This is a genomic window from Vibrio sp. SNU_ST1 (assembly GCF_030563405.1).
Lineage (GTDB): Bacteria > Pseudomonadota > Gammaproteobacteria > Enterobacterales > Vibrionaceae > Vibrio.
On sequence record NZ_CP130749.1, the window covers coordinates 1,268,772 to 1,384,114 of the forward strand.

Here is a 115,343-nt window from a genome sequence, read left to right on the forward strand (position 1 = left end):
ACTGCGTTTACCGTAACTATCGAAGCGAAAGTTGGCGTAACGACAGGTGTTTCTGCCGCTGACCGTGTAACAACGATCAAGACTGCTGCAAACCCAACAGCTAAGCCTACTGACCTTGCTCGCCCTGGCCACGTATTCCCACTACGCGCTCGTAAAGGTGGTGTACTTGCTCGCCGCGGCCACACAGAAGGCACTGTGGATCTTATGCAAATGGCTGGTCTTCAATCGGCAGGTGTACTTTGTGAAGTAACCAACCCAGACGGCACGATGGCAAAAGCGCCAGAGATCGTGGCTTTCGGCAAACTTCACAACATGCCAGTGCTGACCATTGAAGATATGGTGATGTACCGCACTGAGTTCGACCTAAAACTGGCTTAGTGCTTAGTATCCCGATATTTACTCAAGCGCATTGACCTAAATAGATTTAGGCTCACCAATTGAGCAAAGCTTATTTTAAACAGCGCATAGTGACTGTCACTCAAACAGCTTTTACAGCTGATTGATACCGTCAAGTAAACCCTGTTAGCGTCTGAATAGCATCCCAAAATTAGAGCCTCACTGATTTCAGTGGGGCTTTTTTCATACTCACGTCCGATAAAAAACCGAGCCAATTAGCAACTATTATCATTAACAACGAACAATTGCTATGTTATAACATACCAATAATTACTCATAACTAGGACAAAAGCATGAAAAAGCTTGCCGCACTGGCGCTACTTTCCATCAGTGCACTACTCATATGGATATTTTTACCATCAAAAGAAACACAACCAACAACGCTCAACATTTCTGGTCCCTTCGAATTTACCGACCAAGATTTGTCTAAAAACGGCTATTTATTTACACGGTTACAAGTCGTTGAAGCGCTTACTGCTATCGATAAGTCAGGCAACATCACACCTTTATTAGCGAAAGAATGGACAACTAGTGCAAACAATTTACGCTGGGAATTTACATTGCGCCCAGACGTTGTTTTCCACGATGGTTCACCGCTTACCGCTCAAGCTGTTCAAACTTCTCTTTCTCACGCTTTAAAAAAACCTGGCGTATTAAAGCGAGTACCCATCAAAGAAATATCGGCTTCAGATAACCTTCTAGTGATAGAGCTATCTCAACCTTATCGACCATTACTGGCAGTGTTAGCGCATTACACAGCGGCGATTGCAGCACCAAGTTCGTTTGATAAACAAGGGAATATGGCACAACTTAGTGGTACCGGCCCTTATAAAATCCAAGAGTTACAAGCACCTCATAAAGCGCATGTTGTAAAAAATGCTGACTACTGGGGCACAAAAGCCTCGATTGAAAATGTTCACTACCTTGCAGGTCATCGCTCTGAAAGCCGTGCTTTATTGGCACAGACAGGTCAAGCCGATCTGGTTTACACACTCGATCCAGCCAGTATCGACCTACTTGAGTCAGCAAAGAATGTTGAATTAGTGATGGAGTCTATCCCCAGAACGATCCTAATTAAGTTGAATAATGAACACCCACTTTTGAATCATTCAGATGTGCGTCAAGCTATCAGTTTAGCTTTGGACCGAACGGGTATTTCAAAACAAATCGTCCGCGTCCCAGGCTCTGAAGCCTATCAACTGTTTGCCCCTTCTCTTGGCGCATGGCACATCAATAACCTTGAGCAAACTCAGCGCAATATCGACCAAGCGAAAACATTACTCGCAGGGCAAGGTTGGCAGGAAAATGAGGAAGGTCTCCTTTCGCGAGAAGGCAAAACATTCGATATTACTTTAACTACCTACTCAGATAGACCAGAGCTGCCTATCGTAGCTACCGCGATTCAAGCTCAGCTTAAAGAAGTCGGCATTCAAGTGAATGTTTCTATCGATAACTCAAGTGCAATTCCATCAAAGCACAAAGACGGCACCTTAGAAATGGCGCTCGTGGCACGTAATTTTGGCACTACGGCGGATCCCCTAGCCTTACTAATGCGCGACTTTGCTAGCCATAAAGGCAGTGACTGGGGACCAATGAACTGGTCTTCTGATGAGTTCAGCAGCTTACTTCAACGTCTATCGGTTGAACCAAACCAAGAACAATATAATCTAATGACTCAAGAGGCTTCATCCATATTAGCGGAAGAAATGCCACTGATTCCTGTGACTTTCTACACGCAATTAGTCGCGGTTAATGAACGTGTTAACAACTTCTCTTTTGACCCATTTGAAATCAACTATCGCATCTCAGAGATGACGATTAATGATTAATATCTTAATCCGAAGAGTACTCCAAGCCGGCTTTGTGGCTTGGAGTATCGGAACACTCACTTTCATTTTAATGCGTTTACTACCCGGCGACTTTGCTTTTCGAATTGCAGCGGGTCGATACGGGTACGATTATGTGGATGCAGATGCGGCACAAGCGGTTTACCAAGAGCTAGGGCTTAATCGCTCTGGCTTGCAGCTATATCTCGAATGGCTATGGGATCTTCTCCATTTTGATTTAGGAACATCATTGATTAGTGGTACCCCCGTCATTGATGAAATCAGCCACCAGCTCGGACACTCCATTTTATTGGCAGTAGTCGCGACCGTCATTTCTCTTCTCATTGCCATCCCAATCGGCATTTATTGTGGAAAGCGGACCGACTCTTTTGTAGACCACTTCTCACTATTAGGTTCCATCATCTTAAGAGCTCAACCTGTATTTCTAATAGGTTTAGCCTTGGTGATTATATTTGCGTTACAGCTGAATTGGCTTCCTGTGGCAGGCTTTGGTCGAGTCGAGTTTATCATTTTGCCCGCCCTCGCCTTAGCACTATCGCTGGCTGCAATGTCTAGTCGTCTTATAAGAAATGCCACTCATGATGCCATCACAGCACCGCACTTTTTATTCGCTCGTTTAAAAGGACTCAGTGAGGCGCAAGCTTTTCAGCATCACGCTCATAAACACATCGCTTTACCTGTTATTACTTTTGTTGGTGTTCAAGCAACCGGGCTAATTGAAGGGATCATTATGATCGAGTCATTGTTCTCCTGGCCAGGTATTGGGCATGCATTGGCGCATGCGATTTTCCGTCGAGATATTCCAATGATTCAAGGTTCTGCGTTGCTGATGGGGCTTTTGTTTGTGGTCATCAATACCTTAGTCGATCTTGTTAACTACCAATTGGATCCAAGGCAACGCGCGAATAAGCCCTCTGCTTTATTTTCAAAATTTGCACCTAATAAACAACAAGCAGAACCCGAAAAAAAGAAGGTTAAGATCGTATGAATTTAACAAAGCCGCAATGGTTAGGTCTGATTATCTTAGCCGCCTTATTATGCCTAGTCATGCTAGAACGGACTGTCTATCAAGGTGATATTGCCAAGCAAAATTTAGACCTTGCATTCACAACGGCTTCTGTCGAAGAACCTTTAGGCAGAGACCATTTTGGACGCAGTAATTTGGCAAGATTAAGTCACGCCATCAGCACCTCACTTTCCATGGCATTAATCAGTATTACCACCGCAGCGTTGTTAGGGACGTCAATGGGAGTAATAGCCGGCTGGAAACAAGGATGGTGGGATAAAATCTTTTCATTCAACGTGAACATGATACTCGCCATGCCCGGCTTAATTCTTGTTTTACTTTTTGCGGCTATGGTTCCGGGATCATTCCTCATTCTATATATCGCCATATCGCTGATGCTGTGGGTGGATTTTTTCCGCGTGTCACGCAACCGAACGTTGTCACTCATTCAGTCGCCTGCAGTCGAAGCCTCTCGGCTTTATGGGTTCAACCACTGGTATATATTCAAGCGTCACTTGTGGCCAGATTGCCGAAATGATTTATTCACCCTGTTCTGTTTTGGTACGGGTAATTCAATACTGGCACTCGCGTCTTTAGGCTTTCTGCATGTTGGGCTCAAGCCGCCAGAAGCTGAGCTCGGCTTAATGATGGTTGAACTATTCCGTTACTACCACCAAGCCCCTTGGGTTTTGATTCAACCGATACTGACCGTTTTTCTTCTGGTATTAAGCTTTCATTTATTAGCTCAAGGAAAACGTCACACGCAATCCTCAAAAAAACATGCGCATAATGAACCAAGGTCTAAACAAGAAAAATTGCAATCAGGTAAACAAGCGGATAAAGGAGTAGCAGCATGAACGCAATGTTAAAAATTGAAAACCTGTCGATTCAAACTGATACTCAAACCTTAGTCCAGAGCTTAAGTTTAGATTTATATCCTCAGCGTCCGCTCACCATTTTGGGCGAAACTGGCGCGGGGAAAAGCCTAATCGCTGCAGCCGTCACGGGCACATTGCCTGATGCCTTAAAACCAGAGGGCGACATTACTTTGTTTGATGAGCTTAACCCTTTAAACCGAGAACGATTTTGGGGAAAAGAAATCGCATTATTACCTCAAGAACCTTGGTTAGCACTCAATCCGCTTCGTACTATAGGCGTGCAAATAGGCGAAGTCCATAAGCTGGTTTTAAACAAAGATCGCTCCCAGAGTGACACACTCACCCAGCGTGCACTTCAACAAATGGAACTGGATAAAGATGGAGGTAAACACCCATTTGAACTCTCGGGCGGAATGGCGCAACGTGCTGCGTATTTATGTGCGACTCAAGCCGGAGGCAAACTGTTAATTGCCGATGAACCCACAAAAGGCTTAGACGAAAGCCGACGTGATCACGTTGGGCAACTTCTCCTTTCTCACTGCCAACAACTTGAAAATGACAAACCCGGTGGCCTGCTCACCATCACTCACGACATTAAGCTGGCTAAAATATTAGGTGGTGACATCATTGTCATGAAAGAAGGGGAAATTGTTGAAAGAGGTGACGCTAAAGCCATTTTAGAGCAGCCACAAGCGGCCTATACAAAAGCGCTCATCCGAGCGCAACCTGAGTATTGGTCACTTGAGCAGCCAACTTCCTCGCAACCTTCAAATGAATCAGATAATCACGCAGCTCCCTCAGAGGCGAGCATACAAAGCGGACAGAAGCCACTACTTGAAGTTGAAGGTTTAACTATCTACCGCGATCAAATAACACTCTTTTCAGATCTAACATTCTCATTATCACAAGGTGAAATAGTAGGCATTTATGGTGACAGCGGATGTGGAAAATCTTCTCTTGCAGACACCTTACTAGGGTTGCACAACGACTTTTCCGGCAATATCGACTGGCTTCAAAAAATCGAAAAAGGACAACGCCTTAAGCTTTACCAAGATCCACCCAGTGCGCATTCTCCTCACACAACACTAAAAACGTTACTTAATGACTTATGTGCGCTTCACAAGCTAAACCGGTCCAAGATACCCGCACTACTAGATAGATTGAGCCTTGACTCTGCTTTGCTTGAACGTCCATCAAGCCAAGTATCCGGAGGAGAATTACAGAGGTTCGCAATTTTACGAGCGCTACTGATGAGCCCAAAACTGCTAATTGCAGATGAACCCTCATCACGATTAGACCCCATCACTGCAGCACAAACGCTAAAGCTGATTGTTGATGTATCGAAAGAAGCTAACTGCGGCCTAATGTTGATCAGCCATGATCAACTGGCTTTGAGTAAGCTGTGTAATAAAGTGATCGGCTTATCGCGCTATTGATTTATCGAGCTATTGATTTCTGGATCGATTGACTTATTTGGCTATCGACCTAAACGAGCTTCGCGGTTATCTGTCTTCTCTGTGGTACAAATTATCAATGACCTGTCCTATCAGTAGTGACTCACCGATTTGTACTCGTGCGATGCATGCATTCACAGAGATCGCATCGAGCAACGAATTAACCCAACCGACAGATAGCTTATACGAATTAACCAGTGATATTTCTAGCATCGTATCGCAAGTTTACGACCAAGTATTATCTGACATGACCAAAAGCTTGTATCAGCCTTTACCAGACACTAACGAAAAGGTGATAAATACCCGATTATCCGTACATCATCACATGTAAAGACTTCGTGAGAGGAGAGCGAGCTGGAACTCTGAATTATTGAGTTCAAATCCGATATCACCATTGATATCGGATTTTTGTATTTATATGGGCTTCTAAATTTCTATCGCTATGTATCATTGCCTATGAAGTTTCAAACATCCCCAGACTTGATATCGCTAGCCCAAGCTTCCGCGGCAAAATCAATGAACTGACGAACAACCGGAAGCTGATAGCTGCGAGATAGATACACAGCCCAAAGCACGCTACTCGGTGAAACAAAATCATCCAAAACTCGTTTCAGTTTACCATCCGCTATCAATGGATTCGCTAAGTCACAAGGTAAGCGAACAACCCCTTTTCCATGCTGTGCGGCGCGAGTTAATACCCCAACATCGTTGGCCTTGATAGTGCCAGACACCTCAACAGAATAATGCTGGTTATCCTTAACAAAATCCCACTTAGAGACACTCAAATGACGAAAGCAATTGTGCTGCCTGAGATCTTCGACCGTTTCAGGCTCACCATGTTTGTCCAAGTAGGCTTGCGAGGCACACACCACCGAATCAATTTCCATTAGCTTTCGTGCAATCAAGCTATCGTCAGGCTGATCGGTATAGCGAAGCGCAATATCAATTCTTTCATGCACCAACTGAGCAAAACGGTCGGAAGCAAACAGCTCTACAGTGATATTGGGGTGAAGATCCGTGAATTGCTCGACCACATCCAGCAACATGTTTTGAGTTAAGCCAATGGGTGCTGCAATTCGAATGGTTCCGGAAAGATCGTCGGTTTGATTGAGTGAAGTAAATTCTAGCTCTGCGGTTTCATGGAGTATCTTCTCGCAGCGCTGCAGCGCGATTTCCCCTGCCGCAGTCAAACTCACCTTTCGAGTGGTCCTGTGCAGTAACCTTTGTTTTAACCACCCTTCGATCTCTTGAACATGCCGTGAAACCTGTAAACGGCTCATGTCCAAATGCTCTGCTGCTTGAGTAAAACTGGTACAATTTGCGACTTCAACAAAGCTACGCATCGCCGTCAACCTGTCCATCACACTCTCCCTTACCGACTTAACCAAGCCTATTAGATAACTTTATAGATACAATCTACATCATTTTACGATATTTATCGCAACCTAGTGAGCTATTAGACTGCAATGGCTGTCGAGAAAACAGACTCAATAAATTAGATAATTGGAGAGACATTATGAAAATTGCAGTATTAGGCGCATCAGGTTGGATTGGTAGTCACATCGCTCAAGAAGCTCAATCTCGCGGACACGAAGTTGTTGCTGTTGTAAGAGATGCAAACCGCGTAGAAATCAACGATGTTGAGGTTCGTTCATTTGATTTACAAGATGAAGCGGCAAGTCTAGCGACCGCTTTCTCAGGCGTTGATGCGGTAATTGCTTCGATTGGTGGACGTGCTTTGGGTAATCACGACATCGTAAAAAGCACAGCGACTAAATTGCTGGCAACATTACCAAGCATTGGTATAGAGCGCCTACTTTGGGTTGGCGGTGCAGGCTCATTAGAAGTAGCACCAAGCGTTCCGTTAGTTACGGTTCCTGACTTCCCTGCGGATTACAAAAACGAAGCGCTAGCACAAGGTGAAGCTCTTGAAGTGTTCAAACAGTCTAACAGCGAGGTTAACTGGACGTTCATTAGCCCAGCAGCAGAAATCTTCCCGGGCGAGAAACTATCAACCTACCGTACAGGTGGCGACCAACTGCTAACCGACAAAGATGGCAACAGCAAAATATCCGTCAGCGATTACGCTATTGCGATGATTGATGAACTAGAAGCTGCCAAGTTCCCAAGCCAACGTATTGGTGTCGCGTACTAGTCAGCTCATATATAAAAACTAAAAAAGCCGCTTGTTCAAAACAATGCGGCTTTCTCATCTTTATATTGAGCATTCCTTTAATCCAACGGCAAGTGACCCGTTTTCACTAGAATAACCGTCTCTTCTTCCACATAAGGGAAATGCTCGCTCATGTGAGGGCTGCGCATCCATGTGTGTTTTGGATACTCGCCGTGCTCGTCTTTGAAAATACCCGACAATACAAAGATCTCTTCACCACCAAAGTGACGATGTGGCTGAAAACGTTCGCCAACCGGCCACTTCACTAACGCGACATGCTCGTGTTCGAATTCATGCAGTGGCATCACTTGTAAGCCACCAGTGCCCGGGAGCCACTCGGTTTCTAGAGTATTAATGCGAACTTGAGTTAAGTCCCTCGCATCAAACTGGTTGAGCTTAACCAAGATCGTGCAGCCATTTTTGCTTGATGGAGAATGTGCACTGCCCGGGGGATTACGGATATAAGTGCCTGCTGGGAAATCTCCAGTTTCATCTGAGAACACACCATCTAATACGAAGATCTCTTCGCCTTGTGGGTGCGGGTGCTCAGAAAACGAAGATTCAGGATCGTACTTCACAACACTGGTCGTGTGACCTGATTCTTTCTCTTCTCTTTCAAGCGGCTTGCGCCATACCCCTATAGCAGGGCTCGCGATCCAATCTAATGTCTCGGTTTCTATAACCAGTCTCTTTGAAAAGTCCATATTGAACATAATGGCGACCTTACTCTTGTTATCGTTTTAATTATTATTGTTGTCTTTCTCGTTTCTATTCTACGCGAATACTGATCAAGGAGGGCATCTCGCTGCTATTTTGCCTACGCGACAGCCACCTAAAAAGAATCCTAATTAATTGCGGCCAGCAATCACACCGCCATCAACATCCCAGATTGCACCCGTTACCCAATCTGCACTGTCTGACAGTAAGAAAGAGATACTATTGGCGATGTCTTTCGGCAGACCTACTCGACCAATTGGATGAAACGCATTAAAACCTTCTAGCACTTGATCCACTTCTTCAGGTTTGATGAAAGATTCGTAAATCGGCGTTTTAACGACAGCCGGAGAAACTGCATTAACACGAATATTGTGGTCCGCAAGCTCCATCGCCATATGCTGTGTTAAAGCGTGTAATCCAGCTTTAGCCATTGAATAGGCTGAAGATGGCGTCGCTTTGATTGCTTGCTTACCCCACATAGAACCAACGTTAACCACACTGCCACCGCCGTTCTTGATCATCAACTTGCTTATCGCTTGAGTAATGAAGAAGGTTGCTTTATTAAGCTGCATGTATTGCTCGTAATCAGATTCTTGGTGCTCAATAAACGCTTTAGGGTTGAAGTAACCTGCAGCATTCACAAGGTAACCAATACCTTCATCTAACGACTCAAGATGTTCGATAAGGCGGGATACACTCGCATCATCATAAAGGTTAGCTTGCCAGCCTGAAGCGTGACCTAACGATTGCAATTCTGCCACTGCTTTACCTAACTTAGTTGGGTTATTGCCGACCACCAACACATGGATGCTCTGAGCGACTAACTGCTTCGCTGTTTCAAAGCCCATACCGCTTGTGCCACCGATTACTACTGCAATACCATTTTTAGTGAAGTTCATTTTGTTATCTCCTAAGTCATGTGAACGTGGTAATCTTAGGCTTTGAACTAACACTATGAATAGTAAGTACAAATCGGTTAGGTAGGTACTTATTGGTACATCTTTATGAAAAATCAGGAAAACTTTTTTTCAAGAAAATCAGCGCCAGAGCGTTCCGCTCGTATGGTCGAAACCATCTACGGCTGTAAATGGTCGCTAACGGTTTACCAATTACTGGCAAATGGCATAAATCGCCCCGGTGAAATGGTGCGCTCAGTCGAAGGGTTGTCGACCAAGGTGTTGAATGAGTGTTTGAAGCGAAATGTGGAGTTTGGGATTTTAGATAAGCAGATGTTCAACGAACTGCCACCAAGAGTTGAATACCAAGTGACACCGTTCGGTGAGAAATTCTTGTTGATTCTAGACCAGCTGGAAAACCTACAAAACGAAATCGACGAGATGTAAGTTCAAGCCAGTCCAACTATTGCCAAAAAACGGAAGACAAAAGAAGGAAGACGGAAGACAGCACGCAGCGCTTAACTAACTGGCATTTGCTCAAAGCGACCTTTCACAAAATCAATGAAGGTTCGAATTCGGCTTGGTTGATAGCGGTCTCGATGGTAGATCGCTGAAAAGTCCACTTTCGGCACCACCCACTCATCAAACACCTGCAACAGTTGCCCGTCATTGAGTTCTTGTAAACAATAGATGGTTGGAACGCGAATAATTCCGTTACCTGATTTCGCACCCTGTACTAACACTCGTCCATTCTTACATTGCAGTCTGCCCGTCACATGCACATCGAGTGTTTTCTTTGTGTCATCAAGCGCTTGAAAGCTCCACTTACGCACCGAGCCCGTTAAGCAATCATGATGGACAAGATCCTTAGGGTGATTTGGCTTTCCTTTGCGAGTGAAATACTCGGGGCTGGCGAGTGTTCCCATTTCAATATCCAATAGCTTTCTTGCGATAAAGCCCGCGTCTTCAAGGCTTCCCATACGAAACGCGATATCGAATGCATCTTCAATCAAGTCAACTCGGTTACTACTAAAATCAAGGCTAATACTGATGTCTGGGTAGAGCTGCATAAACTCATTCACTAGATCCGCGATGATCACCTCACCCAAATAACCGCCAACACAGTTTACTTTTATGTCGCCACGTACTTCTTCGACGTCATCCACAGCAGCAATCAGAGCTTGGTCTATATTATCTAAGGCTTGTTCACATCTCGCGTACAGATCTTGCCCTGCGTGCGTCAATCTCAAAGTTCGAGTGGTGCGAATAAAAAGCGTCACACCCATCTGCTTTTCTAAGCTACTCACTTGGCGTGATACGTGGGAGCGCGACACGTCAAGCTCCTCCGCCGCTTTGGTGAAGTTACCTAAACGAGCGATAAGCACGAAGGAGCGAATATCAGACAGGTTAATTTGATTGAGCATGGTCGCCAGCTTACTTGTGAAATAAAAAAGTGATGAAGTTAATGGACTTATTGTTGCACCACAGCAACAGTGTTTCAAGTAAAGCGCTATATATCAACAATGATATTTTCCTTAATATACCTCCATCGCAACGAAGCAAGGCAACAAGCACTTGATTCGAATGCACTTAAACAATACGTCGTAGCCAACCGACGCAATAAAAGTACAGAGGAAATAAAATGAAAAAACTAATCGTAATTACAGGTGCAAGCTCTGGTATTGGTGAAGCAATCGCTCGTCGTCTAAGCGATGAAGGTCACCCTCTTCTACTTTTAGCTCGTCGTGTTGACCGCCTTGAAGCGCTTAACCTACCAAACTCTCTATCTGTGAAAGTAGACGTAACAGACAAAGCGTCTTTTGATGCAGCAATCGCACAGGGTGAAGAGAAATTTGGTCCTGTAGACGCACTAATTAACAACGCTGGCGCGATGCTTCTTGGTCAAATCGATACTCAAGACGCTCAAGAGTGGAAGACTATGTTCGATGTGAACGTAATTGGCCTTCTAAACGGCATGCAATCTGTACTTGCGCCGATGATGGAACGCAACACAGGTACTATCATCAACATCAGCTCTATCGCGGGTAAGAAAACATTCCCAAGCCACGCTGCTTACTGTGGTACTAAATTCGCGGTACACGCTATCTCTGAGAACGTTCGTGAAGAAGTAGCAGCTTCAAATGTTCGCGTTACCACTATCGCACCGGGTGCTGTAGAGACTGAGCTTCTGTCTCACACTACATCTCAAGAGATCAAAGACGGTTACGATTCTTGGAAAGAAGACATGGGCGGCGTATTGGCTGCTGACGATATTGCACGCGCGGTATCGTACGCTTACCAACAACCACAGAATGTATGTATCCGTGAGATTGCTCTAGCACCAACTAAGCAACAACCATAGAAGCTAATCTATCACGCATATATTCATGAAAATTAAATAGAAAGCGCCACTACTGAGTAAGTAGTGGCGCTTTTGTTTTCGTGGTAACGATGATTGCAATCGCCACATCAATTTTTACTCATGCATGATTTGCTTGCGTTGTTTATGAGGTTGTTGATCAAAAGAAAAAGCGCCCAAGCTGGCTGGTGCTTGAGCGCTTTTAACAAACTAAAGATGTTGATTAGAAGTTGTAACCACCACCGATCATGAATACCCATGGATCAATATCAACGTCTGTTGAGTACTGTTTCCCACCAGCCTTGTACTTGGCTGTAGTATCAATATCTGCGTACCAGACGGATGCGTTTAAAAACCAGTCGTCGTTGATCATGTAATCCATACCAACATTCGCAGCCAGTCCCCACGAATCATCAAGGGACAAGTCACTTAAACCAGCATCTTTAGCCGCACCACTAAGCTCTTCGTCAAAGAATACGGTGTAGTTAATACCAGCACCTACGTAAGGGCGGAGCTTGCTGTTTGCTTCGCCGAAGTAGTACTGAACCATCAAGGTTGGTGGTAAATGTTTTGTCTCGGCGATATCACCTAAACCACCATGGTTTGTAGAAATTGTATGGGAGAACGGCGTCGCTGCAAGAATCTCGAGACTGATGTTGTCTGTAAACATGTAGCCAAATGTCAATCCAAGTTGGGTGTTTGAATCCACACCAAATTTTGAACCCGATGTCTCCAAAACATCTCCACTGCTATCGTTAGGAGACACCATTGCGGCACCAGCACGGATGATGAAATCACCCTCTTTATGAGCAAAAGCACTAGTTGACATAAGAGCCGCAATAACCGCAATACCACATACTGTTTTTTTCATTATAATTTCCTTTTGAGGGCTTAATCGTTATTGGTGAATGAGTAATCATTTCTTATTTTGCGTGCAAGGTAGCATATAATAACCCTACTTTATTGATGGAAATCAATTTGTGAAAACTTGTGAGCACTTGTGTAAATTTACATCGACTCGATCACTTTATCGCTTCATTTTATTGACAGTTTTGTAATGCAACTTTCCCGTGCGTCATTTTGTTAATTTACCCCATTCATCTTGCCCGGATCTATTTGGATCAAAATAGAGCAAGCCAATACCTCGTACGCATCAACTTGGTGCAATCTCGCAGAATTCATTCTCATCTCGCTTAATATTCAATGAGTTACATTTGGCTCAACGCTTGCAGGTCTATGTTCATAATCATAAATACATTGAGGTTCTGACCATGCAAGACACTCTAACAATCGTTCTGGCCGGCGGTGTAGGCTCTCGGCTTTCTCCCCTTACCGATAACCGTGCAAAACCTGCGGTACCTTTTGGCGGTAAATATCGAATCATCGATTTCACGCTCGCGAACTGCTTACACTCTGGGCTGCGCCAAATTTTGGTGCTGACTCAGTACAAATCTCACTCTTTACAAAAACATTTAAGAGATGGTTGGTCGGTGCTTAACCCCGAGCTCGGCGAATACATCACCAATGTCCCCCCACAAATGCGTACAGGTGATAGTTGGTATAGCGGTACTGCCGATGCGATTTATCAAAACTTGTATCTGCTTTCTCGTAGCGAAGCTAAGCATGTAGTGGTGTTATCAGGCGACCATATCTATCGCATGGATTACGCGCCAATGCTCAAGCAACATAAAAAGAACGAGGCCGATTTAACCGTAGCGTGCATGGAGGTTTCGATTGATGAAGCCAAAGAATTTGGTGTGATGGAGATAGATGAGTCTCTTCAAATCAATAACTTTACCGAAAAGCCACGTTACCCTGCATGTGTCCCCGGTAGGCCGACTCGAAGCATGGCTTCAATGGGTATTTACGTCTTTGATAAAGAGGTATTAACACAAGCGCTACTGGCGGATGCCGAAGATCCGAATTCAAGCCATGATTTCGGTAAAGACATTATTCCTAAATTGGTCGGCAACAACAGTGTTTACGCGTATAAGTTTGGCGACGAAGAAGGCCGAGTGACCCAAGATGCGTACTGGAGAGATGTGGGTACTATCGACTCTTACTACCAGTCTAATATGGATCTGTTAAAGCCAGCCTCACCTATCGATTTATACCAACCAGATTGGGCGATTCGCACCTACGAGCCGCAACTTCCGCCTGCGCGAACCATTGCTTCTGTAGAAGGAAACCAAGGAATATTCATCAACTCGATGATAGCGAATGGCGTGGTGATTGAAGGAGGTTCGGCGCAAAACTCTATCTTCTTCCCTAAAGTGAAAGTCAGCAATGCCGCGATTGTGATTGATAGTATTCTGTTTGAAGATGTTGAGATTGGGAAAAATTGCCACATACAAAACTGCATCATAGATAAGAACGTCAAAGTGCCAGATGGCACCCAAATCGGTATTGATAACCTTGCCGACGCTAAACGCTTTCACATATCGACACAAGGCGTCATTGTGGTGCCCTCTTCTTACCAATTTGAAGAATAGCTATCGCTAAAACCAGATGGCGCTATAAGGGCAGCCAAGAGTTGCCTTATTCAATAGTCGCATTCACGGAGCTTTGCTTTTTTATATAAACCACACTTTTTATATCAACTGCCGTGATTTAAAAAGAAAGCATTATCGGCATCAAACTAGCAATGATTTATAAAACTTAAACTAGAATAAGTATTTGAGCTGACGTTTGGTTAAGGCGATAAAACCTAGGCTGGCAAGGTAGATTAGAGGAATGCTTCGCGAGTGAGGTATTTTTGAACATGTATTGAAAACACGAAACATAATATGCGATCAGTTCTTCGGACTTTCAAGGGAGTAAAGGGAGATTATTTGATAACACTGAAGTGAATCACACATGTGCTATTTCGCAGTTGGTTAAACTAACCGATGTTTGCTACGTTTAAATGACACAGTCATTGGAAAGGTATGATTTATGAAAATAAATGTTCAAACACATCATGTATCAATTAACGACGAGTCACGCAAAGACATCGAAGGTAAATTCGAGAAGATATCTAACCATTTCCCATCACTGATCAGCTGCGACATCATCATCACAAAAGAACATGGTCAACACCAGGTTGAAGTGTTCACCAACTACGAAGGTGTACGTGTAAACGCAAAAGCTACAGATGACGTTATGTATCCAGCTATCGCTTCAGCACTCAAGAAACTTGAAGCAGGCCTAAGTAACCGTAAGGGACAATTGAAATCAGACTTACACGAGAAACCAACGAGCACGAAGCCAGAAATTGCTTCAGACATCATCCAAGAGATGAAACTGGTATAACTCGACGAATAGTTAAAGCGCACTGACGAATAGAAGCGCACAAGAATTCCAAAGCCAGCATGCGTTGCTGGCTTTTTCGATCTATAGCTCGATCTATCAATCACTTTGATTGTTGCTATCGCGACTGTCTTCCCCTTTGCCTCCTACCTTAGAACCAAGTCCAACGCTATAACGTTTTAACGTTTTAACGTTTTAACAAACTTTAACCACGAAAGGTCAACACGCCCTAGTAGTATTTGATACAGTTATAAACAAAAATTTAAACAAGAAAGGAATGTTTATTATGAAAAAAATCGCATTAACTCTATTTCTCGCGACTCAACTTATGGCCTGTACAGAAGTGGGCAGTGAAGCTTGGTGTACTGATATGAAAGAGAAACCGAAAGGCGACTGGACTGCCAATGAAGCGGGAGACTTTGCTAAGCATTGTGTTTTCTAAACACAGCTCAGCATTAATTAGCAACACTGAGTGTAGACGTTTAACGACGAACTGCTCACTCTAAGCGACACAATCAATGGAATAGTGAGTTTTTAGATGGAACACCAACTAGGCAATAACTGGAAGCACATCGAATGGGTATTAACCGACGTCGATGACACGCTCACTTGGCAAGGTTCACTCCCTCCTGAAACCTTGATTGCGTTACAAAAGCTAAGAGACAATGGAATCAAAGTGGTCGCGGTGACTGGCGCTTGTGCGGGTTGGTGTGATCATATTGCACAACTATGGCCTGTCGATGCCGTGCTTGGAGAGAACGGCGCCTTCTTATTAGAGAAACAAGATGGCGCATTACAGCTTTCATCGGAAACACCACTAGAGCAAGTGCGCCAGAGCCAAACCAAGCTAAAACAACAAGTTGAAGCGATCTTGGCGAGTTACCCAGATCTATCCCTAACTCTGGACCAATCTTACCGCTTGTGTGAGGTCGCGATTGATATCGGCCAAAACCGTGAACCTGTTGACCCTGAAATAGTGCAAGTGGTACTTGAAAGAATACATGCTTTAGGCGCACACGCGACGGCAAGTTCGATTCATATCAATGCTTGGTATGGCGAACACTCAAAGAAAAACGCAGTACATCGTTTTCTGGCTAATAAAGGCCTATCGCTTGAACAAATCCACAAGCAAGCGTGTTATGTCGGCGATTCAATGAATGATCAACAGATGTTCGAATCACTACCGCTCACCGTTGGCGTGGCTAACATTCAGCATTATTGGGATAAACTAGATCATCATCCAAGCAAGGTGATGTCACAACCGGGTGGCTATGGGTTTGCAGAATTTGTGGATGCACTTCTGACGCTTAAAAGTGAGACAGCGAAAAGCTAACCATCCTTGTCTAAACAAGCTTTCTGCCTATTCAAACAACATAAAAAAACGACCGCTAGGTAGACCGAAGTACCTAGGGTCGTTTGAGCTTCAAAATGCTAGATAAGCTCTTAACTTTGACACATCACACAAAACACGCTGCATTGCACCATATGTTTATATGAGTTTGTTACGAATATGGATCACCACAGCTTCTGCAACGATAACCACTGCGAAGATACTCACTAATACCATCGAAACTTTTTGCCACTCAAAAAGGTTCTGAGCATCGTTTAGCACCACGCCAATACCACCCGCGCCCACCAAACCCAGTACCGCAGATTCACGTACATTGATATCCCAACGGAACAGCACGATGGAATAGAACGCTGGCATCACTTGTGGCCAATAACCTTTAAGTAAAACGCTCATCCAAGAAGCGCCTGTCGCGCGTAAAGCTTCAATAGGCCCCATGTTCACTTCGGCAATTGCTTCCGCTAACAGCTTCCCTACAAAGCCGATACTACGAATAGCAATTGCCATAATGCCTGCGAGAACACCGGGGCCAAACAGTGCGATGAACAGCAATGCCCAAACCAATGAGTTCACAGAACGTGAAGACACGAGAAAGAATTGAGCAATCCAGTTCAAAGCTTTATTCGGAGTGATATTTGGCGCGTTCATCAGCGCCAAAGGGATAGCAAATACCAAGGTAAACAAGGTACCTAACGTCGCGATGTGCAGTGTCTCAATCATCGCTGCGTGAATCGACTCAGGATAGAAGGCGTAATCCATTGGCACCATACGCTCGAACATATCAGCAAACTGCGCTGGTGCGTCGTATAGGAACTCAGGAATCACTTCAACGGTTTGCCAAGACCACACGATGGCGCACACAAGGCTAAGGTAAACGGCAAATCGAGCCACACGTTCGTTGGGTGTAAAGCGCTGCCACTCTCTATCGATAGATGCAGTTGTCATTAGAAGATTCTCCTAACAATATTGGAAAGAAATTCACCCACAAGAATCAATGCGATAATGGTGATCAAAATAGCGGCAACGAAGTCGTAGTCAAAACGTTGGAATGCAGAGAAAAGAGTACCGCCAAGGCCGCCCGCCCCCACAATGCCAACCATGGTTGAATTACGTAGATTTGAATCCAACTGGTAGCTAGCAAAGCCAATGAAACGAGTAAATACCTGAGGCATCACCGCGTACAGAATGACGCTGACAAAGCTCGCCCCCGTTGCTTTAATCGCTTCAACTGGTTTAAAAGAGATCTCTTCAATGGCTTCAGCAAAAAGCTTGGCAATAAAACCAATCGATGCGAATACCAAAGTCAGGATCCCAGCAAGGGCACCGAAACCCACCGCTTTCACAAATAGAATGGCAATGATCACTGGGTGGAAAGAACGACACAGTGCGATGAAGCCACGAATAGGTGTCGATACAATCGAAGGCATCATGTTTCTTGCGGCAAGTAAGCCAAGAAACAATGAGATGATGATGCCGAAGAAACTCGAAATGATCGCTATCTGTAAGCTCTCCGCTAAGCCACTTAGCAGTAGATTAGTACGCGAGAAATCTGGCGGGAACATTCTTGATAGTAACCGCTCACTTTCACCAAAACCGATGACCAAACGATCAAAGGTCAGCCCTAGCGTCGAGAAACTGTAAAACAGGTAGCCAATGATTGCAGCGATAATTGCACGGTTAGTCCATGAGGTTTTGAACGGATTTTCATGCTTCGCTTGCGATGCGCTTGATGGAATACTTGGCGACGAGCTTGGGTTTAATCCAGCCATGACTCACCCCCATAAATAATTTTTAGGTCTTCTTCTGAAATACCTTCAGGGCTGCCGTCATAATGCACTTTACCGTTACACATGCCGATGATGCGCTTGGCATAACGCTTGGCTAAGTTCACATCGTGGATATTCACCAACACTGGAATGTTTTTCTGTTCTGCGAATGTCTCCATCAACTCCATGATCTCAACCGCTGTTTTTGGGTCGAGTGATGACGTTGGTTCATCCGCCAATAAGATATATGGGTCTTGCATAACGGCGCGAGCGATACCAACACGTTGTCTTTGACCGCCCGATAAACTGTCGGCACGTTGGTTGGCAAAGTCTTGTAGGCCCACAAATTCGAGCAATTCGAACGCTTTGGCTAAGTCTTGCGCAGAGTAGTTACGACGCCATGCATTCCAAGCGGTCATATAGCCTAAACGGCCACTTAACACGTTCTCGATAACCGTTAAACGTTCCACGAGGTTATATTCTTGGAACACCATGCCGATGTGTCGACGCTGTTTACGCAGCGCTTGACCTTTCAATTGAGTCAGGTCTGCCCCATCAAAAATGATTTCACCTTGGCTTGGATCGTTGAGGCGGTTGATACAGCGCAGAAGCGTACTTTTACCGGTACCAGATGGCCCAATGATCGCGATGATGCCTGGCTCATCGATATCAATATTAATGCCTTTAAGGATTGGCTTGCCTGCCACATATTCGTGAAAAAGGTTGTTTATCTTTATTCCTTCATAGCTTGCTACGGCCATACTGCATTTCCTTGTGCGAATTTTAGAATGATCTATGCCCTACCCGCGAGGGCATAGATTTTTAGTTAAGGTAAGTATTTAAAGAACTAAGTCTTTCTAAAACTTAGCCTTCCAACAGAGCTAAGAGTTAGCCGTTGTTTGCTTGTTTTGCTAGCTCAGCGGCTTTTTTCTTCGCGCGTTTAGCCGCATCTTTTTCAGCCAACTTCTTCAGGCCAGTTTTGGTGTAAGCCGTACCTGTCGCATGAGCAATATCACGAATCACATCCCACTCTTCTTTGTAGCTGATTGGCGAGAAACGGTCGGCACCTTTAAACGATGCGCTCATTTCTGGTGTAAAGCGGTAGCTAAAGAAAGCTTCGTTGATCTTCTCAACCAGTTCTGGTTTTAGGTTGTAAGCATAGCCAAATGCCGACGTTGGGAAGCGTGGGCTACGGTAGATGATCTTCAGTTCAGAATCGTCGACACGACCTGCTGCGACCATGCGATCGTACACGTCCGATGCCACAGGTGCCGCATCATAGTCTCCGTTGAAAACGCCTAGAATCGATTGGTCATGCTTACCTGAGTAAAGCACTTTGTAATCTTCATCTGGCACTAGGCCTTTCGCTGGGAATAACGCACGTGGAGCTAGGTTGCCAGAGTTGGAAGATGCAGAAGTGTGTGCAACCTTTTTGCCTTTCAGATCAGACATTTTGTTAATGCCGCTGTCTTTACGCACAATCGTGATTAGGTTGTAGCCTTGAAAGCCAGACTCATCTCCCTTCACCGCAATTGGAACGTAACCTGCTAAGTTAACTGCGTAGCCTGTTGGGCCCGTAGAGAAACCTGCAACGTGCAATCGACCAGAGCGCATCGCTTCTACTTGTGCAGAGTTTGAGTGCACCGTGTAGTAAATCACTCGCTTACCTGTAATTTTACTTAGGTGAGCTTGGAAATCCGCAAACGCATCTTTATACAACGCTGGGTCTTCTACTGGCGTGTAAGTAAACACAAGCGTACTTGGGTCATTCCACTCATCTGGATTCTTTGGTGAATCGGCGACCAAATCTTGGTTTTCATCACAGTATCGATCGTCTAACACACCACGACTAGAGCAGTCGCTTGCCATAGCCATTGAAGGAAGTAGTAATGAGCTAGCGATTAACAGTCCTTTAACACTGATTTTCATATTCAAACCTTACTTTTACTTATTGTTGAAAGTCACCTTCGCTACTGCAGTCTTTGTGCCACCTTTTAATTTGTTTAATTTCAACAGCTTAAACAAAACTCCAAATTGGAAAATTACTTTTGTGTCATTACTGTCCAACCAAGAAGGCCCTATTTGGGTCATTTATGTCCCGCCAATTTCGGTGGTAAAAAAAGAGCCCGAAGGCTCTTTGGTTCACTGCTTTTTCTCTTATTGTTCTTTGGCTAAGTGCTCTCTATACAAACGCTATAATTATCGATGTAAAGCGAAGCTCACAACAGCCTAAGCGTCACTGTCCATACAGTTAGCGTAGTAAGTCACCGTTGCAGGCCAATCGCTGAATACGCCCATAACACCAACATCTTGCGCCAGTACATCAAGCATTTTCATCATGTCGCCATCATTGTTGATGCCATCTTTCACGCTTTGGTAATACCAACCGCCGCCTTGCGCTAGCGGGCCTGAACGCTCAAGTGTCCATGCAATAATCTCAAGGTCAGCATCTTTTGCCAGTTTTGCGTAGTTAGACGCAACCAATTCGTTGTTCTCACCTAACTCAACCAAAGCAAACAGAGGTGGCGCGATGATATTCACACCCGCATCGTGCAGCTCTTTCATGTTTTCAACAGACGCGACAAAGTCCGCTTGCTCATAGACACGGTCGTCAAGGTAAACGGCTTGCTTACCGAACTTAGGCGTCTCATTAACCCAGTACTTCACATCATCCAAGTTGAATGACTGTAAGTAAGTGTCCGAAGGCTCAAAGCCCGCCTCTTTCAGTTCATCCACTAACTTCTGCGCGTACATCTCTTGGCTAAAGCCATTGAAAGGCATTTCAACCGCCGCTGATTTCAATTCAGGAGTCACCTTAACGCCGTGCTCTTTAAACAATGCCGCACTTTCGGCGTGTGTCATCAGTGTTCCACTTTGGCTGTAAAGGTCGGTTCTCCAGCCAGGAGTGCCATTCATGTACTCTTCGACAGTGGTTGCTTTTGGGTTCGCACCATCCATTTTCCCTTTCAGGGTCTTAAACTCCGCTAGCGTGAAATCAGAAGTACGACACTCAACCTGCGCATCTTCGCCTGTCGCTAGGTTGGCAGGCGTGAACGGTGTTGAACACTTCTTAGCGAGAGCTGGATGCGCCAAAACATCGGTTGTGGTGTGTAGATCACTTTGCGAGTGACGACATACCAACGCTTTATCTTTAGTAAAAGTGACATCGCACTCCACTACGCCCGCGCCCATTTGAATCGCTGCTAAGTAGGATTCCTTGGTGTGCTCAGGAAACTGCATCGCAGCTCCGCGATGTCCAATAGAAAAATCACTACGGTGAAAAGGTCCTTCACTGCAACTCAACAGCTTGGTTTTCAAAGGGCTCTCATCCATATTGTTCACTAAAAACAGGGGGCGAGGACCTAAGTCAGCTGACTCTGTTGCAGCCCATGCCGTCATCGAGCTCACACCTAGTATCAGAGCAATCGAACCTTTCAGTATTTGCTTCATGTTTGTATCTCCTTGCAACAAGCAATTATTTTTCTAACTTCCTTTATTCGATCATTCAGTGTTGGATCGCTGTCATATATAGATAGCTGTCATATATATTTTGACTTAGCACCGAATAACCTCATGTGAACGTATGCCACAATGTAGTAATTGCATGCATTGTGCCAAATGTTAAAGCCCTTTTATTACAATTACTTGAAACGGTTAACCATTCGACTAAAAGTTAAATGGGTCATTGTTGTCTTGTGCTTTTATTAAGCGAATGAATGAACCAGTTAGGCCTTGAAGCTCTCTTTATCCAATTGGTGTTTCTTCATTTTTCGATAAAGCGTTTTACGTGGCAGGTTCAGCTTGCTTGAGACCTCATTGATGTTGCCAGCGCTTTCTATTAGCGCTTCCGTCAGAACATTTCGTTCGTACTGCTCCATCTGCTTTTCAAAAGCAAAATCTTCTCCGGATGCTTCACAAATTGGCGATTGAAGATCGAAACCATCACCGACGATACCCAACACAAATCGATCAGCGACATTACGTAGTTCACGAACGTTACCCGGCCATTCATGCCGACATAGCTGCTGTACCTGCTCAGGGTAAATCGTCGATGGGCGCGTCTTATATTTGTGGCTCGCTTGAATCACAAAGTGACGGAACAGCACCTGAATGTCCTCTTTGCGTTGACGCAATGCAGGAAGGCTTAAGCTAGCAATATTAAGACGATAGAAGAGATCGGCTCTGAACTCCCCCTTTTCACTCAAGCTCGCAAGATCAGCTTTGCTGGCGGCTACCACCACAATATCGACCGGGATTAACTCGTTACCACCAACGCGCTCTATCATTCGTTCTTGAATGACGCGCAGCAGTTTAATTTGCACCGCAATTGGCATACTTTCGATTTCATCAAGAAACAGAGTTCCGCCATTGGCTTGTTCTATTTTGCCAATGCGTTTCTTGTTGGCACTAGTAAACGAGCCCGCTTCATGACCAAACAACTCACTTTCGATAATGCTTTCTGTCATGCCGCCACAGTTAATCGCGACAAACGGCTTCGCCTTACGACGGCTAAATTGATGCAATGCGCGAGCAATCACCTCTTTGCCCGTTCCAGTTTCGCCGTTGATGATGGTATCAACACCGGTATGAGACAGTGCTAGCACTTGCTTGCGTATCGTATCCATCGCTTTTGATTGGCCAATAACCACAGATTCAATCGGTAACTCAGCCTCCTCATCACCGTCTGTAGCTGCTGGGCAACTTTGCTGACATTGGGTAATCGCCAAATCAAGCTTCTCCACCAGCTCACTCGAATTAAGCGGTTTTTCTAGAAAATCGAAAGCGCCAAGCTTCATCGCTTCGATCGCCATTGGGATATCGCCATGGCCACTCATCAATAAAACGGGCACATTCGGGGCACGGTGTTGGATTGAGCTCAACAACGTCAAACCGTCCACTTTCGGCATGCGCACGTCACACAACACAACCGACTGACTGTTCGCTTTAAGCGACTTTAAGCCAAGGTTGGGATCAGTGAAGGTGGTGACACTAAACCCTTCTAGCTCCAACATTTCACTCACGGCTTCAACGACATCGATTTCATCATCGATAAGAACTATGTGTTTTTCTGCAGTCATGAGGCAATGCCTTTTGGTAGAGTGACGATAAAAGTGGTGCCTTGGTGTTCAACTGATTCCACGTGAATCGAGCCGCCAAAGTCTTTTATGATGTTGTATGCGATAGACAAACCGAGCCCAAGCCCCTTACCTGTTGTCTTGCGGGTATAAAATGGGTCAAACAGATGCGGAATATCCTCTTCAGGTATCCCTAACCCGTTGTCCATCACCAAAATCTGAATGGTATTCGAATGCTCTTGAGTAGAGATGCTGAGCTCTGGTTGCTCTCTGTGCTCAACGGCATCCAGAGCATTGCTGATCAAATTCACCAATACCTGTTCTAAGCGAATGCTGTTGGCTCGAACCATCTGGTCGCTTTGTGGTGAATACTGAATCGAGACCTTGCTCTGTCTGGTTTCAAACAGGTCAATCGCATCACCGACAACCTTATCCAATTCAACGTTATCAATCTTGCCATCACTCTTACGTGAGAAGGCCTTTAGGTGACGAGTAATCGCAGCCACTTTGTCTAACAAGATCTCGATCTTTTTTAGGTTCTCTTCTGCCCTGTCTGGCCTTTGCTTACCTAACCATAATTGAGCACTTCTAACGTGACTGTTTACTGCGGTCAGAGGTTGATTGATCTCATGCGTGATCCCGACACTTAATTGTCCCAACGCGGCTAATTTTCCGGCTTGGATTAACTCGTCTTGAGTCACTCGTAGTTTGGCTTCGGCTAAGGTGCGTTCTTCAACCTCTGCCTCTAATTTTCGATTGGTTTGCTTAACGACTTTGGCCGTGGTCTGGAATACCTTTAGGTACTTGGCCATTTGCGTCACTTCGTCTTTGCCACGAATGGACACTTCGGTATCTAGATGACCGGTAGAAATCGCGAACATGTTGTCTTTGAGCTGTAAAAGCCTTTCTAAAATACTCTTACGCACGTAGAACCACGAAATGGCAGCGGCAGCCAACACGCTAAACAGAGAAAGAAAAAGAGAGAGTTGCTGATTCGATTGTAAAGACAGCTGCGCTTGCTGAATCGATTGATCAATATTGCTATTCACCTTGCTGGTGTTGCTTTCGATCTGCACGGTTAATTGGTTCAAATGCTCGCGGCTGTTTTGCAGGAAGTATTGCTCTTGATAGAGATGATCGAGCGCTTTGTTTTTTACTCCATACAAGCTGCTATCACTTGAAGCGAGGTTATAAATCACCGTGAGTTGATGATCTAATTCAGGAAAATCACTTCTTAAATCACCACTGACCCAGAGCTTCCACCACTCTTCCCCAACTTGCTCTAAGCGGTAACTGGTGTAATCGAGCTCATTAAAGCTTGAGTCGTTATACAGCTTCTCTACCAAGCCTAATTGGTAATAAAGCAGAGATTTCAACTGAGTATATTGGATTTGATCTTTAGCTGACTCAGGTAAACTATCGAGTGAATCACTGGCTTGTTGCAATAGAGGATAAAAGCCTTCAAGCAAATTACGAAGTTCTTGATTGAGTTGTTCTGACTCAATCTCACTTTGATATAACAGGCTCAGACTATTATTAACTTGGGCGATAAGATCTTTAAAATAGGCGTGATAATCAGGAAACTGAACCATAACGCTATTCATCACTGAAATGGCCTCTTCAATTTTGAGCATCGCCTGCTTACGCTCTATATTCGATTCAGCGTCACTGAGCTGAGATGAGGTCGTGATAATCACACGCACCATATCATTGAGGCGTGCAGCATTATCTAAGGCGGGGATTTCACTCTCTTTTAATTCAACGAGGCGTTGGTTCAGATCGTCAAAAGTAAAGCTAGAAACAACCGAAAGGAAGATGGTGGTCATCGATAACATAGCCAATGCCAACACCAAGCGCAGTTCAATGCCTTTCCAACCAAACCACTTGCGACGCGGGATTTTGATCGAAAACGGGCGTTCAAAACTGTCTTTATTTTCTATCACCTCGGAGACATGACTACTCACTCGCTCCACCTTCTCTCATCATAAAATCAACAGGATCCGTCAATGATTCAATCAGTTAGGTGGTTTGCCTATTTAATCTTAGATCTAATAGCTTTAGTGAAGCTATTAAACGAAGAGTGATCATTAACATTTCACATAAGATATCATAACAATTATTTTATAAAGCTTACGTGGTCTGTTTTGCGATAATAGAAAGTGACCGCACCGACAGAAACGTGATTACTTTATCAATCCCTGTCGGAGGGCATTTTAGTTCGAGCACTTCCAATAACGTCTGATCATTTATCATAGAGATTGATCGTATTAGGCTTATCATTCGCAAAACGGTCTTGAATCTAAACTTTCAGGCAAATTAGCTGAAGGTATCGATCGCAAGACAATTTTGGGTGGCAAATATGCCAAGGCCTTGCACAAAGGTACTTACGAGAAACTCTCTGAAGCTTACAGCTATTTACTCTTAAAATGGCTACCAGACAGTGGGTTTGAACTGCGAGACCAACCATGCTTTGAGGTGTACCTGAATCGAGACCCAAGACGAACTAAACCTGAGAATTTGAAAACCGAAATCTATATTCCGATCAAGTAACTAAGAGAGCTTCCCTTGAGTCAGTCAATCACGGCTGGCTCATTTTTGGCCCCATTGTTGGTTAGACCTTTTACTCACTGACATCCTGTTTGTGGGCTTTTCCCCTATTAAAAGTTATCAATTCTTCCAATGCTGTTTGTTGTAAATCCCCGTGTTGTATTACAGGGGTAAATTCGACCTAACTATTAGCTATCGATTAACCTAATTAACGGACTACATGTAATAGGTCAATTTGAATTATGAGCTAAATCTATATGATTACATTGAGCTATTTATTGCTAACAATTGGGTTGAATGGCATTCTAAAGGTAGGATCATTGAGAAAGAAAAACGATGGAAATTACACCTATTTGTTACGCTGTTCGATGCTATTTAGAGCTCTACTATTTGACAAAGATACGCCCTGCTCCTGGCTGTTTATCTAACATCCTGACTCACTATTCAAATAAGGTCGGAGTAAATCAGTTTGTTGAATCGCAATTACAAAGAGGCTCACAATCAAAAGGGATAGTTTCGCGAAACAGTACGGTTATCATGAAAAACTGTAAAATAATAAACTGTGGTACAGCCGTAGAAATGGATTCAGCTTCCTCTGTCGATATGGATGGCCTTGCAGTCACAGATTGTAATATGGGGATTAAAGTAAATTGTTACGCTAATGAGGAAATAGCAATGCCACTTAATTTGAAAAATAGCACGTTTAAAGGTGTAGGTACCGTTGTTAGGGCACCAGAACAAATGATGGTTGATGTGGACAATTGTGATTTTGAAGATATTAAAATTGGCTTCGATTTCTACATTCCGGACGCGCACCTATCAAATTTAGGGTTGCCAGAAAATACTCCTCAAGAATTATTACTTGAAGTAGCGAAAATTGTACGCAGCCATACAACTGAAGATCGTCTAACTGTAGTAGATAAAATCTCTCAATCGGGTTTAATCAAATGGCTTAACATTACTTCTGGTATTGTTACTGTAGGAACTCCTATCATTGCAAATTTAATGACTTATTTTTCTTAATTTAATTCGTGATTTTGAAAAAAAATAGGCTCCATATGGAGCCTATTTCTATCCTTTCATTTTTGTGAGAACCCTTGCGACTCTAATCAAATACGTAGAAGTTTTGATTTCAATTTCTGACTGTATCTCTAGTAGTGCAATCCCTGCTAAAATTTGTTGCGGTCTCACCACTTGACCTGTTGGTAGTTCCATCTTGTCGTACAACATTTTGAACTGCTCCCACTCTTCACAGACACTGAATTCCAGACCTTTTGCCATTATCATAAGCCTTTGCATTCGGGGGGAATGGGGTTTCCCTTATCCCAACCTGTGACGGTTCTAACAGATTTAAAACACAGTTCGGCGACCTCTTCCTTGGTCATTTGGCACTCTAACTCTCGAAAAATGTAATTCTTACTCATTTCGCAACACTTTAATGATAAACCCTATAAATACAACGGGTTATATCAATTATATAATATGTGTACTATTAAACATAATGAGATAAAGTGCGCACTGTACAAAGGCGTATTAATTGGCAAACTTACATTATAAAAAGTTATGCATGAATCACTAATATTAGAATTCCTGAAGCTCATTTATGTCCAAAAGTTCGCGTGCCTACCTATAACCTTTATCACCATACTGAACGCTAAGCCACCTTAAAGAATGATCATCCCATCTTGATAAGTCAGTGCTGGCGAAACATCTTGGCCAAGTAATACAGGGCCATCAAGGTCGACTATTTTAGATTGAACCGCAATAGGCAGCGCTGCTCGCATCGCCAATGAGGTGCCAAGCATACAGCCAGACATCAGAGTAAAACCGAGCCTTTGAGCTTCCTCAGCAAGTACCAAGGCTTCGGTCAAACCGCCCGTTTTATCGAGCTTGATGTTGACCATTTCATACTTACCTAACAAAGATGAAAGTTGCGAAGTGGTATGACAGCTTTCATCAGCACACAGTGGTATCGGGTGCTTGATGTGTGCCAGTGACGCATCATGCTGCTGTGGAAGAGGTTGTTCGATCATCGCGATATCAAACTCAGTAAGTTGATTGAACAACTCTTCGAGATTCAACCCTGTCCACGCTTCATTAGCATCCAGTACAATCTGAACATCGGGTGCCGCTTCTCGCACAGCGCAAACACGCTCTACTACCTGCTCGCCATCAAGCTTCACTTTTAGGAGCTTCGCGCCATTCGCCAAATAATCTCGTGCTTGGGTCGCCATCGCTTCTGGTGTGCCGATGGAGACTGTCATTGCAGTCACAATTTGAGCAGGTAACCCAAACAAGCTATTTGGAAACATCTGGCCGTTCTGCTGCGCTTCGAAATCCCAAAGCGCACAATCGACCGCATTTCGCGCTGCCCCTCCAGTCAATAAAGACTGAAGATGATCTCTTAGCTCTGCCGGATCGGTAACGCCTCGCTCAAACATACCTTCAAGTGCGCTAGACGCTTGTTGGATTTGCGCTAATACAGACTCCGATGATTCGCCATACCTTGGGTAAGGTGTGCACTCTCCCTGAGCTTGTTTGCCATTATGTTCAATGTAAACACGAACAACGTGACACTCAGTTCGACTACCACGAGAGATGCGAAAAGGCGTCTGCATCGCGATAGTAATGGGTTCTGCTGTAATCTTCATAATTTCACTCGGTTGATGTTCGCTTTAACAAATGGAAACGTAGAAATGATGAAATCGTTAAAGTGAATGTCGCAAATGATCAGTAATGTGTTGTACACCAAAACGCACTGGATCCGTCACGAGCACTTGATAGAGTGTGGTCCATTCTTGGCATAATGTCTCAGCGTCTTCAATGCTAATTGCCGACGTGTTCAAGCAGATGCCAACCAATTTCACATCTGGGTTAGTCAATCGTGCCGCTTGTAAGTTGGCTTCAATCGTCTGTTCTATGCTTGGCAATTGAGCGTGAGGAAGGTTACGAATATGTGGTCGCCCGACTTCATGGCACAACACCAAAGCATCGGCTTGTGCGCCATGCAATAACCCTAAACTCACGCCTGCAAAAGACGGATTGAACAACGAACCTTGGCCTTCAATGATGTCCCAATCGTGGTCAGTAAAATCGGGGCTAATCGCTTCAACCGCGCCGGAAATGAAATCCGCGACCACAGCATCAATTGAAATCCCGCAACCGTCAATCAAGATACCTGTCTGCCCCGTCGCTTTAAACTGAGCTGACGTTCCCGCTTGTTTAAGCGATTTTTCAATCGCCAACGCCGAGAACATTTTTCCTACTGAACAATCTGTTCCGACAGTAAGCAGGCGCTTACCTTGACGAGGCTTTCCGTTACCAACCTTGAGAGCTCCATCAAAGTGTCGTACATCATGAAGCTTAGTCAATCCTTGTTGCTGCATGTCAGCAAGCGGTGAAAATTCACTCAAGCGCTGGTGCATGCCAGATGCAATCTCAAATCCCATTTCTGCAGCTGCCATTATGGTTGGCTGCCAAGAGGCAGGAATAACACCACCAGGGTTTGCCGTGCCAATCACTAGGGTTTTCGCGCCTAGCGCTTGCGCCTCTTGCAAGGTCATGTCCGTTAAGCCAAGAGAAACCGTATCGCCTGTTAAGCGCAGTTGGCCTAGGCAGATTTCTGGTCGCCATTGGTAAATACCACGAGCTGTTTTTGCGGCAAGCGGGTCGGTAACATCCCCAAGAAAAAGAAGGTAAGGTTGAGCGATAGACATGAGCGTTCCTAATTAATGAATCCTTGTATGGTTTACTTTAATTAAGAACTTAGAAGCTGCCGAATGCCTATTTATGGCGAGCCTATAACATTAAGTTATAGGGTGAGTATGGATCTTTAATGAAGCGATAAATTGCTTAACAGAAATCGACTGAGGGGTGTGCTCTGCGCACAAAGTCGATACCGAGAATGGAATTGCTGGCTTTAGCGGCAACACGCAAACTGAATCGTCATTTTGATACTGCTCTGCAGTCCACGGGTCAACAATCGCAAACCCCGCTTGGTGCTTGACCAGTTCCGCCGCCGCGCTATATCCACGCACAGATATCGGATGGTGATAATGCTCATCTCGCGCAATAAGGCTTTGATGTAACAGGAGGCCTAATGGATCGCGGCTATCAAGCCCGATGATTGGCAAAGGATAGTTAATCAGGCCATCAAGAGTTAATTCTGCGGGCAAGTGTTCAGCCGTATTGGAGGGAACCAGAACCTTGAGTGATTCGGTTAATAGCGTTTCACTTAATATGGCAGGCGGTGTTTCGTCCCCAAACGCGATAGCAATATCAAGCTCATGCTTTAATAGCCCAGCACAAAGTTCGTCGCGATTAGCAGTAAGCAACTCAAAAGAGAACTCTTGTTTACTGGAATATTGTTCACGAGACATTTGAGCTATGACCGGAGTCAGCAATTTGGTCGCTAGTATCGGCGGCGCACCAATACGTAAATGCTGATGTCCTTGCTTCACTTTGTTGGTCAGAGATCGAAATTGACCCAGTTGCTGATACACTTTTTCAGCTTCGGGCAACAAGGTTTTGGCCTCTACCGTTGGCACTAATCGCCCTTTGACACGCTCGAACAATCCAAACCCGAGTTGTTGCTCGGTATGCGCCAGAATACGAGTCACATTAGGTTGCGACACATGCAAGCTGCGCGCGGCTCCAGATACGGTTCCGTTCTGCATAATGGCGTAGAAGACTTCCAACTGTCTTAGGTTCACATTGATGTCCTTATGGTTCGCGAAACAAATCTAGGGGTTGGCTTTTCTTGTATTAGCTAAGCTCTTTATCGGTCTAGCTGTTTAACTCGCTGCTTATTTATCTATTTGTTTGCGTAACTCTACTTTAGTAGATCAGCTATCGTAGGTTGAAGCACCTGAGCCCAAGTTTGGTAAGCTTTAGCATTCAAATGCAGATCATCACACGAGTACTCATTCGACAAAAGCTTATTAGGTGACAATACTGAATTCACATCTAAGAACGCAATGCCTTGCTGAGAACAGTACTCGCTTATCTTGCTATTGAGCAGTTCAACCGACGGATTCAAACCTTGCAGTTTGGAGCCCACATAAAGAGTAGATTGCACCAAAATCTGAATATCATTTTCTTGCCACACCTTAAGCATATCAATGTAGTTCTGGTAGATATGGTCGACATCATAACCTTGCGCTAAATCGTTTATCCCTGCCATAAAACACACTAGTTTTGGATTCACATTCAACGTGGTATCAATACGACGCAACATGCCTGTTGTGGTATCACCCGCGAGACCGCGATTGACCATCGAAACATTCCGAAAAATATCCGCCCAAGGTGCCCATTCGGTGATCGAGTCACCAAACATCACTAAGTCTGCATTTGGGGAAAAATGGCGATGGTTATCTGATGTCATGATGTAACGGCTCATGCTGTGGCCTCGTTGTTGAATCTCAGACTGAAGAGCAACTGCCTTGAGGATATCACTATCCGGCGTAGTGCCATCAAATTGAGCCAGTAACCCTTCGATGTGTGGTTTAAAAGGGCTAAGACGAGTACTCAGTTGGTGGTGTTCTTTAAGGGAAGATAACCTCTCTAATAGAGTATACAGAGAGCGATTTTGACCAACTTCTTGGAATAACTGATACAGATCGAGGACAGGATGTTGCTGCAACGCGGCAAGTAATTGCTTATCTTCCATGGTGTTATCTAACCCTTCAATTATCTAATGATGAGCTTAAGATAATATCCGATTGCTTACGGGATAGATAACATTAGAAACAGAGAATGACTTATTCTCAACAAGGCTGTTTACATACCGCATAAAAATATCTTCCTGTACAAATCTCATTCCGACTCAAAAATCAGCACTTCATCATAATATGTATAAGAAATTAGCCACATATTGTGACCTCAGTCTCTCAGCCTACCGTCTACTCCTATTGCCACTAATTAATGGAGGATTTATAGAATATCAGGATGGTGAATAATAAGTTAAATCATAATAATAAGGACCTTAACGTGAAACTTTCTCTATCCAATACCGCGTTGGCCGTTACCGCCATCCTACTTGCAGGTTGCCAATCTGCACCTGAATCAGTTCAAGAACCAACAGCATACCAATGCCAAACCAATACCAATGCCGACGTGAATGACTTGAGGATCTATCAAGTGATGGTCGAAAGCTTTGTCAGTGGCGATGACTCAATTGGTCATGGGACAGGCTATGGAACCAGTCACCATAACGGAGATATCCAAGGTATTATCGACTCACTTGATTACATTGAATCTCTTGGCATGAACGGTATTTGGCTAACCCCAATCTTTAATTCAGAGCCTATCGAAAACCAAGACCATTGGGCCGATAGACTGGATGCAACCGGTTATTTTGCCACCGATTATTTCAATATCGATCCGAGATTCGGAACGATGGAAGAAGCTAAAACCTTAGTTGAAGAAGCGCATGCTCGTGGGCTTTATGTCTTCTTTGATGGCGTATTTGGCCACCACAAAAAAAACGTAGTGCCGTCACCAACAGGTAAGCTGCCCCAAGGAGAGGATAATCCAGTCTCATACCCTGAGAGCCTAGCCTTCTATCAAGAAGTTGCCGAGTATTGGATCAAAGAGCTCAAAATTGATGGTTGGCGCTTAGATCAAGCTTATCAAGTGCCAAAAGAAGCTTGGAGTCAAATCAGAGAAACGGTAGACACCGCTTCTTCTCAAGTCGAATACGTAAACAGCGAAGGTAAAACCGTGAACCCTCTGGGTTATATGGTCGCGGAAATTTGGGCAGGTGAGAACCGCATTATTGAAACAGGCTACGGTTCAAATGAAGCACCGGCCTTATGTTCTGCGTTTGATTTCCCGATGCGCTACCGCCTGACGGAAACATTTGCTGTAAACGAAGCTGGCGTGGGGAACAAAGGTGGAGAGTGGCTTGCAGAAGGCATGTCTTTACATTCGTTATACCCAGACCACGCGAAGCCAAATTTAATGATCGGTAACCATGACCTTGTGCGCTTTGGTGACTTATTACAGCGCGGTGATATCGCTTCTCCACAAGACAAAGAGTATTGGCAGCGCTATAAAGCGGCATTTTCATTCCAAGCGGCTTATACCGGCCCAATTACGACCTACTATGGGGACGAGATTGGCGATCAACTAGAAGGTTTTGCAGACAAAGTATGGACTGATGACTGCGCTATTAATGGCTTGTGCGATGACCACGTAGCCCGTACTAGCGGTAAAGTAGAAGGTGTCACAGCCCAACTCAATGCGCACGAAAAAGACTTAAAGCAATACGTGACAAACTTGATGAAACTGAGAGAAGCGCACCCCGCTCTATCACAAGGTAAACGTACAAACCTGATGGCCAATGATGTCGCGTATGTCGATCACAAAGCCTATGAAGGCGATGCTGTTGTCTACGCAGTGAACGTTACCAACAAAGAACAAACCATAAAACTAACCAAAGAAAAAGTCGGCTCCATAGCTGATCTGACGGATATTGAATCCAAGCAATCGATCTCAGCTATTGATGGCCACTACTCTATCATTCTAAGTCCATTTGAAGCTCGTTTCTTGTCGATAACACAGCCAAGTGAAAAAGGGCCAATTGCGGCGATACTAGCGACAGGAAATGAAGTTGGACAAGGCTTCATGGCTCAATGTGACAATCCAACAATAAAAGCTGAAGGCCCTATTTCGAGCCCGCTTTATGTGGTTGGCAATTTTGCTGATTCAGGTTGGAAACATGTCGATCTACGAGAGTTTGAATATAAAGGTGACAACACTTATCAAGTCGTCACCACTGAAAAACCGGGCAGTTATCGCATGCAATATGCATCCAAGGCTTGGTCACCACAGTTTACAGCGGATGGGCTTAACCTAAAGTTAGGACAGCTTAACTCATTAATTAAAGGTGGTTACGGACAAGATACCGCTATCACTATTCGGAATGCTGGGCAGTATGTATGGAGCTTACAATTCGATGATGCGGGGCAACCATTAAAAATTATGGCTTCAAAATGTGCTGAATAGCCAAACCTAAGATCCGAGATCAACCAAGTAAAAACCCCTTATTCCTACGAATAAGGGGTTTTCTTTAATCTGCATTGGATATTAAGAGACCATACACGATTAGAACGATATCTACCCCTGATTCACTTGCAGGTGATTACGGTTATCGCGGCTTTTCTTGATCAGCTCGTTGCTCTCGTCCATTTCATCTGACTTAGCAAGGCGATCATAAAGTAACACATTCACTGTTGCTGCTAGATTCATGCAACCTACCGTTGGTACATAAACAACATGGTCAGCTCGGTCAGCGACATCTTGAGAAATAGAACCATCTTCAGGGCCAAAGATATAGATAGCGTTCTCTGGGTGTTTAAAACGTGGCAGTGGTGTTGCACCTTCAGCCAACTCCACACATACGATCTTAGTTTCTGAATTAAGGTTATCTAAAAACGACTCGACACCAGTAAGCGGGATAGTGCGCGTTGCACTCTTGGTATCAGTGTGAAATTTTGCAGCCTTGTCGTAGCGTTGCCCTGTGTATTTAACTTCGTCGACTTGGTAGCAACCCGCCGCACGCATAACCGCGCCAACGTTTGTCGGGCTCTTTGGGTTAGTTAAACCAATAGTCACATGGCTCTTGTTCATGAATCTTTCTCACTTAACGAATAGACATAGCAGGGTGCTACAAAGCGTCGCATTCTACCAAAGCAGCGCCAAATTCAAAAGCATCGAAACGAACGGCTCTTTTTACAACTAAGCGCTTAGTTGCACCACTTATCACTTCAAAACCTAACCGTCATCATATTTATAAAACAAAAAGATTTTAGGATAACAATTCAACAACAAGTCCATTTACATTTTGAAACCACATTAATAATGTGTTGAAAATTGCCTGAGACAATCACATAGGAAGTGCTAATGACCCTCACCATCAAAAACCGCCTTTATATTCTCTCTTTTATCCCTTTGCTGCTAATGGCAATTGGGATGATGAGCGTGACGTATATGAAGAGCACTGAGCTAACCGCACAACAAGTAGAATCGACGCGTAGCAATATGATGGCGATGAAACAAAAGGAACTCAAAGCGTACCTGCAAATGGCTAAGTCTTCGATAACTCCTTTCTTAGAAAAAGGTGCCACGCTTGAAGAAGCATTACCCACATTAAAAACTCTAGAATATGGTGAGTCTGGTTATATTTTTGGCTACAGCTCTAAGGGTGTAAGAATCGTCATCGGACAAGGTACCGATGGCATTGGTAAAAATTACTACGACCTTCAAGACAAACAAGGCAATTACCTAATCCAAGACCTGATTAAGAACTCAAAAATTGGGGAATTCACCACTTACTACTTTCCTAAGCCAGGTCAATCCATTGCGTTACCAAAACTCAGCTACTCAATCTTTATTCCACAATGGGATTTAATGCTTGGAACTGGGTTTTATACTGACGATATTGACGCCGTGATCAGTGACATGAAAGAGAGCTCGAATGCTGCGCTACAAAGCTCACTGACTGCTATTGCAATTTTCTGTGGTTTGATTGCCTTAGTGGTAGCGGTTTTCGCTGTTGCAGTGAACCGTACCATCATGCAACCACTCGAGCAATTTGACCGTTCGATCAGTGCCTTTGCAAGTGGTGAGGCCGACCTAACGGCTCGAATGGAAACATTCAAAGCGCCTGAGTTCGCCAAACTTAGTGAGAACTTTAATGCCTTTGTTGCTAGCCTACAGACCATCATTCGTAGCGTGAGCGATGTTGGTCAGCAAGTTGTATCAGAAACGAGCAGCATGTCTTCTCGCGCAGCTCAGGTCGACGAGATAGCAACAGGTCAACGTGAAGAGACAGAACAAGTAGCAACGGCGATGACCGAGATGACGACAACAGCGCAAGAGATCTCAAGCAACGCAAGCCAAGCGGCTGACTCAGCTAAACTTGCTGAGAACAATGCAAAAGAAGCTCAGCAAATAGTCAACGCTGCTGCAGGTTCCGTAGCAGACCTTGCAAGTGAAGTATCAGAAGCAAACACTGTCGTCTCTCGCCTTGAAGGAGATGTACAGAACATTTCATCTTCACTGACTGTCATTCAAGATATAGCGGAACAGACCAACCTATTAGCACTAAATGCGGCGATTGAAGCCGCGCGAGCTGGTGATCAAGGCCGAGGTTTTGCCGTAGTTGCGGATGAAGTTCGTAAGCTTGCAAGCCGCACACAAGAGAGTACGGGCGACATTCACAAAATGATCCAACAGCTAAAATCCGCTTCAGATGCCGCGGTGAAAGCAATGGATTCGAGCCAAAGCAGAAGTGCTCAAACGGTAGAAGAAGCAAATGCAGCAGCTGCAGCACTTGCTAAAATTCAAGATTCGATTGATACCATCATGGACATGAACTCACTGATTGCGACGGCGACTGAACAGCAAAATATTGTTGGCCAAGAGATCTCTCAGCGCATTGTTGTAATTTCAGACCAAAGCTCTCAATCGGCATCGCTAGCGAACCAAAACCGTACAGGTAGCCAAAACCTAAACAGCCGAGCAAACGAATTGTACCACTTGGTTGATCGCTTCACGGTTTAATGCTTAATGCTTAGCAAGTAAAAGCTATAGAACATCAATAAAAATGGGCTTCAGAATCTTTGTTCTGAAACCCATTTTCTTGTCCATAGTGTCTTGCCAGATAGAACTAGTCTAATTGCTCAGACAAGAAATCGACTAACAAGCGAACCTTTGAAGACAAATTACGGTTCTGTGGGTAAAGCGCCCAAATCCCCTCTTTATCGTCTCGGTAATCAGATAACACCTCAACCAATTCGCCAGACTCAAGATCTTCACTCACGTAATATTCTGGTAGCTGCACTAAGCCAATACTCTGTTTCGCTGCGTCTTGTAAGGCTAAGCCACTGTTACATTTAATGCGTCCATTAACCCGAACTGAGCGAGGTCGCCCATTTTCTTTAAAACGCCAATGCTCAAAGCCCCCGACTAAACATTGATGATTACTCAACTCAGAGAGCGTATGCGGTTCACCGTAACGTTCAATATATTCAGGGCTGGCGCACACGTAGAGTTGGCGTTGAGACAGCTTCTTTGCCACAAGACTCGAATCTTCTAAGCGACCAAGACGAATAGCAACATCGACACCCGAATCAATAAGGTCGAGCTTTTGATTGGTCAACATCAGCTCAAGTTCGACTTGTGGGTGGAGCTTTAAGAACTGATGAAGTATCGGGGCGAGTTGACGCTCACCATAAGTCACAGGTGCAGTTACTTTCAGCAAACCTTTCGGCGTGGATTGCATCTGCGTGACGGCTAACTCAGCAATTTCTAAACCCTCGACCAACAACTTACACTGCTGATAATAGAGTTGCCCAGCCTCTGTTAAAGAAACCTTACGAGTCGTTCGATTGAGTAGTTTTACTGCGAGGCGTTCCTCGAGATTTGCCACTCTACGACTGATTTGAGCCACTGATGTAGCGAGTTTCTGTGCGGCACCAGTAAAGCTTTCGCGCTCTGCCACTGCAACAAACTCACTTACCCCTTCCCAATTGGCCATGCCTCTACCCTATTTTGAACTATGGTTACCCATACAGTGTATTGAAGATATAGATCGGTGTCACCTAGCTTAATATGCGCCGTGCACATACAAAGGCCTTCATTGCAGCTAATATCGCATTATTTACAAGGCTCCAACCGACCGAATCTACAAAGTTCGAACCGACCTCGTATTACAAATACTGTTATCAAAAAAACTCGTACCCAAAAAGAAAGCCCGCACTCATTGAGTACGGGCCTTATTGCTGTCTGTTATGGATGAGTGAGGGTTAAAACTAGAAACGATTAGCCACTCACTTTTGCCTATTCAGTCTCAAGTATCACACTTCAAACTGAGAGACTAGGCTATCAAGTGCTTCACACTGTTCTGCTAGTGAGGAGCACGCATTCTCAGCATTGTTTGCCATTTCAACCATTTTCATCGTACTTTCCGCGATACGTTGAACATTCTTGTTCACTTCTTCAGACACCTGAGACTGCTGCGAAGCCGCTGTTGCGATTTGCGTATTCATATCATTCATCTTGCCAATTGAATTACGAATCTCGCTCAATGAAGAAGCCGCAGTACCGGCTTGAACAATGGTTTTCTCGCCACTCACTTTGCTTTCTGTCATCACGCCAACAGCATGTTTAGCGCCTACTTCTAAGCGTTCAATCATTGACTGGATTTCCCCCGTACTGTCTTGAGTTTTACTTGCAAGCGCACGGACTTCATCAGCAACTACCGCAAAACCACGACCTTGCTCACCAGCACGTGCTGCTTCAATCGCCGCATTTAATGCCAATAGATTAGTTTGCTCTGCAATGCCTTTGATCACGCCAAGAATAGAAGCAATGTTCTTCACATCAGTATCCAATTCCTGAACCACACCGCCTGCATTCTCGATATCATGCGCAAGGCGTTCAATGGAAGTCACGGTTAGGCCCAAAGTGCTGTCTGCTGATTCCACTTCATTATTTGCAACATTACTTGCGGTTGCCGCATCTAATGCGTTACCACTTACCGTTTCACTGGTCGCTTGCATTTCATGAACGGCAGCCGCGACTACTTCACTTTCTTTCTGTTGATTCGAAGAGAACTCAGCCACATTCTGCGTTATTGATTTGATGTTTTCCATCTCTGCACGTACGGCATTTGATGTCAGAATCACTTGTTCAACAGTGGTATGTATCTTACTAACAAACTTGTTAAACGCTGAACTTAAGCGAGCAATCTCATCAGAACCTTCAACTTTCATTCGCTGAGCCAAGTTACCATCACCCGATGCAATTTCATTCATCGCTTTCTCTACGCTCTGAATCGGCTGAACGATAAAACGGTTCGATAACCACATCGAAAACAAAGCCGCAAGTACCGCCACGGCCATACCTACTTCGATGATCAGCTTACTTTCTTCAATCGAGTCATTAGCTTGCTGGCGAAGCTCTTTTTGTTTAACTGCAATCAGCTCTCTAATATAGCCGAGTTGATCGTGAATAATCGAAAACTCAGCGTCTAACGCTGGCGAGTAATCGAGGTTGTATTGAAGAGCATTGGCAGGATCCGCAAACATTGGCTCATGCAGCGCTACCCACTTTTTCATCGCCTTAACCAATTTTGCTAGCTCGTCTTGAGAAGACGAGTCTAATACACCTGCGGTATATAGGGTTTGAACACTTTCAAAGCGTGGAACGGCTTTGTAAGCGTTGTCTTTGAATTCGAATTGTTGATATTCAATTGCCTTTTGATCTTTCGCAAGCAACAGGCCTTGGGCAGATGCAATGACTTGATAGATATCTCGGTACCCATCTTCTAGGTTGTCGAGAACCGGTTGAACCACATTATTGAGCTCATGGTTAATCGCGGCTTGCGCGTTAGATTTAATCACGTTAAGCACAGTAACCGTTGAGAATACAATTACGATTACCATTAGCGGAATCGCAATTTTACTTTTAATAGAAAGGTTTTTGATATTCATAAGGTGCAGTAACCACACAAAAAATAAGGACGCGCGAATAATATACGGTATTATTGAAAAAGCCAGATAAAGTTTGTGAATCTCATCGCATATCGAACTCGACCATCGAACAAGCGATTTGTATTTAACCAGACGTCAACCTGAAAAAATAAAAGTGGACAATATTGAATTTATTTACCTTAGACATGTTCTATTACTGGAGAAGTCATCGAAATAACACCATAATATAGGGCTCTAAAATAAGTAGGTAAGAACATGAAAATTTGTGGTGTTGAAATCAAAGGTAACGATGCAGTCATCTGTCTTCTATCTCTATCAGACGGTGTATTTAACATTCCTGATTGCCGAGTTTCTAAAGTTGCGATTAGTGACGCAAACGACACACAGAATATGAAAGATTTTCAATTTTCTTTTGCAAAGTTAATGGAAGATTACCAAGTAGAAAAAGTGGTAATTCGTCAACGCCAAACTAAAGGCAAATTTGCTGGCGGTGGCTTCGGCTTCAAACTAGAAGCGGCAATTCAGTTGATCGACGGCCTAGACGTAACCGTTGTATCTCCGAATGAAATCAAAGAAAGCCTTAAGCGTAACCCTCTTATGATGAAGTTCAAAGAAACTGGCCTTAAGCAGTATCAAGAAGCACCGTTTACCACGGCTTACGCTTGTTTAATGCAGCGCTAATCAATAGTCGCTAGCCAATATTGATACAGAAAGAGCCTGAATATTCAGGCTCTTTTTTGTTTCTAGCAAGCGACTTTAAGTAGAGTTAGTTTTGCTATTCACATTACCGCTCTAACGCAGTTCGTCTACGGAACTTAATCAACTCAGGCTTTTTCACCACCAGATAAACAGCGGTCGCTGACAACGCGAAGCCTATTGCGCCGTAAATGTCGAACGACTCTCCGAAGATAAGCCACGCTTGAATGGCTGTTATGGGTGGAACCAAGTAAAACACCGATGCCACACTTGAAGAAGCGCCATGCTCTACCATGTAAAGCAGTAATAAAATGGCAATGCACGATAGAACAATCACTAGCCAAGCAAGGGTCAACGTGAACTCGATAGTCCAGTTCACCTGCATAGTTTCGTAGCGCATTGCAAAAGGTAAGAACAATGCTGCTGCAGCCAAGTACTGCACCATCGCGCCACCGACCATATCTGTACCCTGACAAAAGCGCTTCTGATACAAGGTACCGACCGTGATACCAACCAAAGAAACCAAACACAGTAACGTTGCCATGCCTTTTTGGTCGTCTGACTGCCACTCAATATTGCCCATCAGCACTAAGCTAATACCTGCGAAACCAAGGGCTAAGCCTAGCCATTGTGCGAAGTTAAAACGCTGCGAGGTACAGCTGATCATTATCAATGCCGTCAGAATCGGTTATAAGCCAACAAGTAGAGAACTCAACCCGGCAGGCATACCCATATCAATCGCGAGATAAGTGCCACCAAGATAAAAACCATGAATCAAGATACCTACCACACAAGCGTGGAAAAATGCTCGGCCACGAGGAATACGACGCTTAAGGATTGCAATCAAAACCAAGAATAGCGCCACGTTGGCTACCATCCTAAGTGAAAGTAACGTTGCGGGTTCTGCGTATTCAACACCAAGACGTGCGCCAACAAAGCCTGACGACCACAATAGTACAAACACAAACGGAATCATTTTAATCAGCATTACAAATCTCTGGTCAACTCTTCATCAATGCTGTTACCTTAGTTGGGTACAGATAACTAATAAAGATACAGATATAACACTTTAAATGGTTACAGGTTGAGTGTGAGCAACGAGGGGGAAACGTGGAAGCAGAACTCAGCGGTAATAAATATCTCGCTATAGAACAACACATTAAGGCTCAGATCGATAAAGGGATCTTTCACCCAGACGACCGCTTGCCTTCCATTCGTCAACTCAGCGAACAACTCGGTGTGAGCAAAAACACCGTGATTCGCGCTTATCAAGAATTGGAAGCGACAGGCTGGGTTTATTCTGTACCTAAATCAGGCTATCGCGTAAAAGCACCGAACACCACCATCTGTGATGCACCGAGCCAGCCTCAAAAAGTCGATCTGCTTTCAGTGACTAAATCGGTTCTTTCTCGCCCAAAAGGCCGTCTAAAATTGTTGGCAGGTTCAGCACACCCGAATATCAACAACCCCGCTATTCGTAGCTTGTATGCCGAAATCGGTCGCCATAGTCGTTTGCAAACTCAGCTTCCCGGTTATTACCAATTGCCTCCCGGCGACGAGCAATTAGTAAAACAGTTGTTAAAGATCACCCATGATCTAGGCGTACCTGCGGGATCGAATGAGATTGCGATTACACATGGTGCTCAACAGGCGATCAGTCTGGCTTTACGTGCATTAACCAAACCGGGAGACATCGTGGCGGTCGAGTCACCGTGTTACTTCGGTAATCTACTTTTACTTGAATCGCTTGGTTTGCAAGCACTAGAAATTCCAAGCAGTATTAGCCACGGCATTGACATTCCATCACTACAGAGTGCGTTGAACAAATGGGAAGTAAAAACCTTACTGCTAACACCCAACTTTACCAATCCAACGGGTTCACGAATGCCATTGGCTAACCGAAAGGCATTACTGGAGATCTCCGGATCTTTACCGATTATCGAAGACGATGTATTCGGTAGCTTGGCATTCGACATCCCCATTGCCAGCCTCAAAGAGCTTGATGACCAAGATCGAGTCATTTACGTCAACTCTTTGTCCAAGACCTTAGATTCTCGCTTGCGTATTGGCTGGCTGCTCTCAGGTCGTTACCAAGCTCAAGTCGAAAAATACCTGCTATGCGACAACATGGGCAGCTCCAATTTAATGCAATCAGCGGTTGGGCACTTCCTCACCACGGGGAAATATCGAAGTCATTTGTCTAAGATGAAGCGACTCTACCAAGTCAATCAAAAGCAATTCCAAAGCCTGTTAATACAAGCGCTTGATAACTATGAACACCTTGTTGGCCGCTACCATCTGTCAAAGCCTGAGGGATCTTTTCTAAACTGGATCACGTTACCTGAATCTGTCGATAGCTACGCGATTTATCAAGATTGTTTGAAGCACAAATTGGGAATATTACCTGGCACAGTATTTGGGACAAACGATCAATATAAACACTGCTTGCGCTTCACGGTAGCGAACATCGAAGAGAGTAAAGAATGGAAAGAAGGGGTTGTGACACTAGCGAAGATAATCGCGAAGCATACTTCTTTTTAATCGAATATTTCTGACTGCTAGATCATTCAACAATGAGCAAACGTTAACTAAAACAACGAATACAATCACCAAGAAAATGCGTCAACCGATCACAGATAACACTCCAAAATACCTTTGTAAGTTTTTTAGAAAATTTCAAAAATTATTAGAATTTAATCCCTAACTCTAATGAGTATTTTGTTAGTCTTGGAAACAATTATTTACAATCCAAACAAAAATTATTTGGATCGCTAGAGGTTGTTTTTTTGAATATGAAATTATTCGGTAGTTCCCTAATTCTTTCGGGAACTGCACTAGGGGCTGGCATGTTGGCCATCCCAATGGTTTTAGCTCAGTTCGGCTTTATGATCAGCTCTGTGCTGATGCTGCTGATTTTTGTTGGCACCACATACTCAGCACTGCTACTCGCAGAAGCCTGCACCAAAACCAAAGACAACAGTGGCATGAGCAGTGTTGCTTACCTGACTTTGGGCAGCAAAGGTAAACATTTTATCAATGCACTCTTCTACCTGCTGTTGGTATGCATGCTCATCGCTTATATCTTGGGTGTAGGCGACATCATTCATAAGCTGCTGCTCGACCTTGGTGTCGATGTCTCTACATCGGTTGCCTATACCATTTTCAGCCTATTGATGGGTGTAATTGTAGTATCAGGTAAATCCTACATCGACAAACTGAATCGCGGACTATTCATGTTGATGGTAGTCATGTTGTTTATTGTGATTGCTTCTCTGTTTAGCAACATTCGTTTGGATTACCTAATTCAAACTAGCCAATACACGGCCAATGACGTGGTGCAGTACAGCGCGGTTATCTTTACTAGCTTTGCCTCTATGGTGGTGATCCCGTCACTGGTTATCTACAACCGCGAAGCGACTCAAAAGCAGATCCGCAATATGATTCTGTTGGGTTCGGTGATTCCACTAATCTGCTACCTGACTTGGTTGTTCGCGATTATCGGTAACCTTGGCACAGATGCAATCAGCCAATTCCATAATATCTCAGAACTGATCTCAGCGTTTAGCGGACAGTCTGCTTGGCTGAAAGTCGTGATTGCGCTGTTCTCAGCATTGGCATTGGTGACCTCTTTCCTTGGTGTGTCCATGGCGCTTTACGACCAAAACAAAGACGCTGTTACCAATAACAAGCTGCTGGCTTACGCTCTGACCTTTGTATTGCCTTTGGTACTCGCTGAACTGTTCGCGAGCCAGTTTGTGAGCATGCTGGATTATGCGGGCATGGTATTGGTGTTCTTAGCTATCTGGGGCCCTCTGGCGATGGTAGTTAAGGTTCGTAGACCTGATTTCCCTCACCTACAAACCGAAGGCAGCTACACAGCAGCTGGTGGCGATACGGCACTGATGGCAACATTCGGTTTTGGTGCGTTGATTTTTATCTCTTGGTTTATGGGGTAAGTTGCGCGAAAGGCAGTATCAATTACGACCACGATTATATGATCACGCTTACACAGTACCGCTCGTAGTCAATAACTGGTCTTGTTAAAAATCTCGATAATTTCGCTAAAATTTTGATTGTAGACTAATGACTGTTCGAAACGACTTGTCGAAAAGCTGTGCCTTATTCTCAAGCTTTTTTCCTGCGCTATTTCTGATCAGTGACTTACTGTTGATATAAAGTAGAACCAAGCATCTAGAGTCTTTAAAAACAAAAAATGTCCCGCACTAGGCGGGACATTTTTTATATACGATAGAATACTTCTAGCTCTGAGCTGCTAACTCTTAAACGTATTCGAAAGCTCTTTCAGCGATGTTGCCAACTCAGCTTGTTCTTTCGCTGTTGCAGCAATTTGCGTTGCGCCCGTCGTAGATTCTGTCGACTTCTGCTCTACCGCCACAACGTTCTGAGCAATATCTTGAGTCACTACTGCTTGCTCTTCAGTTGCGGTTGCGATCTGCTCTGCCATGCTGAATATTTCGCTCACAGCCCCTGAAATATCTTGCAGGGTCTGTTCTACTCCTCGTGAGTCTTCAACCGCTCTTGAAGACATCTTCTTACTGTTATCAATCACATTGAACGCTGTTTGCACGTCCGATTGTAGCGAGTTAATGAAGCCTTCAATTTCCGAAGTGGACTGTTGCGTACGCTGAGCCAAAGTACGAACTTCATCGGCTACGACAGCAAAACCACGACCTTGTTCACCAGCACGAGCGGCTTCAATCGCTGCATTTAACGCTAACAAATTGGTTTGTTCGGCAACAGATTTAATCACATCAATCACACTGTTAATGTTGTTACTACTTTCGTGTAGATGAGTGATTTTTTCAGCGAGGCCGTTAATCTCAGAAGCCAAGGTTTCTATCGACTCATAAGATTGTTGAACCGTGCTTAAGCCTTGCTGTGATTGTTCATCAGCGATCTTCGCTGAGCTTGCCGTTTGCTGTGTTTTAGCCGCGACTTCATTCACCGTCGCTGATAACTCTTCTGTTGCTGTCGCAATCAAGCCAATCTGGTCTTGCTGTTCAACTAAGGTGCTTGAGTTGTATTGGCAAGTTTGCGCCGTCTCTTCTGCTGCTGAAGCAAGTGTCAGGCTAGATTGAGATAGGTTATCGATAACTTGAGAAAACTTCTCTAATGTTTCATTAAGCGACGATGAGATTTGACCCAGCTCGCTATTGCCTTCGTAAGTCGCACGAACGGTTAAGTCATTGTCATTTCGGACTTTAGAAAGTACTCGCGTTAGATCTTTAACTCGAGTAGTTAAATCAGTAATGGCTTTGAAGCTAACAAAAGTTGCGAACAAAGTGATCACAACAAATATCACAATGCTTCCCATCATTGCTGATTGAGCTTGCTGAGTTTTCTGATCCGTCAGTGTAATAAGAGACTCTGCTAACTGATTTTCGGTCTTCTTCAGCTGAACAATTCGTGCAGTCGATTGAGCAAACCAATAAACAGGATCGACATCAAAACCACTCATTTTCGATTCAGCCACATCACGAAGTTTTTCCACTTCAGCCACCGAGCGATCATTCAGTTGCTGTTTAAAGAAATCAACGTTATCTGGGTTACCCAAAACTTCAAAGTTCGCAAAATATGTATTTTGCTCGGTTACCAAAGAGATGAATTTAACCAGCATACCCGGGCCAAATTCATTTTTAGAAAAAGTGTTGTTGAGAACCGCACGTTCGATACCCGCACGCTCTTTACCTTGTAGAAAGTTATAGTAGGCGATGGTTTCTGTCGTGATGGTGGCATCAGTACTTAGCTCAGCAATTAATGCAGATACACTCAATAACTTAGCATTAAGTTTGGTGTAGTAACCTAATGCTTCAGAAAGCGGAATTGATTGAGAGTCCACTCTATTGCGAATCGAAGTCATTTGGTTGAGGCTTTGGCTGATTTCAGTATTCAGACGCGCGATCTGCGATAAGTCGATTTCTTCAGACTGCCAGTACTCGGTTCTTTGATTACGTTTGCTGTCTGCGTTAATTCTTTGTGCTTTTAGCTCACTGCCAAACTTGTTTCCCTGTGACCCGATAAAACCAGCGGTCATACCACGCTCTTTCTGTAACTCGTGCACCAACTCACTGTACACAACCGACAAACGCGTAAGTTGGTTTAATGACGACATTTCACTGGTGGTTTCTACGCTTTTTGAAATGGCAGAAACACTAAGCCATAAAAACCCTAAGATCGGTAAGATAAGCAAAGCGATGATTTTTTGCTTAAATGACATATCGGTTAAATTCATTATTATTTCCCTAACAACTAACAACTAACAACTCTTCTCAGTCATCCAATCAGGCTTCCTTCTAATGGGTGCGCCTTAATTGTGACCCTATAATTATTCAAGCTGACCCATGTAAACCATGACCTAACCACACAGTTCAGCGCAGAGGACGTTAACATTTAACCTTATAAAACTCATTGGTTTATGAATAAAACTGTTAACTATCTGACTTAACCAGACGAAAAACACGTGTAACAACATTTCTCTGGCGCAGTGACTAAAAATTGACATACCTTGCATAATCATAAAGTGGTAGATTAGTACTCACTGTGTAACCCTTACCAAGCTGTTCACTCACGATCATCTATATATTCAGTCTCAAATATGTATACTGCCGAGCCCGTTAAATAGAGACTCGCTGTAAATAGGCGATAACCACTGAGAGGTATTTTTATGGATTGTCCTGCTTGCGAAGAACACATTGGATGGGAATGGGTAGAAGAGGAAGCAATCGAACCCAATGAAGAATTCGATTGCCCAGAGTGCGAAGAAACGCTGATGTACACCATCGATGAAGGTACCTATTACGGCGCACAACACAAGACCGTCGAAGTTGTTGATGATTAGAGTTTTTTATTACCGATTGATGCTCTCGATCTTTGCGAGATTGCCAGATTAACCAGACACACCTTTACTAGAACGATCGTTCATCTTAAAATACTAAACATATGTTCAGATTAATGAAGTAGATGTTATGGCCAAGACAGCGAAGTTCGATAGACAAGACGTAGTAGATAAAGCGACTAACCTGTATTGGGAAAAGGGCTTTCACGCAACTTCTATGCGCAATCTACAGGACGTGATTGATATGCGTCCGGGCAGTATTTATGCGGCTTTTGGCAGCAAAGAAGGCTTGTTTAAAGAAACATTAGCTCGTTATACCGAACTCGGCATTCTCAACCTGAACCGCTTTCGCAGCGAAACCGACTCTCCAATCAAAGCGCTCGAAAGTTTTGTAAAACGTGCGGTTGTCGAATCAAAACAAAGTTCGCCAAATGGCATGTGTATGCTGGCTAAAACGGTCGCAGAGCTGACTGATGAACACGCAGAGCTATTAGCAGAAGCGAAGAAATCACTAAAGATCATGGAAGGTGAGTTCGCCAAGTTGATTACAGAAGCGCAAGAACTGGGTGAGATCAATAAAGAACGTGAACCGACGCAACTTGCTCGACATGTTCAGGTTCAAATCGCGGGCCTGCGTACTTACGCCAAAACCTGTGACGATATCGATTTACTTAATTCTATGGTTGAAGACGTATTTAAGTACCACCCTTTTTAGCGTCTGACCTGATAGATTAGTAAGCGATACAAAAAGACTCCACTGTTAGCGTAAAGGCTAGAGCGGAGTCTTTTTAGTTTGGAGCCGATTAACTTATAATTTAACGGTTACACCTTTCTCATGATCAACGCCTGAGCATTGAGCATCGCCTCTTTAGTGCTGACGTCTAAGGTTTTTACGTTCGCAAAGCGTTCGCTCTCTTTAATTGCCACATCATGAGCAAAAATCACCAACCTCGCCCGCTCAATGTCTTTCTGTGTAATGCGATTGCCGATTCCGTTGGCACCCTGCGTTTCGACTTTAATCCGAACCCCAAGATGATGAGCCGCCTTTTCCAAAGACTTAGCCGCAAGAAACGTATGAGCAACACCAGATGGACAAGAAGTGATCGCCAATACATCCGCTTGTCCTTCTTCCGTTATCGAGCCACCCGTAAACTGATTAGAATTTACTTCGCCTTCGACCACGTTCTTTTTCAGTAGTATCACGATCAGAGCCGTCGTCAGTGCTCCTGCTAATGTCCCGACGATATAGCCAATTTTGCCATCAACCACTGGCAATACGATCCAACCGCCCCATGGTGCATGGTTGATGACATGGAACATAAAGCCAACCACGTTACCGACAATGCCACCAGCAACAACAGCAGGCAGAACTCGCGCAGGGTCGGCGGCAGCAAAAGGAATCGCACCTTCACTGATGCCGATCATGCCCATGATACCGGCGGCTTTACCCGCTTCACGCTCGTCTCTTTTAAATTTCTTAGGTGATATGAAAGTGGCAAGAGCCATACCTAATGGTGGCGTACAAATGGCAATACCGACGCCGCCCATTAGCCAAGGTTGAGTGTTCACCTGCGTTTGAGCAAACAGCGTCGCCACTTTGTTGATTGGGCCGCCCATGTCAAAGGCTGTCATCGCCCCTAAAATACTGCCCAACACCACTTTTCCTGAGCCAGCCATGCCAGTCAGCATTTGGTTCATCTCAAGCATCACATACGCGATAGGAGAGCCAATCACCCACATCACAGCGCCACAGGTTACAAAAGTGCCGACTAATGGATAGATGAAGATCGAACTCAGCGATATCATACTGTCTGGCAGTTTGATTTTCTTAAGTAGATTCACCACAAAGCCAGCGAAGAATCCGACCACAATCGCACCAAGGAAGCCGGTATTGTACTGATTCACTGCGAGCCAAGAACCAATCATACCCGGTGCTAAGCCCGGTTTGTCGGCCATTGAATATGCAATGTAACCACCAAGTACGGCGGTAAACAGGGTTAGCCCCGCGATACCCATTTGTGCTATGTCAGCCAGAACACCGCTCTCAGGCACAGCGCCATGACCAGACATCATTACCGACAAAGACAAAAGCACTCCGCCCGCGACCACGAATGGGATCATGTGCGAAGTACCGTACAATAAGTGTTCTTTGAGACGATTAAGGGATTGTGCCCAAGGGCTTAATGGTTCGCTGTAAACTTCATGATGACTAGAAGCGTAGCTATCAAAAGATTCAGAATTCGCTTCGAGAAACAGCTCTTGAGCTTCCTCAACTGACTCTACCGCCTTTAATTTTGTAACAAAGCCATCTTCAATCAATCGAGTCGAGATCTGAGCCAGGACCTCAATATGATGATCATCGCTATTGTCTGGTGAGGCAAGCATAAAGAACACATCAGACAGTTCACCTCCGTCTGCGCCATAATCGATACCCGTTCGACTAATACCTACCGCGACAGCAGGTTTGGCAACGGCGGTGCTTTTTGCATGTGGAATCGCAATACCATCATCAAAGCCCGTATTGCCGATGGCTTCACGCTTCCAAATATCATCAAGGAATTCACTTTTATTGGAGAGCTTACCTGCGCGGTCGAGCAGTTCAACAAGCTCTTCAAATACCGCTTGTTTTGAATCTGCCTTTAAATCCAGACAGATAATCTCCGGCTCTATAATGTCAGTGATGTCCATGTGCTGCCTCGTCCGAGTACCAATTTAAGTAAATGAGATAAAGAGGTTAATAATATGAAAAGACTAACGAGGCAAGGCCGCTCGATATATAGGACGAAAGGTGCATTAACTGGATAATTGTAACCAAGAAGCAAGAGTGTGACGTTCACCTTTGAATTAAAAACGGGAATCCATAAACTTCCTAGATTCAGATAGTCCCATCGATCCAAGTAAACTGTCGATCTAAGCACAACGAGAATAATAATGAGAATTGTAGCGGTAACTGCGTGCCCTACAGGCATTGCGCACACCTATATGGCAGCTGATGCACTAAATAAAACGGCCCCAAAATTCAACGTTTCAATCAAGGTTGAGACTCAAGGCGCTATGGGTATTGAAAACTTACTGACAGGCCAGGATATAACCCTCGCAGACAAAGTGTTGATCGTCTCTGATATCGACATCGAACAACCAAGCCGATTTGACCCAGCGAAAACCGTCTTCATTCCAATGGAAGAGGTGTTATTGAGTGTCGATAAAGTTTTTATCAAGCATTGTCGAACTTAAACCTTTCATGAACGAATATCAGATCACCTTCTTCGTTGACGATCCTGCCGCGAACTCACACGTCGCGCAGCCGCTGACTCGCTTAGCGAAGAAATTCAAAAGCAACATCCGCATTATCAACATCACTCAAAACCGAATCGCCGATCTCTCCAAATCTGTCGCGATGTTACAAGTGGGTTTACTTCGTGGTGATTTGTGCCAGATAGCCGCAGTAGGGATTGATGCTGAACTCGCATGTTTTGTAATAAAAGACGTGATTGCTGAGCATTACGACATGGTTGGTTCGCAAGTGAACCATGAGTTCTCTAACGATTTAATCCAGCGTATGCCGCAGATATGCCCGCCTTGTGACATCAAATGGCACCACGCTAAGGCGCAAACTCAACTGACAAAATTTGAGTGCTTGAAAGGACTCGCTCACCTCGTTTATCCAGAAGATCCAGATGAACTGATTTTGGCTTTCATTAAGCGAGAAGAACGCTCTTCAACCTGCGTGTCACCAGGTATCGCATTGCCTCATGTGATGTTTGAATCTACTCAAGATCTCTCCATTGCGGTCATCGTCAGTGACAACCCGATTGACTGGGCATCTCCAATTGGCCAAGTACACGTTGCTATCGCTTTAGTACTGCCAACCAAGCCGCAACGTGAACACATTGTGGCGGCTACCAATTTAACGCGAAACCTGCTCCACGATCAGGTCAATGAACGTCTGCAAAAAACCAGAAGCAGTGTCGACTTACAAGCCGTGTTGATGTATATCTCATCTCGCCTGCTTTAAGGCTACTCACTCAAAAATACGGCTTAACTAAATAGAGCCTCGATATTCGGTCGGCGTTCTTCCGGTGCGATTCTTGAACACTCGACAGAAATAGTTCACATCCTTAAAACCACAACGCACAGCCACCTCATTGAGCTTGAAGTTGTACTTCTTGAGCATGAACTTGGCACGGTCGACCCGAACACGGGTAATATACTCAGCCAGCGTCATGTGGCCTTGTTGACGGAACATTCGCGACAAGTGGTTCGATGAAATGCTAAAGCGCGAGGCAATACTATCTCGGGTGATTTGGCGGTGGAAGTTCTCTTGAATGTAGATACAAATCCCCTGATACACATCCTGTACTCGACTGTGAGATTTTTCTACGGGCGCTTCCAACATGGTTTTACTGTATTGCAGTAGAGCTTGCAGCAATAACTCATCCATCGGCTGCTTGTTACTCTCTCTCGCTAACGAGCTGAGCGCCTCCAAAATATTATCAATCGCAAACCCAGAACGAGTCTGAATACTGTGCTTTTGGATATCGTAAAAGCTCTCCTCGCCTTTGCGCTTACTCACCAAGCTTAAACCAAGCTGGCGACGCCCAAACAACATGCTCAACACCGAGCAGTCAGTATCCCAGTTAGGTTTATTCCAACAGTTGGGTGGGATGAAAATCGCGTCTCCGGCTTTGGCGATAACGCTGGTTATTTTGCGATCATGACTCTCCATTTCATTAACGTACTCCCCGTCTAGCACCAACTCTAAACGGGGAAAGTTCACCTGATAACTGCATGCTGAAGGCGTGTGAAAATCTCCAGCAAACCAGATGTTATGAAACGGTTCTCGCTCATTTAATACAGAGGAGATTAAGTCATGAAATATCATTATTCGAACTCTAGTGGGCAGCAATAAGGCTACGGAAATAGATATACCCCTTAGTGAAACATAGCGCTATTGAGCAAAATCACAATTTGAGATCTAGGTTACAAAAATCTAGTCACGGAAATAAATCTCCAGTAACGAAACTGACATAGCACGTCCCTTCCCTGATAAACAAACACGCTACAGCCCTTATAAATAAAAGCCTCAGTACATCTTTAAGTCTGTCAACACCATCCTAAAAACGACCACACGACCGATCAAAATCACACTCCATTTATAACGCAACAATCATCCAGTAAATGCATCTTTTCTTCACTACAGAAGGCAAGCCGTAGATTCCAGAATACCCCTAACAAAATAAAAACAGAGTAGGGGTTCATTATGATCACAACATTGATCAATCAAAATTTGATTAAGCTTTCGCTTAGCGCTAATTCAAAAGAAGAAGTATTTAAAGAGCTGATAGACGTACTTTACGCACAAGGCAGAATCTCAGACAAAACACAGTTTCTTGCCGATATCAAAGCTCGTGAAGAACAAGGTAATACCGGATTTGAAGAAGGCATTGCCCTACCACATGCGAAAAGTGCAGCGGTCATCAAACCCGCGGTTGTTATCGGTGTCCATCAACAGGGTATCGAGTACGGCGCAGATGACGGCCAGCCATCAAAACTGTTCTTCATGATTGCGTCTCCAGATGGCGGCGATGATCACCACATCGAAGTATTGGCAGAGCTTTCTTCAAAACTGATTGAAGAAGGCTTTATCGAAAGCTTCATGAATGCTGACTCTGAACAAGAAGCATTGGAGCTACTACTTCAGAAGCCTGAGCCATCAGCAACTGAAACCAACGAAACTGAAACCAACATAGAAAAACAAGGTTTCATCATTGGTGTCACTGGCTGCCCAGCTGGCGTTGCACACACTTATTTAGCAGCTGAAGCGCTAGAGAAAGGCGCGGCGGCTCTTGGCTACGACATCAAGGTAGAGACCAACGGTTCTATCGGGGTTAAAAACAGCCCAACTCAAGAAGAAATCGAACGCGCAGACGCTATCGTTGTTGCTTGTGACAAACAAGTCGACATGGCTCGCTTTGCTGGAAAGCGCGTGATCAAAACCAACGTAAAAGCGCCAATCAAAGACGCGCAAGGCTTGATCCAACAAGCACTCAACGCACCGAGCTACCAAGCCGAGCAATCGACAACCAATCAATCTGTCGCAGAGAAAGCATCACAAGCACGTTCAGACCTTTACCGTTACTTGATGAATGGCGTATCACACATGATTCCATTCGTGGTGACGGGCGGCCTTTTGATTGCCCTTGCACTGGCGATTGGCGGCGAGCCAAGTGAATCAGGCATGGCGATTCCTGCTGGTAGCATGTGGAACCAAATTCTAGAAGTGGGTGTGGTTGCCTTCACATTGATGATCCCAATCTTGGCTGGCTACATTGCTTACGCGATTGCTGACCGCCCTGCCCTAACTCCAGGTTTGATTGGCGGTTGGATTGCTAACAACGGCTCTTTCTACGGCGCTGACGCAGGTACAGGCTTCATTGGCGCAATCATCGCCGGCCTATTGGTGGGTTACTTCGTTAAATGGATTACGTCGTTCAACTACCACAAGTTCGTTCAACCGCTAGTGCCTATCATGATCGCTCCGATCACAGGTTCTCTATTCATCGCGGGTCTATTCATCTTCGTCATTGGCGCGCCTATCGCGGGGCTTATGGATGCGCTTACTGCCCTACTTACTAGCATGAGCACAGGCAACGTGGTGCTACTTGGTATCGTATTGGGTGGCATGGCTGGTTTCGATATGGGTGGCCCATTCAACAAGGTGGCGTTCCTATTCTCGGTTGGCATGATTGCCAGCGGTCAAACTCAGTTCATGGGCGCAATGGCGTGTGCTATCCCTGTCGCTCCACTAGGCATGGCTATCGCAACTAGGCTTGGCCGTAAGTTCAACCTATTCGAATCTTCTGAAATCGAAGCGGGGAAAGCAGCAGGTGCGATGGGCTTGGTGGGTATCTCTGAAGGTGCGATTCCTTTCGCGGCTCAAGACCCAATGTCGGTTATCCCTGCCAACGTACTTGGTTCAATGACTGCAGCGGTTATGGCGTTCTCATTCGGCATCACCAACAGCGTTGCTCACGGTGGTCCAGTGGTCGCTCTACTTGGCGCAATGAACTACCCAATGCTCGCACTTCTTTGCATGGCATCAGGTGCAGGTGTGACTGCGGTTACTTGTATCGCGCTTAAAAATCTACGCAAAGCCAAACTAACGACAGCTGCGGCTTAAGCCATTTCAACTCCAATGGCTTGAGCCCTTCGACCCTACTGTTTTTAGTAGCTAATAGTTTTTTAGGAACGAATAGAGCTCAAGCCATGTTTCCCTTCATGGTGATTTCGATGTTTGATTTTTCTTTGACGAACGACTCGTTCGTACAACGCTTTTTCTACCCTATGACCAACGTCATTCAAAACTACGCATGGGGTAGCCCTTCTTCATTCAGCCAACTGTTTGGTATTGATAACCAGTCTGGTGAGCCACAAGCGGAGATATGGATGGGCGCTCACCCGAATGGTTGCTCAATGGTGACCGACAATGGTCAGCAAACCACGTTGTCGAACTTGATTTCTAAGAATCTAAACCTATTTCTAAGCGAGAAAGTCGCGAGTCGTTTTGGCGAGCTACCATACCTTTTTAAGGTGTTAGCGGCGGAGAAAGCACTCTCTGTTCAGGTACATCCGAACAAACAACAAGCAGAATCTGGCTATGCTCTAGAAGAGCAGCTAGGCATTCCAATGACCGCGGGCAACCGTAATTACAAGGATGCCAATCACAAGCCAGAACTGGTGTATGCCCTAACCGACTACACGGCGATGAATGGCTTTAGATCAATCAGCGAGATCCTTGAGCACTTCCACTACCTCGATATTCCAGAGTTACATTCGATGGTTAACGATCTCGCGGGCGATCAAACTCCCAATGGCTTAGCTTGCTTTTTTGCGAGCTTGTTGTCTTTGGAAGGTGAACAAAAAGGCATGGCGCTTACCATGTTGATCATGAAGGCCAAGCTTTCAGGTACACCTGTGTTCCAATTGATTTCAGAACTGGAAGATCAATACCCAGGTGATGTAGGCCTGTTTGCCCCGCTGCTATTGAATGTGATAACCCTAAAGCCAGGGCAAGCCATGTATCTGGATGCCGAAACACCTCACGCTTACATCAAGGGGACAGGCTTAGAAATCATGGCGAACTCCGATAATGTGTTGCGCGCAGGATTGACGCCTAAATACATGGACGTGAATGAGCTGGTCTCTTGTACTCAATTCAATGAAAAGCCTGCGGATAAATTACTGCTAAGCCCGATAGAGCAAGGTGATGTGATGGAATACCAAATTCCAGTCGAGGATTTTAAGTTCTCTATCGTGCAGAATTCTCATCAGAGAAAAATCACCACCGAAGGTGCCGAGATCCTACTGCCACTCGACGAATCCATGGTGCTTACTCACAAGTGCGGCGAAACCTGTGTGATAGAGAAAGGCCAATCGGTGTTCATTCCCGCTTACGCTGAGAGTTACAAACTGGACTGCGTTGGACGCGTAGCGCGTGCTTACAGCTAGCTCTACAAAGTAAATACAAACACTGATCATGCCCTGCTTTGCGGGGCATTTTTGTTCCTAGTGCTTTTTTGTTCCTACAGAAAGTTATTTCAGCACCGAACTACAGCATCAAATATGACCCATCTCACACTGCATTAATGATGCAAATCACACTTAATTTTGCTGGATACAAATGTACAGTGAAGGGCTTTTATTTGCTATTTCGCGAATCGGGTTAATCCATTAATTTTAATTCAAGAACTTCAATCGTGAATGAGTTAATAAATGATCACACAGCTAACTAACGTCAACTTAATTAATAACAACCTTCAAGCGAATAATAAAAAAGAACTGTTTGAAGAATTGGCAGGCATGTTATTTGAGAACAACCGAATCAGCAATAAAGAAGCCTTCTTGGCAGACATCGAAATTCGTGAATCTCAAAGCATTACCTCGATGGACGGCATCGCTTATCCACACTCGAAAAGTAAGTCAGTAACAGAGCCAGCAATCGCTGTCGGAGTTAAGCGTGAAGGTATCGAGTATGGCGATGAAGACGGCATTAATCCAACCGTGTTTTTTATGATTGCCTCACCAGATAACGGTGCAGACCATCATATTTATGTACTACAAGAACTATTTGGAAAATTCAGTGATGAATTTATCCAAAATATCCATAACGCAAAAGATGAACATCAAATCCTTAATATTTTAATTAATTCATAAGGCGTAGACAATTATGAGCACCCTAGCAAACCAAGCTACGAATACCAGTAGCAATTCTAACAAAACAAATAAGAATAGTAGCAGCGACTATAAAAAGATCCTTAGCACCATGAAAGGCCACCTGCTTTTTGGTACATCACACATGCTACCTTTCATTGTAGCCGGTGGTGTTCTGTTGGCTTTAGCGGTAATGGCATCAGGTAAAGGTGCAGTTCCAGCAGACGGCTTGCTGGCAGACATCTCTAATATCGGCATCAAAGGCCTTGTTCTTTTCCCAATCATTCTTGGCGGCTTTATTGGTTACTCAATTGCAGATAAACCAGCACTAGCACCTGCGATGATATCTTCTGGCATCATGGCAGACATGGGCGGCGGCTTCCTTGGTTGTATCGTGGCTGGCTTTATTGCAGGTGGTGTGGTGCTTCAACTCAAGAAGATCCCACTTTCTACCAACATGACAGCGTTAGGTGCGTACTTCATCTACCCGCTTCTAGGCACATTAATCTCTGCAGGTATCGTACTGTGGGGCATTGGTGAACCAATCAAGCTGTTCATGTCTTCAATGAACGAGTTCCTAGCGTCAATGGCTGGCGCGTCTAAGATGGTTCTAGGCACAATCCTTGGTGGTATGACGGCGTTTGATATGGGCGGCCCTATCAACAAAGTAGCAACCCTATTTGCTCAAACTCAAGTAGACACACAACCATGGCTAATGGGCGGCGTAGGCATTGCGATTTGTACACCACCTCTAGGCATGGCACTGGCGACGTTCCTATTCAAAAACAAGTTCTCTAAACAAGAACAAGAAGCAGGTAAAGCGGCTGCAATCATGGGTTCTATCGGTATCTCTGAAGGCGCTATCCCGTTCGCAGCGAACGACCCAATGCGCGTACTTCCTTCAATTGTTGCTGGTGGTATCGTTGGCTGTGTGTTCGGCTTCATGACAGACGTTCTACTGCACGCACCATGGGGCGGCCTAATCACTGCGCCAGTATCAAGCAACATTCCAATGTACATAGTCGGTATTGCACTTGGCTCACTAACCACAGCCGTTATCGTTGGCTTCTGGAAACCTGTCGCGGTTGAAACCGAAGAAGACATGGTTGAAGCGCCAGTACAAGCTCAAACAACTCCTGTAGCAGGCGAAGGCGAGTACGACATCGTAGCCGTAACATGTTGCCCTTCTGGTGTTGCACACACCTTCATGGCGGCTAAAGCACTGGAAAAAGCAGGCTTAGCAGCAGGCCTTAAGATTAAGGTAGAAACACAAGGTCAAAATGGTATCCAAAACCGCATCACCGACCTAGATGTAGCGAACGCGAAGCTGGTTATCTTGGCTCACGATATTCAAGTGAAAGACGCTCACCGCTTTGCCAATGCGAACGTGATTGAGTGCTCAACCAAGGAAGCAATGAAGAAAGCTGCGACTATGGTGGCGATCTAAAACTAAAGGCTATCTAAATAAAGAATCAATAAATTAGTGAATGCTCACTATTGATAAAGTAACTCCCCCTAGAAACTAAAACCCCCATTCGCCTTGTCAGCGAATGGGGATTTTATATTTATATAATGTTCAAAGATTTTTACTGCTTGATATAAAGATCCTTAGAATAGATACGGCCTTCTACGTTGTTCTTCGCAAAGCCACCGACACTTGGTCTCACTAAGCGTGCTTGCATGTAGTAGTAGATTGGCGCGATGGGCATATCTTCAGCCAATAACTGCTCTGCTTGGTCATAGAAACCTTGGCGATCTTGTTCACTAGTTGCAGCTAATGCGTTATCCATTGCTAAATCGTATTTTTCATTATTGTAACGAGCAAAGTTACCTGAAGACTCCGATCGCAGTAAGCTTAAGAAGGTCGACGCTTCATTGTAGTCGCCACACCAAGACGCTCGCATCACATCAAAATCACCTTGTCGACGTGATACTAAATAAGACTTCCACTCTTGGTTCTCTAACTCAACTTGCGCGCCTAAGTTACTTTTCAGCATGGATGCAATCGCCACCGCAATCGACTTGTTCGACTCACTGGTGTTGTAGAGCAGTTTAAAATCCAATGGGTTAGACGTATCGTACCCGGCTTCTTTCAACAGCTCTTTCGCCTTTTGGTCACGTTCCCTTTGAATCCATGTACTGTACTCAGGTTGAGTGGCATCAAAACCTGCCGTGTATTCATGAGCAAAGGTATAAGCCGGTAAGTTACCTACTTGAGTCACTCCATTAGTAATCACATTACGCATCATGGAATAAGACACCGCTTTACGCACTCGCGCATCATCAAACGGAGGGCGTGTGGTATTGAACGCGTAATAGTAAGTACACAATAAAGGCACCGCGGTATACGCGTCTTGATATTTCATTTTTAACTGCTGCGCCATGTGTGTCGGCACATCAGACGTAATATCGACCTCGCCCACTGCATAGCGATTAATAGACGCATTCTGGTTCTCAAACGGAATGTAAGTCACTTGGGTTAAGTGCGTATCTGAACTGTCCCAATAGTTAGGGTTCTTCTTCAGTTCAATACGCTCGTTAACCACCCACTCGCCTAAAACAAACGCGCCATTGCCAACAAACTGCTTCGGATCGCTCCACGGCTTATCGCTGTTTTCTAGCGTTGCCTTGTGAACGGGCATCATAGCTGTGTGACCTGTCATCGCGACAAAGTATGGCACTTTGCTATCGAGTTCGAATTTCACCGTGTGCTTATCAACAGCCGAGATACCGAGATCTTCAACAGGCTTCTTACCTTCTGCCACATCAGCGATATTTTTGATTTGAGTTAGCTTGAGATACCACACATTTGGCGAAGCGAGTTTCGGGTCGACCGCGCGTCTTATTGCATACACGAAATCATCGGCCGTCACCGGATCGCCATTCGACCATTGCGCATCTTTACGCAGGTGAAATACAAACGTCTGGTTGTCTTCGGTTTCCCAAGATTCCGCGACACCCGGGGTTATATTGCCATCGCGATCTTGGATCACTAAGCCCTCAAACAGATCGCGTAGTATGTGCATTTCAGGCAAGCCTTCTGCCTTTGCCGGATCAAGCGTCGCTGCTTCTGCATCATTAGCACGCACCAAATGTTGGTCTTTTGCCAGTGAAACACCAGCAGGTAAGGTTTCAGCAACGGCAGTCACTGAGATAAAAGGGGTCAATAAAGATGAAATGAGTAAAGCCGTTGAATGTTTCTTAAAATCCATGTTTTTTTGCTCTCCTAGCCTATCTTTGAAGCAAAGTAATATAATTAACAATGCGACGGTTGACGTGTTTTGACGCTATGGTTTATTTAATAGAGGTCATCTAAATAGTAGTTATACCAATCACAGTAAGTAAGTGTTCAAAAATAGCGCAGGAAAAGAGCTTGAGAACAAGGCGGATTTTTTCGATAAGTAGTTATTCTACAATCAAAAAATCTAACGACGTTATCGAGATTTTTAACAAGCTAGGGTGAACAGTTATTTACTACGATTGGTATTACTATTTGATAGTACTTGATCAATCAGGAGATTAAGGTGAGTTTAATTCCAAGAACGGAAAGAGCTGCGTTTTCGATAAAGCCGCTGTCATATGGAAAATCGGTGTTGGGTGCACCCTTGCTCTATTTCCCCGCGCAAATCGAAAGCGAATCTCGCGGGCTGATCTTAGCAGGCACACACGGTGATGAAACCGCTTCTATCGCAGGTTTGTCTTGCGCGCTAAGAAGCTTACCTGCCGCTAACTTACGACACGATGTGATCCTGTCGATGAACCCTGACGGCAATCAACTAGGCACTCGCGCCAACGCAAACCAAGTCGATCTAAACCGCGCTTTCCCTACGCAAAACTGGACAGAAAACGGCACCGTCTATCGCTGGAGCTCTCACACACCCGTCAGAGATGTAAAAGTGAAGACTGGCCAAACCGATCAGCTTGAACCTGAAGTGCAGTCACTCATCAACCTCATTGAACAGCGCCAACCTAAATTCGTCATCTCTTTTCACGAACCACTCGCCATGGTCGACGACCCAACTCAATCAGAACTCGCCTCTTGGTTAGGCAAGCAGTTCAACCTACCGCTCGTCGAAGACGTCGATTACGAAACCCCGGGCTCATTCGGCAATTGGTGCCAAGAAAGAAGCCTACCGTGTATTACCGTAGAACTGCCCCCCGTTTCTGCGGATCTGACTATTGAACAATATTTGGATGCGTTTGTGGCGGTGTTGGGGTGTGAGGAGATTGGTTAGACAAGCACGTTTTTGGACAAAAGTGAGTCAGTTGCATTACTAAATTAGTATTTGACGGATAACCTGAGGTATTGCAAATCCTCTTATCGATTGGCCAAAGCAACTCATCCACTACAACGCAGACCACCAACCTTAAAGCATTGTGCCGTAAATACTAAATTCAAAGCAAACCAAAAATGCCAAGCGTTGGGAACCTGTCTTAAACGCTTTGTATACGTTCTTCCATTGAGTATGCTTGTGTTACAAACTCACCACTATTGTCGATAATGGCGAGGTATAGTTTGGTAATCATTTTCTGAACATCAAACTGATTGTCCACAACTTCAAGTTCTAAACCTAATTTAGTTGAATAACTTTCTAGCACCCCTTTACGTATGACACCCTCGGTTGATTCAGAAAATTTTACTGTCCGCCCCTCGATAGACAAGCACTTACGTTGAGAACCATTATAAAAATGAGCCATAAAGGAAGCATAGTCTTTAGAAAATTGCATTTGGTCATTCGTAATGTCATATGCCATCAGCTCAATAGTTTGGATACTCTCAGAACTAATTGAACTAAAGTACCTCATGTTCACACTTTGAAGTTCAGTGATAGCATTTGCAAATGCTATAGAGGTATCTTTACAACCATCGTGAAATGTAAAGCTAGTCAGCGCTGTATGGCTTTTTAACATTCGATCAATAGCATCTGTGTGCAATTCAGTTAAGCGTTCCTTTTTGTGTTGAACTTTCCATTGAGTCAATACATGGTAAGCAACTGCAAACGAAAGCCCGGCAAAAACAAAACCACCAAAACTCAATGATAGGGACAACAAGTCGAAGAACGTCTTTGTTGGTATAGCTTCTGTTTCAATAACAACACTATTTACACCAAACCATGCACCAATCACTATTCCGAGACAGAACAATAACATGCTAATAATTTTGAACTTCATAGTTTCCTTTTTTGCATGAGCATATAACGCCCGCTTAAGGGGTGCCAACTTCAAACCCCAAACTTTACCTTTACCACCTTAATCACAAAAGCCAAACCGAAAATGCCTAGCGTTGGCAATGATCTTCACCCGATAAAATGGACACCCTCCTATCTTTAACCCGTCGCTACTTCATATTCATGCGGGGTTCGATATCCAAGACTTGAGTGCAGTCTATAACGGTTATAAAAATGCTGGATATAACCGGCAAGTTTATCTCTAAGCTGCTTCTCACTTTTAAAACTATTTTTCCTAATTATGTCGCCTTTGAGCGTATGAAAGAACGATTCCACTTCCGCATTATCAGTACAATGACCTGGACGATTCATGCTTGGGACAATTCCATTTTTTGATAATAAAGCTTGAACTTCATGTGCTCGATATTCAGAGCCTCTGTCGGTATGAAATAATAATCGCTCTTGTGGCTTTCGATTTCTAATGGCCATTCTCAACGAACTCATCGTTAGCTGTGTACTCTTCTTACTACCAAGCGACCAACCGACGATTTTACGCGAGTAAAGATCGATAACGACCGCTAGATACATCCAACGTTTACCTTGCTTTATATACGTTAGATCTCCAGACCATTGTTGATTAACTGCCGTTGGTTTTGGTGTGTCTTTTTTAATATTCTTAATCGATTGATAAAACCGATGTAGCTTGGCCATCTTTAGGTAAATCCGATAACTTCGCGCTCTTAGGCCTTGCTCTCTCATGATCCGAGCCACACGCTTGCGGCTAACCAAAACTCCTTGGCGCCTAAGCTCTGCATGAACCCTTGGACTACCGTAGGTCTCTCGACTCTGAGAAAACACTTTAATTATTCGCTTCTTCAAAGCCTGCTCTTCTTGAGCATAGCGACTTGGCTCTCTGCCAAGCCATGCGTAGTAACCCGACTTAGAAACAGATAGAAAACGGCACATCAATACTATGGAATAACGTGTTTTGTAATGGGCTATGAATCGGAATTTTGTCGATTTTCTTGGGCAACGAATCGTTGCCACTTTTTTAGCAAGTCATTCTCGAGCTTAAGTTGTTCATTCTGACGTTCAAGCTCTGCAATTCGACTCGACTCCGTTTTCTGACTCGGGATCTTGGTCCTTTTCTTACGTTTGTCTTCCATAATAACCCCTTCTCGATAGTCCTTTCGCCATTTTGAAAGCATATAAGGGTGGATATCTAATGATAGAGCCACGCTTTTAACTGTAGCTCCTTCTCGTAGCGAAAGTCGGACGGCAGTTACCTTAAATTCCGTAAGATATTGTTGAGTTTTTTTACCTGATTTATAAGCTGGCATGATCACCTCCAATTACAATTGAAGGTGTCCACTAGATCGGGTCAACTACACAATCTCACTTGAAGCATTTGTTATGTGTTGGGTAGCTTGATAGAGAATTCACTTTCATTTTGTACCAATTCTAACATCATTCTCTTCTCATGAACCACGCTAAGAAAAACATCAATCACGCCTACAAGCTGCATATAAAACAATTCCTCTTTACTTTCTCTGTCGGAAGCAAAGAAGAACCCTTCGCAAACATGATTATCAGGAACAAACGGTGAAAAATGATTGCTATGTACAAATTGATTACATAAAGCCTCCAAACTAAGTTGCTTTGAGCCGCCAGAGAAAAGCTGGTAGTCATTTATGAACTTACTTTGTTTAGACTTTTCTGCTTTGGGGTACGTCGTGATTTTCCAGTTAAGGCTTGTGACATTATTTGGAAGTAAACCGCTTTCTTTCAATTTACGGATAGCGTAAAAGCCGAGAAAAATAGATTTTTCGACCGAAAATTCAAGCTCGTCATTCCAATCATTACTTCGGTAAAGCTTTTCAAGAGATGTAGCTGATTGCTCTAGCTCAGCTAACCAATACCTTTTCAATCGACTGTCAATCATAAAACCTCTTAAACACATAACGCCCAATTAAGGTGTGAAGCACGCGACCACGACACTTAATTTGACCACCGTAAACACTAAACTAAACCCAAACCCAAAATGCCAAGCGTGCTGAATCACTCTTAAATTTGTTAGGGCGCTGACTCAAAGGTTACGCTAACTTTTAGTAACTTCGATAGTTCACGTAAAAGCTTATTGTTTTCTGATGCAAGATCTCGTGCTTGCCCTGTAAAACTTGAGCTTTTATAGAACTCTTGCGCTAGAGGGTTCATATTATGTGACACAACATTTAAGCTATGGCATACACTCAACAAGTCTTTCTTTGATGGCAGCTTATAAATACACTTCAGTATTGGATAACCCATTATTAACTCAGACTCTGCAAGCAACAGTGCTGACTGCTTTGAAATTGCACTCGAAATTTCTTCTGAAGCTGAAGCATTTGAAATTTTGGGCATATTTTCAAGAATAATGATACTCGTCAGCACAATTTGCTTTTTAAATTCTTTAGCTGGTTCAATAGCTAACTTTAAGATCAAATTTTGGAGTACGAAAATCAGTACGCCGGACATAACCGCAGAAAAAAACGCTAAACCAAAATCCACTTTAAATCCTCTAGTTATACAAATTTTAGTATGCGATATTGTCTTTTCTTAATTCTCGAATCGCAGACCACATCGTATACACATACATCATGCGCACTAAGAGTAAGATGATAGCCCCGATACACCCTGATATAACCAATATATCTATTTTCTGCACGGCTCCACCATTGGATACATTGCTATAAATAGCAAAACAGAATAGACATGATGTTAATACATACTTCCACAGCACGCGCATTAATTCAGTGATGTCGTATTTAGAAGAGTCTTCATAATTCGACGAAGAATTCTGAACATCTTTCTTCCGGCTAAACAAAGTCACTAATGTGTATACAATGCCAACCCAAGACGCCACAATCACGGATATGCTTTCTATATCTTGAAGTGTCATTCTTCCTCCATTTGTATAACGCCCGCTTAAGCGGACAAAAGTTGTTGGTTATAATGTGGAGCGAAGCGAAACCTAACCAACTGTTTTTATTTCGTTTAAAGCGCTTGTTATAAGCCCTTTACGCATTCCATTGTGTCTTTAAAGTCACTGTGATTATCAACAATTGTAGAGAAAGCTTTAAAAGCATTTTCATCAGCGGACATCTCTGCGATTTGGCCAAAAGACAAAATTGCATAAGTGTTAGCAAAGCTAAGCATTTGATCAATAACCTCTGCGTCAAAGTTACTTACAATTTGATCATCTTTAACTCTTCTCGAAAGTGCGCAGTGCCTGAATGAGTAAAGCTATTTAGATTAGGCCAATAAAGCTCTTTAGCTTTCTTAAGACCATTCTGGTTTTTAGCCTCTATTGCATTTACTAACTTATAGAAATCTTTATTGAAGCAATCATTTCTTAATTTTTCAAAATCTGACTCGGTCGCAAAATCTGCAAACCAAAGTCCTTTTACATAGGCCTCAAAAATACAACGAATTAAGCTCGAAGCTGAACTATATAAACTGTTTTCACATAAAACAATTATGCTTCGGTGGTGTTCTAAAACTAATGAATAGAACAAACCAGGAAACAAGAATTCATCACCAGCAGGTGTTGATAATCCCTCTAATGATTTATTGATTTCTTTCGACAATTGAAGAGATTTTTCTACGGTACTCAAATTAAACTCCATGGGCTTATAACGAATGACATGGATTCCCCCTACCGAGGATCTGCCACACTTATGTGGTACTTAAATGCATCGGAGGCATCATGTCTGATTATTCTTATTTCTGCGGCATCGACCTAGCTAAAAACCACTTTAGTCTTTATGCCGTAGACCAAAATGGTAAAGTCTTACTTCATAAGTCAGTAACCCGATCTAAACTACTGACTACAATAGCAAATATGCCACTCATGCGTATAGGCGTTGAAGCGTGTGGTGGTGCACATTATTGGGCAAGAACACTCAATAAACTGGGACATGACGCCCGTATCATGGCCGTTAAATACGTAATCCCTTATCGAACTAAGGGAAAGAACGACCTTAATGATGCTGTTGCCATATGCGAAGCTGTTCAGCGTCCATCAACTCGCTTTGTACCCGTAAAATCCCCCGAGCAACAAGCCATCTTATCGGTACATAGAATGAGAGAGCATTGGGTTCGTGAGCGCACTGCGCTTATGAATCGCATGCGCGCCCTACTCTCTGAGTTCGGGTTGATCATTCCCGTTGGTCGCTCTTCATTGATGAAACAGGTTCCCTTAATGCTCGAAGACGCAGAAAATGAACTGCCACACCTCGCAAGAACGGTGATAGCCGATGCTTATCACCACCTTGGAGAATTGAATCAACGTATCGCCGATACTGAACAAGTCTTCGACTCTTTTGCTAAGGTCAGCACTAATGTTCAACGAGTGATGAAAGTTCGGGGCATTGGACCACAAACCGCTACTGCGATACTTGCTTCTGTAGGTAACGGCTCTCAATTTGATAAAAGCCGTGATTTCTCTGCTTGGCTAGGACTCGTACCAAAACAATATTCGACGGGAGGAAAGCCACGCTTAGGTCGGATAACCAAACATGGCGATAAATACTTACGAACACTATTAGTTCATGGCGCAAGGACCGTAATTGCCAACCTTGGCGACAAGCAAGATAAGTTAAGTCAGTGGTGTCGAGGCGTTCTAGAGCGAAGAGGTATGAACCGGGCGATAGTGGCACTTGCCGCGAAGAACGCACGAATTATATGGTCGCTTTTACACAATCAAACAGAATACGAAAACTATGCTGCTTAAGTAAAAAACTAAGCAGCATAAAGAGTTAAACCCACCGGATCATTGCAGACGCTAATGATGGAGATAGGTTAAGACCACTTGCGGAGAGCCTGTTAATGCGGCGGACACACTAGATGTCATCTAACGAATAAGGCACCGCAGTCGCGCAAGTCATCAGGGCCACGACGTATGCGAATCGTCGACAAGTAGGCCGAATGTAGAGCGGCAGTCCAAAACCCATCAACATAGTTTAGCGGATGTTTGACAACCTGGGGGGAATCCATGTAGCCGCATTAAGGTGTGAGCGACGTTTGGCTATACTTGAACGAAGCGAAATCGCCAAGCGTTGCGAATCACTCTTAAATGCTTGTATGGTATTTTCAAGAAGAACTAACCTTAATAATTCAATTAGGTTAATATTATCATTTATGCACAATGCAAGGTAATAGAATGGCTAAAAAAGATGACCTAAAGAAAAGTATCATACTAGTTAAAGAGTTAATCGCAAATAACCTTGGATACGATACTTTAAGCCACGAACGAAACGGCTTAGATGATGCACTTCCTAAAGAGGATCCCCGAGCGACCGTAGAATACCAAGAGGTTGAGGATGATGGCGACTCTGAACTCAAAAAATTGTTATCCGAATGCAAAACAAATAGAGAGACAATGTTAAAAAATAAAAAAGAGGAAGAGGAAGACTCTGAAGACTCTGAAGACTCTGAAGACAAAAGTGACTCAGAGTAATCGATTGTGAACTCATGCTCAAACATCATGAGTTTATACCTAACATTTTAATATCGTGCCAGCACAAATTTACGTATTCAGCATATGTCGAGAATCCTATCTAACCAACTGAAAATTATGTATATACTTCAGGTTGAATCTAATTTCTAGTTGAAAACCGTGCAAGCACATATTACTTCCAATTCAAGGCATGTTATCAATCAAAAAACTCTCTTCATTTCTCTATTATTTAGTAACTTATGAGTGATTGAACAACATATCCGTGCGTAAGTTTGATTGAAGGTTACTCTGTTGTGGATTAGAACATTTAGCAACATTGTTGGAACTCTAGGCATGAGAAAAAGTAAGGCAAGTTGCAGGGTTTACACTGAGTTCAATCCCTCTCTGGCTCACTTTGGGGCAAAGATGAGTTAAAGATCCTAGTAACTCACCTGTGATCACCCAGCGATTCTGTCGTTTCGTAAGGCCTGTGCGCGTTGAGAAGCTTATCCTTACTCAAGCACCACAATTCCCTTACAGAGGAATTTAATACCTAGAAGGATAAGTACCATTCACGGCAATACAGTGGGTAAGCCCGACAAAAGGTTGCCTGTGTTCAAACGCCTTCCCCGCCCCAGTAGACTCCACCTCACCTTCCACGAAAATATTATTACCAAACTGCACCTCAGACTTCCCCGTTCCGACTAAATACGCTCCAGAGGTACCAGCACTTCCATAAATCTTCACTTCATGATTGTCCCCAAAATTATCTTTACCAACCGTGTTTAAAAATGTTGCGCCACTCTCAGGTACCTTATGACTGGTTCCTGAACTGGTAGAAAGTGGTACTTCCACAGCAACGTCAATATTGACATTGCTCGCATTAACTCGAACGCCAGCCCCGACGACATGCTTATGAGGTGGCAGACTGTTCTGTGTAAGTTTAATAAAATCCTCACCACCACGTTGAGCTAGAGCTATAGCCCTCAAACCAGGCCCAAATCCTTGACCTACTGCGGTGCGGCCACGCATATCTGGCAGCTGGAAGTTGGTTCTACCATCACCACCAAAGTTTGTACCCAATAGGGAAAACAGCGCTTGCCATTCACTGATTGGCAAATACTGACCTTCCGCTTTCATATAATACGGTTCAGGGCAAAAATCTGCTGCTGTTACACACATAGAACCGATAAAAGGGTCAGTGCTGCAGCTAGCCGTGGCATTGACAGATGAAAATACACCAATGATTGCCGCTATCGGGGTCAGCTTACATATCCATTTATTTATACGCATTCGAAGCTCCTTAATCTTAAACCGTTACACAAAATCTTCTTCGCTCCCATAAACCGAAGTGCTCTGTTCACCCCTTTCGGCCATGCTTACGAAATACATTTTGTTCCCGACAAATCTAGTACCTAACAAGTCTCTGCTCAATTACACGGTATTACACCTTGCTATACGGATGCTGTAATAAGGTGTAATTGAATGAAACAGCTCCTCCTGTACATTTTGATTCACCTTTAAAAGTATGAATGGAATCAAAATGAGTGACGGTCTTGATATAGCGGCTTCGGGCGATGATGGTGATGTGAGCGGTGGGGCAATGTGCGGTGGTGTTGAAGTGAACATTAACAGAGAGGATTTAGGTAGACACGGCTTATTTAAATGCGGCTTAGCACCAGCGCTTCGCTCTCTCGCCATAACGGTGACAGGGCAAAGCATTGACCAATACCCAATCAAAGGGTCGCTGCATTCTTCAAATAAGGAACTGTCATGAACGATATCAATACACAATTCGAGCTATCAGACACACCTCACGAACAGTTATTAGAAGCACAGCGCCTCATGGCAATATACAAAAACAATGCTGCGCGTTATTACTATGAATTGTCCCAACTTGGTGTTGATAAAAGACAGATTTTGGTTTCACATCGCTCTCGCCCCTCCCAAAGTCCAGGGCTTAGCCAATATCAAGCTCAAACGCTTATTTTTAATACACGTTTTATTGCTTACCCGTCCGTGATTGTTATGTGTCAAAGTGAGTCAGACGTCGTCACCGCTTATCAATTGGCCGTTAAATTTAACTTACCGGTAAAAGTACGATCTGGCGGGCATGATCACGAAGGTGAATGCACTGGAAATGATGTTGTGCTCCTCGACCTCAGTGGATTAAAAACACTGGACGTGAAGCAAGACTCTCAAGGTTACGTAGCCGATATTGGTGCTGGCTATCGCTTCTACCAACTTATCCCTATTTTGGCCGACACCGAAAATGATTCGCGCCCGGCATTGACCATACCTCATGGAACTTGTGCAACGGTTGGACTAGCGGGTTACATTCAAGGTGGAGGATGGGGTCCTTGGACTCGCTTACATGGCATGTGTTGTGAATCTTTAATTGCAGCAAGAGTCTTATTAGAGAATGGTGAGGTCATCGTGGTTAACGATGAGCACAATTCAGATCTCCTGTGGGCCCTTCGTGGTGGTGGTGCGTTGAGCTACGGCATTGTATTGGAATTCACAGTTCGTGCCTTCGAGATCCCAGATGAAATTCATCGCTTTGAACTGCACTGGAACACAAAAGAAGCCAATACTGGGCATAACTCCACTTTCCGTGTTTTAGAGCAATGGGAAACGGCAATTAATGATGAGAACACGATAGAATTGGTTGGAACGAACCTTAAAATCAATGCGATTTCCTCTACATCGACTACTGAAAAGAAATGTTTTAAAGAACTTCAGCACCCGTGCATCATGTATGGTTACTGGGACGGTAGCGAAGAGGAACTTAGAGATTTTGTACAACAATACTTCTCTTCAGGAAAGCTTAAAATCACGGGTACTGACAGCAAGCATTACTATGATTCTGCATTAATGGGACATTGGGCAAGAAACTCATTGTATGATGTAAGGCGTCTATCTTCAGCTGCAGATAAAAGTAAGCCGTTTGCTCCTGATTTTGACTCCCCTGCTCCACACAAAATCACCTCGAAGGTCGTATCACACCAAGGGTTGAGCGACGTTGGCAAAGAGCAGTTGATCCGGTCTTTAACTTCAACACTCATTTGTGAAGAGAGTGAGTCATTGGGGTTGTTCAGCTACGTGACTCTAGGCGCTATTTCAGGGCCATTCTATGCTAAGGACACGAACGAAAAAGCCAGCAAACGAGTCGCTTTTTCCTATACAACGTCTCAATACACTATCCAATATCAAACCTGGTGGAACGAAAAGGTTTATGAAGTCGAAAAAGGCCAGCATAACCCTGTCTATAATTATGTAAATCGCGCTTTGGATTGGATGGAAGTATGTCGAGATACTGACGTATGTGGGACTAAAGGGGCATTTATTAGCTTTAAAGACAGCTCCATCCCAACGCGTGAATATTTCCAACAGCATTACCAATGCTTAATAAAAACGAAAGAAAAGTACAGCGTTCCATATCAAAGACTCCCACTAAATTCGCCGCCAGAAACAGGTTATAACCACTTTAGGTCAAGAAAAACGATCTATTAACGTTCTAAAGCTCTTCGGACTACAAAAAGGCTACCCAGAATATATTTGATACTGTTGATATGGTTAATACTGTTGTTACTCTCGACAAATACGTTCAATCAATCTGGGAGGCCTATTTACTGACCTAACAATTTACACGTAAGTAAAAGCCCTCATAGAAACCTAGAAAACACGCAATCTAAGTCGTAAAAATGCTATCTAAGTCGTAAAAGTGCTATCTAAGTCACGAAAACACAAACCTTACCTTATGAATCACGTTGAATTATTGAAAGTTAATAACAATCGCTATCACTACCACTCCTTAAGTACTAGACTTATGTTCCTCGAGATGGATCTCAAGAGTAGGTAAATGGCCTTAAAAGAAAAAACCGCGGACACAATTGAAGCACAGTTTCACTCCAAACATTACACATTGCTTGAACAGATAGGCGAAGGTGGGTTCGGAAAAGTCTATAAAGCGGTGCAACTCAACACTCAAAAAATCGTCGCGATAAAGTTTCTTACACTAACAGAAACTGAATGCCCTCAGAAAAGACAAAAAAAAATCGCTCGCTTCAAACGAGAGTGTGATTTAGTTCGTCGTTTAAACCACCCTAACATCGTATCACTGCTGGACAAGGGTCAGCAGGGTGATTATATCTTGTACGCCGTATACGAATTTGTCGATGGCGTAACACTGAAGGATTATTTGGCTTCTCATGGCCAAATAACACCGTCAGAGTCCGCAGAGATAATGGCCTCAGTACTGGATGCTCTCGCTCATGCTCACGAACTCGGTATCATTCATCGAGATATAAAGCCAGCTAACATAATGCTCTTCAATGTAGGGGCGAAACAACACATTAAAATCCTTGATTTTGGGATCAGTACACTAAAAAGTGATGGGAAAACATCGGATTTCCAAACATTAACATTAAATGATGAAACCTTGGGAACCCCTAAATACAGTGCCCCAGAGCAATTAAGAGGTGAGCCATCTTTACCTCAAACTGACGTTTACTCCTGGGGACTGGTTTTTTTAGAGTGTCTTACCGGTGTTCCTGCAATAAAAGGCAACAGTGCTGCATCCATTTTTTATCATCAACTCAGCGCTGCAAATATCCCGCTAGGCCTCCTCGCGGGACATCATTCGGCACATTTTTTTCGTCGTGTACTTCATAAGAAAGCACAAGATCGCCCAGGTAACACCGTTGAATTATATCGTGAATTTCGTCGATTTAATTTTTCCGACATAGCACCAAAGGCTTCTCACTCGGTCTCGACAGAGGCGTCAGAATTTACCCAAGAATCAATGACACAAACAGGGGAACTATCATCCTCTTACTACTCAAAATTCACGGAGAGAAAACAAATCACAGCTCTGTGCTTGATTCTTTCTGAAGATACGACAGGTTCTAGCGAGTCGACACTCGACAAGCAAGATATAGCGGAAATGCTTTTATCAGATCATCACAGTCAATGTGTCGATATCGCACTTCGTTTTGGGGCAACTCATGTAGCTACCGTTGGTGATACTACGCTATTTTATTTCGGCTACCCCGTGGTCAGTGACAACGATAGCCGACTCAGCGCCAGAGCAGCGCTCGATATTTGGAGCAACCTCCACGCTAAACAAACATCACTCTTAGAACAGCATAATCTCAAATTCGAACTTAGAATCGGCCTGTCTAAAGGGATGATGAGAAGCATAGATGGGGCGATACCTGAAGGGCGAGTTTCAGCCGAAGCGATGACTCTTGCTCGAAATAGTCATCCCGGCGAAATCACCTGTTCGCCTCAATTTAGGGAGATGCTGAGTCATCAGCTTTTGTTTGAGCCCATTAGCCATGATTCAACATACGCGGCACCTTGTGGGTATCGTCTTAAGGGGGAGCGTTTATCTGAAGCTTTCTCATTTCTGCGGAAAACACAATCACACAGCACTATTGTGGGTCGTCAAATAACCCTCGAACAACTTTTTCGTTTAAACCAGCCCCATTGCCAACATCGCCTCTTTCATATTTACGGTGAAGCTGGGATCGGTAAGTCTCGTTTACTTCTCGAACTAAAAGAGCGCTTAAGCAGCACCCGTTCGTTTTCTCTGCAGTGTTTACCTGAGTTTCAAACAAATGCTCTGTTCCCCTTGCTCAACTTTTTTTCTACGCACTTCGAGCTCAATGGTCAACATGCCGAGTATAACTACAAAACGGCAATAGATTCACTGCCGTTCTCATCACTAGAAAGAGAAAGAGGCTCAGCCATTCTCTGGGCCTGGCTACAACCTTATTCAAAATTGTCTCACCAAAGTGAAAAGGAATTCCAACAAGCAATATCGAGCCTTTCTCTTAGCCAACAGAAGTCATATCTCTTTTTAACCATGTATCACCTTCTGTCTTTGGTTTGCAACGGATCCGCAACCGATCACGACTCATGCTTGTTTATTTGTGAGGATGTCCATTGGTCTGATGCTACTACGTTAGAATTTATTCACTATCTGATTGAAAAAGCAGTTCACAATACCCAAAACGTTCGCTGGCTGAACAGCTCACGTACACCTCTTCCTCAAACACTAAAATCGACTAAAGCTTACGAGGTTGAACTTTCATCTCTAACACAGGGGGAGTGCCACCAATTGATTGAACACTTATTCGATCACGTAGCCGTTAGCGAGCAAGTGAAGCAATTATTCACAACCAGAAGCGACGGAAACCCACTCTTTCTTGAGGAGTTGGTGTTTCATGCACAGAAAAACAACCTAGTTACAAAGGTGAATGGCTGTATTGACTTCACCGTCACCGAGCCTGAATCACAAGTACCGGAAAACCTCAGAGGCACCCTTCAACAGAAACTCAATGATCTAACTTTCGCTAAAGATACCGCCCAACTTGCAGCCGCTATAGGACGAACATTCGGCGAAGCATTAATTCTACAAGCTTCAGACAAGAACATAGGGCAGATCCAAGCTGACCTAGATGAGCTGCAGCGTAGCAATATTGTTTTTAAACAACGCAGTGTGGAAGGCAACCTATATCAATTCAAGCACGCTCTAATACGCGATGCCATCTACGAAAGTTCGACAACACAACACATCACTCACCAGCAACTCGCAATGGCCATGGAAAACCAAGAGGGGGCAGACTATCCCCCTGCAGTAATTGGCGATCATTGGTCAAACACACACACACCGGTACGAGCGACGGTCTACTATTTGAAAGCGGGAGAGCAAGCTGCTAAAGCTTCCATGGTAGACGATGCAATTCGACATTATGAAAAGTCGCTAAACATATCGTTGCTTGCTGATAAAAATGACGGAGCCAATCCTGACAAACTCTCAGCTCTTATCGGGCTTGGTGATAACTTGATCCGTTTAGCGAAACACGACGAAGCACGCTCTTATTACCTAGAAGCTCTTAATGAAAATACGGCGGGGGATATTTTAACCAGCGTCATTTTGTACGTTAAATACGGTAAATCTCTAGAAACTCATCATTTACATGAAAAGGCTCTAGGTAGCTATAACCGGGCAGAAGCTCTGTTAAACAGCCATATGGTTAAGGATTCAAGTTGGTATAACACATGGTTAACGGTCCAATTATCTAAATTGTATATCCATTACTGGCGTAACGAATTGCCTAACATGAGCAGCATAATTTGCAGTATTGAAGCGTGTCTTGAGCACTTTACGGATCCACATTCACAAGCACAGTTTTACGATGCAAAGCTACAATTTGAATTGCGAAGAACTCGTTACAATCTAACTAAAAATCAGATCAGTTTAGCTCAAACAGCCTACAACACATCGTTAGAAACTGACGATCATCAACTGCAAACACACAGCTTGTTTAGCTTAGGATTTACGTACTTATTTAGTCAACAGTATACGGAGGCAGAAAACCACCTTTTAGCTGCGTTAAAAAGCGCCAATGAGAAAGCCGATGCAACACTTAAAACCCGTTGCCTCGCCTACCTAACCGTACTTTTTAGACTGCAAGGTGATATTGAGAATACACGTCGTTATTTGGATCAAGCCTTATCCTACGCAAAAAACTCTGGGATGGATGACTACGTTGCTATTGCTTGTGCAAATGAATCTTGGCTTGCTTGCAGACAAGGCGATGTTTCTCACAGCCAAGCTCTCATCCAAAAGAGCAATAATATTTGGAAAGCGCTATCAAACGAGTTTCCATTTCCACTTCAATGGTTAGCTTTACTCGTAGAACTCGAGCTATTAACTCTTATACCGTCAGACGTAATAGCAGATAGCGTTCAAGAGCGCACCATCGAAATCGCTATAACATTGCTGGACATCAGCCAGCACGCACTTCCCCACCCCGTCATTTGCCCACTCAAGGAAGTAATAACTGAAAAGCACAACGACGCACATCGTCAGCAACTAATACTCCAAGCATTGAGAAATGCACAAGAGCTAGGTTATTTATAATTAAAAGGACAAAATATGAACAACCAATCCATAGAAGAACTTCAAAAGGAACTGAGCCCTTACATTGATGAGAAAGGTCAACTGACTCTGCGTTCACAAGATATTTATGTGATCAGACAAAATGGCCAACAGGCGACACTCATCAATCATGAAGACTACACGTCAGAGTCGGTAAAACGCATTGAATGGTGCTACAGCTCAACCGATTATCACTTCTTTTTTGGGGCTCAAAAGGAAGGTCAAAAGCTGCAACAAATCAATATTATGGGGCCTGCGTTGACTAAAATTGTGCCGTGGAACCTAGACAATGCACAGTGTCCGCCTGAAATTAATATGTCAGATTTAAAACCTGGATATCTACTCGACCTGCGTCTTTTACAGCTCAATAGGTTACGTGCTCCCCTACACAAGTCCTCTCTGCAGGACGTTGGCAGAGACTCCCCTATTAGTAAACTTGAGTTGAACTCTAGCGCACCTGTCGCGAGTTTTGTTAACGACCACATTCCATTATCAGCGCTAAAGCAACTCAAAGAACCTGTATCTGAAAATATCTATATCGTTTCCTACGTCAACCCTTTATTAGTCAGAGATGATAACCAGTTTTATCCCTATCATGTTCACTACCTCAGCGTAAGCGATCTAGACCAACTAGAGGCTTTGAATCTAGAAGAAGGCGCAACTGAGAACCTCAATGAGTTGCAAGATACTCTTAATGAGTTAAAAGCCAGCATTCATCGGCACCAAGATGACTTAGTTCCTCATTTAGACTCTATTAAACAGAACAGCAATACACTAACAGCCCAGTCACTAGCTCGATACTATCGTGATGCCGGTGTACAAGTCGGAGCGGTAAACCCGAAAGATTTGCAGGAAGAAAGCTTACTCGTGGGAACCGTTTGCACTGTTGCAAACTTGCAGAGCTTCCTTAAATAAGAAGCGAGTTACTGTTTTGTTCGAGTATTGCTTTTATTTAAGTAATTGCTTTATTCGAGTAATTGCTAAGGAGCCAAATAGGATATTTGGCTCCGACTCTTTGTCGTTGAAGGACCATTAATGCCTCAGAAAAAACACCGAAAAGGAACGCATCGCCAGTGCTCTCCCGAGACCACTTTCGAAAGAATATCCCCCTACTTTAAAGAGATGGGAATAACCCGCGTTGCAAACATCACTGGGTTGGATCATATCGGAATTCCAGTCGTCACTGTCTGCCGACCTGACTCCTATGCTATTTCTGTCGCTCAAGGAAAAGGGGTGGACTTGATGTCAGCAAAAGTATCTGGCGCTATGGAAGCAATAGAAACTTACCACGCTGAGCACATCGAACTTCCGCTTAAGCTAGCAAATTTTCATCATCTTTCGAAAAAGTGTTCAGTTCTAAATATCGAGGCTTTGCCCAGGTTGGCGTTTAGTCAATTCTCAGAACATGAACAACGTCTGTGGGTGGAAGGAACTGAGCTGTTTACTCAACAATCTACATATGTCCCTTATGAGGTTGTTCATTGCAACTATACGCTTCCATTACCTACTGGCAGTGGCGCTTTTATTATGAGTTCAAACGGTTTGGCTTCCGGCAATAGCATAGAGGAAGCGATAGTACACGGGCTCTGTGAAACAATCGAACGCGATGCCTTAGCATTGTGGAGAGTAAAGCAACGACACCTAAGTGACCCGCACACTAACCAACTAGACCTCAATACCGTTGATGATGAGGATTGCCTGGCAATTATCGAACAATACCGTTTGGCTGGTATTGACGTTCAAGTTTGGGATATCACGTCAGATATTGAACTCGCGAGTTTCTTCTGCCGAATCATCTCTAACTCACAAGGGCAAGGCCCTTCTTATCCAGCTTTCGGTTCAGGCACTCACCCATGCAAGGCCATCAGCCTGTTAAGAGCGTTAACAGAAGCAGCGCAGACGCGTCTAACCATGATTTCGGGTTCGAGAGATGATATCGATGCCAACGCGTACCTAAGCCTAAATTCCAAGCAGAAGGAGCAAACAATTAACATGAAACCTTGTTTGCTAAGAAATTTTAAAGATATCCACTCTTGGAACAATACGTGCTTTACGAAAGACATTGAACTCATTTTAAGCAAGCTAAATAAGGTCGGTCTTACTCAGGCTGCCTTCGTAAACCTAGAAAAAAGTGAATTTCGTATCCCTGTTGTACGTGTCATTGTTCCTGGATTAGAAGGTATTGAAGAGTTAGCAGGTTACAAGATGGGAGCGCGAGCTTTAGCTGTCAAAGGCTCGTTAGCTGCGGGAGAATTAGCATGAACATCATTGTGTTTTCCGGCCCGACTCTCTCTACGACTAAGATTAAGCGTATTATAAATGCAGACTGTCGGCCCCCCGCCAAGCAAGGAGACATTTATTTAGCCACATACGACCAACCGAATGTGATCGTTTTGATTGACGGTTACTTCGAAAGTGTTCCTGCTGTCTGGCACAAAGAAATACTCTATGCCTTATCTTTAGGCATCAAAGTATATGGTTGCTCGAGCATGGGAGCTCTAAGAGCAGCCGAGCTAGCCCACTTTGGGATGCAAGGTTCTGGTAGGGTCTTCGAAGACTACATAAACGGAGTTTTGGAAGACGATGACGAGGTCGCTCTGGTTCATGGGCCCGCAGAACTGGGGTACCCACACGTCTCGATCCCTATGGTGAACATTCGTGCAACCCTAGAGCACGCCATCGAGAGTCATATAATAAACCAACAAGAGTCAGCGCTAATTATAGAGGCATTAAAACAGCTTCACTACCCGAAGCGAACTTTATCTAAGCTTTATGAATATGCTCTGGAGTTATTTGGGGACGATAGGGCTCAGTCATTACGTAGGTTTACAGAAAACAATTACATAGATATAAAAAAATGTGATGCTGTTACTCTTCTAAAAAAACTTGCTGAGTACCCAAAGCTGTTGCTCCCACTCTCACCAGAAGTTAGGCATCACTTTAAGCCAACAGATGCCTGGGAGCGGTTAGTTTCTCAATTGAACTACCAAAGAAAACTCTCAACCCATTCAATAACGAGTGAGGAACTACACCGAGAACTCAAGATCGATGGTTGCTTTTGGGAGCTCAAACAACAGGCAATTTCCCGAAAAAGCGCATTGAGAACCGCATCTTCCCATAATCCAAGCATTTCGGGTGAGCATAAACAAAATGCCTTACTTGAAATGGCTCTTAGACAATCGGCCTATACAGACCAAGTCTTAGATTTTAAGCACTTAGCTAACTGGTTAACCTCACAACAAGTCAGCAATCACGACTTTGACGCGCTTGTTTCCCATGAATCTCTGCTCGCTTGGCTAAGTGGAAACCACCAGCATTTTGACGAAGAGCTGATCGATCTGTTGAAGCTCAATCAGCGCTATTCCGACTACCAATCTCGGATAACATTTAAACGCGATACCCCTTTACTGTCTCTGTCTGACCTCAATATCAATGAAGAACAGTTATGGAACTGGTTTTTTTCAACCAAGCATCCAAATAGCCTTACGCAAAACCCAAACGACCTTTGGCCAATACTTGGCTTTTCGTCCTATAGCGAGCTAGAACGCGCCGCTATCCAGGACTATCAATTTCATCTGCAATCAGGAAGTCACTAATGAACTACGTAAATGCCCTAAATCTTATCGCGACCTTAAAGATCAAACGTGAACAAGAGAAAAAATTCATCGAGTTATCAAATACTATTTTCCCCCCACTCGCTCGTGAAACAGGTTGGAAGCTGACATCACTTTGGACTTCCAACAAACAAACTGACGAGATAACACACATCCAAAACCAATGGCAAACAAACGAAGACACGACAGAACAAGTTGAAAGTGTCCTTACCCAAGCAATGGAAAACCTAACTCAAAGTATTGATGGTTACCAACAGCAACTCGAAATGCTAGACGAATTAATTATTGAGGAAACACTGCACTATGCCAACAGCTATACTATTTAAAGACAACGTCATCTAAAGTTTCATAAATAGTGAGAAAACTCATGGCTTATTTAAGTAATCAACGATTTACAAACCCGATACACCTTAAAGCGTTCCACCAGTTTGGCCGGCTTTCATCATCCGTCAACACCACTATTAATTTACCGGACGTTTCTCGAATACACGCTATCATAGAGTTTCAGAAACACTGGTTTATCCGTGATGTAAGTCAGAATGGCGTTCGAATAAATGGGCGGATGATAGAACCCAATCGACCTCAATTACTCAACGTCAATGATCAAATTTTGTTCTCAAGTGCGCAAACAGACCCTTTCGTCATCGAAAGTCTTGAGTCACCAAAAGACGTTTTATTGCCAACACAGCAAGAAGTTTACATAGAACCTGATCTAAAGCCTATATATCTAGAGCATTATCATTTCTTGCCCAACGACACATCGCCAGAGTTAGTCGTCTTTTATGATCAGGCTAAACAGGAATGGCAATGTGAGCACTTTGAGAATAACTTGTGCAGCAGCTTAAATGATGGTGAACAGATTAAGTTTTCAGAAAAGACCTGGCAATTATTCAAAAGTGTTGAGGCTGAAGACACAGAAACAATGTGTATTGCAAAGCAACCAACCAGTAATCTTTGCTATATCTTCAATATCAGTCTCGATGAAGAACTGACAGAACTCACCATCAGAGATGAACAAAGGTCGATCGACTGTCAGGCTCGAAGTCACCATTATTTGACTGCGTTGCTAGCACGATATAAAGCAGAAGATCTAAAAAACAATGTCGCCGAGCCCATGCAAGGTTGGCGAACAATAGAGCAACTAACGAAAGACCTGGGGCTTGCAGAAACTCATATTAATATTCAAATATATAGAGCGCGTAAGCAACTTTCGGAGTTATTGGAACCAGAAGGTGTTTTAGTACCCAATCTTATCGAAAGAAAGCGTGGCAGAATTAGGTTAGCGATAAAAGATTATCAAATCATTAAAGGCAGTAAGTTAGAAGTAGATTCGAGAAACCTTGCCGCATAACCCGCTGGCCTCGTAAACCTCATAACTAAGCCTGCAGCCCCATGACTAAACTAGCAGCCCCTAAGTAAACCAACATAGCACCTGTTGGTTTACTTACTTCATTTCAAATTGTAGTGATCAAACACTTGCCTTACAGCCTCTCAAGTACATTAAATTTAGCCTAGATTAAACGCTTCCTTTTTCCCTCATTCGTCTTTCGGATCTTACGCCTTGTAATAATGTGTAATAGAACGAAGTTTCTTACTTAAGTATGTTAATAGTTAGCGAGAACAGTATCGCCTGACTAGCTTAAAACTCTTCAGCCGTAATAACGCGATTCGTGAAAGTGAACTGCATCTCGTGAACCTTAGGAATTCACAGTACTGGATAACATATTCTATTTATGCGTCATCCAGAAAAAGTTATGGAAAACACTATGAGAATTGTCGTCAGTTACATTTTCACTTGCCTGGCTCTAGTAGGGTGTTCAGACCCAGAACAGACGCAAAATGGCTCTTCACCAACTGAAGGACAGACACAAGGCACACCATCAGCAGAGGCCGTTTATTCTGTTCCAAAAACTGAACAAGGTTTCGAACCACCTAAACAAGTTGCTAGCTCTCCTTTATTTAAACTTGTCAGTATCGCAAGTTCCGAAAAGCCTACCGCTGAACTCAGCTCCGTAAATTACCAAGTTAGAGTTAAATAACTCCAATAGGATCTATCATGAAAAATATTAATATCCTACTCGCCGCTTTATTTATTTCTTGCTCCACATATGCAGCGGAGTTTAATCACAATGGTGTTCTGTACGATGCAAACAGTCAAACAACGATTGATGCTACGTTGCCAGTTGTTTTCTCTATCTATAAAAGTGATGGTCAACTACTCTGGAAAAATGAAAAAACAATCCAATTTATTGATGGTAACTATAGCGTCACCCTTGGTGAAGATTTGTCGATTGATGCATCTATTTTCGCAAATGCAGATTTGTACTTGGGGATCAATATCGACAACGATGGAGAAATGTCTCCAAAATTAAAATTATATACCACGCCACGCTCCTATCATGCGGAAATGGCTAGCTCAGTAGTCGGCATTGCTAACTTATCTGAGCTTAAAATTAATGGTGACATTGTTATCGATCAAGATGGTAAATGGGTTGGCGATATAGCAGGTTTAAAAGGTGAAACGGGGGCACAAGGTATACAAGGCGAAGCAGGACCTCAAGGTGATTCAGGAATCGAGCAAGGCTCTAAAGGAGAGACCGGTTCACAAGGTCCTAAAGGCGATACCGGCTTACAAGGCTTACAAGGTGCAACTGGCGCGCAAGGCCCTAAAGGCGATACCGGCCTACAAGGCTTACAAGGTGCAACTGGCGCGCAAGGCCCTAAAGGCGATACCGGCCTACAAGGCTTACAAGGTGCAACTGGCGCGCAAGGCCCTAAAGGCGATACCGGCCCACAGGGCTTGAAAGGAGACGATGCCGCGGCTTTAGTGAACTACTTTACTCAATCCGAGCTCGATAGTGTTGATAAGGATGCGACACCAGATGGTACGTTGGTTTTCAATGCAGGTATATCTGCACTGCAATTACTAATAAGTACGAACGAACAATCGATTGGTACCTCAAACAGTGGGAACATGAGCGCTAGTAATTCAATCAATTTTGCTCAAACGTTCACATTAGATAAGAACACTACGCTCTCAGCAATAAAGCTTATGGCGAGCTCTGCAAGTGCAATTAACATTTCAATAGCACCGACGGGAGATTTAGCAGCTATAGAGTCGTTAGCTTCAAATGTAAATATCAATGGTGGCTGGAATGAAATTAGCTTAACCACAAAAAATCTAACTTCTGGGACCGAGTATCTCTTACTGTTCGAAAACTGTAGTTGTACATACGACAGCAACAACAATTACAGTATGGGGGAAATCATTGATAATCCAACCGATGGCTCGATCAACGACCCTGGAAGCAACAATTACGACTATACATTTACGCTAGTTTTTCAAGAAACGGCCAAAGTATGGAGAACAATCAATTAGGTTCTATTTAAAAACCCAGTATCTATGTGCCTGAGTTCTGACTCAATAGAGTTTGAACTCAGCTGCAGCCCCTCAATATACGGCGAATACTATAGCTAAAGATATGACGGGTCCTTGAGACAAACTAAGACTTAAATCAAATCCGTCCGTTATAAATCAGTAACCTCTAATTGACCTTGGTGTGGGATACGAAAATTAAACTGAGCACCAGAAAAACGGCTCTCTTCTACCTCAATGCACCAACCAGAGCGGTTAACCGCAGCTTGAGTGATAGCGAGCCCTAATCCAAAACCGCCGGTCTTTGAGGTTCGGCTTTTATCCAACCGCGAGAAAGGTACAAAAACCTCCTCTCGCCTGTCTTTTGGAATTCCTTCCCCGTCATCTTCAACCATCATGCAAACTTCATTGTGTGTTCTCTCGATGGTCAACAATACTTTTTTATTAGCATATTTAATTGCATTCTTTATCAAGTTATCGACGACTAAGCGAGCCATCGTGTGGTCGCACAGAATCATCACTTCATCAATAAAATGGCACTCTACAGCCACCTTCCCATGGGGGAGCGCTTCAACACGAGATCGCACAAACCCAATAAAATCAAGCTCCATTTTACGAGCTTCGTAGAATGATGACTCTTTAGACGTTAGCCGAGAAAGCTTGATGATATCTTCGGTTAACGTATTAATATCTTCAATATATAGGTCAATATCATCAAGTAAATTAGGATCGATAGACGGATTCTTTATGCGAATAAGGTCACTCACCAGCTGAATACGACTCAAAGGAGTGCGAACTTCATGAGGAATCGCTTGAGCAAACACTTGGCTCTGTACAAGACGACTCTCAATCTCATCAGCCATACGATTAAAGTTTTCTGCCACATTACCAACGGGGTTTGGCACGTTCGTATCTGCTCTCTTAGAAAAATTTCCATCACCAAATTGAGTTTGAGTGCTCTGAAACTCTTGAGCTTGATATTGTAACTGCCTTAGAGGTAAATAGATGGCAAAAATAAAAATGGGAATAACACCGCATATCAATGAAAGAAAAAACAGGATAGACGTGGTTTTAAACCAAGGCGTTATATAGGTAAAGTAATCTTTATCTTTGGAAAAAACGAGGTAATCTAGGCTATTTGGAATTGCCATTACCGCGGTGTAGTACTGCGCTCTATCATAGATGATGGAACCATCGATTTGAGTTAACTCCTGACAAGAAGGGCAAGGTGGTGAGCCATCCCATTGCTTAATAAGTTCTAACTTAATCGTATACGAATCAATTTTTCGTTGTTGTTGTAAGTCTGCGAATAACCCGAACTCTTGCTGTTCACTCTCTATATATTTTGCTAAAAAAAGGTGACTGTCTCTTAGAAATGCCTCTGCGTTACTCTTATATAAATACCCGCCCCCAACACCAAAAATAAAGGCAACAATTAAGATTATCGAAACAAATATTCCGATATAGAGCCGACAAAACATGCTCGAACATTTATTAACCATCAACAAGCATGTACCCTTTATTACGAATGGTGCGAATCATGGTTCCAGAGCATTTAGCACTCGCCAATTTTTTTCTTAGACCAGAAATTCTCATATCGACCGAGCGATCGTTAAAGCCATACTCCATGCCTCGAAACAGCTGGCAGCATTGCTCTCTGCTCACGATCTCTCCTTTGTTAGCCATCAGTATTTGGAAGATTTCAAACTGTGCAGCGGTCAACTGAAGATCCTGCCCCTGACAACTCACTTCTTTTCTAATTGCATCGATTTGGAAAGTGGAAGATGGTTGGTGGGTTAACGAAAGGGGAGATTCTGAACTTCTAATTGGCCTTCCTTCTTTACGCCTTAATAAAGCTTCGATACGCGCTAAAAGAACATGACCTCGAACAGGTTTCGTCATGTAATCATCAGCACCAAATCGAAGTAAACTGACTTCACTCATTTCCTCTTCAGACGCAGTGAGAACCAATATCATCCCATGATAAAATTGCTTTGCCTTTACGCAAATCTCGGCTCCGCTCATTCCGGGAAGCATCAAATCAAGCAGTACTAAATCAGGTTGAAGATCATGAATTGCCTGTATTGCTTCAGCACCATCGTCAATCGCATAGACCTGATAATCATCTGCCTCTAAATACATCTGAACAAGACGACGAATCTCCAAGTCATCTTCAACGATTAGAATTTTTCCTTTACTCAAAATCTCACCTAAATAAATCAAGCTTACCGACACAATATATACTTATTGATTGTAAATTAAAGTTTAGACGACAAAGCCAAACAGATACATAACTTACAAAACCACGTGCGATACATTCGGCACTCTCAACGTACAAGCTCTTATACTGTAACAACTCTTCTTATTTCTTAACATTCGTGCCACCATCTCTCAAAAATCAGCTCAAACTATGAAATTCCTGTTCATCCCCTCTTCAAATAGGTGCAATTATTCACTATAACACGCTCAAAAATAGCACTAAAAACCTTACAAAACTTACATCTATTTATTCGACCGATTTATAAAACAATTTTAGTATACCCCTACTGTCTAATTCTGGAATTTTAACGATGAAAGCAATAATTACTGCTCTATCTGCTGTATTGATGGCGTCTCCTGCTGTAGCAAGCAGCAACATAGTTCAGGAGCTAACGTATATTGGCTTTGGATATAAGCAAACAACCCTAGAAAAAGGGGCATTTGAGGACTACCTGAATAATAAATACTCCAACAGTGAAGACAAAACACTGGCTGGGCTATACCTGAACCTTGGTATCAATATTACAGAGTCACTATTCATTGAAGGCAATGCTGATTTTGTTACTCGTGTAAGTTCAGAGATCGACACTTGGAAAATCGGAGGAGGCTTTAATGCCCCCATTACTGACCATTTTTCGATCCCGACCTCATGTGGAGCAGTCAATTATCGAGCAAACAGTGATTACAGTAGCTCATTCAGCGAGCAAGCTGCATACTGCAAGACTGGGGCTCGAGTACAAGTTGCATCACATTGGTTGATCGATCTTTCCTACCAGCACGACTTCTTAGACGTAGATAAAGACACTTTCAAAATGAACAACGTATTTCAATTTGGGCGCGTCTTTGGGTTAGTGGCAGGCATAGAGAGCTCCAAACGTCGTTACTCGGAAAAAGCCTTTAATCTGGGCATCCAATTCACAATGTAGCCACCTTAGATAATTAGGGTAATATTTAGACCAAGCACTTCTATCTTGTATGCATATGGCTAGAATACATGTCATAGTCGATGATTCACCTAAACTACAATTGGAGAATCTACAATCTTTACCATTTATTCAGGGAGCTCTAATGATTGACTCCAATGAAACCATGCGCAAGCAAGTTTTAAGTGCACTCTGCGTGACACTTATGGTTATGGCTATCCCCATGTCCATTGGCAACAGCTTTGTGTTTCCCAATAAGTCTTACGCATTATCGTTAATAGAAGCATCTTATATTCTATTAGGTGGGTACTCACTCTATAAAATTAGAGATAACCAAAACGTCACACTGCACTCCCATATTCATGTCTTCTTTATTGCGACAGCAATATGTTTTGCTGAGTACGCAAAACCCATCGAAGAGGGTATCTACATTTGGTCTTGTAGTGTGCCTCTTCTGTTTTACCTACTGTTAGGAAGTCGCAACTCATTAACATATTCGATGGGACTGTTGTTTATTCAGCTATCGATTTTGCTGTATGAAATAGCACTCTACAACAAACACGAGTACATACTTTCAGTCATCAACTTTTTGTGTGTTTACTTAGTCGTAACAGCGGTGAGCCGTAAATATGAAAAGGAACGTGAAGGGTCGAAACTCTACGCTCGATATCTTGGCAGCCATGATCTACTCACAGGAGCACTAAGCCGCAACTCTTTACTGCAAACACTCAACAATGATTTCAGTGACTATAACTCGTTCATTATGTTCGATATCGACAATCTTAAAAAAATTAGTAGCAAATTTGGTTACGCATACTCAGATAAGTTGATTAAAGACGTGGTTCAGAGAAGCTATACCATTATCAATCGAGACTACTTGTATTACTTAGGTGAAGGGCGATTTGTTGTACTAATAAAAAGCGATAGTTTTAGAGAAAGTACCGTCAATGAGTTCAACTTAGTCAACGATATTCAGCAAACTATTTCTACGACGCCATTCGCTATCAACGAGCAGAAAGTGACAGTAACACTCAGTTCAGGTATCGCTGAGCTCAAAAAATTCAATACGATTGAGCATGTTTGGTATGAAGCAGAAGGGAATCTAATTCTAGCTAGAGGTCATGGTCCTTCTAGCATTTTCAAGAATCGAACTAGTCTTGTTAGTTAACCGATAAAACTCTCATCTGTTAAGCGACAGTCTTAGTGAGATACAAGCTTGAGTTTCGTATCTCACTAATCATTAAACCCTATCTATCAGATTACGCATAAATAAAAAGAACATTAAGCACTGAGAACTCTTAATGGAATAACCACTCTCAAACCCTCAATTGATAATCGTCGCCTAAATAGAGTAACGAGCAGCAATTACAAACAGATCATTAGAAACAAAAGTAAGAAGAGCCTTTCACCGTTCCCTAGATACCCCCCTTATTGTTACATATGGGTAATAATCATTTTCTATTTAGGGGGATTATCAAAACATGCACTCACACCTATACTAGCTCCAACAAAACGAGAGAGCGGAAACAATTAAGCTCAACTACGCTTAACGGGTTGAATTTAATTGCACGGTTATCCGCTGTACTGACATATATAGGAAACATCCAATGACAATCGAAATTAAACCTGGTCAAACTCATATCAAATCAAAAGCAATGGTTGCATGGGCAGCTGGTGAACCGCTAAAAATGGAAGAAGTTGATGTACAACTTCCTAAAGCTGGTGAGGTTCTAGTTCGTATCGTTGCTACTGGCGTTTGTCACACTGATGCATTCACTCTTTCAGGTGACGATCCAGAAGGTATCTTCCCTTCAATTCTTGGTCACGAAGGTGGCGGTATCGTTGAAATGATCGGCGAAGGCGTAACAAGCGTTGAAATTGGCGACCACGTTATCCCACTTTACACAGCTGAATGTGGCGAATGTAAATTCTGTAAGTCTGGTAAAACTAACCTATGCCAAGCCGTTCGTGAAACGCAAGGTAAAGGCCTAATGCCAGACGGTACAAGCCGCTTCTCTATCAATGGCGAAACTATTTTCCATTACATGGGTTGTTCTACTTTCTCTGAGTACACAGTACTTCCAGAAATCTCACTAGCGAAAGTAAGCAAAGAAGCACCACTTGAAGAAGTTTGTCTTCTAGGTTGTGGCGTTACAACAGGTATGGGCGCAGTACTTAACACAGCTAAAGTAGAAAAAGGCGACAACGTTGCTGTATTCGGCCTAGGCGGTATCGGTCTATCTGCAATCATTGGTGCTCGCATGGCTGGTGCTGACCGCATCATCGGTGTTGATATCAACGAGAGCAAATTCGAGCTAGCGAAACAACTTGGCGCGACTGACTGCATCAACCCAATGAACTACGACAAGCCAATCCAAGACGTTATCGTTGAGATGACAGACGGTGGCGTTGAATACTCTTTCGAGTGTATCGGTAACGTTAACGTTATGCGTCAAGCACTAGAGTGCTGCCACAAAGGTTGGGGCGAATCTGTAATCATCGGTGTTGCTGGTGCAGGTCAAGAGATCTCAACTCGTCCGTTCCAACTAGTAACAGGTCGTGTATGGCGTGGTTCTGCTTTCGGTGGTGTTAAAGGCCGCTCTGAGCTTCCAGAAATCGTAAACCGTTACATGGCTGGTGAGTTTGGTCTACAAGAGTTCATTACTCACACTATGGGTCTGCAAGATGTAAACGAAGCATTCGACCTAATGCACAAAGGTGAATCTATCCGTACTGTTCTACACATGGATAAGTAATTCTCCTTGGTCTCGATGCCTCGGTATCGAGACCACAGTTCTGACTTAAACATCAGAGCGAAACTGTCTTCACCACCTCCTGCCCGGTGGGTGGTGAAACCTTTAGCTATGACTTTGGCTTTAGTATTAAACAACCCAAACACATTAATTCCGAAACCATCAACCTAACGGAGCACAATAAATGACAATCGAAAACATTAGCCAAGCAAAGGTTGCTGGTGGTTGGCACAAACAATACACCCACTTTTCAACAACGCTTGACTGTAATATGCGTTTCGCTATTTTCTTGCCACCAAATGCAAGCAAAGAAAACCCAGTTCCTGTTTTGTATTGGTTATCAGGCTTAACCTGTACCGATGAAAACTTCATGCAAAAAGCTGGCGCATTCAAAGCCGCGGCTGAGCAAGGCATCGCTATTGTTGCACCTGATACTAGCCCACGTGGCGAAGGCGTTGCCGATAATGAAAGCTACGATCTAGGCCAAGGTGCAGGATTCTACGTGAATGCTACTCAAGCGCCATGGGACAGCCATTACCACATGTACGACTACGTGGTAACAGAGCTTCCTGCCTTGATTGAGTCTTTCTTCCCAGTAACATCTGTGAAATCGATTTCCGGTCACAGCATGGGCGGACACGGGGCCCTAACGATTGGTATTAAAAACGAAGATAACTACCGTTCTATATCAGCATTCAGCCCAATCACCAACCCAATGCAATGCCCTTGGGGACAAAAAGCATTCAACCAATATCTAGGCTTAGATATTGAAGAATGGAAGCACTACGATGCCTCTGAACTTCTAAAAACCAAAGGCACTAAACTGCCAATGTTAGTAGACCAAGGCGAAGCTGATAACTTCCTGATTGAGCAGCTTAAGCCTGAACAATTAGTCGAAGCGGCTAAGGTAACCAATGCCGATTTAGAGCTACGTATGCAGCCAGGTTACGATCACAGCTACTACTTCATATCTAGCTTTATTGATGAGCATATTGAGTTCCATGCTGCTTACCTAAACAAGTAGTCACACCGAATTAGCCCACACCTTGCAAAAGCGTGAGGTGTGGGCTTTTTTGTGCCTGCTGTTTAGGCAAATACGCTGTTACTAGAGAGCAGCAACAACGATTAACACTTTCAAATACCCCGCTATACCAACAAAAAACAATACAACTAAAAGGTACGACTATGAGCTGGTTTTTCTTAATGATGGGCGTGATGGCGGAAGCACTTTCTCACGTAGCACTTAAAGCAACCGACGGTTTCAGTTTGTCTAAACCCATCCCTGCTCTATTGGTGATTTCAGGACATTTGGCTGCATTTCTATTTTTAAGCCAAGCTATGAAAGGGATGCCTGTAGGTGTGGTTCACTCTTTATGGGCGGGCTTGGCTATCGTAACCGTGAGCTTGATTTCTACGTTTGTTTACCGCCAGCACCTAGATACTATGGTGTGGGTTGGTATGTTATTTGTGGCAGCAGGTGTTGTGATGATCAACCTATCTCAAGGTCACTCACACTAGTGTAGATTGTGACTTATGAACAGTGTGTCAATTCGTTCAAGTTTCCTAACAGACAGGTGTCACCTTCACTTATTTATACTCTTACAATCGGCAAATCAAACCTGTTACCATAGCGTCTTCTACATCACCTATTTTGAAGGTTGCTATGAAAGCAATTAAGACTCTTTTCTTCCTGATGGTTTTACTGAGCGGTCTGTTTACCGCTTGGCTGTTTATCCCGATTCCAGCGACCATGGACAAGCAAACGCTCGACGTTCCATTAACGGAACCATTCAAGCTTGTGGCGTACCGCAGCAACCCGAATGATGCGAGCAAGCCGCTGACCTACCACTACTATGTGATTTCAGATGTGGTTGGCGTAGACGACATGGACCCTTTCCTGGTTACCACAGACCAGTTCGTGAAGCTTGGCGAATTCGACGATAATACATTCAACCTTACGGTTAACGGCAAGATTGAGAGCTACACCAACGATTTGTGGATCAAAAAGGCCGACGGAAAGCTGCAGCACTGGTACGTAAGTGTTGATGCGAACTATATTCGTTAGAGTAAACCTTAGATAAGATTTATCTTCAGACTGCGCTTTGGCTTCCAAGCGCAGTTTTTGTTTCTAGCGCAATTTTTTGTTTCAAGCCGCCCGCTTTACACTCTCCTCTTTTCCACTTTCACCCGCGACGGCTCTTTATCCCAAGGTGATAAAAACAATCGAAATGTCGCAAGCCGCATAGGTGTTATAAGCCCTTAAGATGTTATAAGCTCAGACTATGCTCGACGCTCAATAAATCAAAAATAATAAAGGATCACTCGTGGAATTTACGCTCGACAAATTTAACGGCATCATCATCGACCTAGCAACCGCCCCTCACGATGCGGATTCATTCAATGCCGAACTCAGCGAGATCACCGGATTTTCAAAGCAAAATAACAAAGGCATCATTTGGATTAGTTTACCTATTTCTCTCTCACACCTTATTCCGGTGGCGACTGAGCTTGGCTTTGTGTTTCACAACTGTTTGGAAGACGAAATTACACTGATCCATAAATCCGAAATTGTCGAGTTCGTGCCTTTCATTCCGACCCACACCTTGGGCGCAGGCGCATTGATCACTAACGAACACAACCAAGTGCTGATGATTAAAGAGCACGGTATGACGGGCTACAAATTACCGGGCGGCCATATTGAGTTGGGTGAAGGCATTGAAGAATCGGTTGTTCGTGAAACTCTGGAAGAGACAGGCATCGAAGCCACATTCATTTCAGTGGTTGGCATGGCGACGAGACACCCGTATCAGTTCGGAAAATCGAACCTCTACTTTATTTGCCACCTTATCGCTCAAACCCAAGAGATTGCGATTCAAGACACCGATGAAATTGCAGAGGCTAAATGGGTTAATGTTGAAGAGTACATTAACAACCCTGACAGTTACCCGTTTAACCGCCAATTAGTCGGTTCTCTGATAGGGAAACAAGGATTAGAGCTTACTCAGCTAGAAGGTAATTCAGGCCCAACCCACAAGCCAGAGATCTTCTTTTCGCAAAACTAGAACGATTCAAGCATAAAAACGCCCAACTCAAATGAGTTGGGCGTTTTGCTTATTTTTTGTTAAGCCTACTACGTTGTTAGCTATTCTTCTGGTTCATGATTCAGTCTCATTCTTCTAGAAGAATCTGGCTTTAGAAGAAACCTAGCGGATTGGTATCGTAGCTGATCAGCAGGTTCTTGGTGTTTTGGTAGTGGTCGAGCATCATCTTATGTGTCTCACGGCCAATGCCTGATTTTTTGTAACCACCAAACGCGGCATGAGCTGGGTAAGCGTGGTAACAGTTCACCCAAATACGCCCCGCTTCAATGTTACGACCCATGCGATACGCTAAGTTTGCATCACGCGTCCACACGCCAGCACCTAAACCATACTCGGTATCGTTAGCGATTTCTAACGCTTCCGCTTCATCTTTAAACGTCGTCACAGCGATAACAGGGCCGAAGATCTCTTCTTGGAATACACGCATCTTATTGTGCCCTTCCAGCATGGTTGGCTGGATGTAGTAACCATTACCGAGATCATCAGGTTGCTGCGCAATTTCACCACCTGTCAGCACTTTCGCGCCTTCTTGACGACCGATTTCTAGGTAGCTCAAGATCTTATCAAACTGCTCTTTAGAAGCTTGTGCGCCAACCTGAGTATCGGTATCTAACGGGTTACCTTGTTTAATAGTTTGAGCACGCTCGACCACCTTGTCGATAAACTTGTCGTACACCGATTCATGGATCAATACACGTGATGGACAGGTACACACTTCACCTTGGTTAAAGAACGCCAGCAACATACCTTCGACACACTTGTCTAGGTACTCGTCTTCATGGTTAAAGATATCTGGGAAGTAGATGTTTGGAGACTTACCGCCAAGCTCAACCGTTGATGGAATCAAGCTTTCTGCTGCACATTTCAAGATGTGGTGACCGACTTCTGTTGAACCCGTAAATGCTAACTTAGCAATGCGATCGCTGGTTGCTAATGCTTGACCCGCTTCGCTACCAAAACCATTAACGATGTTCACAACTCCCGCAGGCAGAAGATCAGCGATCTTCTCCATCATAACCAAAATCGAGGTTGGCGTTTGCTCGGCGGGTTTCATCACAACACAACAGCCCGCAGCCAGTGCTGGTGCCAGTTTCCAAGCCGCCATTAAAATCGGGAAGTTCCAAGGAATGATCTGCCCTACGACACCAATAGGTTCTGGGAAGTGGTAACTTGCGGTGTTTGAATCTAGCTCTGCTGCGCTGCCTTCTTGCGCACGAATACAACCCGCGAAATAACGGAAGTGATCGACAACCAAAGGAATGTCTGCTGCCAAAGTTTCACGCACAGGCTTGCCGTTTTCCCACGTTTCGGCGACTGCGATTTCTTCAAGGTTCGCTTCAATGCGGTCGGCAATTTTAAGCAGGATGTTCGAACGCTCAGTCACACTGATCGAAGCCCAACTTGCACGAGCTGCATGCGCCGCATCGAGTGCCAAGCTAATGTCGGCCTCGGTTGAACGTGCCACTTGGCAATACACCTGACCATTCACTGGGGAAGTGTTATCAAAATACTCGCCGCTGACTGGCTTCACCCACTCGCCACCGATAAAGTTATCGTATTGCGCTTTAAAGTTAACCACTGCGTTATCACTACCCGGCTGTGCGTAAATCATAGTTAGATCCTTCTTAGATTTTTAGTCGTTATTCATTCGTTATTGAGCTTATGTTGTCGAGCTAGCATGGCAGCTTCCCTTGAGAAAAGAGCTCTAAAAAAGAGTGTCACCATGTTTATGCTTTCTGTTTAAAACACTGATACTTCGTGTTTTCTTCACAACAGTAACAACGCAAATCACACGCCAGAACTTTAAAACTTGTTGTTAATAAATTGTAAAACTATGATTACCAAACGTTTACAACCCAAAGTGAGTTGGCATTGAACGGATGTATGGAAACTACTCCGGTGTTCAACTGTTCCAATTTGGTACACCCTCACTGTTACGACATGGAACAGTCATGCACCTTCAACAAGCAAACACCTCAGATTGGCTTTCATCCTCTTGGCACCGCAGCACAGAAGCGGGTCTAAAACAGAGACGACTTCCTGAAGACATTCGCCTGCCACAATCAATCCTTAAACAGCGACGTCATCAATCGTCCGACTTGATTCAAATAGTCGAACGTAATGCTCTCCCTCTGTTTAATCAGATGTTTGCACGCACTGACAGTCGTTTGATCCTGACCGATATTGAGGGCGTCATTCTGGCGAGTTGGGGACAGGAGCGGTTTAAAGAGAAGCTGACGTCAATTGCACTCAGCTCGGGAGCATGTTGGCAGGAACAACTTAAAGGCACCAACGCGATTGGCACCGCCATCGTTGAAGCGAAACCAGTATCCATCATTGGCGAACAACACTTCATCCACCAGCATCGATTTATCAGCTGTTCAGCAAGCCCGGTGTTTGATCATCAAGGGCAAATGGTTGGCATATTGGACATCACCAGTGAGCAACAGCAGCACGACAGTTCCGTCCAATTGCTGGTTCAAAATATGGTTCAGCTTATTGAAAATCAGCTTCTGAGTCATATCCCACAAGGCACCACTCGAATCGACCTCGCATGTGAAAAATCGTTATTACACAGCGGCTGGCAAGGAATTGTGATAGCCAATGAAGCTGGTGAGGTTGTGGCGCACAATCAGGTCGCCTCTCAGCTGCTGGATCAAACCTCGATCGTCGGCGAATGCATTGAGACTCTCTTCAATCGAGCCTCATTTGATGCACCTTTTGTATTTGAGAAACAACACCTCAAACAACCAACCATCAAGCGCACGCGCTCCATTTCAGCGTCGTGCGATCTGCACCATGGCGAGCAACAGATAGAACACGCTTGGCAGCAAGCTAACAAGGTTATCGACAAAGGGATCAGCCTATTAATATTAGGCGAAACGGGGGTCGGTAAGGGCGAGTTTGTTAAAGCGTTACACAAGCAGAGCCAACGTAAATCTTCGCCCCTAGTAGCAGTAAATTGTGGCGCGCTACCGAAAGATCTTATCGAATCAGAACTGTTTGGCTACGCGCCGGGCGCTTTTACTGGCGCAAGCCACAAAGGATTCCAAGGCAAGATCCGCCAAGCGGATAAGGGAATTCTGTTTCTAGATGAGATTGCCGACATGCCATTGGAGGCTCAGTGTCGATTGCTGCATGTTCTACAAGACAAATCCGTAGTCCCTGTTGGTTCAAATCAGAGCTACCAAGTCGATTGTCAGATCATCGCCGCCACTCATAAAAATCTGGAACAATTGGTCGCTACGGGGGAATTTAGACAAGACTTGTATTATCGCCTAAACGGCTTAGCCTTCACCTTGCCAAGCCTGCAACATCGACAAGACAAACACGCCCTAATCGAACACATTCATCGTAAATATACCGAAGACGAACAGACAATCTGCCCGCACTTAATGAGCTTACTGTGCGCCTATTCATGGCCCGGTAATATCCGTGAATTAGATAACTTACTTAAGGTCGCAGCCCTACTCGCGAGTGATGAACCACAACTCACACTAGAGCATGTACCTAGCCATCTTGCTCAGCACCTCACCTCTTTAGCTCAAGATAGTCATCACCAGATTACTGCTTCTCGTATCATCGAAGGTAGGCCAAATGCAGATTTAAGAAGTACCGTTGAAGAGACCTTGCTACAAACCTATCAAGCCAACCAAGGTAATATCAGCAAGACTTCGAGAATACTGGGTATCAGCCGCAATACCATTTATCGAAAGCTAAAGAGCTTGGGGATTCTTTAATAATGAAGATGATCAATGGCCCAGTTACTTGAATTTAGTCTGCAAAGTATAAATACACACTTTGTAAGTGGGTATCTTGCGCTTAGAACTAAATTAAAATGTGATTGATATCATGAAATGAACAATCTATATTCTGAGAATTTTCAAATTACAACATGTTGATTTTTAGAAAAATAAATTTCATCAATAAATTTAAAAGATCAATAAATACAAATAGCTAATGAGCTAAAAATGGTTATTTACTTACCTTATAGAACTTGCCTGCAAGATATAAATCTAAGCACAATACCATCCTATTTATATTTTTAATCACCCTATTCTTATTGTGTTCATTATTTCGAATTTTCCATTCACATATCTTGTTTAAAATCTCTGAAATTTACCACTATTTGGCTAGAGAGATCATATGTTTAACAGTATACGAACGCGAATTGCGGTGAGTGCCGGCGGAGCGATGGCTTTCACTCTGTTAATCGCCATGGGAATGACGACCAACGCATTTACCGATGTGAATAAACAAGTCACTGAAAAAGTAAAAACGCAGCTGACAGAGGCCACGGCTACGGATTTACAAAACACGGCACTTCAACAAGGTTTGAACATCGCTAACCAGCTTAACCCCGTATTAGCGAACCTTAAGCAAGTGCGCTCAATCATCGAATTAAGTTCAGAAACCGACGCAAGTGCAGAGCTTATCGTGAAACAGTTTACTGCCGCCTTGGAAGCACAAAACAAAGCTGTATTTGCCGGTTACATGGTTTGGGAAGATAAGACATGGTCACAGCCGTCTGTCTTGAATAACGAGCTCAACGTGAACAGCGAAAATGGCTCAAATACGTCGCTGATTTCAGATAACCAACAAGACTCGAATATCGAATCTGGCTCAAACATCGAATTAAGCTTTAACACTGAGTTAGGTTTTAACAGTCAGGGCTACCTTGCGCCTTTCTTCTCTCCCAATGACCAGAACAGCTTTGATGCTGTCGCAATGGAAAGCTTTAGCAATACCGAGCTCAACAGCAACGGTGAGCGCAAAGATGACTGGCACTTAATGCCATATCAAACGGGTAAAACGTTTGTGATGGAACCGTATTTTTATTCAGTGCGCGGCAAACAAGAGCTCATTACCACCATCAGCCAACCAATCAAACATGACGGAAAAATCATCGGCTCACTAGGCTTTGATTTGTCCCTACATGAACTCCAAAGCCAAAGTGAGTTACTTGCGCGTAACCTGTTTGATGGCCAAGGAAAAATCCTAATCACTTCATGGAAAGGCATTACACTGGCCAACAGCCGAACTGGAAATATGGTGGGTAAAAAAGTCTCTTCTGAATTGGAATCTGAATGGTCAAAGATTCAGTCTATCGCTAACAGAGAAGGCGCCGGTCTTGTGACTTTCGGCGGCGATGAGTACGCGATTACCGCAATTGATACCAGTGATGCGCCATGGGTAGTCATGGTGTCTGTTCCTAGTAGTTACCTAGCCAAAAGCGTCAATGACTACACCGAGTGGAGTGATGCTCAGAATTCAAAAGCACTTGAAAAAGGTGTGTGGGCGGGAATCATCGCCGCTCTTCTAGGCATTGCCTCAATGGCGTTCATTGCTAGCTCTTTGGGCAAGGTTTTGAACAACTTAGTGGAACGCTTTAAAGATGCAGCACAGGGTGAGGGTGACTTAACTTATCGCATTGAAGTGAAAGGTAAGGATGAAACCGCTCAGCTTGCACACTGGTTCAATACCTTCCTATCTCGTATACAAGAGATGCTACTTACCGTGATGGTAACCGCCGACCAAGTGGATAAAAACGCGACAGAAGGCCAAGCTCGTGCTGAAGTTTCACGTGACCAGCTGAATTCTCAAGTTAACGAAGTGAACTCACTTGCCACTGCTATCAATGAAATGAGTGCAACAGCGCAAGAAGTGGCGAGCTCAGCGGTTCAAGCAGCTGCAGCAGCAAGCCAAGTGCAGAGCAACAGTCTTAATGGTATGACGCGCATGGACAATGCCGCCAGTGCTGTAGACAGCTTGGCTGTGCAGGTTAACGATGCGCAGCAACAAACACAGAACTTAGTCGATTCGAGCACCGCTATTCAGGGTATCTTAAGCGAGATTGGTGGCATTGCAGAGCAAACTAACTTACTTGCACTGAATGCAGCGATTGAGGCGGCTCGTGCAGGTGAGGCTGGTCGAGGCTTTGCAGTGGTTGCTGATGAGGTTCGTAACCTAGCGAATCGAACTCAAGGCTCAACAGAAGAGATTCGCTCTATGTTGGCTCGCTTAGAACAAGAGACTCAATCTATTGTGGTACTGATGGAGCAAAGCCAGAGCCAAGCGAACAATACAAAAAGCGAAACCGAAGCTGCACATCAAGCCTTGTCTGAAATCAATCAAGCGATTGAAGTAATCAACGACATGAACAACCAGATTGCCTCGGCCGCTGAAGAACAAAGCTCGGTGTCAGAAGAGATTAATCGTAATGTAGTGAGCATCAATGACACTGCCGTGGAAGTAATGGACACCATGACATCATCAGTAGCAATCAGTAATGAGCTGACAGTGAAAGCCGGTGATTTACACGGCGAACTGAGTAAGTTCAAGCTTTCTTAATTACCAACAACGTCTAACAATAACTAGGCCGAGAACCACCATTTCCTCCGCGAAACAGCATGTTCTCGGCCTATCTATTTTAGCTCCGCACTCAACATTATCCTCACCGAGCAAAAATCTAATTGGAGTCCAACTCCACAAGTTGATTCAGCACTTCTTTGTCTAACACTGGGTGATGTTTGCTCGCTAAAATCAGCACAATATCCACCGAAGGCAGTGGTGGCATACCTTCCAGAATGTTCAAATCAGAAGTCACACTCAGCTTACCCATCGCGCCAATCGCTAAACTCGCTTTAACAATGGCACGTTGCGCCGAAGCGGTATTACTGCACGCCAACAACTGATAAGGCGTACCCTGTTTAGTTAGGCCATTCACTGCCGCTGCGTGATACTTACAATCGGTCTGAAACAAGGCTAGTGGGACGGGTTTAGAATCATCGAACACATAGTCTGGGCTGCTTATCCATACACCCACATCACTGGTAAGCCAATAGCCCTCTTCACTGTCAGGCGCTCGAGTGACAATTGCAGCATCAAGCCTGCCATCATCCAACCACTCTCTGAGCGTAATGCTTGGCAGGCTGAATACTTGAATAGAACAGGTGGGTTCTGCTTTCCGCAACAGGCGAATCACTTTTGGCAAAATAGTGTCATTGTAGTCTTCAGGACAACCGAGTCTTAGAGGTTGTTTGTCTTCGTAACGCTTTACTTGCTTGAGGGCGGTATTGTGGAGGGCGACCAACTGTTCAGCATGAGAACGCAGCGCTAAGCCAGCCTCTGTCAGCACGAGATTACGGCCTTCTTTCTGGAAAAGGGTCACGTTGAGTTCTTCTTCCAGTTTGCGCATCTGCGCACTGAATGCCGATTGGGTGCGATTTATCTGTTTCGCTGCACGAGTAAAGCTACTGGTTTCTACAAACGCGAGAAAGCCTCGCAAAGCATCAATATCCATATTGAAATCACCACCCATCGTTTTTATTAATGTAATGCATCAAAATTATCCGTTAGTGCACCGCAATACAATCCCCTAAGCTCAAATGCATCCCCCTAGGCTCAATACATACCCACTAAACGCAAGGAAGCAACTATGCAGCTTTATATTGGAAACCAGAACTACTCAACTTGGTCATTACGCGCATGGCTAATATTCGACAACTACAACCTGAATGCGGAAGTCATCAAGCTCAAGCTATTCACGTCTGATTTTTACGACACACTAGCTTCAGTGACACCAACAGCCAAAGTTCCAACCCTAGTTGACGGTGACGTTGCTGTGTGGGATTCACTGGCGATTCTCGAATACGTTAACGAAGCCTACTTGGACGGCGCAGCATGGCCTAAATCCGTGAAAGAACGCGCCCATGCCCGAGCAATTTCGGCAGAGATGCACTCTGGATTTTTTGCCGTCAGAAATGAAATGCCGATGAACTGCCGCGCTCAACGAAAGCTTGCTTTGAGTGAAGAAGCATTGAAAGACATCGCTCGTATTGATGCCATATGGTCGACGCAAATGGAACAATATCCAGAAGGTTGGTTATTTGGTGAATGGTCGATTGCCGATGCGATGTTTGCACCTGTGGCGCTGCGAGTCGAAACCTATGGCATCAAACTTTCAGAGAGGGCATCACAATATCAACAACGCGTGCTTAACAGCCCATCAATACAAAAATGGCTAGCAGAGGCGAGTTTAGAAACCGATGTGGTGGAAGAGGACGAGGCAGGAAAACCTGTATAGATAGAGTAAAAAAGAGTCTCGATACAATATCGAGGCTCTTTCATTTCGATTGGATAGAAAAATTTCTTACCAACTATTCTGCAGCCACGCTGTCTTGATGATCATTCGGTTTAAACTCCAAAATATCACCAGGTTGGCACTCTAAAACTTCACACAGTTTGTCGAGCGTCGATAGCCTTACTGCTTTGGCTTTATCATTTTTTAATACTGATAAGTTAGCTTCTGTAATCCCAACTTCTTTTGCCAATGTCTTTAATCGCATTTTCCGTTTGGCCATCATAATGTCTAAATTAATGCGGATAGTCATGACAAGTCCTTTAAATCGTGTGGCTGTGTTCGTCAGCCAGAATATAACCTTCTTTCATCACCCATGAGATGATCAAGATAATCATACCCAATATCAGGGTTAAAAGGTCCATACCAACAAAACTAATTGCAAATATTCGTTCGCCAGGGGGATTATTGAACGACAAAACTACAGACATCACTGCACCGTAGATGACTGACCCAAACACCCAGTAAAACAAGCAGTAACCAAGCTTCTGATAGGACATTGCGTTTTCTAAAGAGAAGACTTCTCCTCGTTCATAGTTACGGAATAAACGTATAAGAACCATTAACGCATACACAACAATGCTCCACACGGCCAAACTTGTGAACATAGCAATGACTCTTGTTGTCAAAGTTAATGGCAATGTCGTTAGAGATTCAATTTCGTAAGAGAATTGAACAATCCCCATAGTAGTAAGGAAGTCATAGGGAGTTTGAACGACTAACCAAAAGTAACACACCATTATTGGTACCAGTACAAGAAGGCATTGCAGTAGTACCCGTACTCGGCGACTTTGTTTTTGAATTTTAGACATACTTATATTCCTGTTGAGTTGATGAAAGAATACTAAGATCAAAACAAATGATGATCAACAATAATTTATCGACAAACGATAATTTTTTATTACTTTGCATTTCAGCGAGACAAGCCTACATAGTTCTTCACTTACACCACAATAATTTAGTCGATTGTGATCGCCTAGTCACAATGTGCAGATGTGATTGTTTATATTCAACTAAATTCAAATAGTTAAGATAAACGTTATGTTACGAGCAACCATCGCATTACTCAGTGTCACCAGCTTCGCCGTATCTGCCAATGTCACCCTTCCATCTGGAGAAGACTGGATCAATCATGCTTCTGAAGGGCTCGCACCTTACTGGCTTATGCCGAGCGCACAGGGAGAACCGATAGGCAATTTCCCTACTTTCCGCTGCGATGATGGTACCTTGCTCGATGTCTCTGATGTGTGTCCTGAATTGAACAGAGGCTGGATCACTCCGCACTTTGGCAAAGAGTTTACGCGCATGAAATCACGCCAAACCTATGCCTACGGCGTGCTCTATCACCTTACTGGAGACAAACAAGCTTTAGCGCTTGCCAAGCAAGGTGCCTACTACCTCATTGATCAACTAGAAGATAAGAAAAATGGTGGCTTTATTGGCTACACAAAAGAGGGAAAAATGGGTCAAGATTGGCAGCAACGTACCTCTCAAGATCAAGCGTATGCGCTAGTTGGACTCGCGATGTACTACTACCTAACCCAAGACAAAAAGGTAGAAGGAGCACTCATCGCCCAACAAACTTTTATCTTTGATAAATATCGACTTAGCGACAACAGCGGTCTTGCTTGGGTACTCGCCGACGGTGAAGATGGCAGTGCAAAACGACGTGAACTGGTCGCACAACTTGATCAAATAAACGGCTACCTGTTGTTAGTCGCTCCTCTGCTCAAAGAGCCCGTCAAAGCCAAATGGCTTGATGACTTAAACTGGCTCACACAAGCCATGATTGATCACTACCACTCTGAAGATGAACAACGTTTCTACGGCGCAATTCACGACAAAGCGGCAATGATGCCGAACGCCAATCACAACGATTTTGGGCACACCATTAAAGCGTATTGGATGACCTATCTAACTGGTCATGCATTAAAAAATTCCGATTGGTCTGAGTTTGGTTTAGACGGCATGAAATACACTTTGGCTCAGGCGCAATATCAAAAAGATTTTGCCAATGTATCTAACTATTTTGGCGAACGACTTCAGAAGATGTGGCAAGGGCAAGATATCACGGGCTGGCAAAGCAGACCGTACAGCCAGTGGGCGTCATCATGGGAATGGGCTGAGCTTGATCAAGCCGCAATGACGGTATCGCTTATCGATGGTTCAATGAAAGACGTCCTGCAATACACCCTACCGACCTATCATGATGTATGGGTCGACCACAAATACGGTGGTGTTGGGCTTGAGCCTAAGCGTACTAAAGCTTTCCATTGGGGCAATGGCTACCACCAATTTGAACATGCGCTGATTGGCTATTTATACGCTCGACAAGAGGAAGGTAAACCCGCTGTACTTCACTACGCAAGGCCAACCAACAGCAAGATGCCAATGGAACCTTATTACTATCAAGGAGATGTAATTAAATTAGAGAATCAGAGTGATGGAACGCAAAAGGTCAGTTTCAACAACATTCGACCTTAATACCTGATATTCACTCATCGGTATTTTTAGAAGTGGTTAACGACTAGACGGAACTGATGAGTGGCTAGCTGTTAGCAAAGCCTGAAAAGAAGATCTTCAGGCTTTTGAAATACCGTTGAGCAACATTTATTGGTAGGATTTTAAATGAATACATAAGCAAGTAAATCTTGTCGGATCTTTAGTTAAACCATATACGGCATCACGAAATCACTTCTTATTATTCTGCTCAACCAACTTTTCATTCCACGCTTCGTTGCCGTCTCGCTTACTGACATCATACTCAGAGCAGAACTGCGATATGGTCATGTTGTTATCGCCAGTTGCTAACTTTAATGCCAATTGAACTTGTTGAAGTTTGCTTTGCAGACGAAGGTTTTGACCTGCCTTTGGGCTTTTTTCTTTAGCAAACTTTAAAGCAGCATGTTTACGTTCGGCAGCTCCCGCTCGGCGATCCGCTTCTGATAATAGATATTTTAGCTGCGCGACACTCTTGCCCTTCTTAAAGGCAGGCTCAAGCAACTCAACGCATTCATCAAATGATGGATTTATAACATATGGATCAATTCTATGCGCTTGTTGGCGCATCCACTCTAGCGCGAGCTTTTCATCTGACATAATTACATCTTTACCAAAGAAATAGCCGTACATGGTATCGCTCAATAGCAAACCGCTGCAACTATAAATTAAGCTACAGTGTCACATTTTATTTCAAGAAAATTGCAATTTTCTAAAAGAATCCTCCTTTCACTACCACTTATTCAAACTGGATGATCGGAATAAAGCGATGCTGCGTAAATATGTTTTAGTTTGGTTAGTAAACAAGTCGTCGAAAACAAAAGTGAGAAGAAGAGAAGATATGAAGGCAATGACCCTTTCAAAACAAAACATCCAAACGATGGATCAGCGAGAACGTGCTCGTTTAATTAACTCCTTATCGGGGTTCAAAAGCGCCAACCTTATTGGTACCTGCGATAAACAAGGGCTAGAAAATCTTGCAGTAGTAAGCTCCGTGGTTCATTTGGGGTCGAATCCACCTTTACTTGGCTTCATCATCCGGCCTGCGGAAAGTCGCCGTCATACACTAGAAAATATCCTAGAAACTCAACACTTCACTATCAATAGTATCGGGGCGGGCTTTGTCCAAAAAGCTCATCAAACTTCCGCTCGTTATCCTAAATCAGTCTCAGAATTTAACGCGGTCGGTCTCACGCCCTATTACGATGATGTGTTCCCTGCTCCGTTTGTTTTGGAAAGCCCTCTGAAAATAGGCTTAGCCTTCAAAGAGCAGATAACAATTGAAAGTAACCAAACTCAAATGTTGATTGGTGAAGTTGTTACGATTCACGCGCCAAAACGTGCTGTGATGCCGGACGGCTACCTAGATTTAGAAGCGTTAGATTTAGTCACAATTTCAGGGCTAGACAGTTATCATGTCACGCAGAGGTTACATCGTTTAAGCTATGCAAAACCAAATAGGTCACTGTTTCCACTGACCCACGAAGGCAACCCAACGTCATGGGAGGCTTTCGAACACAATCTCACTCATTTTGTTCGGTAATTTACTGACAAAGGTGCTAACTTTCCCAACTTAACCCTGTGCACCACACAACAGCGCTAAACTACATCTATTTCCAAGGACCCTTTTGAAGTTAACCCACTTTAAATACAAAACGCGCAAAGGCCCAGACTACCGACATGGCGATCAGGTGTCATTCATGGACATCAAACAGACCTTCGGTATGGGCAGCATTCGTGTGGGCGCTTGGGTAACGAAAGAAGAGAAAGCGCTCGCTGCAAATCTGATATTCGACTCGTTAGCAGACTTGGCTTACATCTTGGCTTTGCCACCAGAAGCAATTGGCTTGCGTGGCACATTAGGCTTGGCGTTCGGCAGTGGTGGCAGAAAGGGTGTACAAGCACACTACGCACCGAACCAGAGAGAGTTAGCCCTCGCTAAAAACGCTGGTGCTGGTGCACTCGCCCACGAGTTCTGGCATGCATTTGACCACTATATCGCTGAGAAGGCGTTTGAAATCGGCGATACCTCTGGCCCTCGCAAGCAAATCTTGTTCGCCAGCGACTGTTGGCTTCACGATAGAAAGGTGCGACCTCATCCATTAAACGAGAGTTTGATGTCACTGTTCGATTCCACACTACTCAGCGACAATAACCTAGACAAACACGATTACGTGGCGCGAAGTGTTATTGCCGACAAGGCGATGTCTGCCCGTTACTTCTCACTACCAACAGAGATGATGGCGCGAGCCTTCGAGTCAGTGATTGAATCCTGTTCTGATATCAAAAACGTTTATTTGGTAGATGGCACAACCAAACCGGATATGTACCCCGTGTACCCTGATATGGCGCATCGCAAAAAGATTTATCAAGCGCTGCAAGGTTACTTCGCGCCGTTGGGTCGATCTCTAAGTAAATAGCGTTAAGGCAAAACATGGCGCAGTCCTTACAATCAAAGGTTTAGCCAGCGGCCCAAGTTTGGCATATAGAAGCGATAACCAAAATAAACTAATCCACTTTCAAAATCTGAGCGTTTGGGCGACATACCAAACGGCTGTAGAGTGAAATCATCACCACTTACTTGACCGCAAGGCGAATAACCTCTCTGGCTGAGTCTTTCGCCAGCCTGGTCAAACACACCATAGACATGACCGAGATGGATAGTCATGTAGTAGATATTTTGCTGGCTCTGCTGACGCATTAATAACCCAGCGACACCGCCTTTTCTATCTGGTCGCCATAGACACCACCTTATTTTGCAATCATTTCAGTTGTTGCTCGAAAGGTCATCACCTACTTTTTTGAGACTAGGCCTTTTGTCCTATTTCAAATGACAAAACCTGGCCAAGTCAAATCATTGCGTTTATTTCCGTAGTTTTGAAGCATCGGGGTTACATGCTTCTTCATCGATCAAAGTTGGGTAATAATCTTTTTTATCTTCAAGCCCATAAAACATAGTTCCATGGATACCTTGAACATCGCACTTGCGTACTCTTCGACCCCACAAATTCTTTAGAGCCTGTTTAACAACTAAATTGTCCGAATCAATATCTTCTATAAAAGCAATGTTCGTATTGGCAGGAAACAACAATGAAAACTCCTCGTCCGTTGCCGAAAAAATATCATATGTTGCATTAATTGCGTCATCTATAATCTGTATGTTCTTCATTTTCTCACTTTTCCTCCTGGGTATACATTACGATATCGACCGCGCCTTTGACCCGGTTGCTTGGGCGTCTGCACATCCCAATGGTCTCCACCATGGTCAGCTTTTCCCCCTGTAGGAACCCAGACCTCCCCTATATGATCTTCCCAACCTTTCCCTGACCCGTTTGGGTTCTTTACCCGTCCACTAGGATCGCAGTTTTTGGGAGGCTTCTTGGGAGGGATAAAGCCGTCGTCTTCTCCTGGCTTTCCAGGAGCAGGAAACTCACTTTCACCAGACTCATTCCAGTCACAGAGATCGGTAAGTACGCATAGTGCCACTCCTGCAGTCGCACCTACAACACCACCGACTACTGCACCAGGAGGACCAGCTAAAAGCCCACCAGCTACTGCACCAACTGCCATAGGTGAACGCCCATCCGGATCCACATACCCTAACGGGTCACCATTTACATACGCATAGAGGTTAATCCCGCCTTGCTCTTGCAGTGGGTCGCGGTTTAGCCAGCGGCCCAAGTTTGGCATATAGAAGCGATAACCAAAATAAACTAATCCACTTTCAAAATCTGAGCGTTTGGTCGACATACCAAACGGCTGTAGAGTGAAACCATCACCACTTACTTGCCCGTAAGGCGAATAACCTCTCTGGCTGAGTCTTTCGCCTGCTTGGTCAAACACACCATAGACATGACCGAGATGGTTAGTCATGTAGTAGATATTTTGCTGGCTCTGCTGACGCATTAATAACCCAGCGACACCGCCTTTTCTATCTGGTCGCCATATATTGTTTGCTAATACGTTGTTCTCGCTGTCACGCTCTTGAAGCTCAATCAGGCCTAAGCGAACAAAGCGTTTCTCTAAGGTTTTAATATTGCTTTCAAAACGCTGATACACTCTTAGAAAATGATCGTGACCATACTCAAATCGTTCCTCAATCTGAGTGCCACTTTTCTCAAAACGAATCGCGGTCAGTCTGTTTTCAGCGTCATAATCTGCTTCAAAAGGAGTCTCACCTGGCAATAAGCCTTGTACTAAGTTTCCATCAGCATCATAAACAAAAGCGCTGCTGTCGCCATCCCACGAGGAAATTTGGTTAAGCGAATTGTACGTGGCTTGTGTTTGTGGGCGCTCTAGAAGGAGCGGTTCGTTAGACTCTAATTGGGTGAGTTTACCTGCAACGTCAAAACCGAAAACAAACTTGCCGATTGTATTCACGCCTTTTCGGTATTCGAGCTTGGAGAGATCGCCAATATTGTCAAAGCTCAACACTTGCTTGATGCCATTGGGGTAAGTTAAGTCAGCCGAAACATTATCAGGCGAATCATCGTAGGTGAGTTCAAAGACCTGTTCCAGTGCCGAAACTTGCTTTAGTCGACCCAGAGCGTCGTACTTGTACTCACCGTAGTTATCTCCATCCAACATCAATGAAGACAATCGATTCAGCTTATCAAACCCAAGTTCAATGGTATCGTTGTCCCAAGGGCCATCAATGCTCTCAACTTTACCGTCCGAGAAATAAGAATATTGTGTCAGACCTTGGCCATCAGAGACTGATACCAGCTCTCCTAACGAATTATATTGATAGGAAACTTCTGGTGTAGCGTCGCCATAACTTACACGAGTCAGTTGGTTATTTTCATTGTAATGAAAAGACTTTGTAACGCCTCGAGCATTAGTGGTGCTGTTGATATAACCTTGCTGGTAATCAATTTTTAGCGCGCTGCCATCTGCGTAACGCTTCGTTGTAAGCTGACCCACGGCGTTATATTCAAATTCTGTTTTATTTTGATTGGCGTCAATTAAAGCCGTAGTGCGTCCTGCCGCATCTCGTTTTAATCGTGTAACGCCCAACATAGGGTCAATAAGCGCTACCAGTTGCTTTGCTGAATTATATTGATATTGGTAAGTTCGACCTCCCGGAAGGGTTTTGCTCTCTACAAGGCGAGGACAACTCCCATAAACAATCTCAGTATCACGATTTCCCTCTCCGCTGACATGAGTGAGTTGGTTAATTCGGTCATAACGATACTGCGTGGCGTTACCATGTATATCAATAACTTGTGTTACGCGCCCTAGCTCATCATATTGATATGACGCCAGCGCCTTACCCTGACTAACAATCGAGTCGAGTCGCCCAGATGAATAACCAAAGTCGACAACGTTACCGTCAGCAGCCGTTACTTGTAATAACTGCCCTTGGTCGTTGTATTTATAGCGAGTTTTAACACCGTTTAAATTAGTAGCACCAATCAGTAAGTTATTTTGGCTGTATTCAAAACCCTTTTCGCCTGTCGGCGTGACAGCTTTAATTAAGTTTTGACGATCATCGTAAACATAGATCGTGCTGTTATTGAGCGTATCAGTAAACTCCACAACTTTACCAAACGAGTTATTGCGATACTTTACGGAATTACCATCTGAATAAACAGTTTTGGATAGATTACGATTTTGATCGTATTCGAAACGAGTCCATGTACCATCCGGTCTAGTAACCTGTTGAACACGAGAATAACCTTTGGAGAACCGCTGATAGTCATAGACAGTTTTAGGAACGTCGGGTTGGTCATTGTTAACATTAACATCCACGTAATTGATGTAGTGCTCTGGTGAGATGTACCACGCTTTGCCTGTTTCTGAGTTGTAGAAAAACTCCTCTTTATAACCCAGCGGATTTATCGCAGTCACTCGGCTACTCATTCCCATTGGGTCACCAGGTGCTGGATATTCATCCACCCGATTTGAATCAGCGTTGCCTAGCTCAACAATAAATTGGGTTTGTCCCTTAGCATCAGTGATTGACGAGATTATCCCCATCTCATCATAAGTGATATCTGCGGAGTACCCTTGCATGTCCTCAAGCGAGATTAATTCACCTTTCTGGTTATAGTTGAAGTGAGCTTGATACCCCGTCGGGCCTTTCACCGAGACAATTTGCTTGGCCTGGTTATAACTAAAAGTCAGAGATTGATCTAATGCGTTAGTCACACTCGTTAACTGGTCGTCTTGGTAAGCAAACTTAAGTGCGTTACCGCTTTGATCGACCGTGGAACTTAATCGGTAGTCGCCACTTTCCACGTGAGTGAACGTTTTGTAACTGCCGTCAACGTAAGTCGCCTTAATCACGCCATCTTCAACACTCAACCGAGGCAGCAAAGTCGCTTCTCCTGACAGAAGCGATTGTGAATTTAAAACATAGTTAGTACCAATTTGTTGGTATTCATCGACGCGTCCTGTTCCCGCAAACAGAACTAGCGAATTAGATTCATTCGGTTGGGTTATATAGTCACTGTAACTATGGGACCATCGAGAGCCAACCGAATTATTTGTATTTTCTTTTCCAAGCGCATTGTAAGTTAATGTGAATTCAATATTAGGTCCATACGCCGAATCAAACCAGATTGGCGTATCTTGAACAACGAGGTTGAGATTATTGAAGTCAAAGTGCCATATTGGTGCTCCTCTCGAAGAATGGCAATCATCTCCTGATTCCCCCCCTTTTTGAGCTTGACCTTGTTCGTATGAACTATTTGGCCCTAAAGGGCCTGTAGGTGGTTCAACAGCAGGCGCACACGACTGCAGTAACGCTAACAATACGATTGCAAGCGCGACAAAAATTGCCAAAAGCATCTAAGTTTCCTTAATCGGATTTATGGGTTTAACGGAGTTTCAATTAGAAGGCTTTCTGCCGAGAGTAACGCATCTAACTTATTGGTAGCTTTGTTCATTATCAAAGGACCCAATCTGAATTCGAAATCGTAGTGCATAGCAAGTGACGACTCAGGTCCACTCGACACCTTCGACCTACGATTTATTAATTCTTCATCCGTAAGCGCTCGGTTCCAGAGTTGCACGTTGTCAATCTGAGCATTTACAGGATAAGCCCCCCCAAATGTAATAGGCTCCGTACTCTGCCCGCTAAAACGAATGTTCGATAAGGTCCCAACTAACTGACCATCAATATATGCTTGAGCGTTAGGGGCTTGGTATCGAAGAGTAAAGTGATACCATTGTTCACTATTTAAACTAGCACTATTATTTCGACTTTCATCACCAACGCCGTAACTCAAATCACCGTTTTTATTTAAACCAATGTAAAAACGATGTTTATTATTGTCATCAGAACCAACGTACTGTAATAGCCCCTTAAGTTGGTTAAACTTGATATCAAACATTAATGTTTTGTCTTCAGAATTAGGATAAATCCCCGTTACAACGTGGCTATTTTTGTTACCATCCAATTGCAGTGCACCACTCGATATAGATATACCTTGCTCTCCTTGAGCCAACTTTACTGCTTTGTACCAATCAGTAAATGAGTACCAATTGGTGATACCATCACTATTGCTGTCTTTGTTGCCATCCCTAACACGCAAAGCGCTCCCTTCTTCAAGCTCAAACCCATCGAACATGCTATCCCCATCTATATCTGGATCGCATGCAGAGACAAGTATTTCTAATTCTTGTCGATCGGATAATCCATCGTGATCGGTATCGTTTGTTGTGGCATCAACACACATTTTCGCTTCAACGTAATCCGGGATAGTATCTAAGTCAGAGTCATTGACTTGATGACTTTCAAGCTCAATATCATCGACCAACTTTAGGTCGAATTGATCATTGGCGTGATTTTTTACCCATTCTCCTTTCGCCGACGAAAAGTCATAAGACGCGATTAAACCCTCGATATGCTCCTTAGGATGCAGCGCCATGAAGCGGTGGAGTTCTGGTTCTGACAAGGCTCTGTCCCATATCTGCACGTTATCAATAAGGCCAGTGTAAAAATCAGAAGCCATTCCCGACTTATTCAAAGCGCCCAACCAAAGTGCATGTTCGAAGGGAGCAGAAATCGTCGACCAAGAACGTATTGTTTCTTTTGTTAATTGTCCATTGAGGTATAGTTGAATATGATCATCATTTACGACTAACGCGATGTGGTTCCAATCATCCGTCGAGTATTCCGCCTCTCTAAAAGAATAACCACTCGATTTGTCTTCACCCCATGCGAACTTCTTCTGCGCATACTGAATTCCAACGTAATAATGCTGGTCGGCAGTTTCACTTACACCGGATAACTGTGATTCTTCACTGGTTGATTTAAACCAATACATTAAGGTTGAATCACCGTTTTCTGGGAAGAAAGACGTAATTGCATAACCTTTACTCGCCGACAAGGCGCCAAATTCGACCACTGTTTCAGGCAATTGCTCTGTTTGTATCTTTCGATATTCATCCCAGTTGGAAATACCGTTGCCATTGCTGTCAAAATTAGCATCAGTAATCAAGCCATCACTACCGTGAGAACGTTCAAAGTCATCCGTCAAGCCATCATTATCACTGTCAGGAGCGCAAGGGTTAGTAATCAAAATGAATGGTTTGCCCACTGAGAGTTCATCACCATCATTAACGCCATCACCGTCGCTATCAGCCGTTAACCCATCAGTACAAAAAGCTAACTCTAATCGGTTAACAAGGCCATCGCCGTCAGTATCTTCGTCTGTTGGCTCAGCAACTAAGTAAGCGCCTTGCGTTAATTTGAGATCGTATCGTCCTGTTGCTTTATTTTTCACCCAATCACCTTGGGAGTGAGTAAAGTCATACCATGCAGCAAGATTGCTATCCGAAGCTTTGGGCGCAGTAAACATATACTGGTAAATTTCAGTTGCGTTTAATGACCGCTCCCAAATACCAACATTATCAAGTAACCCCTTCATATGTTCTTTAGAGAAGCCTACATCATTAACGGCTCCAAGGTAGGTGGCCCACACATTCGGTAAGTCTGCGCGCGATGGGTATTTTTCATCTACGAGTTGCCCGTTAAAGTATAATTTTGCTTTTCCTTGATTTGACAAGACGAGAGCTAAATGTGCCCATTCATCCGAATTAAGTTTTGCGGCAGTATATGATGTGCTGCGCTCGTCACCATATTTTACTTTATCGTATGAAAAACCAAGTTTATGTGTATCCATGTTCCCTGATCTTTGCTCTTTACTTGGCTGATACTTAACCCAAAACATCAACGTCATGTCATGCGACAACGAGAAGTGATTGGTAATTGCGTACCCATTGTTATCCGTTAACTGCAAAGAACGTGAGGATTCAATGATGTCGTCTTGTGACAACTGTTCAACTTGATGCTGGGCATACTCTTCCCAAAGGCTCAAATTGGGATGATTTACAGAACTTTTCCCTGCGTTACTCTGAAGCGGATCACTGTTTTGTTCTAACTCAAAATCATCCGGAATATTATCCCTATCACTGTCCCATAAACAGGGGTCTGTAATTGTTAAATATTGGGAATTGACTCCATATTCCTGACCATCCAATAGACCATCACCGTCTGTGTCAGCTTGGGTTTCATCTAAACAGCTTGCAAGTTCTAACTTGTCATCTAAACCATCCAGGTCTTGATCAAGTATCGCTTGCTCTGGAGAGATTTTAGCTCCTTGAACCAGCTTTAAATCATACAGCCCTGTGACGCCATTTTTTACCCAACCATTCCTAGTGTGGTTAAAGTCATACAGCCATTGCAATGAGCTGTCTTGTTGGGGAGTTGGTGGCGTAATCATATAGCGTCTAACCTCTTCTAGGCTTAATACGCGTTGCCACAACATGACATTGTCCATTTGGCCGTTCATATGACGATCCGCTAGACCTTCAATATTAGTTGCACCCAAGAAAAAAGGATAACCAATCATTTTAAGCGCATTTTCACTCACATCTACCATTTGACCATTAACATAAAGCTTCGATTTTAAATCACTTATAGTTAACGCAATGTGGTTCCACTGATTATTGATTAAATCGTGGTGATGAGCGACAGAACCACTACTACCAACCCAATAAAGAGGGCCATACATACTGTGTCCTAAAGACAAAATCACATCATTCGTTATATCACTAACACCACTCATTGATTTGTCATACACGAAAAGATCTTCGTTCGGCTTATACCAAAACATAATGCTGGTAGGTTGCTCTTTTGGGTAATAACCTGAGATGGCGTACCCTTTTGTCTCTTCTATATCCAAAACGTTAGGCGCAACCTGTTCAATAGAGGAGAGAAATTCGTCACTGCGGTTTATATATTCAACATACCTATCCCAGTTTGGCTTATTAACTTCAGCATCAATAAGATGGCCATCGACTAACGTTGGATTCATGTTGTTATCGATTTCAAATGCGTCATCAATACCATCATTGTCAGTATCAGAGGAGCAAGGATTAGTGGTGAACTTTTGGCCATTGATAAGAAAACCTTGATTGAGTTCGTAACCATCACTAAGGCCGTCACCATCACTGTCTAACACTTCAGGATCAGTACAATAAGTCGCTTCAAACTCGTCGCTTAACCCATCTCTGTCACTATCGTAAGTTTGCTCAGATTCAATGATATGTGCACCCTTCACCAATTTCAGATCATATTTCCCGGTAGCCCTATTTTTAACCCAAGCTCCAAGATGATTTGAGAAGTCGTACCAAGCGACAAGGTTTTCGTTAGTACTATCAGGCCGTTGACGCATATAATTAATTATTTCCCTTTGGGCAAGAGCTTTATTCCAGAACTGAATATCATCAACTTGACCATTTTGATGTTTCACATCCAAGCCTTTATAGTTAACCGCACCAAACCAAAGTGTATAAGAGGACCCAAAATTCTCATTTCGTTTATCAATAATCTGCTCTAATTGCCCGTTAACAAAAAACTTTTGGGTACTTTGAGAGATAACAATCGCCAAGTGGAGCCATTGATCTGATTTGATCGTAATATCTGATTGAAGTTTTTGAGAATTTGAACGAACTAGCGGCTTATCATTTCCACTAATACCTATGTAACTGCCTTTATAAGTATCAGTTTGTACGCCACTAAATTGATCTAGGCCTTGCTTGTTTGGTTTAAACCAATACATCAATGTAGTTTCGTCATCGTTCTTCTCTCGTTGAATATCAGAAACTGCATAACCTAAACTGTTCGACAGGTTCAACTCACCATCTAAGTGTTGCACTTTTTTGTCTTGATCTAATAGGCGACTCACACTCTCTTCGGCATAGGTTTCCCAGTTGGCAATCTCTTTATCATTTAATACAACATCAAGGTCATGTTTTGTTGGATCCATACCATTGTCTTGCTCAAATTTGTCATCAATACCATCGTTATCGGTATCGCTAATACAAGGGTCTGTGGATTTTAAAGGTGCCAAGGGTGTCAGTTCATTTTTATCTAAAATTCCATCCTCATCACTATCACTGTTATATACGTCCAAGCATTTCCCTAATTCAAAAGCATCAGAAAGGCCATCGCCATCACTGTCTCGCTCTTTGTCCTCTGGTTTTAAGCGAGTAACATCGGTCAACTTGAGATCAAAGCGACCACTCACTTGATTCATTACCCAATCACCACGCGATTTAGAAAAATCATAGGATGCAACAAGCCCTTGAGTGTTTACTTGAGGTGCTTCGGTCATGTAACGACGAACCTGATGTTGCTCCAGGGCTTGAGTCCAAATCTGCACGTTATCAAGAATGCCATTCATGAAATATTTCGGCTGACTCGAATCATTCAATGCTCCGATCCATATCGCGAGTATCTCTTTTCTATTAAACCAAGTTGGCACACGACTCGAGTAAGCTAAATTCCCATCTAAATAAACTTGGGTGGTATAAGTGTTAGAATCCCAAACGAAAGTAAAATGATGCCAATTATCAATAGTGATATTTTGCTGAAATCTCCTAGGATAAAAGGAAGTATTAATAATTCCTTGTACGGCATTATTAGTACCTATTCCTAATTTTGTTTGGTGCCACCCTTTACCGCTAAATCCAGAATATTGTTCGGATTTATCCTTAGGTTTAAACCAGTACATAAAGGAAAAGTCTTCTTTATTATTCGACAATCCAGAAATAGCATAAGTATTGCTACCTGTTACATCGAAGTGCCTATCTTCTTCAATAACCTGAACCTCACTGTCTCTCTTTTCAACGTAAGAAACATACTTCTGCCAATAACTGTTCTTTGAACCTAAATGACTTTTAAGCGCATCGTTCTTCGCTGGGTTCATTGAGTGGTGATATTCAAAACCATCAGCGATACCATCGTTGTCAGTGTCGGCATTGCATGGGTTTGAAGTCACATCTAGCGATGAGCCAATGCCTAACTCTTCACCGTCAGGAATACCATCCGCATCACTGTCGGAGTTATGACTATCACTACACAGAGCACTCTCGAATATATCAGGTATACCGTCACTATCTGAGTCGATATAGTTTTCTTCAAGCTTCAACTTCGCTCCAGCCACTAGCTTCAGGTCAAACTTATTCGTTACTCTATTTTTAACCCATTCGCCGCGGCTTTCATTAAAGTCGTAAAAGCCAAGTAAGTTATTACTTGTCACTCTTTCGAGACTAAACATGCTTTTTGCGACATCTTGTTGTGATAGCGCTACATTCCAAACACTAAGATTATCGATCACCCCCTCAACACTTTCTGGTTGCCAAGCTCGCTTGTGATGACGAGCACCAATCCAAAGGGCATATTGGCTAGCTTCTTTAAATGCCAAAGATCTCATCGTATGCTTTAGTTGACCATTAATATATATTTCTGCCACAGAGCTTGAATAGGCCAAGGCGACATGCGTCCAATCCTCATCCTCAATCTTCACTTTACTTAACGTGACAGATTTATTTCCAACACCGAACGTGACACTATTTTCTTGATCAATACCGGAATAGAACCGACGACCACTATCATCGTCACTACCCATTGTCTGTTGTTCCTGACTTTCAGCGTGTTTAACCCAGTAAGTCATACTCATCGATTCACTACCTGGAGCAAACCCAGAAATTGCATAACCATTGGTATTTCTTACATCTAACAATCTGCGTTCGGATATAACTTCCAGTTGCTGTTGCTCATGTTTCTTCGCAATCCAATCAACATAATGCGACCAGTTATCTCCTCGATAGCTATCAACCACCATTGGATCACTGCCAGCTTCAACTTCATACGCGTCTTCGATTCCATCAAAATCACTATCTTGTAAGCAAGGAAGTGAGGTCATAATTATTGATTCACCAAAACGCATTTCTTGACTATCTAAAAGGCCATCATTATCAGAATCGGGGATATGCGAAGACATGCATAGCTTGTCTTCGATGTGATCGGGCAATTGGTCTCGATCACTATCTAGTGCAGAAAAAGTATAAATTGGACTTTTGGAGTTAACGCCTTTTCCATCATGCGCGACAACGTTCCAATATCTAGAATGGCTATCTGAAATATGAGACAAATCCAACTTTAGTGAAGTAGCTGTAATACCAGTTTTAAATTGACGTAATTTTCCTGGTTCATCGCCAAACCAAAAATCGTAATAGGAAGCGCCTTTAATTGGTAACCAAGTAAAAGTAATGGATTGTGACAAGTTTTTTATCGAATAATTATCTGGAGCAGTCAGTGTGATAGGATTAAGGTCTGAAGAAAACTCGCCTTTGCTTATACTTAGACGATTACCAAGAGCATCAACAGCATAATAGTTAAATTCATTATCGGCTTTTTCATTGATTAATTCTCCACGTAGATTGTATCTATATTCTACTTGACTTGCATTAATGTAGAAAAGACCAAGTAAGAGATATAACATCAACGTCTTTAATGAGATATTAATAAAAGTCACGAATAAAACTCAGGTTAGAATAATCATTGTTAAATGCTATTTAAAAACCTCACAAAATCCCAATCAATTTAATTTATATAGTTATAACTGTTAATTATAATCGAATCATCAACATTATATTTATCGAAAGTTAATTACAAATCAAACAGCGAGCAGTAGTTTATTGTTCTTTCTATAGGATAAATCACTAATACCTGACTTAAGCTTCAAAAGTGTTTATAGTCCAGACATACACTTCAA

The 115,343-nt window shown here is 43.7% G+C and carries 94 protein-coding genes and 3 pseudogenes (1 of these 97 only partly in view); 54 read left to right on the top strand and 43 right to left on the bottom strand.

Going from position 1 to position 115,343, the window contains the following annotated elements; translation table 11 throughout:
- From ribB to Q5H80_RS19905, 6 genes and pseudogenes are all read left to right on the top strand, one after another.
- Positions 1 to 378: the 3' portion of a 3,4-dihydroxy-2-butanone-4-phosphate synthase gene (gene ribB / locus Q5H80_RS19880; RefSeq protein ID WP_017054827.1), read on the top strand. Its footprint begins 279 nt before the window's first position; 378 of the gene's 657 nt are visible here — the last part of the coding sequence; the start codon falls outside the window, past its left edge; it ends in the stop codon at positions 376 to 378.
- 311 nt (positions 379 to 689) lie between these two features.
- Positions 690 to 2,225 carry an ABC transporter substrate-binding protein gene (locus tag Q5H80_RS19885; RefSeq protein WP_304569859.1) on the top strand — a complete coding sequence of 512 codons (1,536 nt, stop codon included), beginning with the start codon at positions 690 to 692 and terminating at the stop codon, positions 2,223 to 2,225.
- Positions 2,218 to 3,231: an ABC transporter permease gene (locus Q5H80_RS19890; RefSeq protein WP_304569860.1), complete on the top strand. Its 1,014-nt coding sequence runs from the start codon at positions 2,218 to 2,220 to the stop codon at positions 3,229 to 3,231. Before Q5H80_RS19885 ends, Q5H80_RS19890 begins: the two co-directional genes overlap by 8 nt.
- A complete protein-coding gene (locus Q5H80_RS19895) occupies positions 3,228 to 4,106 on the top strand; it encodes an ABC transporter permease (protein WP_304569861.1) in 879 nt (292 codons plus the stop codon). Before Q5H80_RS19890 ends, Q5H80_RS19895 begins: the two co-directional genes overlap by 4 nt.
- The gene (locus tag Q5H80_RS19900; RefSeq protein WP_304569862.1) at positions 4,103 to 5,563 is read left to right on the top strand and encodes an ABC transporter ATP-binding protein; all 1,461 of its coding nucleotides are present in this window, start codon (positions 4,103 to 4,105) and stop codon (positions 5,561 to 5,563) included. The genes Q5H80_RS19895 and Q5H80_RS19900 overlap by 4 nt, the downstream gene beginning before the upstream one ends.
- Positions 5,564 to 5,651: 88 nt before the next feature.
- Positions 5,652 to 5,912, top strand: a pseudogene (locus Q5H80_RS19905) (hypothetical protein); the annotation flags it as partial.
- A gap of 133 nt (positions 5,913 to 6,045) precedes the next feature.
- On the opposite strand, the gene Q5H80_RS19910 reads toward Q5H80_RS19905, so the two are convergent.
- Positions 6,046 to 6,942 carry a LysR family transcriptional regulator gene (locus Q5H80_RS19910; protein ID WP_304569863.1) on the bottom strand — a complete coding sequence of 299 codons (897 nt, stop codon included), beginning with the start codon at positions 6,940 to 6,942 and terminating at the stop codon, positions 6,046 to 6,048.
- 155 nt (positions 6,943 to 7,097) lie between these two features.
- Between Q5H80_RS19910 and Q5H80_RS19915 the strand changes: the two genes are divergently transcribed.
- Positions 7,098 to 7,736, top strand: coding sequence for an NAD(P)-dependent oxidoreductase (locus Q5H80_RS19915; protein ID WP_304569864.1), 639 nt, complete (start codon positions 7,098 to 7,100; stop codon positions 7,734 to 7,736).
- Positions 7,737 to 7,813: 77 nt separating this feature from the next.
- On the opposite strand, the gene Q5H80_RS19920 is transcribed toward Q5H80_RS19915, so the two are convergent.
- Positions 7,814 to 8,467, bottom strand: coding sequence for a cupin domain-containing protein (locus Q5H80_RS19920; RefSeq protein ID WP_304569865.1), 654 nt, complete (start codon positions 8,465 to 8,467; stop codon positions 7,814 to 7,816).
- Positions 8,468 to 8,602: 135 nt separating this feature from the next.
- On the bottom strand, positions 8,603 to 9,370 hold the full coding sequence (locus tag Q5H80_RS19925; protein ID WP_304569867.1) for an SDR family NAD(P)-dependent oxidoreductase: 768 nt from the start codon (positions 9,368 to 9,370) through the stop codon (positions 8,603 to 8,605).
- 105 nt (positions 9,371 to 9,475) lie between these two features.
- On the opposite strand from Q5H80_RS19925, the gene Q5H80_RS19930 reads away from it, so the two are divergent.
- A complete protein-coding gene (locus tag Q5H80_RS19930) occupies positions 9,476 to 9,814 on the top strand; it encodes a helix-turn-helix domain-containing protein (protein WP_004733017.1) in 339 nt (112 codons plus the stop codon).
- A 71-nt stretch (positions 9,815 to 9,885) separates the two neighbouring features.
- Here the strand turns inward: Q5H80_RS19930 and Q5H80_RS19935 are convergent, their stop codons facing one another.
- On the bottom strand, positions 9,886 to 10,791 hold the full coding sequence (locus Q5H80_RS19935) for a LysR family transcriptional regulator (protein WP_304569873.1): 906 nt from the start codon (positions 10,789 to 10,791) through the stop codon (positions 9,886 to 9,888).
- 218 nt (positions 10,792 to 11,009) lie between these two features.
- Here Q5H80_RS19935 and Q5H80_RS19940 point away from each other — a divergent pair, with 218 nt between their 5' ends.
- The gene (locus Q5H80_RS19940; RefSeq protein WP_102559799.1) at positions 11,010 to 11,729 is read left to right on the top strand and encodes an SDR family oxidoreductase; all 720 of its coding nucleotides are present in this window, start codon (positions 11,010 to 11,012) and stop codon (positions 11,727 to 11,729) included.
- Positions 11,730 to 11,949: 220 nt separating this feature from the next.
- Here the strand turns inward: Q5H80_RS19940 and ompW are convergent, their stop codons facing one another.
- The gene (ompW, locus tag Q5H80_RS19945; RefSeq protein ID WP_304569876.1) at positions 11,950 to 12,597 is read right to left on the bottom strand and encodes an outer membrane protein OmpW; all 648 of its coding nucleotides are present in this window, start codon (positions 12,595 to 12,597) and stop codon (positions 11,950 to 11,952) included.
- Between the two features lie 400 nt (positions 12,598 to 12,997).
- On the opposite strand from ompW, the gene glgC reads away from it, so the two are divergent.
- The 4 genes from glgC to Q5H80_RS19965 all read left to right on the top strand — a co-directional run bounded on the left by glgC (position 12,998) and on the right by Q5H80_RS19965 (position 16,347).
- Positions 12,998 to 14,218, top strand: a complete 1,221-nt coding sequence (gene glgC / locus Q5H80_RS19950) for a glucose-1-phosphate adenylyltransferase (RefSeq protein ID WP_304569877.1) — start codon at positions 12,998 to 13,000, stop codon at positions 14,216 to 14,218.
- Positions 14,219 to 14,660: 442 nt separating this feature from the next.
- On the top strand, positions 14,661 to 15,017 hold the full coding sequence (gene hpf / locus Q5H80_RS19955; RefSeq protein ID WP_009846260.1) for a ribosome hibernation-promoting factor, HPF/YfiA family: 357 nt from the start codon (positions 14,661 to 14,663) through the stop codon (positions 15,015 to 15,017).
- A gap of 283 nt (positions 15,018 to 15,300) precedes the next feature.
- Positions 15,301 to 15,456: a DUF3012 domain-containing protein gene (locus tag Q5H80_RS19960; protein WP_304569878.1), complete on the top strand. Its 156-nt coding sequence runs from the start codon at positions 15,301 to 15,303 to the stop codon at positions 15,454 to 15,456.
- A gap of 96 nt (positions 15,457 to 15,552) precedes the next feature.
- The gene (locus Q5H80_RS19965) at positions 15,553 to 16,347 is read left to right on the top strand and encodes an HAD-IIB family hydrolase (RefSeq protein ID WP_304569880.1); all 795 of its coding nucleotides are present in this window, start codon (positions 15,553 to 15,555) and stop codon (positions 16,345 to 16,347) included.
- Positions 16,348 to 16,503: 156 nt separating this feature from the next.
- Here the strand turns inward: Q5H80_RS19965 and phnE (Q5H80_RS19970) are convergent, their stop codons facing one another.
- From phnE (Q5H80_RS19970) to Q5H80_RS20000, 7 genes are all read right to left on the bottom strand, one after another.
- Complete coding sequence (gene phnE, locus Q5H80_RS19970) at positions 16,504 to 17,307, bottom strand: phosphonate ABC transporter, permease protein PhnE (protein WP_009846258.1); 804 nt, start codon at positions 17,305 to 17,307, stop codon at positions 16,504 to 16,506.
- On the bottom strand, positions 17,307 to 18,131 hold the full coding sequence (gene phnE, locus Q5H80_RS19975; protein WP_304569881.1) for a phosphonate ABC transporter, permease protein PhnE: 825 nt from the start codon (positions 18,129 to 18,131) through the stop codon (positions 17,307 to 17,309). Before phnE (Q5H80_RS19975) ends, phnE (Q5H80_RS19970) begins: the two co-directional genes overlap by 1 nt.
- Positions 18,119 to 18,889, bottom strand: a complete 771-nt coding sequence (phnC, locus tag Q5H80_RS19980; RefSeq protein WP_004732991.1) for a phosphonate ABC transporter ATP-binding protein — start codon at positions 18,887 to 18,889, stop codon at positions 18,119 to 18,121. The genes phnE (Q5H80_RS19975) and phnC overlap by 13 nt, the downstream gene beginning before the upstream one ends.
- A 127-nt stretch (positions 18,890 to 19,016) precedes the next feature.
- Positions 19,017 to 20,057 (bottom strand): phosphate/phosphite/phosphonate ABC transporter substrate-binding protein, encoded by a 1,041-nt coding sequence (gene phnD / locus Q5H80_RS19985; protein ID WP_004732989.1) that lies wholly within the window; start codon positions 20,055 to 20,057, stop codon positions 19,017 to 19,019.
- A gap of 300 nt (positions 20,058 to 20,357) precedes the next feature.
- Positions 20,358 to 21,578: a glycerophosphodiester phosphodiesterase family protein gene (locus tag Q5H80_RS19990; RefSeq protein ID WP_304569885.1), complete on the bottom strand. Its 1,221-nt coding sequence runs from the start codon at positions 21,576 to 21,578 to the stop codon at positions 20,358 to 20,360.
- Between the two features lie 275 nt (positions 21,579 to 21,853).
- Positions 21,854 to 23,206 carry a sigma-54 dependent transcriptional regulator gene (locus Q5H80_RS19995; RefSeq protein ID WP_304569886.1) on the bottom strand — a complete coding sequence of 451 codons (1,353 nt, stop codon included), beginning with the start codon at positions 23,204 to 23,206 and terminating at the stop codon, positions 21,854 to 21,856.
- The gene (locus Q5H80_RS20000) at positions 23,203 to 25,176 is read right to left on the bottom strand and encodes an ATP-binding protein (RefSeq protein ID WP_304569888.1); all 1,974 of its coding nucleotides are present in this window, start codon (positions 25,174 to 25,176) and stop codon (positions 23,203 to 23,205) included. The genes Q5H80_RS19995 and Q5H80_RS20000 overlap by 4 nt, the downstream gene beginning before the upstream one ends.
- A gap of 397 nt (positions 25,177 to 25,573) precedes the next feature.
- On the opposite strand from Q5H80_RS20000, the gene Q5H80_RS21165 reads away from it, so the two are divergent.
- A complete protein-coding gene (locus Q5H80_RS21165; protein ID WP_369809728.1) occupies positions 25,574 to 25,753 on the top strand; it encodes a GyrI-like domain-containing protein in 180 nt (59 codons plus the stop codon).
- A 333-nt stretch (positions 25,754 to 26,086) separates the two neighbouring features.
- Positions 26,087 to 26,773 carry a hypothetical protein gene (locus tag Q5H80_RS20005; RefSeq protein WP_135442498.1) on the top strand — a complete coding sequence of 229 codons (687 nt, stop codon included), beginning with the start codon at positions 26,087 to 26,089 and terminating at the stop codon, positions 26,771 to 26,773.
- A gap of 48 nt (positions 26,774 to 26,821) precedes the next feature.
- On the opposite strand, the pseudogene Q5H80_RS20010 reads toward Q5H80_RS20005, so the two are convergent.
- The 5 genes and pseudogenes from Q5H80_RS20010 to Q5H80_RS20030 form a co-directional block, all read right to left on the bottom strand.
- Positions 26,822 to 27,135 (bottom strand): annotated as a pseudogene (locus Q5H80_RS20010) (regulator).
- A 279-nt stretch (positions 27,136 to 27,414) separates the two neighbouring features.
- Entirely contained in the window at positions 27,415 to 28,401 is a 987-nt protein-coding gene (dgcA, locus tag Q5H80_RS20015; RefSeq protein WP_304569889.1) for an N-acetyl-D-Glu racemase DgcA, read from the bottom strand.
- Between the two features lie 57 nt (positions 28,402 to 28,458).
- Positions 28,459 to 29,466, bottom strand: a complete 1,008-nt coding sequence (gene dgcN, locus Q5H80_RS20020; protein ID WP_304569890.1) for an N-acetyltransferase DgcN — start codon at positions 29,464 to 29,466, stop codon at positions 28,459 to 28,461.
- Positions 29,467 to 29,556: 90 nt separating this feature from the next.
- Entirely contained in the window at positions 29,557 to 30,462 is a 906-nt protein-coding gene (locus Q5H80_RS20025; RefSeq protein ID WP_304569891.1) for a LysR family transcriptional regulator, read from the bottom strand.
- A gap of 119 nt (positions 30,463 to 30,581) precedes the next feature.
- The gene (locus tag Q5H80_RS20030) at positions 30,582 to 31,418 is read right to left on the bottom strand and encodes an SGNH/GDSL hydrolase family protein (protein WP_304569892.1); all 837 of its coding nucleotides are present in this window, start codon (positions 31,416 to 31,418) and stop codon (positions 30,582 to 30,584) included.
- A gap of 278 nt (positions 31,419 to 31,696) precedes the next feature.
- On the opposite strand from Q5H80_RS20030, the gene Q5H80_RS20035 reads away from it, so the two are divergent.
- Complete coding sequence (locus Q5H80_RS20035) at positions 31,697 to 33,757, top strand: alpha-amylase family glycosyl hydrolase (RefSeq protein ID WP_304569893.1); 2,061 nt, start codon at positions 31,697 to 31,699, stop codon at positions 33,755 to 33,757.
- Positions 33,758 to 33,868: 111 nt separating this feature from the next.
- On the opposite strand, the gene Q5H80_RS20040 is transcribed toward Q5H80_RS20035, so the two are convergent.
- Positions 33,869 to 34,381 carry an RNA methyltransferase gene (locus Q5H80_RS20040; protein ID WP_304569894.1) on the bottom strand — a complete coding sequence of 171 codons (513 nt, stop codon included), beginning with the start codon at positions 34,379 to 34,381 and terminating at the stop codon, positions 33,869 to 33,871.
- A gap of 273 nt (positions 34,382 to 34,654) precedes the next feature.
- Here Q5H80_RS20040 and Q5H80_RS20045 point away from each other — a divergent pair, with 273 nt between their 5' ends.
- Positions 34,655 to 36,316 (top strand): methyl-accepting chemotaxis protein, encoded by a 1,662-nt coding sequence (locus Q5H80_RS20045; protein ID WP_086051326.1) that lies wholly within the window; start codon positions 34,655 to 34,657, stop codon positions 36,314 to 36,316.
- Positions 36,317 to 36,422: 106 nt separating this feature from the next.
- On the opposite strand, the gene Q5H80_RS20050 is transcribed toward Q5H80_RS20045, so the two are convergent.
- Together Q5H80_RS20050 and Q5H80_RS20055 are read right to left on the bottom strand one after the other, a co-directional pair.
- Entirely contained in the window at positions 36,423 to 37,292 is an 870-nt protein-coding gene (locus Q5H80_RS20050; RefSeq protein WP_009846245.1) for a LysR family transcriptional regulator, read from the bottom strand.
- Positions 37,293 to 37,611: 319 nt separating this feature from the next.
- The gene (locus Q5H80_RS20055) at positions 37,612 to 39,249 is read right to left on the bottom strand and encodes a methyl-accepting chemotaxis protein (protein ID WP_304569895.1); all 1,638 of its coding nucleotides are present in this window, start codon (positions 39,247 to 39,249) and stop codon (positions 37,612 to 37,614) included.
- Positions 39,250 to 39,504: 255 nt separating this feature from the next.
- On the opposite strand from Q5H80_RS20055, the gene Q5H80_RS20060 reads away from it, so the two are divergent.
- Positions 39,505 to 39,930, top strand: a complete 426-nt coding sequence (locus Q5H80_RS20060) for a DUF3010 family protein (RefSeq protein WP_009846243.1) — start codon at positions 39,505 to 39,507, stop codon at positions 39,928 to 39,930.
- 103 nt (positions 39,931 to 40,033) lie between these two features.
- Here the strand turns inward: Q5H80_RS20060 and Q5H80_RS20065 are convergent.
- Positions 40,034 to 40,933 (bottom strand): annotated as a pseudogene (locus Q5H80_RS20065) (DMT family transporter).
- Between the two features lie 122 nt (positions 40,934 to 41,055).
- On the opposite strand from Q5H80_RS20065, the gene Q5H80_RS20070 reads away from it, so the two are divergent.
- Positions 41,056 to 42,486, top strand: a complete 1,431-nt coding sequence (locus Q5H80_RS20070) for a PLP-dependent aminotransferase family protein (RefSeq protein ID WP_304569896.1) — start codon at positions 41,056 to 41,058, stop codon at positions 42,484 to 42,486.
- Positions 42,487 to 42,737: 251 nt separating this feature from the next.
- Positions 42,738 to 43,901, top strand: coding sequence for an amino acid permease (locus tag Q5H80_RS20075; RefSeq protein WP_304570738.1), 1,164 nt, complete (start codon positions 42,738 to 42,740; stop codon positions 43,899 to 43,901).
- 317 nt (positions 43,902 to 44,218) lie between these two features.
- Here Q5H80_RS20075 and Q5H80_RS20080 read toward each other — a convergent pair whose 3' ends face one another.
- A complete protein-coding gene (locus Q5H80_RS20080; RefSeq protein ID WP_304569897.1) occupies positions 44,219 to 46,198 on the bottom strand; it encodes a methyl-accepting chemotaxis protein in 1,980 nt (659 codons plus the stop codon).
- Between the two features lie 432 nt (positions 46,199 to 46,630).
- Here Q5H80_RS20080 and Q5H80_RS20085 point away from each other — a divergent pair, with 432 nt between their 5' ends.
- Both Q5H80_RS20085 and Q5H80_RS20090 read left to right on the top strand, forming a co-directional pair.
- Positions 46,631 to 46,804, top strand: coding sequence for a hypothetical protein (locus Q5H80_RS20085; RefSeq protein ID WP_304569898.1), 174 nt, complete (start codon positions 46,631 to 46,633; stop codon positions 46,802 to 46,804).
- 127 nt (positions 46,805 to 46,931) lie between these two features.
- The gene (locus tag Q5H80_RS20090) at positions 46,932 to 47,516 is read left to right on the top strand and encodes a TetR/AcrR family transcriptional regulator (RefSeq protein WP_304569899.1); all 585 of its coding nucleotides are present in this window, start codon (positions 46,932 to 46,934) and stop codon (positions 47,514 to 47,516) included.
- Between the two features lie 107 nt (positions 47,517 to 47,623).
- Here Q5H80_RS20090 and Q5H80_RS20095 read toward each other — a convergent pair whose 3' ends face one another.
- The gene (locus Q5H80_RS20095; RefSeq protein WP_304569900.1) at positions 47,624 to 49,489 is read right to left on the bottom strand and encodes a fructose-specific PTS transporter subunit EIIC; all 1,866 of its coding nucleotides are present in this window, start codon (positions 49,487 to 49,489) and stop codon (positions 47,624 to 47,626) included.
- A 243-nt stretch (positions 49,490 to 49,732) separates the two neighbouring features.
- Here Q5H80_RS20095 and Q5H80_RS20100 point away from each other — a divergent pair, with 243 nt between their 5' ends.
- Positions 49,733 to 50,035 (top strand): PTS fructose transporter subunit IIB, encoded by a 303-nt coding sequence (locus Q5H80_RS20100; RefSeq protein ID WP_009846233.1) that lies wholly within the window; start codon positions 49,733 to 49,735, stop codon positions 50,033 to 50,035.
- 7 nt (positions 50,036 to 50,042) lie between these two features.
- Complete coding sequence (locus Q5H80_RS20105; protein ID WP_304570739.1) at positions 50,043 to 50,816, top strand: PTS sugar transporter subunit IIA; 774 nt, start codon at positions 50,043 to 50,045, stop codon at positions 50,814 to 50,816.
- A 27-nt stretch (positions 50,817 to 50,843) separates the two neighbouring features.
- Here the strand turns inward: Q5H80_RS20105 and Q5H80_RS20110 are convergent, their stop codons facing one another.
- On the bottom strand, positions 50,844 to 51,683 hold the full coding sequence (locus Q5H80_RS20110; protein WP_304569902.1) for a helix-turn-helix transcriptional regulator: 840 nt from the start codon (positions 51,681 to 51,683) through the stop codon (positions 50,844 to 50,846).
- A gap of 378 nt (positions 51,684 to 52,061) precedes the next feature.
- Here Q5H80_RS20110 and Q5H80_RS20115 point away from each other — a divergent pair, with 378 nt between their 5' ends.
- The 4 genes from Q5H80_RS20115 (at position 52,062) to Q5H80_RS20130 (ending at position 57,458) form a co-directional block, all read left to right on the top strand.
- Entirely contained in the window at positions 52,062 to 53,981 is a 1,920-nt protein-coding gene (locus tag Q5H80_RS20115) for a fructose-specific PTS transporter subunit EIIC (protein WP_304569903.1), read from the top strand.
- Positions 53,982 to 54,091: 110 nt separating this feature from the next.
- Positions 54,092 to 55,309, top strand: coding sequence for a mannose-6-phosphate isomerase, class I (gene manA, locus Q5H80_RS20120; RefSeq protein WP_304569904.1), 1,218 nt, complete (start codon positions 54,092 to 54,094; stop codon positions 55,307 to 55,309).
- 264 nt (positions 55,310 to 55,573) lie between these two features.
- Complete coding sequence (locus Q5H80_RS20125) at positions 55,574 to 56,014, top strand: PTS sugar transporter subunit IIA (protein WP_239718466.1); 441 nt, start codon at positions 55,574 to 55,576, stop codon at positions 56,012 to 56,014.
- A gap of 13 nt (positions 56,015 to 56,027) precedes the next feature.
- The gene (locus Q5H80_RS20130) at positions 56,028 to 57,458 is read left to right on the top strand and encodes a fructose-specific PTS transporter subunit EIIC (protein WP_304569905.1); all 1,431 of its coding nucleotides are present in this window, start codon (positions 56,028 to 56,030) and stop codon (positions 57,456 to 57,458) included.
- 139 nt (positions 57,459 to 57,597) lie between these two features.
- Here Q5H80_RS20130 and Q5H80_RS20135 read toward each other — a convergent pair whose 3' ends face one another.
- The gene (locus tag Q5H80_RS20135) at positions 57,598 to 59,223 is read right to left on the bottom strand and encodes an ABC transporter substrate-binding protein (protein ID WP_304569906.1); all 1,626 of its coding nucleotides are present in this window, start codon (positions 59,221 to 59,223) and stop codon (positions 57,598 to 57,600) included.
- A gap of 312 nt (positions 59,224 to 59,535) precedes the next feature.
- On the opposite strand from Q5H80_RS20135, the gene mpaA reads away from it, so the two are divergent.
- Entirely contained in the window at positions 59,536 to 60,246 is a 711-nt protein-coding gene (gene mpaA / locus Q5H80_RS20140) for a murein tripeptide amidase MpaA (RefSeq protein ID WP_304569907.1), read from the top strand.
- Between the two features lie 199 nt (positions 60,247 to 60,445).
- Here the strand turns inward: mpaA and Q5H80_RS20145 are convergent, their stop codons facing one another.
- From Q5H80_RS20145 to Q5H80_RS20170, 6 genes are all read right to left on the bottom strand, one after another.
- The gene (locus Q5H80_RS20145; RefSeq protein ID WP_304569908.1) at positions 60,446 to 61,183 is read right to left on the bottom strand and encodes a hypothetical protein; all 738 of its coding nucleotides are present in this window, start codon (positions 61,181 to 61,183) and stop codon (positions 60,446 to 60,448) included.
- A gap of 155 nt (positions 61,184 to 61,338) precedes the next feature.
- Positions 61,339 to 62,519, bottom strand: a protein-coding gene (locus Q5H80_RS20150) for an IS3-like element ISVisp1 family transposase (RefSeq protein ID WP_304569489.1) whose coding sequence is annotated in 2 segments (ribosomal slippage) — positions 61,339 to 62,234 and positions 62,234 to 62,519 — 1,182 coding nt in all. Because the reading frame shifts where the segments join, the coding sequence is not laid out codon by codon here.
- A gap of 71 nt (positions 62,520 to 62,590) precedes the next feature.
- Positions 62,591 to 63,121 (bottom strand): hypothetical protein, encoded by a 531-nt coding sequence (locus Q5H80_RS20155; protein WP_304569909.1) that lies wholly within the window; start codon positions 63,119 to 63,121, stop codon positions 62,591 to 62,593.
- Between the two features lie 131 nt (positions 63,122 to 63,252).
- Positions 63,253 to 63,726, bottom strand: a complete 474-nt coding sequence (locus tag Q5H80_RS20160) for a hypothetical protein (protein ID WP_017634122.1) — start codon at positions 63,724 to 63,726, stop codon at positions 63,253 to 63,255.
- A 25-nt stretch (positions 63,727 to 63,751) separates the two neighbouring features.
- Positions 63,752 to 64,117: a hypothetical protein gene (locus Q5H80_RS20165; protein ID WP_304569910.1), complete on the bottom strand. Its 366-nt coding sequence runs from the start codon at positions 64,115 to 64,117 to the stop codon at positions 63,752 to 63,754.
- 286 nt (positions 64,118 to 64,403) lie between these two features.
- Positions 64,404 to 64,832, bottom strand: coding sequence for a DUF5677 domain-containing protein (locus Q5H80_RS20170; RefSeq protein ID WP_304569911.1), 429 nt, complete (start codon positions 64,830 to 64,832; stop codon positions 64,404 to 64,406).
- 92 nt (positions 64,833 to 64,924) lie between these two features.
- On the opposite strand from Q5H80_RS20170, the gene Q5H80_RS20175 reads away from it, so the two are divergent.
- The gene (locus Q5H80_RS20175; RefSeq protein WP_304569912.1) at positions 64,925 to 65,950 is read left to right on the top strand and encodes an IS110-like element ISVisp6 family transposase; all 1,026 of its coding nucleotides are present in this window, start codon (positions 64,925 to 64,927) and stop codon (positions 65,948 to 65,950) included.
- Between the two features lie 429 nt (positions 65,951 to 66,379).
- Entirely contained in the window at positions 66,380 to 66,676 is a 297-nt protein-coding gene (locus tag Q5H80_RS20180; protein ID WP_304569913.1) for a hypothetical protein, read from the top strand.
- 525 nt (positions 66,677 to 67,201) lie between these two features.
- Here the strand turns inward: Q5H80_RS20180 and Q5H80_RS20185 are convergent.
- On the bottom strand, positions 67,202 to 67,948 hold the full coding sequence (locus tag Q5H80_RS20185) for a phage tail protein (RefSeq protein ID WP_304569914.1): 747 nt from the start codon (positions 67,946 to 67,948) through the stop codon (positions 67,202 to 67,204).
- Positions 67,949 to 68,198: 250 nt separating this feature from the next.
- On the opposite strand from Q5H80_RS20185, the gene Q5H80_RS20190 reads away from it, so the two are divergent.
- The 10 genes from Q5H80_RS20190 (at position 68,199) to Q5H80_RS20235 (ending at position 81,599) form a co-directional block, all read left to right on the top strand.
- Positions 68,199 to 68,432 carry a hypothetical protein gene (locus tag Q5H80_RS20190; protein WP_304569915.1) on the top strand — a complete coding sequence of 78 codons (234 nt, stop codon included), beginning with the start codon at positions 68,199 to 68,201 and terminating at the stop codon, positions 68,430 to 68,432.
- Entirely contained in the window at positions 68,429 to 70,168 is a 1,740-nt protein-coding gene (locus tag Q5H80_RS20195; RefSeq protein ID WP_304569916.1) for an FAD-dependent oxidoreductase, read from the top strand. The genes Q5H80_RS20190 and Q5H80_RS20195 overlap by 4 nt, the downstream gene beginning before the upstream one ends.
- A 349-nt stretch (positions 70,169 to 70,517) precedes the next feature.
- A complete protein-coding gene (locus Q5H80_RS20200) occupies positions 70,518 to 74,588 on the top strand; it encodes a protein kinase (RefSeq protein ID WP_304569917.1) in 4,071 nt (1,356 codons plus the stop codon).
- Positions 74,589 to 74,603: 15 nt separating this feature from the next.
- Positions 74,604 to 75,521 carry a hypothetical protein gene (locus Q5H80_RS20205; protein WP_304569918.1) on the top strand — a complete coding sequence of 306 codons (918 nt, stop codon included), beginning with the start codon at positions 74,604 to 74,606 and terminating at the stop codon, positions 75,519 to 75,521.
- Between the two features lie 120 nt (positions 75,522 to 75,641).
- Positions 75,642 to 76,868 (top strand): YcaO-like family protein, encoded by a 1,227-nt coding sequence (locus Q5H80_RS20210; protein WP_304569919.1) that lies wholly within the window; start codon positions 75,642 to 75,644, stop codon positions 76,866 to 76,868.
- Entirely contained in the window at positions 76,865 to 78,202 is a 1,338-nt protein-coding gene (locus tag Q5H80_RS20215; protein ID WP_304569920.1) for a TfuA-like protein, read from the top strand. The genes Q5H80_RS20210 and Q5H80_RS20215 overlap by 4 nt, the downstream gene beginning before the upstream one ends.
- Positions 78,202 to 78,546, top strand: coding sequence for a hypothetical protein (locus Q5H80_RS20220; protein ID WP_304569921.1), 345 nt, complete (start codon positions 78,202 to 78,204; stop codon positions 78,544 to 78,546). The genes Q5H80_RS20215 and Q5H80_RS20220 overlap by 1 nt, the downstream gene beginning before the upstream one ends.
- A 41-nt stretch (positions 78,547 to 78,587) precedes the next feature.
- Positions 78,588 to 79,571, top strand: a complete 984-nt coding sequence (locus Q5H80_RS20225; protein WP_304569922.1) for an FHA domain-containing protein — start codon at positions 78,588 to 78,590, stop codon at positions 79,569 to 79,571.
- 415 nt (positions 79,572 to 79,986) lie between these two features.
- Positions 79,987 to 80,259, top strand: a complete 273-nt coding sequence (locus tag Q5H80_RS20230) for a hypothetical protein (RefSeq protein WP_304569923.1) — start codon at positions 79,987 to 79,989, stop codon at positions 80,257 to 80,259.
- 17 nt (positions 80,260 to 80,276) lie between these two features.
- Entirely contained in the window at positions 80,277 to 81,599 is a 1,323-nt protein-coding gene (locus tag Q5H80_RS20235; protein WP_304569924.1) for a hypothetical protein, read from the top strand.
- A gap of 149 nt (positions 81,600 to 81,748) precedes the next feature.
- Here Q5H80_RS20235 and Q5H80_RS20240 read toward each other — a convergent pair whose 3' ends face one another.
- Positions 81,749 to 83,077, bottom strand: coding sequence for an ATP-binding protein (locus tag Q5H80_RS20240; protein WP_304569925.1), 1,329 nt, complete (start codon positions 83,075 to 83,077; stop codon positions 81,749 to 81,751).
- Between the two features lie 13 nt (positions 83,078 to 83,090).
- Entirely contained in the window at positions 83,091 to 83,798 is a 708-nt protein-coding gene (locus tag Q5H80_RS20245; protein WP_304569926.1) for a response regulator transcription factor, read from the bottom strand.
- A 368-nt stretch (positions 83,799 to 84,166) separates the two neighbouring features.
- On the opposite strand from Q5H80_RS20245, the gene Q5H80_RS20250 reads away from it, so the two are divergent.
- From Q5H80_RS20250 to Q5H80_RS20280, 7 genes are all read left to right on the top strand, one after another.
- Positions 84,167 to 84,781, top strand: a complete 615-nt coding sequence (locus Q5H80_RS20250) for a hypothetical protein (RefSeq protein ID WP_304569927.1) — start codon at positions 84,167 to 84,169, stop codon at positions 84,779 to 84,781.
- A gap of 142 nt (positions 84,782 to 84,923) precedes the next feature.
- Complete coding sequence (locus Q5H80_RS20255) at positions 84,924 to 85,946, top strand: diguanylate cyclase domain-containing protein (RefSeq protein WP_304569928.1); 1,023 nt, start codon at positions 84,924 to 84,926, stop codon at positions 85,944 to 85,946.
- A gap of 439 nt (positions 85,947 to 86,385) precedes the next feature.
- The gene (locus Q5H80_RS20260) at positions 86,386 to 87,534 is read left to right on the top strand and encodes an S-(hydroxymethyl)glutathione dehydrogenase/class III alcohol dehydrogenase (protein ID WP_304569929.1); all 1,149 of its coding nucleotides are present in this window, start codon (positions 86,386 to 86,388) and stop codon (positions 87,532 to 87,534) included.
- A 181-nt stretch (positions 87,535 to 87,715) separates the two neighbouring features.
- Positions 87,716 to 88,555 carry an S-formylglutathione hydrolase gene (fghA, locus tag Q5H80_RS20265; protein ID WP_304569931.1) on the top strand — a complete coding sequence of 280 codons (840 nt, stop codon included), beginning with the start codon at positions 87,716 to 87,718 and terminating at the stop codon, positions 88,553 to 88,555.
- A 161-nt stretch (positions 88,556 to 88,716) separates the two neighbouring features.
- Positions 88,717 to 89,049, top strand: a complete 333-nt coding sequence (locus Q5H80_RS20270; RefSeq protein WP_012601126.1) for a multidrug efflux SMR transporter — start codon at positions 88,717 to 88,719, stop codon at positions 89,047 to 89,049.
- Between the two features lie 145 nt (positions 89,050 to 89,194).
- Positions 89,195 to 89,596: a hypothetical protein gene (locus Q5H80_RS20275; protein ID WP_304569934.1), complete on the top strand. Its 402-nt coding sequence runs from the start codon at positions 89,195 to 89,197 to the stop codon at positions 89,594 to 89,596.
- Positions 89,597 to 89,855: 259 nt separating this feature from the next.
- Positions 89,856 to 90,593: an NUDIX domain-containing protein gene (locus Q5H80_RS20280; protein WP_304569935.1), complete on the top strand. Its 738-nt coding sequence runs from the start codon at positions 89,856 to 89,858 to the stop codon at positions 90,591 to 90,593.
- A gap of 130 nt (positions 90,594 to 90,723) precedes the next feature.
- Here the strand turns inward: Q5H80_RS20280 and Q5H80_RS20285 are convergent, their stop codons facing one another.
- Positions 90,724 to 92,244 carry an aldehyde dehydrogenase family protein gene (locus Q5H80_RS20285; protein ID WP_304569936.1) on the bottom strand — a complete coding sequence of 507 codons (1,521 nt, stop codon included), beginning with the start codon at positions 92,242 to 92,244 and terminating at the stop codon, positions 90,724 to 90,726.
- A gap of 340 nt (positions 92,245 to 92,584) precedes the next feature.
- On the opposite strand from Q5H80_RS20285, the gene Q5H80_RS20290 reads away from it, so the two are divergent.
- Together Q5H80_RS20290 and Q5H80_RS20295 are read left to right on the top strand one after the other, a co-directional pair.
- On the top strand, positions 92,585 to 94,372 hold the full coding sequence (locus Q5H80_RS20290; protein WP_304569937.1) for a sigma-54-dependent Fis family transcriptional regulator: 1,788 nt from the start codon (positions 92,585 to 92,587) through the stop codon (positions 94,370 to 94,372).
- 406 nt (positions 94,373 to 94,778) lie between these two features.
- Complete coding sequence (locus Q5H80_RS20295) at positions 94,779 to 96,983, top strand: methyl-accepting chemotaxis protein (protein ID WP_304569938.1); 2,205 nt, start codon at positions 94,779 to 94,781, stop codon at positions 96,981 to 96,983.
- Between the two features lie 118 nt (positions 96,984 to 97,101).
- Here Q5H80_RS20295 and Q5H80_RS20300 read toward each other — a convergent pair whose 3' ends face one another.
- Positions 97,102 to 97,953 (bottom strand): LysR family transcriptional regulator, encoded by an 852-nt coding sequence (locus Q5H80_RS20300; RefSeq protein ID WP_304569939.1) that lies wholly within the window; start codon positions 97,951 to 97,953, stop codon positions 97,102 to 97,104.
- Between the two features lie 117 nt (positions 97,954 to 98,070).
- Here Q5H80_RS20300 and Q5H80_RS20305 point away from each other — a divergent pair, with 117 nt between their 5' ends.
- Positions 98,071 to 98,718 (top strand): glutathione S-transferase family protein, encoded by a 648-nt coding sequence (locus Q5H80_RS20305; RefSeq protein ID WP_304569940.1) that lies wholly within the window; start codon positions 98,071 to 98,073, stop codon positions 98,716 to 98,718.
- 73 nt (positions 98,719 to 98,791) lie between these two features.
- On the opposite strand, the gene Q5H80_RS20310 is transcribed toward Q5H80_RS20305, so the two are convergent.
- Both Q5H80_RS20310 and Q5H80_RS20315 read right to left on the bottom strand, forming a co-directional pair.
- Positions 98,792 to 99,025, bottom strand: a complete 234-nt coding sequence (locus Q5H80_RS20310) for a helix-turn-helix transcriptional regulator (protein ID WP_304569941.1) — start codon at positions 99,023 to 99,025, stop codon at positions 98,792 to 98,794.
- A gap of 10 nt (positions 99,026 to 99,035) precedes the next feature.
- Positions 99,036 to 99,584 (bottom strand): DUF2975 domain-containing protein, encoded by a 549-nt coding sequence (locus Q5H80_RS20315; protein ID WP_304569942.1) that lies wholly within the window; start codon positions 99,582 to 99,584, stop codon positions 99,036 to 99,038.
- A 229-nt stretch (positions 99,585 to 99,813) separates the two neighbouring features.
- Here Q5H80_RS20315 and Q5H80_RS20320 point away from each other — a divergent pair, with 229 nt between their 5' ends.
- Positions 99,814 to 101,256 carry an N-acylglucosamine 2-epimerase gene (locus tag Q5H80_RS20320; RefSeq protein ID WP_304569943.1) on the top strand — a complete coding sequence of 481 codons (1,443 nt, stop codon included), beginning with the start codon at positions 99,814 to 99,816 and terminating at the stop codon, positions 101,254 to 101,256.
- Between the two features lie 207 nt (positions 101,257 to 101,463).
- Here the strand turns inward: Q5H80_RS20320 and Q5H80_RS20325 are convergent, their stop codons facing one another.
- Positions 101,464 to 101,871, bottom strand: coding sequence for a hypothetical protein (locus tag Q5H80_RS20325; protein ID WP_026012354.1), 408 nt, complete (start codon positions 101,869 to 101,871; stop codon positions 101,464 to 101,466).
- A 241-nt stretch (positions 101,872 to 102,112) separates the two neighbouring features.
- Between Q5H80_RS20325 and Q5H80_RS20330 the strand changes: the two genes are divergently transcribed.
- On the top strand, positions 102,113 to 102,814 hold the full coding sequence (locus Q5H80_RS20330; RefSeq protein WP_304569947.1) for a flavin reductase family protein: 702 nt from the start codon (positions 102,113 to 102,115) through the stop codon (positions 102,812 to 102,814).
- 85 nt (positions 102,815 to 102,899) lie between these two features.
- Complete coding sequence (locus Q5H80_RS20335; RefSeq protein WP_304569948.1) at positions 102,900 to 103,691, top strand: CLCA_X family protein; 792 nt, start codon at positions 102,900 to 102,902, stop codon at positions 103,689 to 103,691.
- A gap of 32 nt (positions 103,692 to 103,723) precedes the next feature.
- Here the strand turns inward: Q5H80_RS20335 and Q5H80_RS20340 are convergent, their stop codons facing one another.
- The 4 genes from Q5H80_RS20340 to Q5H80_RS20355 all read right to left on the bottom strand — a co-directional run bounded on the left by Q5H80_RS20340 (position 103,724) and on the right by Q5H80_RS20355 (position 115,070).
- Positions 103,724 to 103,972 (bottom strand): hypothetical protein, encoded by a 249-nt coding sequence (locus tag Q5H80_RS20340; RefSeq protein ID WP_304569949.1) that lies wholly within the window; start codon positions 103,970 to 103,972, stop codon positions 103,724 to 103,726.
- A gap of 162 nt (positions 103,973 to 104,134) precedes the next feature.
- Positions 104,135 to 104,440 carry a hypothetical protein gene (locus Q5H80_RS20345; protein WP_065105198.1) on the bottom strand — a complete coding sequence of 102 codons (306 nt, stop codon included), beginning with the start codon at positions 104,438 to 104,440 and terminating at the stop codon, positions 104,135 to 104,137.
- Positions 104,437 to 108,063, bottom strand: a complete 3,627-nt coding sequence (locus Q5H80_RS20350) for an RHS repeat domain-containing protein (protein WP_304569950.1) — start codon at positions 108,061 to 108,063, stop codon at positions 104,437 to 104,439. The genes Q5H80_RS20345 and Q5H80_RS20350 overlap by 4 nt, the downstream gene beginning before the upstream one ends.
- A gap of 20 nt (positions 108,064 to 108,083) precedes the next feature.
- On the bottom strand, positions 108,084 to 115,070 hold the full coding sequence (locus tag Q5H80_RS20355) for a LamG-like jellyroll fold domain-containing protein (protein WP_304569951.1): 6,987 nt from the start codon (positions 115,068 to 115,070) through the stop codon (positions 108,084 to 108,086).
- Positions 115,071 to 115,343: the final 273 nt, after the last annotated feature.

Coding starts and splice junctions, on each gene's coding strand:
- Q5H80_RS19885 (WP_304569859.1), top strand. CDS start 690: ATGAAAAAGCTTGCCGCACTGGCGCTACTTTCCATCAGTGCACTACTC.
- Q5H80_RS19890 (WP_304569860.1), top strand. CDS start 2,218: ATGATTAATATCTTAATCCGAAGAGTACTCCAAGCCGGCTTTGTGGCT.
- Q5H80_RS19895 (WP_304569861.1), top strand. CDS start 3,228: ATGAATTTAACAAAGCCGCAATGGTTAGGTCTGATTATCTTAGCCGCC.
- Q5H80_RS19900 (WP_304569862.1), top strand. CDS start 4,103: ATGAACGCAATGTTAAAAATTGAAAACCTGTCGATTCAAACTGATACT.
- Q5H80_RS19910 (WP_304569863.1), bottom strand. CDS start 6,942: ATGGACAGGTTGACGGCGATGCGTAGCTTTGTTGAAGTCGCAAATTGT.
- Q5H80_RS19915 (WP_304569864.1), top strand. CDS start 7,098: ATGAAAATTGCAGTATTAGGCGCATCAGGTTGGATTGGTAGTCACATC.
- Q5H80_RS19920 (WP_304569865.1), bottom strand. CDS start 8,467: ATGTTCAATATGGACTTTTCAAAGAGACTGGTTATAGAAACCGAGACA.
- Q5H80_RS19925 (WP_304569867.1), bottom strand. CDS start 9,370: ATGAACTTCACTAAAAATGGTATTGCAGTAGTAATCGGTGGCACAAGC.
- Q5H80_RS19930 (WP_004733017.1), top strand. CDS start 9,476: ATGAAAAATCAGGAAAACTTTTTTTCAAGAAAATCAGCGCCAGAGCGT.
- Q5H80_RS19935 (WP_304569873.1), bottom strand. CDS start 10,791: ATGCTCAATCAAATTAACCTGTCTGATATTCGCTCCTTCGTGCTTATC.
- Q5H80_RS19940 (WP_102559799.1), top strand. CDS start 11,010: ATGAAAAAACTAATCGTAATTACAGGTGCAAGCTCTGGTATTGGTGAA.
- ompW (WP_304569876.1), bottom strand. CDS start 12,597: ATGAAAAAAACAGTATGTGGTATTGCGGTTATTGCGGCTCTTATGTCA.
- glgC (WP_304569877.1), top strand. CDS start 12,998: ATGCAAGACACTCTAACAATCGTTCTGGCCGGCGGTGTAGGCTCTCGG.
- hpf (WP_009846260.1), top strand. CDS start 14,661: ATGAAAATAAATGTTCAAACACATCATGTATCAATTAACGACGAGTCA.
- Q5H80_RS19960 (WP_304569878.1), top strand. CDS start 15,301: ATGAAAAAAATCGCATTAACTCTATTTCTCGCGACTCAACTTATGGCC.
- Q5H80_RS19965 (WP_304569880.1), top strand. CDS start 15,553: ATGGAACACCAACTAGGCAATAACTGGAAGCACATCGAATGGGTATTA.
- phnE (WP_009846258.1), bottom strand. CDS start 17,307: ATGACAACTGCATCTATCGATAGAGAGTGGCAGCGCTTTACACCCAAC.
- phnE (WP_304569881.1), bottom strand. CDS start 18,131: ATGGCTGGATTAAACCCAAGCTCGTCGCCAAGTATTCCATCAAGCGCA.
- phnC (WP_004732991.1), bottom strand. CDS start 18,889: ATGGCCGTAGCAAGCTATGAAGGAATAAAGATAAACAACCTTTTTCAC.
- phnD (WP_004732989.1), bottom strand. CDS start 20,057: ATGAAAATCAGTGTTAAAGGACTGTTAATCGCTAGCTCATTACTACTT.
- Q5H80_RS19990 (WP_304569885.1), bottom strand. CDS start 21,578: ATGAAGCAAATACTGAAAGGTTCGATTGCTCTGATACTAGGTGTGAGC.
- Q5H80_RS19995 (WP_304569886.1), bottom strand. CDS start 23,206: ATGACTGCAGAAAAACACATAGTTCTTATCGATGATGAAATCGATGTC.
- Q5H80_RS20005 (WP_135442498.1), top strand. CDS start 26,087: ATGGAAATTACACCTATTTGTTACGCTGTTCGATGCTATTTAGAGCTC.
- dgcA (WP_304569889.1), bottom strand. CDS start 28,401: ATGAAGATTACAGCAGAACCCATTACTATCGCGATGCAGACGCCTTTT.
- dgcN (WP_304569890.1), bottom strand. CDS start 29,466: ATGTCTATCGCTCAACCTTACCTTCTTTTTCTTGGGGATGTTACCGAC.
- Q5H80_RS20030 (WP_304569892.1), bottom strand. CDS start 31,418: ATGGAAGATAAGCAATTACTTGCCGCGTTGCAGCAACATCCTGTCCTC.
- Q5H80_RS20035 (WP_304569893.1), top strand. CDS start 31,697: ATGGTGAATAATAAGTTAAATCATAATAATAAGGACCTTAACGTGAAA.
- Q5H80_RS20040 (WP_304569894.1), bottom strand. CDS start 34,381: ATGAACAAGAGCCATGTGACTATTGGTTTAACTAACCCAAAGAGCCCG.
- Q5H80_RS20045 (WP_086051326.1), top strand. CDS start 34,655: ATGACCCTCACCATCAAAAACCGCCTTTATATTCTCTCTTTTATCCCT.
- Q5H80_RS20050 (WP_009846245.1), bottom strand. CDS start 37,292: ATGGCCAATTGGGAAGGGGTAAGTGAGTTTGTTGCAGTGGCAGAGCGC.
- Q5H80_RS20055 (WP_304569895.1), bottom strand. CDS start 39,249: ATGAATATCAAAAACCTTTCTATTAAAAGTAAAATTGCGATTCCGCTA.
- Q5H80_RS20060 (WP_009846243.1), top strand. CDS start 39,505: ATGAAAATTTGTGGTGTTGAAATCAAAGGTAACGATGCAGTCATCTGT.
- Q5H80_RS20075 (WP_304570738.1), top strand. CDS start 42,738: ATGAAATTATTCGGTAGTTCCCTAATTCTTTCGGGAACTGCACTAGGG.
- Q5H80_RS20080 (WP_304569897.1), bottom strand. CDS start 46,198: ATGAATTTAACCGATATGTCATTTAAGCAAAAAATCATCGCTTTGCTT.
- Q5H80_RS20085 (WP_304569898.1), top strand. CDS start 46,631: ATGGATTGTCCTGCTTGCGAAGAACACATTGGATGGGAATGGGTAGAA.
- Q5H80_RS20090 (WP_304569899.1), top strand. CDS start 46,932: ATGGCCAAGACAGCGAAGTTCGATAGACAAGACGTAGTAGATAAAGCG.
- Q5H80_RS20095 (WP_304569900.1), bottom strand. CDS start 49,489: ATGGACATCACTGACATTATAGAGCCGGAGATTATCTGTCTGGATTTA.
- Q5H80_RS20100 (WP_009846233.1), top strand. CDS start 49,733: ATGAGAATTGTAGCGGTAACTGCGTGCCCTACAGGCATTGCGCACACC.
- Q5H80_RS20105 (WP_304570739.1), top strand. CDS start 50,043: ATGAACGAATATCAGATCACCTTCTTCGTTGACGATCCTGCCGCGAAC.
- Q5H80_RS20110 (WP_304569902.1), bottom strand. CDS start 51,683: ATGATATTTCATGACTTAATCTCCTCTGTATTAAATGAGCGAGAACCG.
- Q5H80_RS20115 (WP_304569903.1), top strand. CDS start 52,062: ATGATCACAACATTGATCAATCAAAATTTGATTAAGCTTTCGCTTAGC.
- manA (WP_304569904.1), top strand. CDS start 54,092: ATGTTTGATTTTTCTTTGACGAACGACTCGTTCGTACAACGCTTTTTC.
- Q5H80_RS20125 (WP_239718466.1), top strand. CDS start 55,574: ATGATCACACAGCTAACTAACGTCAACTTAATTAATAACAACCTTCAA.
- Q5H80_RS20130 (WP_304569905.1), top strand. CDS start 56,028: ATGAGCACCCTAGCAAACCAAGCTACGAATACCAGTAGCAATTCTAAC.
- Q5H80_RS20135 (WP_304569906.1), bottom strand. CDS start 59,223: ATGGATTTTAAGAAACATTCAACGGCTTTACTCATTTCATCTTTATTG.
- Q5H80_RS20145 (WP_304569908.1), bottom strand. CDS start 61,183: ATGAAGTTCAAAATTATTAGCATGTTATTGTTCTGTCTCGGAATAGTG.
- Q5H80_RS20155 (WP_304569909.1), bottom strand. CDS start 63,121: ATGATTGACAGTCGATTGAAAAGGTATTGGTTAGCTGAGCTAGAGCAA.
- Q5H80_RS20165 (WP_304569910.1), bottom strand. CDS start 64,117: ATGACACTTCAAGATATAGAAAGCATATCCGTGATTGTGGCGTCTTGG.
- Q5H80_RS20175 (WP_304569912.1), top strand. CDS start 64,925: ATGTCTGATTATTCTTATTTCTGCGGCATCGACCTAGCTAAAAACCAC.
- Q5H80_RS20180 (WP_304569913.1), top strand. CDS start 66,380: ATGGCTAAAAAAGATGACCTAAAGAAAAGTATCATACTAGTTAAAGAG.
- Q5H80_RS20185 (WP_304569914.1), bottom strand. CDS start 67,948: ATGCGTATAAATAAATGGATATGTAAGCTGACCCCGATAGCGGCAATC.
- Q5H80_RS20190 (WP_304569915.1), top strand. CDS start 68,199: ATGAGTGACGGTCTTGATATAGCGGCTTCGGGCGATGATGGTGATGTG.
- Q5H80_RS20195 (WP_304569916.1), top strand. CDS start 68,429: ATGAACGATATCAATACACAATTCGAGCTATCAGACACACCTCACGAA.
- Q5H80_RS20200 (WP_304569917.1), top strand. CDS start 70,518: ATGGCCTTAAAAGAAAAAACCGCGGACACAATTGAAGCACAGTTTCAC.
- Q5H80_RS20205 (WP_304569918.1), top strand. CDS start 74,604: ATGAACAACCAATCCATAGAAGAACTTCAAAAGGAACTGAGCCCTTAC.
- Q5H80_RS20210 (WP_304569919.1), top strand. CDS start 75,642: ATGCCTCAGAAAAAACACCGAAAAGGAACGCATCGCCAGTGCTCTCCC.
- Q5H80_RS20215 (WP_304569920.1), top strand. CDS start 76,865: ATGAACATCATTGTGTTTTCCGGCCCGACTCTCTCTACGACTAAGATT.
- Q5H80_RS20220 (WP_304569921.1), top strand. CDS start 78,202: ATGAACTACGTAAATGCCCTAAATCTTATCGCGACCTTAAAGATCAAA.
- Q5H80_RS20225 (WP_304569922.1), top strand. CDS start 78,588: ATGGCTTATTTAAGTAATCAACGATTTACAAACCCGATACACCTTAAA.
- Q5H80_RS20230 (WP_304569923.1), top strand. CDS start 79,987: ATGAGAATTGTCGTCAGTTACATTTTCACTTGCCTGGCTCTAGTAGGG.
- Q5H80_RS20235 (WP_304569924.1), top strand. CDS start 80,277: ATGAAAAATATTAATATCCTACTCGCCGCTTTATTTATTTCTTGCTCC.
- Q5H80_RS20240 (WP_304569925.1), bottom strand. CDS start 83,077: ATGTTTTGTCGGCTCTATATCGGAATATTTGTTTCGATAATCTTAATT.
- Q5H80_RS20250 (WP_304569927.1), top strand. CDS start 84,167: ATGAAAGCAATAATTACTGCTCTATCTGCTGTATTGATGGCGTCTCCT.
- Q5H80_RS20255 (WP_304569928.1), top strand. CDS start 84,924: ATGATTGACTCCAATGAAACCATGCGCAAGCAAGTTTTAAGTGCACTC.
- Q5H80_RS20260 (WP_304569929.1), top strand. CDS start 86,386: ATGACAATCGAAATTAAACCTGGTCAAACTCATATCAAATCAAAAGCA.
- fghA (WP_304569931.1), top strand. CDS start 87,716: ATGACAATCGAAAACATTAGCCAAGCAAAGGTTGCTGGTGGTTGGCAC.
- Q5H80_RS20270 (WP_012601126.1), top strand. CDS start 88,717: ATGAGCTGGTTTTTCTTAATGATGGGCGTGATGGCGGAAGCACTTTCT.
- Q5H80_RS20275 (WP_304569934.1), top strand. CDS start 89,195: ATGAAAGCAATTAAGACTCTTTTCTTCCTGATGGTTTTACTGAGCGGT.
- Q5H80_RS20285 (WP_304569936.1), bottom strand. CDS start 92,244: ATGATTTACGCACAGCCGGGTAGTGATAACGCAGTGGTTAACTTTAAA.
- Q5H80_RS20290 (WP_304569937.1), top strand. CDS start 92,585: ATGCACCTTCAACAAGCAAACACCTCAGATTGGCTTTCATCCTCTTGG.
- Q5H80_RS20295 (WP_304569938.1), top strand. CDS start 94,779: ATGTTTAACAGTATACGAACGCGAATTGCGGTGAGTGCCGGCGGAGCG.
- Q5H80_RS20300 (WP_304569939.1), bottom strand. CDS start 97,953: ATGGGTGGTGATTTCAATATGGATATTGATGCTTTGCGAGGCTTTCTC.
- Q5H80_RS20305 (WP_304569940.1), top strand. CDS start 98,071: ATGCAGCTTTATATTGGAAACCAGAACTACTCAACTTGGTCATTACGC.
- Q5H80_RS20310 (WP_304569941.1), bottom strand. CDS start 99,025: ATGACTATCCGCATTAATTTAGACATTATGATGGCCAAACGGAAAATG.
- Q5H80_RS20315 (WP_304569942.1), bottom strand. CDS start 99,584: ATGTCTAAAATTCAAAAACAAAGTCGCCGAGTACGGGTACTACTGCAA.
- Q5H80_RS20320 (WP_304569943.1), top strand. CDS start 99,814: ATGTTACGAGCAACCATCGCATTACTCAGTGTCACCAGCTTCGCCGTA.
- Q5H80_RS20325 (WP_026012354.1), bottom strand. CDS start 101,871: ATGTCAGATGAAAAGCTCGCGCTAGAGTGGATGCGCCAACAAGCGCAT.
- Q5H80_RS20330 (WP_304569947.1), top strand. CDS start 102,113: ATGAAGGCAATGACCCTTTCAAAACAAAACATCCAAACGATGGATCAG.
- Q5H80_RS20340 (WP_304569949.1), bottom strand. CDS start 103,972: ATGCGTCAGCAGAGCCAGCAAAATATCTACTACATGACTATCCATCTC.
- Q5H80_RS20345 (WP_065105198.1), bottom strand. CDS start 104,440: ATGAAGAACATACAGATTATAGATGACGCAATTAATGCAACATATGAT.
- Q5H80_RS20350 (WP_304569950.1), bottom strand. CDS start 108,063: ATGCTTTTGGCAATTTTTGTCGCGCTTGCAATCGTATTGTTAGCGTTA.
- Q5H80_RS20355 (WP_304569951.1), bottom strand. CDS start 115,070: ATGTTATATCTCTTACTTGGTCTTTTCTACATTAATGCAAGTCAAGTA.